Source organism: Streptomyces sp. DG2A-72 (genome assembly GCF_030499575.1).
GTDB lineage: Bacteria > Actinomycetota > Actinomycetes > Streptomycetales > Streptomycetaceae > Streptomyces.
The window spans coordinates 9354868-9470210 of record NZ_JASTLC010000001.1; the positions used below are offsets into that span (position 1 = coordinate 9354868).

A 115343-nucleotide genomic window follows, 5' to 3' on the forward strand; every position below is an offset into this window, starting at 1 on the left:
CCGGGCGGCCCGACGCCTGCTCGACCGGTTCGAGGGACGCGGGGGGCAGGGGGACGTCCACCTCGCCGTGCCGACGCTGGAGATCCGGGGGACGACGGGACCGCCGCACAGGTTGACGGCGTAGGCCTTGCGCAGCGTCTCGTGCACCGGGTGACGGGGACGCAGGTGCCGGGTGATCGTTTACGGGACACTCTGTACGGCCCGTGAGGGGGAGCACCCGTAGTGGCCAGACGGGCGTTCCTGCCCGAACTGCCCCCGCGCTCGCCTCCGCCCTCGCGCACGGCTGAGCGCACATCATCGCCGAGCGCGGACCGCACCGCGGCTGGGCCGCCCTGCGCTCGGTGCTGCGCACCCTCCTCGACGAGTGGCCCCTGGTCGCGGCCGTACTGCCGCTGCTGATCGGCGCGATGGACGCGACGCTCGGGCTGGTCGTAGTCGTGGCGAATGCGTTCATCAAGTAGGGCAGTCCCGTCCTTCGGTCTTACGGCCGTACACCGCCCACGCGCGGCCAGTGAGCCGGATGGAGCCGTCCGCCGAGTTGGGGACGGCGGCCCGGAAACCGTCCCGCAGGCGGTCACGGTCGGCCGGGGTGACGGCGGCCACATAGCCCGGGGCAGGGCCCTGGCCGGCGAGGAACGGCTGCCACAGGTCGGTGAAGTCGGCGAAGACAGTTGGCACTTCGACGGGCGCGACGGATACCTCCACGAGGCCCGCGCCCGTCCACAGCGTGCGGAGCGGTTCGGGCCGGCAGACGGGGAATCGGCGGCCCTCGTCGAGCATCGCCGCTGCCGGGTCCAGCGCGACGGCCGTGTCCCAGAACCGGCGCAGGAACTGCATGCCTTCGCCGTAGTCCCACACGTAGGCCGCGGCCAGACCGCCGGGCCGCAGCGCCCGCACCATCTCGGCGAGCGCCCCCGCGGGCGACGGAAGGAAGTTCAGCGTGAGACCGCTGACCACCACGTCGTACGCCGCACCGCGCACCGGAAGCGACATCGCGTCCGCCACGACGAAGTGCACCGGACCCGGAACCGTCGCGCGGGCCGAGCGCACGAACTCCTCCGACCGGTTGCACGCCACCAGCAGGCGAGGGCGGTGCCGGGCGGTCGCGACCGCCGACAGCGCGCCCGTACCGCAGCCCACGTCGAGCCAGCGCAGAGCGTCCGCGCAGTCGAGCCCCGCGACGAACTCCTCCGCCACCCGTCGGCTCCAGCGGCCCATGAACCGGTCATAGGCGGGCCCCGCCGCCCACACGTCGAACCGCCGTTCGTTCTCCATGGGGCCACCATCCCGCTCCATGGGGCCACCGTCCCGGGAATCCCGGTCGCCAGCACGACAAGGCTCCGAGCTGAATGAGTCATCCATGAATTGGTTGACTTTTGGCTGAGCGATCCAGAGGATTCCAGGGGTGACCCACACCGAGCGCACGCCCCTGAGTCCGGCTCTGCCCTCCGACCTGGACGACGCGGTCCACCGCTGCCTCGTCGCGGGCTTCGACGGCACCACGTCCGTCCCCGACACGCTCAAGCGGCTCATCGACCGTGGACTTGGCGGGGTCATCCTGTTCACCCGCAATGTGCGGGACGCGGCGCAGGTCCGCGAACTCACCGACACGCTACGGGCGTTGCGTCCCGACCTGCTGGTGGCCATCGACAACGAGGGCGGCGGCATCGGACACCTGGTGCGTGCAGGTGCCCCGGAGGTGCCCGGCTCCTACGCCCTCGGCGTCGTCGACGACCCCGAGCTGACCGCCCGCTGCGCCGACGCCCTCGCCGGACACCTCGCCTCGCTGGGCATCACGGCCTCGTACGCTCCCGTCGCCGACCTGCAGCACCAGCCCCTCAACCCGATCGTGCGGACACGTTCCTTCGGCGCCGACCCCGATGTGGCCTCCCGCCACCTGAGCGCCTGGATCGCCGCGACCGAGGCGCGCGGGATCGCCTCGTGCGCCAAGCACTTCCCGGGGCACGGCGGCACGGTCACCGACAGCCACCACGAGACGGCCGTCGATCCGCGGCCGTACGACGAACTCGACCTCGCGCCCTTCCGGGCCGCGATCGCCGCGGGCGTGCCGATGCTGATGAGCGCGCACGTCGTCTTTCCTGCGCTGGATCCCGACCGGCCCGCCACGCTCAGCCCGCGCATTCTCAGCGGGCTGCTCCGGGACGAACTCGGCTTCGAGGGCGTGCTGGTGAGCGACGCGCTGGAGATGAAGGCGATCGCCGACCGGTACGGCGAGGCTGCGGGGGCGCGGCTCGCTCTGGACGCCGGGGCGGATCAAGTCATCGTGGCTGTACCGGACTTGGGGGTGACGCTGGCCTGCCGGGACGCGGTGTTCGATGCGTTGCGGACCGGTGAGCTGTCGGAAGGGCGGGTGCGGGAGGCCGCGGGGCGGGTGCAAGGGCTCGCTCGGCGGTACGCGACTGAGGCCGCGGTGGTTTCCGGGTGGGACGCGGGGGTGGGGCTGGAGGCCGCACGGCGGGCGGTGCGGGGGCAGAGCGAGCCGATGCGGTTGCGTGGAGCGTTCGTCGTCGATCTGTTTCCGCCGCCGCATCCGGCGCTCAACTGGGGTGGGGAGGATCTGTTGAGCGAGGTGCGGGAGGTCGACGGTACGGCTTCGGGGGTGGCGGTCACGGGGGAGCCGGCGGATTCCGGTGCGCTGGTGGACGAGATCTCGCGGATGGCCGGTGAGTCGCCGTTGGTCGTCGCCACGTGTGATGCCGGGCTGTATCCCTGGCAGGAGCGGATGCGGGATGCGGTGGTGGGGCGGCGGTCGGACGCGGTGCGGGTGGATACCGGGCTGCCGGAGGGGGGTGCGTTGTGTTCGTTCGGGCGCGGGCGGGTCAATCTGCGGGCCGTGGCAGAGGTGCTGAGCGCATAGGCATGGCCCGCCATTGCTGCATCCTCGGGTCGTGCGTGGGATCGGCATACATGGCGGGGCAACCGTCATCGACGGCTTCGGGGCGCAGTTCGTAGTGCCAGGGCTCGTTGGCGTAGATCTGGCACAGGCCGTACTCGGCGCCGTGCTCGGACAGCCACGTCGTGGCATTGTCCTGCCCTATGTCGATCGCGTCCCCCGACACGTGAGGTGACGTGTCCGCTGTGGCCACCCATCGAGCGGCTTCTTCCTCCGAGCCGTACTTCGCGACCGCCTCACGAAGAAGCTGATTCTGCAGCTCCGCGGAACGCCAGCCGCTGTTGACGTAGAACTTGACGCCGTCGCCGGCGGCATCCGTCGCCGCCTCGCGCACGGCCTGGAGCAGCTCGGGGTCGAGCTTGGTGACGCCCGGATACCCGTCGTCGAACACGGTCACGCCGTCAGGGAGAGCGCCGTCAGCCTCGCCGAGCACACCCTTGTGGTCTGCACGCTTGCGGTCGCCCTGAGGAGCGTCGGTGGGTGATGCCGCTGAGGAGGGCGGGAACGCCGGCGAGGAGGGCAAGGAAGCCGGCGAGGAGACCGAGGACGCCAGCGACTGCCAGATGAGGACGTCGACAAGCGTCGCGCTGATGGCCACAAAGGCAGCGAGGACGGCCGATCGCGTACGGCGGGCTGCTTTTCGTGCTGATGCGCTGTATGTCATGCCCGCAGTCAAGGCAGCGCGGTGTTGCCGGCCCGTATGCGGTTTTCGATACGGCGACGATATGTGCCGACTCGTAGCCTTGGAGTATGCGTGTGTTGATCGTCGAGGACGAGCCCTATCTGGCAGAGGCCATCCGTGATGGCCTGCGCCTGGAAGCGATCGCGGCGGACATCGCAGGTGACGGCGACACCGCTCTGGAACTGCTGAGCATCAACGCATACGACATCGCCGTCCTCGACCGCGACATCCCCGGACCCAGCGGTGACGAGATCGCCAAGAGCATCGTCGACTCCGGCAGCGGCATGCCGATCCTCATGCTCACCGCCGCCGACCGTCTGGACGACAAGGCCACCGGGTTCGAGCTCGGCGCCGACGACTACCTCACCAAACCGTTCGACCTGCGGGAACTCGTGCTCAGACTCAGAGCGCTCGACCGCAGGCGTGCGCACACGAGGCCGCCGGTGCGGGAGATCGCGGGTCTGCGCCTTGATCCGTTCCGCCGGGAGGTCCACCGTGACGGCCGCTATGTCGCGCTGACCAGGAAGCAGTTCGCGGTGCTCGAAGTCCTCGTCGGCGCCGAAGGCGGTGTCGTCAGCGCCGAAGATCTGCTGGAGCGGGCGTGGGACGAGAACGCCGACCCGTTTACCAACGCCGTGCGCATCACCGTCTCGGCACTGCGCAAACGACTCGGCGAACCCTGGGTCATCGCCACTGTGCCCGGCGTCGGCTACCGCATCGACGCAGCACCCGGCACCGGACGCGAGGGACGAGACCGTGGATAGGCAGCCTGGTTTGAGCGTTCGCGTCAAACTCACCCTCAGCTACGCCGGATTCCTCATGGTTGCAGGCGGCTTGCTGCTCGCCGCCATTGGAGTGTTTCTCCTGCAACAGGGGTGGTTGCGAACCACCCCAGAGGGGGCATGGAGAGCAACTCCGGGCACCGAATTCGTGCGCGGTTTCGCCCCAACGGCAGCCGCAGTAATGACGTTCCTCCTGGTATTCGGCCTCCTGGGAGGCTGGTTCCTCGCCGGCCGGATGCTCGCCCCGCTTACCCGCGTCACCGACGCCACCCGCCTGGCTACGAGCGGATCGCTCTCCCACCGGATCCGGCTGCCGGGCCGCAGAGACGAGTTCCGCGAACTCGCCGACGCCTTCGACGCGATGCTCGCGCGGCTCGAAGCCCAGGTCGCGGAACAGCGGAGATTCGCCGCCAACGCCTCCCACGAACTGCGCACCCCGCTGGCGATCTCGAAGACCCTGATCGAGGTGGCCCGCACCGACCCGAACCACGACACCGGCGAGGTCATCGCCCGCCTCGACGCCGTCAACAACCGGGCGATCGACCTCACCGAGGCACTGCTCCTGCTCAGCCGCGCCGACCAGCGGTCCTTCACCCGCGAACCGGTCGACTTGTCCCTCCTCGCGGAAGAAGCCACTGAAACGCTCCTCCCTCTCGCGGAAAAGCACGGCGTCACCATCGAGACCTCCGGTGACATCACCCCCACCGTCGGATCCCAAGCGCTCCTGCTGCAGCTGACCACGAACCTCGTGCACAACGCGATCGTCCACAACCTGCCGGTTCAGGGCACGGTGTGGGTGACTACCGGCGTCCGCCCGCGGACCGTGGTGCTCACCGTCGAGAACACCGGCGAGAAGCTCACCCCCCAGCTGGTCTCCACACTCACCGAACCGTTCCAGCGCGGCACCGAGCGCGTTCACACGGACCACGAGGGTGTCGGCCTCGGCCTGGCGATCGTCAAGACCATCGCCCACGCCCACGACGGAACACTCACCCTCACCCCGCGCCCCGAGGGCGGACTCCGTATCGCCGTTCAACTGCCCGCCCCACCACCCCATACAGCTGGCAACGAGGACATCTGATCAGTGAGTGAAACAGTGCAGGACCTTGCGAGTGCGCGGCAGCAGGACGAAGCCGAGGGGCGGGCCGAGACCCTGAACGCGATCCGCCTCGTCTTCCGGCCGGCGCCGTGGAAGCGTGGCCCGGTGCTCGTGGCGCCGGCGCTGCTGCTCGGCCTGTTCATGCTGCTGCACGCGAAGATCCCGAACGGGATCGGGGGCCTCGGCAGCCTGGTGGAGACGTTCCTGCCATGGTTCGGCCTGTTCATCCCGGTGCTGCTGGCCGGCGCGCTGTGGCGCCGCTCCGCCTCCGCGGTCGTCGCGCTGCTGCTGCCGGTCACGGTGTGGCTGAACCTCTTCGGCGGGCTGCTCGGCGACAAGTCACACGCGGGCAGTGACCTCACCGTGGCCGGCCACAACGTCGGCGCCGACAACCCCGACCCGGCCGGCACCGCGCGCGACCTGGCCGCCTCCGGTGCGGACGTGCTGGCCCTTGAGGAGATCACCGCACAGGCGAAGCCGCTGTACGAGAAGGAACTGGCGAAGACGTACCCCTACCACGTGGTGCTGGGCACGGTCGGGCTGTGGAGCAAGCTGCCGCTGTCGGACACCCGGCCGGTCGACATCGAGCAGGACGTCGGGCCGCTGGGGGACACCAAGCCGGCCGAGGTCAAGCTGGCCTACAACCGGGCGCTGCGCACCACGGTGGCCACGGACCAGGGGCCGCTGGCGGTGTACGTGGCCCACCTGGGCTCCGTACGGGTAACTCCCAGGACGGGCTTTTGGACGGAGAGCCGGGACACAAACGCGCAGGCGCTCGCCGAGGCCCTCGCCACCGAGCGGAACGAGCGGGTGGTACTGCTCGGCGACCTCAACGGCACCATGGACGACCGTGCGCTCGACGGCATCACCTCGCAGCTGCTCTCGGTCCAGGACGAGGCCGGGGACGGCTTCGGCTTCAGCTGGCCGGCGTCCTTCCCGGTGGCGCGGATCGACCAGATCCTCGTCCGTGGCGTGGAGCCGCAGAGCTCGTGGGTGCTGCCGGCCACCGGGAGCGACCACCTGCCGGTGGCGGCCGGAATCAGCTGGTGAACACCGCTGGGAAGGGATAGGGCCGTACGGTCTCCTTGATTCCTCGCGCCGTCAAGTAGTCGCCGTCCTCCGCCCGTTCCGCCAGCACGACCGCCGGACGTACGCCCTCCCCGCGCATGTGCATCCACGCCTCGAAGTACGCGCCTCCCGGACCGGAAACAGAGCGTGTTGCCGCAGTGCACTCCAGCACCAGGGCCGTTTCGCGTGTCGGTGCTGAACGCGGGGCGGTACGGAGTTCGGCGACCGTGTCCGCGAGTGCCTTCGCGATCGGCTTCGCCCGGCCCGTCGCGTCGAACAGGCCCAGGGTGTATTCGAGTTCGGGGTAGTCGGCCAGGGCGCGGTCCACGTCGTGGGAGGACCACCAGGTCACGCCCCACAGGTCCGTGCAGTCGGCGGCGTTCCGCAGGGTTGCGCGGGCGAAGTCCGGGGCGTCGGCTGCGGGGATATGGGGCTCGGGGGCGCCTGTCTCCTGGACCCAGACCGGCCTCGCGGGGTCGGCGGCGTAGGCCTTGGCGAGTTCCGTGCCGTACTCGGCGAGGTGCAGGACCTGGGGGGAGCGGGGGCCGTAGCGGCGGGCGCAGTCGCCGGAGAAGACCCAGGGGTGGACGGTGGTGAGGTCGCCCTTGCGGGCGGAGGCCTCGGGGGTGAAGGGGTGGTCGTCGCCGTACCAGGCGGCGTCGTAGGCCGAGTGGGTGACCAGATGGTCCGCGGCTGGCAGGCCCTCCCTGGCGGCGGTCAGGAGCGTGTCGAGGTAGTGGTCCACCTCGGCGGCCGTCACCGGGTTGTGTTCGACCAAGTTGTTGAGCTCGTTGCCGAGTTGGAGGCCCAGGAGGTTGGGGCGGTCGGCCAGGGCTCGGCCCAGGGTGCGCAGGAGCTGAGCCTGGGCCTCGATGGCTTCGGGGTCGGTGAACACGTTGCGGTGATGCCAGCTGCGGGTCCACTCCGGATAGAAGTCGAAGCTGGACAGATGGCCCTGGACGCCGTCCACGAGGACTTCGAGCCCGGCCTCGGCCGCGAGGTCGACGAGGTGCACCAGCTGGTCCACGGCGGTGGTGCGGATGAGGGTGCGGTTGGGCTGGAGCAGGGGCCAGAGGTGGAAGACGCGGATGTGGTCGAGGCCCAGCGCGGCTATCTGCGCGAGGTCCTCGCGGGCGTGCTCCGGGTCGAAGTCGTGCCAGGAGTGGAACCAGCCGCGGCGGGGCGTGTAGTTGACGCCGAAGCGGGGCGTGGATGCGCTCATGGGTCCTCCTCGGACGGCGTCGGGCCTTGTCTCCGGCGAATGTATCAACCACCATGGTTGCCGATGAACAATAATTTGAACCAGGATCTCGTGGTCGGCCTGGACGTCGGCGGCACCCGGACCCGTGCCGTCCTGGCCTCCGCCCACGACAGCCTGCCGCACGGCGAGGGCACCGGCGGACCGGGCAACGCCCTGACCGTCCCGGTGCCGGAACTCACCGACCACCTGGCCGAGGCCGTCGCCCAGGCCGTGCCGGAGCCGCTGCGTGACCGGGTCGGGGCCGTCGCGGGCGGCTTCGCAGGCGCCTCGCGGACCGCCGCCGACGAGCCCGGGCGGCTCAGGGCGCAGTCCGCCCTCTCCGCCGCGCTCGGGCGGCTGGGCATCCACGCCGTGTCGGTCGAGATCTACAGCGACATCGAGGCGGCGTTCGCCTCCGCGCCGGGCTTCCCCGCCGACGGCCTCGCCCTGGTCGCCGGCACCGGCGCGGTCGCCGCCCGGATCACCCGACGCCGCTGCACCGCGACCGCGGGCGGCGACGGCTGGCTGCTCGGCGACGACGGCAGCGGCTTCTGGATCGGCCGCAGCGCCGTCCGGGCCGCCCTGCGCATGGCCGACGGACGCGGCGGGCCGACCCTGCTGGCCGCCTCGGTCGTACGGGAGCTGGGCCTGCCGGCCGAGGTGCTGCCGTACGGCGATCAGGAGTGGACCCGCGAGCAGCGCGAGGTCTACCGCATGCATGTGCTCCCCGCCGTGATGGCCGGCCCGCCGGTCCAGCTCGCCCGTCTCGCACCCCTGGTGGTGGAGGCGGCCGGCGACAAGGACGCCGTCGCGGAGGCGATCCTCCAGGAAGCGGCCGACCGACTGACCGACACCCTCCGCGCGTTGGACCCGCACCCGGGGGAGAGGATCGTCGTCACCGGAGGGCTGATCGACCCGCTGCTGACCCCCCTCAGCGACCGGCTGCCCGAGTTCACGATCGACCAGGTCGCCGACGGGTGTCCCGGAGCCGTCGCCCTGGCCCGACTGGGGCTCGGACGGTGACGACGTACCGGGACCCGGCCGCCTCCGTCGACGCCCGCGTCCGCGATCTGCTCGCCCGTATGACCCTGCGGGAGAAGGTCGGTCAGCTCAACCAGCGCATGTACGGCTGGGACGCCTACCGCCGCACCTCCGACGGCGCCTTCGAACTCACCGACGCCCTGCGTGCCGAGACCGAGCGTTTCGGCGGACTCGGCGCTCTCTACGGGTTGCTGCGCGCCGATGCCTGGTCCGGCGTCGATCACACGACCGGAGCCGGTGCGGCCGACAGTGCGGAACTCGCCGATCTGGTGCAATGTCACGTCCTCCAGGCCAGCCGCCTCAGGATCCCCGCCCTCTTCGTCGAGGAGGTGCCGCACGGCCACATGGCCCTGGACGGCACGGTCTTCCCGGTCAACCTGGCCGTCGGCGCCACCTGGGACCCCGGACTGTACGAGCGCGCCGCCGCCCATGCCGCCGCCGAACTGCGCGCCCGCGGCGGCCATGTCGCCCTCGTCTCCGCGCTGGACATAGCCCGCGACCCGCGCTGGGGCCGCACCGAGGAGTGCTACGGCGAGGACCCCTACCTCGCCGCCCGTCTCACCGAGGCACTCGTCCGCGGCATGCAGGGCCAAGGAGAACTCTTCGCCGCCGACAAGGCCCCCGTCGTCCTCAAGCACTTCGCCGGACAGGGCGCCACCGTCGGCGGACGCAACTCGGCCGAGTCCGAGCTGGGGCCGCGCGAACTCCACGAGATCCACCTCCCCGCCGCCCGTGCCGGAGTCCGTGCCGGAGCCGCCGCCGTCATGGCCGCGTACAACGAGGTCGACGGCCTGCCCTGCGCAGGCAATCGCGCCCTGCTCCAGGAACTCCTGCGTGAGCGCTGGGGCTTCGAGGGCCTGGTCATGGCGGACGGGCTGGCCGTGGACCGGCTGGCCCGGATCACCGGCGACAAGGTGTCCGCGGGGGCCCTCGCCCTCAACGCCGGGGTCGACCTGAGTCTGTGGGACGAGGGCTTCACGCACCTGGAGCAGGCGGTCGAACGGGGGCTGGTGACCGTGGCGGCCCTGGACGCCGCCGTGGCGCGCGTCCTGCGCCTGAAGTTCCGGCTCGGCCTCTTTGAACAGCCCTACGGTTCAAGCCAGTTGGAGCCACCAGATGGCCGCGAGCTGAGCACCGCCCTCGCCCGCTCCGCCGTCACCCTCCTCCACAACGACGCCGGCGTACTGCCCATACGCCCCACGGTCTCCCGTATCGCCGTCCTGGGCCCGCACGCCGCCACCAACGCCCACCAACTCGGCGACTACACAGCCCCGCAGCGCCCCGGCACGGGAACCAGCGTGCTCGACGGCCTACGCCGACTCGCCCGGCCCGGCGTCGACCTCCGCCACGCCCGCGGCTGTGCCCTGACCGGCGACGACCTGTCCGGCATCCCCGAGGCGGTCGCCGCCGCGGCCGCGTCCGACCTGGCCGTGCTGGTGCTGGGCGGCAGCAGCGCCCGCACCCCCGACACCGAGTTCGCCGCCAACGGCGCCGCCGTCACGGCCGTATCCGAGATGACCTGCGGCGAAGGCGCGGACCTCGCCGGACTACGGCTCGGCGCCGCGCAACACGCGCTCCTGGACGCCGTCGTCGCGACCGGCACACCCACGGTGGTCGTCCTGATCCAGGGCCGCCCGCACGCCGTACCCGAGGCCGGACATGCGGCAGCCCTGCTCACCGCCTGGTATCCGGGCCCGTGGGGCGGTGATGCGATCGCCGAGGTGCTGCTCGGGCTGGCCGAGCCGAGCGGCCGGCTCCCCGTCTCCGTCCCGCGCTCGGCGACCCAACTCCCCGTCTACTACAACCACAAGGACACCGAGTACGGCGGCTACGTCGACGAAAGCGCCGAGCCGCTCTACTCCTTCGGGCACGGGCTGTCGTACACGACCTTCGAGTACGGAGCACCACGCCTGTCGGGGCGCACGGTCGAGGTCGATGTCACCAACACCGGGGACCGGTACGGGCGTACGGTCGTGCAGGTCTATCTCAGACGCCTGATCACGTCCGTCTGGCCGCGCACCCTCGAACTGTGCGCGTTCGAGGGTGCGGGCCTCGCGCCGGGCGAGCGGCGTACGGTCACCCTGGACCTCGGTGCCGACCTGACCGGTGTGGTCGAGATCCGCGTCGCCGAGTCGTCGCGGGCCGCGCTGAAGGCCGTACCCCTACAGCTTCACTGCCCCTGACGACACGCCCTTGTAGAACCACCGTTGGGTGATGACGAACAGGACGAGCACCGGGATGACGGAGATCACCGACCCGGCCATGACCATCCGCTGGTCGTAGCCGAACGACGAACTCTGCAGCCGCGACAGACCCAGCGTCAGCGTCATGTTGCTCTCCGAGCGCAGCACGATCAGCGGCCAGAGGAAGTCGTCCCAGGCGCTGATGAAGGTGTTGATGACCACCACCAGGATCGCGCCCCACGCTGACGGCAGATACAGATACCGGAAGCGCTGCCACTCGTTCGCGCCGTCGAGCATGGCCGAGTCCTCGATCTCGCGCGGCACCGCCAGGAACGCGGCGCGCATCAGCAGGACGTTGATCGCGCCGACGAAGCCGGGCAGCCACACGCCCGCCAGGCTGTCGACGAGCCCGAGGTCGCGGATGCTCAGGAACAGGGACACCATGATCGACTCGAAGGGGAACATCATCGAGGCGACCAGCACGACCCAGACCGCTTTGCGCCCCTTCCAGCCGGGCTTGGAAAGCATGTAGCCGGCCGTGGTGGAGAAGACGAGCTGGCTGGTGACCGACAGGACGACCACGATCATGCTGTTGCGGATGTACGTGGCGACCGGCACCTGCTCGAAGATCGTCCGGTAGGCCCGCAGGGTCGGGTCGTGCGGCAGCAGGGTGGCGTTCGCGCCGAAGACGTCCTCGCCGGTGCTCTTCAGGGAGGCCAGGAGCTGCCAGAGGAGCGGTCCTACGGTGAGGCCGAGGACGAGGAACAACAGCAGGTAGCGGACGACCAGTTCCCGGGGGCGGCCGTAGTCCCGCCAACGGGGCATCAGACGGCGGCGCTTGGCCGGAACAGCGGCCGTGGTCATGCCTTGTCCTCCTTCGTCAGGCGCTGCGCCAGCAGGGTCAGCCCCAGCGTCAGCAGGAACAGGGCCACGCTGACGGCCGAGCCGTAACCGGCGTTGCCGGTGATCGGGTCCAGGCCGACGTCCCGGATGTAGAAGGGCAGGGTGCGGTCGGCGCCGCCGGGGCCGCCGGTGGAGCTGCCGAGCATGTAGATCTCGGTGAACACCCTCAGGGAGCCGATGCCGGTGAGCGTGCCGACGAGCATCATGGCGTGCCGGACGCCCGGCATGGTGATGTGCCAGAAGCGGCGGATCGCGCCGGCGCCGTCCATGGCCGCCGCCTCGTGCAGTTCCTTGGGCACGTTCCCGAGGGCGGCCAGGTAGAAGATCATGTACCAGCCGAGCCCCTTCCACAGCGTCAGGCCCATCGCGGACAGCAGGATCAGCCACGGATCGGACAGGAACGGGATGGCGTCCCTGATCAGATGGGCCTTCTCCAGCCAGGTGTTGACCAGACCGTCGTCGGCGAGCAGCCACTGCCAGCTCAGGCCCACGACCACGCTGGAGGCGAGGACGGGGGTGTAGAAGGCGGAGCGGAAGAAGCCGATACCCGGCAGGTTCTTCTCCACCAGGACGGCCAGCATCAGCGGCAGCAGCACCATCAGCGGTACGACGATCAGCGCGTACAGGACGCTGTTGCGGGTCGCCAGCCAGAAGTCGGAGTCGTCCAGCATGCGCGTGTAGTTGTCCAGCCCGACGAAGCCCGAGGCGCCGCCGAGCGGCTTGGCGTCGGTGAACGACAGCAGCAGGGTGTTGAGGAACGGGAACACCCCGAAGATCACCGCGCAGGCGAGCGCGGGAGCGGTCCACAGCCAGGGGAGCCACCAACGGCGGTACATCGCTGCCCCGTTGGCGTCGGCAGCCGGTCCCGGCAACAGGGCCCGGAGTCGGGAGGGTTTCGCGCCCGGTGCGGAGTCCGTGTGCTCCGCACCGGGCGCGGACACCGGCTTCGTGATCTGAGCCGTCACCGTCAGCCTGCCTGCTTCAGCAGCTGGTTGGCCTTCTCCTGGGCGTCCTTCACGGCCTGTTCGGCGCTCTTCTTGCCCTGCATGGCCAGCTGCACCTGGCCCACGATGGCGTTCTGCACGGCCGTGGAGATGTTGGTCTGGTAGGCGGTGGCCGTCTTGAGCTGCTCGGCGACCAGCTTGCGGGCCTCGGAGAACGGGTCGTTACCGCTGACCTTCTGGAAGAACGGGTCGTCCAGGGAGGCCGTGGTCGTCGGGAAGATCACCACGCTCGGGTCCTTGCACCAGGCCGTCTGGTTCTCGGTGTTGGTGAGGAACTTCGCGAACGCCAGCGCCGTGGGGGCGTTCTTGCTGGTCGCGGCGGTCGCTATGTACTGCGGGGCACCCGTGGTGTGACCGAGCGCGTCGAAGGGCTGCTGGCCGACGCCGGTCTTCGTGTAGATCGACGGGCTGTTCTGCTTCACGAACCGCACAAAGCTCGGGTTCGTCGAGCCGTAGGCGACCTTGCCCTGGCTGTAGAGCGTGGAGGGATCGTTGCTGGAGGACAGCGAGTCCTTCGGCATCGCGCCCTCCTTGTACAGCTTCGCCATCCATTCGACCCACTGGACGGTGCGCGGATCGTCGGCGAAGACGGCGGACTTGCCGTCTGCGGACAGCGTCTTGATGTTCATCTGGTCCCAGTCGGCGGGGATCCGCCACACCGGGTTGGCCATCGTCGCGTAGTACTCGCCGTCGGCCGCCTTGGCGATCTTCTCGTAGTCGGCGAAGAGCCCGAAGATGGTTGTCGGCGGCTTCGCCGGGTCGATCCCGGCCTTCTTCAGCAGATCGGTGTTGTACGTCAGCACGACGCCGCCGGTGTACCAGGGCAGCACGCTGTGCACCGAGGTGCCCGAGGAGTCCTTCATGGCGCTGGACTTCCAGAACGCCGGGACGAACGGCTTGGCCGCGTCCGGGTCCTTGACACCCAGGTTCAGCAGATAGCCGGCCTTGGTGAGGGCGGTCGCCGTGGGGGAGTCGACGTTGATCACGTCCGGCAGGGTGCAGGCCTGGGCGTCGGCGACGGTGCGCTGGCTGAACGTCGCGTCGCCGGGGTCGTCGATCCACTTGACCTTGGTGCCGGGGTGGGCCTTCTCGAACGCCTTGATGACGCCGTTGAAGAAGCCCCCGAAGTCCTTCTTCAGATTGGTGGTCTGGAAGGTGATGTCACCGTCGATCTCGCCGGAGAGCTTTCCCGGCCCGACGTTTCCCTTGTCGACCTTGCAGCCGCCCGCCGTGGCGTCCCCTCCGTCGGAGCCGCCCGACAGGCCGCAGCCGGCGGCGGTCAGGACCAGGGCGACGAGCCCCGCAACGGATCCGGTCAGTCTTGTAGCGCGCATTGCTGCCCTCCTGCGACCAGCCAGCTGCTGGTTCAATTAACCAACTTCGACTCCGATTGATGAAAATGTGGACCAGAATTCATCGGAGGTCAATGGGTTGCCATGTTGCTTTTAGGTTCCGCCGGTGATCAGTCGGGCGGTCAGTGCCGGTGCTCGTGGTCCGGATGGGAGGGGTCGCCGGGGTGTTCATGGCCGACGGCGTACTCCACGCCGGCGCGGGCGCGGTCGAACCAGTCGAAGAAGGCGCGGTGCGCTGCGGCGCGGCGCAACTCGTGCGTGATGCTGTCGCGGGCGTGGGTGTACGGCACGAAGTCGTCCGGTGCGGTCACGCTGAACGGGTCGACGCCGCGCCGCAAGGCCTCCGGCGTGAGGAAGCGGTCCCGGTTGCGGTGGTAGTAGTCCTGTACGGCCGTCTCCGGGACGTGTTGCTCGTCCTCCAGTTCGGCGAGGAGGGTGCGTGCGGCGGGGGAGTGGGCGAGGGTTGCCGCGACGATGCTGCCGAGGTTGGCTACGTCGGTTTCGGCGACGGCGAGTATCCGCGCCGGTGACACCTCGTCTGAGGTCGTCAAACCCCGTTCCTGGCACGCCCGTCGGGCCAGTTCGTCCGCGACGACCACTTGTGTTGCCCAGCGGCGTCGTTGTCGTTCGTGTGCGGATTCGTTGTGGCTGGTCGCGCAGTTCCCCGCGCCCCTGCGGGGCGCTTCCAACAGGGCGTTCACACGTTCCCTCGGGATCGCTTCGCCTCGCACGAGCGCCGCGTGTTCCGTCACGGCGTCACCTCCAGTTCCACGGCCTTCGTGTAGGCCACGCAGCCGTGCCAGGCGAGCTTTGCCATCAGCCAGTACGAGCCCGGCGGCACCGAGCCGCCGTCCACCTCGATCGCGCGCTCCAGGTGCTCCCCGGCGGCCACCGTGAAGCCCTGGCAGGCGGGGGTGACTCCGGCCCAGGTTCCCCAGGAGGACACGGCCCACAGGGTTGCGTTGATGGGGCCGCGGGTGGTGTTGTGCACGGTGACCGGGACTCGGACGCGCTCACCGCGGCGTACGGCGATGCGCTCAACGCCCAGCTCTGGCAGGAGAGTTGGACCCGGCTGGGCGCCTGGCACATCGAGGGCCACGACATCCTCGTACACCTGCCCGCCGTACGACAGCCGAGCCGCGAGCCAGTGCCGGCCCGGCTCGGCGTCGGGTGGCGGGGTCACCGTGACCTCGGTGAGGGTGAAGCCGCCGGGGCCCAGGGTGTAGGGCAGTTCGGCGGGGGTGGTGGACCAGCCGGGTGGTGCGTGCAGGGTCACGGTGCCCCACACGGGCGCGTCGGTGAGTTCCGAGCCGATGCGGACGGTGGCCGTGACCGGGCCGGTGGCGGTGAGTGCGGTGGGGGAGAGGAAGACCGAGACCGGCATGTTGCCGCGGGGGGCGGGGCCGGAGTTGTGGAGCCAGTAGCGGGTGTGGATCGGCTGGGCGGGCTCGTGGGCGGCGACGGCGGGGCCGCCGGGTGTGTGGACAGTGGTGGCCTTGGCCAGGACCGTGGCGACCTCGAAGCCCGTCAGGCCCAGATCGAGACCGCCGTCGTCATTCGGTGCCAGTGGTTCGCCCGGCGTCTCGAGTACGTCCGCCCGCGTGCCCTCCGCCCAGTCCCGCGGTCCCTGCACGCGCGCGTGCACCGGCCGTCCGTTGACCTCGTGCATCCGTACGACGACTCCGCGGCCCGGGTCCGCGGGTGCCGCGCTGCCGCGGGCGAGTGGGGAGCCGAGCGGCTTGAGGGCGTCGAGCAGTACCTCGCCCGCGGGTTCGAGGGAGAGCAGGGTCGCCTTCCTCGGTATCCCGGGTTCGTCGGAGGACCGCCGGAGCCGTGCGGTGAGCGGGTGGTTGAACTCATGACCGGCCCGGGGCAGTCCCTGTTCGCGCCAGTCGCCCTCGCCCGCGACGACGGCGTACTCGAACGTGTGGGACCAGCGCTGGAGTTGGAACGCCGAGCCGTCGGGGGCGGTGCGGCGGGGTGGGTCGACCCAGATGCCGGACGGCCAGCCGGTGCAGGAGCGCATCAGGGACATGTAGAGGTCGCCGGAGGCGGTGACCACACAGCCGGGTGTGCCCCGGTTGAGGACGGCGAAGCCATGCCCGTCCCAGGCGTCTCCCGGCGGCAGCGCCTCACCGCCGCCCGCCGCCGTGGCGTGTACGACGGCGTCGTCCAGGTCGGCGATCAGCGCGTCGACCGCCTTGGCGTCGTCCTCGGGGCGGGCGCCCGCCACCACGAGCAGCGGCAGCCGTTCGAGGTTGCGGAGGTCCGCTCCGGGCACCCACTCCTCGCGCAGCCCGGCACGCGGCGCCACCCACACGGCCGCGACACCGCGCTCGGCCAGCTGCCGCCGCAGCTCGCGTCCGGCGGCAGGATCCCAGCCGAGGGCTTCGGCGACGAGGGAGTTGCGGTCGGGGCCGCCGACGGCGATCCGGATGTCGGGCAGGTTGGAGTCCACCTCCAGGTCCCCGTACCGGGGCCCGCCTGCGATCGTCGAGGTCGCGGTGACTCCCGCGCGTACCAGGGCCGCCGCGAGCGGGGTGCCGAGTTCCCCGGCCTCGTCCCAGTCCGGGTGGACGAGTTCGGCGACTCCGATCGAGCGGTGCCCGAGGAACCTGCCGGTGTCGTCGCTCAGCGCCACGCGGGCCGTGGACCCCAGGCCGAACCAGGTGTTCGCCGGGTTGTCCAGTGTCCACGGGAACCGCTCGCTGTCCACCTCCACGAACCCGAACCCACGCCCGATCACGGCATCCGCCACCTCGTGCACCGGCAGCCCGCCCTGGACGTTCGACGGCCAGCGGACCCGGATGAGCCGGTCGGCGCCGTCGTATCCGTCGATGGTGGTGGACACGTCCAGCCGGTCGACGCCCTGCCACAGATACAGCCGCTGCGTGTACCGGAAGAGACCGAGGTCGGCGCTGACGGTGATCCGCGATCCGGCGGCGGACTGCTCGACATCGATGTCCGCGCGCACGTCCCCGCTGCGGGCGGCGGTGGTGCCGGTCGGGGTGAGATGCCAGGGGCCTTCACCGAAGCGAGGGTGCCTCGGGTACTCCTCCTGGACGACCAGCTCGTTGCCGATGTCGCCGGGGCGCAGCAACTCCCGGCCGCCCTCGGTCAGCGCGCGCAGGCTGCTGACGGCGCCGCCGCGCGCGGGGTCGACCGTCACCTCGTAGAACTCGTTGCGGATGGTGCTGCCCTCGCCGCTCGTCCATTCGGGCACGGTGCCCTCGGCGAGGGGGAGTGCCTTGAGGCCCATGCCGGGCAACTCCGATACGACGACGTGCAGTTGGCCGTCCTCGCGCACGGCGGGCAGGGGGCGGCCGGTGTCGTCCAGCGGGACCTGTCCGGGATCCGCAACCGTCAGGACGTCCCGCCGCTCCCAGGTCGCCGGGTTGAAGACGACCAGGTCCGCCGTCCCCTCGGCGGGCGTCACGGCGTCGGCGAGCGCCTGGGTCGCGTCGGCGTGCACCGTCTCGGCGAGGTCGTACAACTCCCGCCAGCCGGTGAGCAGATCGATGTAGACCTGGTCCGACTCCGAGCCGGTGATCGCGTCGTGATGGGCACCGTAGATCAGCTGCCGCCACGCCTTGTCGAGGGCCGCGTCCGGATAGGGGTGCCCGGTGACGAGCGAGGCGAGTGTCGCCCAGGCCTCCGCGTCGGTGAGGAGCGTCTCGCCGTACCGCTGGGCCTGCTTGGTGTCGATGTAGGAGACGTCCTTGCCGGTGTAGACGGGGTTCATGTCCCGGGTCTGCGGCGAGGCCTTGCGTCCTTCTGCGGCAAGTTCGTCCCGTACGGCGGCGAAGAAGTCGCGGGGCACGGCGCTGATGAAGCGCGGCCATACGTAACGGGCGTTCCAGTCCCGGTGGATGTCCATGACCCAGCGGCACGGCGGGGCGTAGTCGCCGCCGACCGGGAGCAGGACGTTGCGCGTGAGCGCGACCTTCTTGAGCCCCTGGAAGAGCTTGTACGCGGCTGCTTCCGCCTCCGGCAGCGTGGGCGCGTTGTCGATCGCCCAGCCGGCGCCGTAGTGGTTGACCATGTACGCCGTGAGAAGTCCGCGCCCGGACGGGGCGATCCAGTTGAACTCCGCCGGGAACTGCATCCGCCCGGGATCCCGGGGTTCCTCGCCGAACACGGAGAGGGTCGGTCCCCACTGATGGAACGGCCCGCGCGCCCAGGAGCTGGAGGAGATCCCCGCGTCCGCCATCAGCCCAGGGAACTGCGGATCGTGCCCGAAGGCGTCGAGCTGCCACGCCGTCTCGGGAGAGGCGCCGAGAATCCCGCGCTGGAAGCCGTCGCCGTAGACGGCGTTGCGGATGGTGGCCTCGGCGCCGGTGAGGTTGGTGTTGGGCTCGTTGTAGGTGCCGCCCATGATCTCGATCCGCCCGGTGCGCAGCAACTGCCGCAGAAAGGCGCGCTCTTCGGGGAAGGCGTCCCAGTAGGGCTTGAGGTAGTCGACCTCGGCGAGCACGAAGGTGTACGCCGGATCGCGTCGCGCCAGATCGCAGTGGGCCCGGACGAGGCTCATCCCGGACTGGCCGCGCGAGTCGAAGGTGCGGGCCGGAAGTCCGGTCGTCGCCGGGTCGTCGGCGACGTCCCAGGTCTCGGTGTAGGCGCCCTGGGTGTTCCACCAGACGGGGTCATAGTGGAAGTGGCTGACCATGAACATGGTCCAGCCGGGCTCCGTCGCCGTGAACTCGGCGGTATGCCGCGCCACTTGGTCCCCGTCGGAGGCAGTGACCGTGATCTCGCGGCGGTCGCCGGGCGCGAGGCCGTCGGTGGTCACGGGTATCTCGACGCGTACGGTGCCGTCCTCGCCGACGGCGGCGAGCGCCACCCCGCTCACCTCCGCACCCGCCACGGCGAGGCGGACCGGCCTGCCCGGGACGTGCTCGATCCCGGCGATCACGACCTGGTGCGGCTGCTCGGGGGTACCGACGAACAGGTCGGTGGACTCGACAGTGAGGACGCGCATGGGGCTCCTACGAGTGCTCGGCGGAGCCCCATCCTGGCATCGAGGGGATGATTCAAACAACCACCTTGACGTTTCCTCGGTGGTTCATCCATGCAAACCCGGTCACGCCGACCGATCACGCTCAGCGGGTGCGCCGGGACTTCACCGCATGCTGCGGAGTGATGTGGTCGGTCAGTGCCAGGGAGGCGCTGGCCCGCTGGTAGGAGAGCTGGGCGACGCGGACGTACAGGCAGTCGATGAGGAGCAGGGCGGAGTGCCGGCTGCCGATGCTCTCGGTGCGGAAACTGGTCTCCGAGGGCGAGATGATGAGCCGGATGTCGGCGGCTTTCGCCAGCGGGGAACGGGGGTCGGAAGTGACCGCCACGGTGGTGGCGCCGCGCTCCTTGGCCAGCTCGAACGGCTCGATGGTCTCCCGCGTCGCCCCGGAGTGCGAGATGCCGACGGCGACGTCCGCCGGGGTGAGCAGGGCGGCGGAGGTGGCCGCGCCATGCACCTCTGTCCAGCCGCGCACCGCGCAGCCGATGCGGAACAGCCGGGTCTCGGTCTCCTGCGCCAGGGCCCCGCTGCCGCCGACGCCGTAGACGTCGATACGACGGGCCCGCGCGGTGGCTTGGGCCGCGCGCTCGATCGCGTCGAGATCCATCCGGTCGATGGTCTGCTGGACCGCGCGCAGATCCGCGGTGCCGACGACCTGCACGACCCGTTCCAGGCTGTCGTCGGGGGAGATGTCGGGGCCGATCTCGGCGGTGCCCCAGTCCGAGACCTCGCCGCGGCCGCGCTCCTGGGCCAGTTCGATCAGCAGATGCTGGTAGGAGTCGAGCCCGATGGCCCGGCAGAACCGGGTCACCGTCGCCTGGGAGGTACCGGTCCGGCGGCCCAGCTCGGCGGCCGAGCAGTGGGTGACGGCGGCCGGATCCTCCAGGATCAGCTCGCCGACCTTCCGCAGCGAGCCGGCCAGCCGGGGCAGTTCGGTGCGGATCAGTGTGGTGACGTCCGTCGCAGGCATACGACGAAGGTAACAGCCACCATTCATGTCACCGATTGAATTCCAGGACCCATCCGCACGCGTCCACTCCCTCGTTGCCCGCACCCCACGGCGTGTGATTTATTGATTCATCTGTGATGTTGTGTGAGGTGGTTCAATCCACCAGTGGGGAGTGTCCCGTGTCCGTCGAGTCCGTGAGTGCCCAGGGCTTCGCCCGCGAGGGCATGGCCGCCCTCGACCGCATCACCGAGTCCGCCGGCGGAGAGGTGACACGCGCCGCCGAGCTGATCGCCCAGTGCGTGCGCTCGGACGGCGTCATCCAGGCCTTCGGCACCGGCCACTCCCAGGCCATGGTCCTCGAACTCGCGGGCCGCGCCGGGGGGTTGGTGCCGACGAACCGACTCAGCATCGCCGACCTCGTCCTCTACGGGGGTGACCCGCCCAGCGTCCTCGACGACCCGCTCCTGGAGCGCCAGGCCGGAGTCGCCCAGCGGATCTACGACCTCGCCGCCCCCCGACCTCAGGACCTCTTCGTCATCATCTCCAACTCCGGCGTCAACAACGTCATCGTCGAGATGGCCCTGCACGCCAAGGAAGCAGGCCACCGGCTCCTGGCCATCACCTCCCTCACCCACACCCGGGCCGTCTCCGCCGCCCACCCGAGCGGCAAGAAGCTCGCCGACCTCGCCGACGTCGTCCTCGACAACGCGGCCCCGCGCGGCGACGCCCTCCTCGAACTCCCCGGCGGCGGCGCCGTCTGCGCCCTGTCCACGCTCACCGGCGTGATGCTGGTCCAGATGGCGGTCGCCGAAACGTCCTCCCTCCTTCTCGCCTCCGGCGACCGCCCCCCGGTCTACGTCTCGGCGAACGTGCCCGGCGGCTTCGAGAGCAACCTGGAACTGGAGAAGCGGTACGCCGGACGAATCCGACGCACCGCCAGTTGAGCGCCCCGAAAGGGCGCGGGGCTGTATCGATATGCGGCTCCGCCGCGTGGGCGCGACCAGCCACAACGAACCCGCAGACGCTCAACGACCTAGCGCGGCACCCAGCGGAGCGCTACCGCACGGGTACCGGCGTCAGCGCCACGGCCAGCGGATAGGCGCCCGTGGTGAACGCCGCCCCCGCCGCCCCCGACGCCGTGTCGACCGGCACCAGCGCATTGCCGTCCGCGGTGGTGACGTACGCCGTACCGCCCTTCCAGTCCAGACCGACGTCGAAGGCGGACTTCCCGACCGTCACCCTCGCTCCGGGCGCGCCGGTCGCCGTGTCCACGGGCGTGACGCTGTCGCCGGTGCTGGGGCTGACCCACAGGGTCCGCCCGTCCGGCGACAGACCGAGTCCGTAGGCCTGGCCGGTGACCAGGAGTGTCGGCTCGGTGTCGTTCGTGGCGGTGTCGATGGGAGTGACGGTGGAGCCACCGGAGTTGGACACGTACACCGTCCTCCCGTCGGGAGCGGCCACGACGTTGAAGGGCCTGGGGCCGACCGGGATCGCGGTGCCGCTCTTCCGGGCGGCCAGGTCGACCGGACTGACCGTGTTGTCGTGGATGTTGGCCACATACAGCGTCCGCCCGTCGGGCGTGATCGCCATGTTCTCCGGACCGGAGCCCACGGGAACGGCCGTACCCGCCCGCAGCGTTGCGGTGTCCACGGGCTGCACCGTGCCGTCGGAGTAGTTCGCGACCCAGAGCGTGCCGCCGTCCGGCGTGAGTGCCAGCCCGGCCGGGACGCGCCCCACCGCGACGGTGGCGGTGACCTTGCCGTCCGCCACATCGATCACGCTGACGGTGTTCGAGCCCTGGTTGGCGGCGTAGGCGGTGCGCCCGTCCACACTCACGACCACCTCACCGGGGTTGTTCCCGACGGCGATCTCCGTGCTCTTGCCGGAGGAGAGGTCGACCGAACTGACCGACGCGCCACTGAAGTTGGCCGTCAGCGCTCTGGACGAGCCGGATCCGTCGGTGACCTGGACCGGGATCGCCCGGTCGAGGGCGCCGGTGCCGGTGGCGACCACGGACCGCACGCCTTCCCCGGCGCCCTCCTGCGCGGAGAACCTGACCGTGACGGAAGCGGCGCCGCCCGCCGGGACGGTGGCAGTGCCCTCGGCAGGGGAGGCTGTGACGCCCTCGGGAACGTCGAGCTTCCAGGAGACCGTCTTGGCGGTGGTCGAGCGCTTGTCGGACAGAGCCAGCGTGACCGTCTCGGACTCGCCCGGCTTCAGGGTGAGGGAACCGGGCTCGAAGGAGAGGTCGACGCCGGGATCGGGCGCGGTCCGAAGCATCGTCGTGTAGAGGAACTGGTCCATCACTCCAGGCGAGACCTGCTGGGGCACGGCGTCCAGCGCCTTGCGCTCGGCCCTGAGCCGGTTCCAGTACGTGGTGACCGCGTCGCTGTCGCCGCGCTTGCTCGCCAGCAGCAGGTCCACCGCCGTCCGACCCGCGGAGCCGTACCGGCCGAGCTTGTCCAGCCAGGGCGAAGTCTCTTCGAGGAAGCCGGGGTTGGCGAGGCGGGCGCGCAACTGTGCCGGTGTGGCGGCCATGTCCGTGAAGTACGCCCTGAGCGCGGCGGCGGCCCGGTCGAGAGCACTGTCCTGGTCATAGGCCTTGTGGAAGGCCGCGATCAGTCGGCTCAGCGTCGGCGACTCGGTGGGGTCGAGCTGTGACGAGTAGTTGTTCTCCGCGAAGATCCGCAGCCACTTCGCCGCAGCGGGCCCCGCCAGGTCACGGACGGAGGCGAGGAACGCGGCCCGTGGGTCGTAGCCCTGCGGGTTCCACAGATAGGCGGCCGAGGTGAACAGCGCGATCCGGCTCGCCTCGCCCTGGACCATCGGGTTGGCGGTCACGCCAACCGCCTCTTCGGCGACGCCGGGCTCACGGCCGGTGTAGGGGCCGAGCAGCAGACGGCTCGTGGCGTAGTCGTTGACGGGGTAGTTGTCCCAGACCAGGATCGGGTGGCCGTACACCTCGCGGGCCTTGCGCACCTGTTCGGCGGTGATGGTCGGGGCGATCACGCCGACGCCGGTCCACTCGACCACGACCGAGGGGTCCAGCTTCTCCCGCAGCGCGGTCTTGTAGGGGGAGTCGGTCAGGTCCGAGTACTCGGTGGGGACCATCTCCAGCGGTTCGAGGCCGGTGTGCGTGGCGGAGAACTCCTGCCAGACGCGGTTGAGCAACTGGGCCTGGGCGGTGCCGGCCGCGCCGCCTCCGGTGCCGAACGCCTCCTCGTCGGCGGCGCAGTTCCACTTCGTGTAGCTGATGTCGTCCAGCGGTATCGCGAAGGAACGGACGCCGATGGCGTACAGCGAGTCGAACTTGGCGGTGAGCGCCTTGACGTCGGCGTCCGAGGAGTAGCAGACCGACAGTCCGGGGGAGAGGGCGTAGGTGAAGCGGACGTGGTTGGCGTCGGCCCGGTCGACCAGTTCCGCGAGCCGGGCGAGTTCAGCGGACGGGTAGGTGTCGCGCCAGCGGGCGCGCAAGTAGGCGTCGTCCTTGGGGGAGTAGACGTAGACGTTCTGCTTCGTACGGCCGTAGAAGTCGAGTTGGGCGAGGCGCTCGGCGTGCGACCAGGGAGCGCCGTAGAAGCCCTCGACGACTCCGCGTAGGGGCGCCGTCGGCCAGTCCCGTACGGTGACCTCGGGAAGGGCGGCACGGGATCCGCCCGCCTTGACGACGAGTTGGCGCAGGGTCTGCGCGGCATAGAACGTGCCCGTGGTGTCGACGCCGGACAGGGCGACGAGGGCCCGCCCGTGCTTGCGGCCGGACGCGAGGACGTAGCCGCCGGACGGCAGACCGGCCGGGGACTGGGCGCCGAGAGCCTTGAGGGCCCGCCCGGTGGCGCCGCTCTCGCCGGGGCCGCCGACGTAGACGGTGAGCGCGGCCGAGGCGGGAGGCCGGTCGGTCGTGACGATCTCGTCGGCTCCGGCGTCACGCAGGACGGACTCGACGAGGCGGCGGGCCGAGGGGTCGGTTCCGGGGCCGACGACCTCGACGACCCGTTCAGGGACGGTGAGTTGGCCCCGTCCCGCGCTGAGGTGCTGCGGGGCGGGCCATATCTGCGGCACATCTCTTGAAGGCGTAGCCGTCGCGGTAGTGGGGAGCGTCAGGGTCAGGGCGAGTGCCAGGACGGCGGCCGGGCGTCTGAGGCGAATGGCTGGGAACACGGGGGAATCCCCTTCCGTAACCATGATGAGTGGATGAATGGATCCACCGCGCGATGGTAGATTCGCTGAATCAAACATTCAAGAGCGCCTCACGGGCTGATCAATACGCCCCCAGGCTCGGCTACTTGCTCGGCCGGGCGAGGATGCTGAGCGCGTTCGCGGCGACGACCGCCGTGATGCCCGCCCACTCCGTCCATCCCAGCCCCTGACCGAGGACGACCCATCCGACCACGGCGGCGAGCACCGGGTTGACGCTCATGAACAGGCCGAACGCCGGTGCCGGCACCCGGCGCAGCGTGAACAGGTCGGCGAGATACGGCACCGCCGAGGACAGCACCCCCGCGGCCACGGCACACCCGGCGGCCATCACGGTCGGCGGATGCTGGACCGCCACGACGATCCCGACCGGCAGGAACATCAGCGCGGACAGCCCGGCGGCGGCTGCCGAACCCTGCGCTCCCGGGATACGCCGTCCGACGGTCCGGTTGAGCAGGATGTACGACGCCCAGCACAGGGCCGCGAGCAGGGCCAGCCCCATGCCGAGATAGTCGGCCGACGGCTGCGGTCGCATCAGGACGACGACCCCCGCCGCGGCGAGCAGTGCCCAGCAGGCGTCCAGGCGCCGTCGGGTGGCCGCGAGCGCGATGCTCAGCGGACCCAGGAACTCCAGCGTCACCGCCAGCCCGAGGCCGATGCGGTCGATGGCGCTGTACAGGGACAGGTTCATCGTCCCGAACACCACGGCCAGCAGCAGCACCGGCCACCACTGCCGCCAGGTGAACGACCGCAGCCGCGGCCTGCCCACGGCCAGCAGGACGGCCGCGGCGACGTACTGGCGCACCGCGACGACACCGACGGGACCGATCACGGGGAACGCGAGGGAACCGATCGCTGCTCCGATCTGGTTGGACAGCCCGCTGCCCGCCATCGTGGCCACTCCGGCGAGCGGAGGCCGCTTCTGGGCCGGGAGCGGTGCGGCGGAGGACAGGGACGCGGCGGGGCGTGCGGGTGCTCCTTGCATGCTCCGATCGTGCGCCGGTTCCGTACTTGCGTAAAATGCATCCGGAGCGCGATCTATACGCTGGACGTATGGATGTGGAACTGAGGCAGCTGCGCTGTCTCGTCGCGATCGTCGACGAGGGCACCTTCACCGACGCCGCCCTCGCCCTCGACATCTCCCAGGCCGCCGTCTCCCGCACCCTGGCCTCGCTGGAAAAGGCCCTGGGCATACGGCTGTTGCGGCGGACCTCGCGCGAGGTGACCGCGACCGGGGCCGGGGTGCGGGTGGTGGCGCACGCCCGGCGTGTGCTCGCCGACGTGGACGACCTGGTGCGGGAGGCCGCGTCCGGCCATGCCCAGCTGCGGATCGGCTACGCCTGGTCCGCGCTCGGCCGGCACACCGTCGCCTTCCAGCGCCGCTGGGCCGACCTGCGTCCGGAGACCGATCTGCACCTCGTCCGCGTCAACTCGGGCACGGCCGGACTCGCGGAGGGCGCCTGCGATCTGGCGGTCGTACGGCGGCCCGTGGACGACCGGCGGTTCGAGTCGGCCATCGTCGGTCTGGAGCGGCGGCTGTGCGCGGTGGCCGGTGACGATCCGCTGGCCCGGCGCCGCTCGGTCCGGCTGGCCGACCTCGCCGGGCGCACGCTCCTCGTCGACCGCCGCACCGGTACCACGACCGCGGACCTGTGGCCGCCGGACTCCCGCCCGGCCATCGAGGAGACGCACGACATCGACGACTGGCTCACCGTGATCTCCGCGGGCCGCGGCATCGGCATCACGGCCGAGTCCACCGCCAACCAGTATCCGAGGCCCGGCGTCGTCTACCGCCCCGTGCGTGACGCCGAGCCGATAGCCGTACGCCTCGCCTGGTGGCGGGACGACCCGCATCCCGCCGCGCAGGCCGTGATGGAACTGGTCACCGAGCTGTACCGCACGGGCTGAGGCGCCGACCGGTACCGCGGGGCGTGTGGCAATACGCCGGACAAAATTGTTGACAATTCTGTCTGGCTAGATTTACGTTCGACAGGCACTCACTCAGGGAGGGCACGCGATGCCGAAACAGGCCCGTCCGAGCACCGGAGAGCAGGCCAAGCAGCATGCGCTCGCGCAGCTGCGGCAGGCGATCCTGCACGGCGAGATGGCGCCGGCGCAGCGACTGGTGGAGAACGAACTCGCCGAGCAGTTCGATGTGACACGGGCGAGCATCCGAGCGGCACTCATCGATCTGGAGTCCCAGGGCCTCGTGGAGCGGATCCGCAACCGTGGCTCGCGGGTGCGGGTGGTGACCGTGGAGGAAGCGGTCGCCATCACCGAGTGCCGCATGGTCCTCGAAGGGCTCTGCGCGGCGAAGGCGGCCGTCGCGGCGAGCGACGAGCAGCTGATGGAACTGACGGACCTCGGCACGGCCATGAGCAAGGCCGTGGCCGACGGCGAGCCGATGACGTACTCCGAGCTGAACCAGGAACTGCACGCCAGGATCCGGGAGTTCTCCGGCCAGCACACGGCCGTGGCACTGCTGGAGCGGCTCAACGCCCAACTGGTGCGCCACCGCTTCCAGTTGGCACTGCGGCCCGGTCGTCCGCAGCACTCCCTGAACGAGCATCTGGCGATGATCGAAGCGATCAGGGCCAGGGACCCCCAGGCGGCCGAAGCGGCCGTCCGCGCCCACCTCACCAGCGTGATCGACGCGTTGCGCGACTGACGCACGCGGGGCGGGCGCCCCTCTGTCCACCAGGGAGATTTCTGCAATGACGCATGCCGACGCGCCCGCCACCACCTCACCACCACGGTCGACCCTCGTCGTCACCGCGCATGCCGGGGACTTCGTGTGGCGGGCCGGTGGAGCCATCGCCCTGGCCGCCTCGCGGGGCGAGAAGGTCACCATCGCCTGCCTGACCTTCGGCGAGCGCGGCGAGTCCGCCAAGGCGTGGCGCGAGGGCAAGCAGCTGGAGGAGATCAAGGCGATACGCCGGGACGAGGCCGAGCGTGCCGCCGAAACCCTCGGGGCCGAGGTCCGCTTCTTCGACGCCGGCGACTATCCCCTGGTCCCCACTGCGGAGTTGACCGACCGGCTCGTCGAGGTCTACCGCGAGACGCAGCCCGATGTCGTCCTCACCCACCCGACGGAGGACCCGTACAACGGCGACCACCCGGCCGCCAACCGCATGGCGCTGGAAGCCCGGATCCTCGCCCAGGCCATCGGCTACCCGGGCGAGGGCGACATCATCGGCGCCCCGCCGGTCTTCTACTTCGAGCCGCACCAGCCCGAGATGAGCGGTTTCAAGCCCGAGGTCCTGCTCGACATCACCCAGGTGTGGGACACCAAGCGCAAGGCGATGGAGTGCCTCGGCGCCCAGCAGCACCTGTGGGACTACTACACCGACCTCGCCGTACGCCGCGGCGTCCAGCTCAAGCGCAACGCCGGACCCAACCTGGGCCTCGCCCACAAGACCCTGGCCGAGGCGTTCATGCGTCCCTACCCGCAGATAGCGAAGGAGCTGGCATGAGCGGCGTGATCGTCACCGACCCGCCGAAGGCCGACGCCAAGGACGTCGCGGCGCTCGCCGGATTCGGCGTGGCCACCGTGAGCGAGGCGCTGGGGCGCACCGGTCTGCTCGGCCCCGGCATCCGCCCCATCCAGCAGGGCGTGCGCGTCGCCGGTACGGCCGTCACCGTGCTCAGCTGGCCCGGCGACAACCTCATGATCCATGCGGCCGTCGAGCAGTGCGGTGAGGGCGACCTCCTCGTCGTTACCACCACCTCCCCGTCCACCGACGGCATGTTCGGCGAACTGTTCGCCACCGCGCTGCAACGGCGGGGCGTCCGCGGCCTGGTCATCAACGCCGGTGTCCGCGACACCCAGGAGCTGCGCGAGATGGACTTCCCGGCCTGGTCCCGGGCGGTCTCCGCGCAGGGCACGGTCAAGGCCACCGGCGGCTCGGTCAACGTACCGATCGCCATCGACGGCCAGGTGATCCGTCCCGGTGATGTGATCCTCGCCGACGACGACGGCGTGGTGGTCGTCCCGCGCGAGCGTGCCCACGCCACCGTCGAGGCGTCCGAGGCCCGCGAGGCCAAGGAGGCCACGTCCCGCGCCGCCTTCCTCGACGGTGAACTGGGCCTGGACCGCTACGGGTTGCGGGAGACGTTGCAGCGGCTCGGCGTCGAGTACCAGACGTACGAGGAATACACGGGGGAGCGGTCGTGAGCCGCGGGCCCGAGGAGGTGCGCTGCATGCTGATGCGCGGCGGCACCTCCAAGGGCGCCTACTTCCTCGCCGGGGACCTGCCCGCCGATCCCGGTGACCGCGACGACCTGCTGCTGCGGGTCATGGGCAGCCCCGACCCGCGCCAGATCGACGGCCTGGGCGGCGCGCACCCGCTCACCAGCAAGGTGGCCGTCATCTCCCGCTCGACCGGCCCCGAGGCGGACGTCGACTACCTGTTCCTCCAAGTCGCCGTCGAACGCCCCGAAGTGACGGACCGGCAGAACTGCGGCAACATCCTCGCCGGGGTCGGCCCCTTCGCCGTGGAACGCGGCCTGGTCGACGCGGACGACGCCGAGACGACCGTACGGATCCGGATGCTCAACACCGGAGAGCTGGCCGTCGCGACCTTCCCCACCCCTGGTGGCCGGGTCGATTACACCGGCTCCGCGGAGATCTCCGGCGTGCCGGGCACCGCCGCTGCCGTCGTGATCGAGTTCCCGCCGGGCGCCGGCCCGCTGCTGCCCACCGGTCACGTCCGCGACACCGTCGCCGGTACCGAGGTCACCTGCGTGGACAACGGGATGCCGACCGTGCTGATCCCCGCCTCCGCCCTGGGCGTCACCGGCTACGAGGCGCCCAAGGACCTGGAGGAGGACGTCGCCCTCGCCGGCCGGCTGCGCGAAATCCGGCTGGCGGCAGGGAAGTCGATGGGCCTCGGCGATGTGGACGGTGCCACCGTGCCCAAGCTCAGCCTGCTCGCGCCGCCCCGGGACGGCGGTGCGGTGACGACCCGCACCTTCATCCCCGTCCGCTGCCACACCTCCATCGGCGTGCTGGGCGCCGCGAGCGTGGCGGCGGGGCTTCTCGTGCCCGGCGGCGTGGGGGAGGGGATCGCGGAGCCTCCCAGGCAGGGCGACCGCGTACGCATCGAGCACCCCACCGGATTCCTCGACATCGAAACCTGCGTGGAGCCCGGATCCGCACAGACCGCTCCCGTGGTCCGCCGCACCGCCGTCGTGCGCACCGCACGGAAGATCTTCGACGGCACCGTCTTCCCCGCGCTGCCGTACCACCGCTCGGAGGCACACCATGACCCCGCCGCTCGGTGACATCGCCCATGTCGGCCACGCCCAGCTGTTCACCCCGGACCTGGACGCCAGTGTCGCCTTCTTCACCGACTACCTGGGCCTGACCGGCAACGGGCAGCAGTCGGACACCGTCTACCTGCGGACCTTCGACGACTACGAGCACCACAGCCTGGTGCTCACCGCCCGCGAGCAGCCGGGCCTCGGCCGGCTCGCACTGCGCACCTCCAGCGAGGAGGCCCTTCAGCGGCGCGTCAGCGCGATCGAGGACGCCGGGGGTTCCGGCACATGGGTCGAGGACGAGCCCGGCCTCGGCAAGCTCTATGTCACGACCGACCCGGACGGCCACGAGCACGCGTTGTACTGGGAGAGCCAACACTACGAAGCCCCCGAGGAGTTGCGGCCCGCGCTGAAGAACCAGCCCCAGGCCAAGCCCAACCGGGGCGTGGGCGTACGCCGGCTCGACCACATCAACTTCCTCGCCGCCGACGTACTGGCCAACGCGGAGTTCCAGGAACAGCTCCTCGGCGCACGACCCACGGAGCAGATCCGGCTCGACACGGGGAAGATCGCGGCCCGCTGGCTGACCTTCACCAACAAGTCGTACGACGTCGTCTACACCTCGGACTGGACCGGCTCCACCGGCCGACTGCACCACATCGCCTTCGCGACGGACACCCGCGAGGAGATCCTGCGCGCCGCCGATCTCGCCATCGACAGCGGTGTGTTCATCGAGACCGGCCCGCACAAGCACGCCATCCAGCAGACGTTCTTCCTCTACGTCTACGAGCCGGGCGGCAACCGCATCGAGCTGTGCAACCCGCTCACGCGGCTGGTCCTGGCTCCCGACTGGCCGCTGATCACCTGGACCGAGGAGGAGCGGAAGAAGGGCCAGGCCTGGGGTCTGAAGACCATCGAGTCGTTCCACACGCACGGGACGCCGCCGGTCGGCTGAGCCGACTGTTGGCCGTCGGCTCCTCAGCGTCTGGCGCACCACGTACGAGAAGTAACCACTGTGCCGGCTGGCCGTGCTCTTCGACGGCCTCGACATCTTCGTCTACGGCTCGGTGCTCCCGCACCTGCTGGAGACGAAGACCTTCGACCTCACCCCGGACCAGGCCGGCGACCTCGGCAGCTACGCCGCCTTCGGCATGCTGGTCGGTGCCCTGACCACGGGAACCGTCGCGGACCGGATCGGGCGCAAGAAGCTCATGGTCTCCTGCGTGGTGCTCTTCTCGCCGGCCTGCGGTGTGTGCGCCATCGCGGACAGCGTCGCCGTGTTCGGCCTCGGCCGGACCCTGGCGGGCGTCGGCCCCGGCGGACTGCTGCCGACCGCGATCAGCATGGTGTCCGACTACGCCCCGCGCGGTCGCGGCGCGATCATCATCGGCCTGCTGATGACCGCCCACCACGCGGGCGGCATCCTGTCGGCCTACGTCGCCAAGTGGCTCGTGGAACCGGTCGGCTGGCGTGCCGCGTTCTGGGTCTGCGTGCTCCCGCTGCTCTTCGCCCGGTGCTCGCCAGGTTCCTGCCCGAGTCGCTGAGCTTCCTCGTCGCCAAGGGCCGCAGCGAGGAGGCCCGCGAGCCGGCCGCCCGGTACGACGTCGCCCTGCCCGCCGTCAAGTCCGGCAAGCAGGGCGCGGCGGACCGCTGGACCAACCTGGTCAACCTCTTCGGCGGCGGCGAGTGGTTCCAGACCCTGCTCCACTGGCGGCCTCCTTCGGCGGACTGCTGCTCGTCTACGGCGTCACCACCTGGCTGCCCACCCTGATGCGCGCCGAGGGCTACGAGCTGGGCTCCGCCCTGTCCTTCGTGGTCGTCTTCAATCTCGGCGGCATCGTGGGCATAGTGTCCACATGCCGATGAGCGTGACGATGATCGTCGTCTTCCTCACCGGTGTCTTCCTCAACAGCGCCCAGACGATGATCTACGCGACCGTCTCCATCCGCTCCACCCCGGACAGCCGTGCCACCGCCGTCGGCTGGACCTCCGGCATGGGCCGCTTCGGTGCCGTCTTCGGCCCCTGGCTCGCCTCTCCTCCATGGTCTTCATCGGCATCGCTGACGTGCTCGCTCAGCGGCTCACGGCCTGCCCTGGCCGGGGGAGTGCTCAGTCCCTGGCCCGTACGCCGTCGAGCGCGACGGTCAGTACGCGGTCGCGCTGGGCCTCGTCGAGGAAGTTCGTCGCGGTGATGCCCGAGACCATCCGCAGCAGGTCGTCGAAGTCCATGTCCTTGCGCGCCTCGCCCGCCTCCTGCGCCCGCTGGAACAGCGGGCCGCCCGCCGCGTACATCGACTCCCGGCAGGCCAGGAAGATCTCCGACTCGTTGTTGAGGGCCTCGCGGATGGCCCGCTTGGTGACGGTGTAGTCGACGAATCGCCGCAGCCACGAGGTCAGCGCCTCCCACGGCCCCTGGCCGGCGACCTCCTCGGCGACCTGGCACAGGTCGTTCACTTCGCTCGCGTACACGCTCTCGAACAGATGGCGGCGGGTCGGGAAGTTCCGGTACAGCGTGCCGATGCCGACACCCGCCCGCCGTGCGATGTCCTCCAGGGAGGCCTCCGCTCCGTGCTCGGCGAACGCCTCACGGGCGGCCACCAGCAGCGCGTCGTAGTTGCGCGCGGCGTCCTTACGGTGCGGCCGGCGCGACGCGACGATCTCGCTGACGGGGTACGGCTGGGCCGTCACTGCTGCCTCCCGGGGCGGACAGGTTGAAGCGGAGGTTCGCCTCCGCTACAGTGGAGGGGTGCCTCCACTTTAGCAGTGCGGGGTCCGTTCGCCGTGGACGCGTGACGTCTCCGACGCGAAGACCCCTCACTCTCTTCCCCTCACACTCGTCCGCGACCGGACGCTCTCGGCCGCACCCTGTTCGGATTCGGAGAGGCTCTCCATGCCCCGCAAGTCCACCCGTCTCACCTTCGCGGTCCTCGCGAGCGGTGCCGGCGTGTTCGCCATGCTGCAGTCACTGATCGCGCCCGCCCTGCCGACCGTCCAGCACGCGCTCGACACCTCGCAGGCCACCGCGACCTGGGTGATGACGGCGTATCTGCTGTCCGCCTCGATCTTCACGCCCATCCTGGGCCGCGTCGGCGACCTGATCGGCAAGAAACGCACCCTCGTCGCCGTCCTGTCCATCGTGTCCCTCGGCTGTCTGCTCGCCGCCCTCGCGCCGACCATCGGCGTACTGATCGTCGCCCGGGTCGTCCAGGGCGTCGGCGGCGCGCTGCTCCCGCTCTCCTTCGGGATCATCCGGGACGAGTTCGCCCCGTCCCAGGTGAGCGGCATCATCAGCAACCTGTCCGCGGTGATCGCCGCGGGCGGCGGCGTCGGCATGGTCGCGGCCGGACCCATCGTGTCCGCGCTCGACTACCGCTGGCTGTTCTGGATCCCCGTGGCGATCGTGGCCGTCACCACGCTGATCGCCCTGCGCTACGTACCCGAGTCGCCCAACCGGGCTGCGGGGAACGTCAATTGGCTCGGCGCCGGGCTGCTGTCGGCCTGGCTGGTCGCTCTGCTGCTGCCGCTCAGCCAGGCGAGCGTCTGGGGCTGGGGCTCGGCCGGGGTGATCGGCCTGTTCGCCGCCGCCGTAGTGCTCTTCGCGCTGTGGCTTTTCGCCGAGGACCGCTCGCGCACGCCGCTGATCGACCTGCGCGTGATGCGGCTGCCCGCCGTGTGGACCACCAACACCGCCGCGCTGCTGTTCGGCGCGGGCATGTACGCGATCTGGTCCTTCCTCCCCGGTTTCGTACAGACCCCCGGCTCCGCCGGATACGGCTTCGGCTCCAGCGTCACCGCCGCCGGACTGCTCATGCTGCCGATGCTCGTCGCCATGTTCTTCTCCGGCGTGCTGAGCGGCCGCCTGGAACCGGTCCTGGGCGCCAAGACACTGCTCACAGCAGGTGCGTCGCTCGGCGCGCTCGCCTGCGGCTTCCTCGCCCTCTGGCACGACGAGCAGTGGCAAGTCGCCCTTGTGGCAGGCGTGTTCGGCCTCGGCATCGGACTGGCCTTCGCCTCGATGGCCAACCTGATCGTGGGCAACGTCCCGGCCGACCAGACCGGCGCCGCGACCGGCATGAACGCCAACATCCGCACGATCGGCGGCTCCATCGGCGCCGCGGTCACCAGCGTCCTGGTCACCGGCCGGCTCCAACCCTCCGGCCTGCCCTACGAATCCGGCTACACCCACGGCTTCGCCCTGCTGGCCCTGCTGTGCCTGGCCGCGGCACTGGCGGCCCTGCTGGTCCCGGTCGGACGGGCCTCCGGCCTGACCGCGCGGGCCCGCGCCGCCGAGGACACGGCGTCAGCACCCGTACGCGTGCGTTAGGGTTGACCTGCGCGTTCTCACGGGACACCGCGGGACGCGCAGCCGGGACGTGGCGCAGCTTGGTAGCGCACTTGACTGGGGGTCAAGGGGTCGCAGGTTCAAATCCTGTCGTCCCGACCAGCTTTGATGCAGGTCGGAGGCCGTTCTCTCGTTATGGGAGGGCGGCTTTTCGTCTTCCTGGAGGGCTGGTGGTCGCAGTGTGGTCGCGGGCCGGGTGTCGGGCCGGTTCGCGGTGGTGCAGGTGCCCGGCAAGTGGGCCGCAGTGCGCTCCGAGCTGGCGGCGGTGGGTGTCTCAACGGCCGCATCTGCGGTAGACGCGGCCGCGGTCGGTGGTGGCGCATGGGGATCGCCTACTGGAGGCGGAGGGAAGGGCCGACACCTCCATTCTCATGCGACCACACGCGACCACCACGCGGTCTCTGCCTGCCGAGACCAGAGTGTTTCCCTGGCCGCATGCCAAGGGCTGCGGTTCGGGAACCGCGTGAAGTTGTCCGACGCCGGTACCAGCGGATTCTTCGTCTGCTGGTGGTACACGGCCCAATCCGCCGCTGACCTGAGGAAATGAGTGAAATCGCCGGAGAAGAAGCGAAGTTGGTCCGTTCCTGGTCCGGATCTTGGTGGCGGGGGCCGTGCTGGGCGTCGATGCTGAGAGTGTCCCTGTGGCACCACATGGCGCAGGTTGTTCGAAGCGTCCTCTGGCGTCCACAAGGTCCAGGTCAGGGCCGTCTTTACAGGTGGAGGCCTTGTGATCCAGGCGCGTCGAGGCAATCCGCACAGGCAGGTCCGGCTGTCGTTCCTCGGCTGAGCGGCGCGACCACGGGAGCCCAGGGCGGTGTGCCCCGTGCTAACGTTGTGCGTTTGCAGCGTCGCTGTGTCGGTGCTCCGTTCGGTGTCTCTGGCTGGTGGCCGCGTCCCTGCCGCGCCTTCCTCGGTACGGTCCCTTCGGAGGAAGGCTTTCTGTGAGCGAATCAGCATGTGCCGATGCCCGGCAGCAGAACGATGTGTCCGAGGCGTCGGGCGCCACTTCGGCAGTGCCCGGGGCGGCGTCCTTCGCCCAGCTGGGCTTGCCGGCCGAGGTTCTGCGGGTGCTCGATGAGCACGGTGTGACTGTGCCCTTCCCCATTCAGGCGGCGGCGCTGCCGAACGCGCTCGCGGGACGGGACGTCCTGGGCCGGGCCCGCACAGGATCCGGCAAGACGCTCGCCTTCGGCCTGGGGATGCTCGCCCGGACGGCCGGGCAGCGCGCGCAGCCGAAAGAGCCGCTGGCGCTCGTTCTGGTGCCCACCAGGGAGCTGGCGCAGCAGGTCGGTGAGGCGCTCACCCCGTATGCCGAGGCGCTGCGGCTGCGGCTCGCGACCGTGGTGGGCGGAGTGTCCATCGGACGGCAGGCCGCCGTGCTGCGGGATGGCGCCGAGATCGTCGTCGCCACGCCCGGTCGGCTGCACGACCTCATCGAGCGCAAGGGCTGCCGACTGGGACGGGTGCGCATCGCGGTCCTGGACGAGGCCGACCAGATGTGTGACATGGGGTTCCTGCCGCAGGTCACCGAGATCCTGGACCAGGTACCTCCCGACGGGCAGCGGATGCTGTTCTCCGCCACCCTCGACCGCGACGTCGACCAGCTGGTGCAGTGCTACCTGCGTGACCCCGTCGTCCACTCCGTGGACCCCTCGTCCAGCGCGGTCTCCGCGATCGAGCACCACGTCTTCGTGGTGCACGGCCCGGACCGGTACGCCGTGACCACGGAGATCGCCGCTCGCGACGGCCGCGTCCTGCTGTTCCTGGACACCAAGCACGGCGTCGACCAGCTCACGCGGCATCTGCGGGCCAGCGGCGTGGCCGCCGCCGCCCTGCACAGCGGGAAGTCCCAGCCGCAGCGCATCCGGACTCTGGCCCAGTTCAAGAACGGGCAGGTCACCGCGCTGGTAGCGACGAACGTCGCCGCGCGCGGCCTGCACGTCGACGACCTCGACCTCGTGGTCAACGTCGACCCGGCCATCGACCCGAAGGACTATCTGCACCGCGCGGGCCGCACGGCCCGGGCAGGCCGCTCCGGCACCGTCGTGACACTCGTCCTGTCGGGACAGCGCCGCGAGACGAGCCAGGTCATGGCGGACGCCGACGTCGTCCCCAAGGTCACCAAAGTGCGGTCCGGCGAGGCGGAGCTAAGCCAGATCACCGGCGCCAAAGCACCCTCCGGGAAGCTTCTCGTCGGCGGGCCGGCCGTACCGCGTCCCAAGAACCACAACGCCCCGTTCCGCGGCCTGGGCAGCACGAAGGACGCGAAGGGCGGCTCCGGCGGCAGGTCGTCCAGCAAGAGCAGCGAGGCCCGCAAGCTCGCGGAAGCCCGCAAGGCGGCCCGGGTGCGGCGCGGCGGCTGAGCCCGGCTTCCCGGACTGCAGGGCGGTGTCTCCGTCTACGCTGCTGGACGGATACGCGGGACCGGAGATCGGCCGGGGTGCACCGGACGACGTCACGTACGGGTGACCGTGCGCAGGGGGAGGTGTGCAGGTGATGGAGCACGGCGCGGACCTGCCACAGCGGATCGGTGTCCACATCGTCGAGCGAGAGCCGGGCGCGGGCGGCATGGGGACGGTCTAGCCCGCCCGGTCACGGGGCGGTCGGGCCGTCGCGGTCAAGGTGGCCGCCCCGAGCTGGCGGCCGACCTGCACTTCCGTGACGGTTCCGCGCAGAGGTCGAGGCCGCCCGCAGAGTCGGCGGTTTCCACACGGCTCCGGTCGTGGACACCGATCCCGACGCGGAGGCGCCCTGGCTGACCATCGCGTACATCCCCGGGCCCATGCTCGCCGAGCTGATCAAGCGTCAAGGGCCCATCATGAAGAGCAGTTGAGGTCTCTCGGGGCAGCGCTGGCCGAGGCGCTCCAAGCCGTCCACGCCTGCGGGCTCGTACACCGGGATGAAACCGGGCAACGTCATCATGGCCGACGACGGCCCACGCGTCCTCGATTGCGAGTTCCGCCGTATACCCCGCGAAGTCTCCAATGGGTCGGACGCCAATGGCGCCGCTAGCGAATCCCAGGCCCCTTCGCACCTTTGCCAGATACGCGCCTGCCAGGTGCAATGCAAGGGGCAGCCCACCCAGCTTTGCGGCGAGTGTACGGGCGTCCTCGACCGGTCCGGCATTTCCCGCCAGGTCAGTGAGGATCTTTGCCCCGTCTTCGGCGGACAGCATGTCCACCGTTCGGCACACGGCTTCCGTTCCCCACAACAGAGGGTTGCCGACGCGACTCGTCACCACCGTGAGACCTGACCGACTCGGCCGGATCCACCCCGTACCGGCTCCCGGCCACCCGTGCTCCGAAGCGACGACCGAGAGGTCGTCCACGGCGTCAACGACAAGCAGCCGGCGCTCGTCCGCACGGTCCAGGCAACGCCACACGAGATCCAGCGCGCTCGACCGCCCCTCACATGCGCGGTTGAGGTCGTCGTCGGCCACTCCCAGTTCACGGGCGATCTGAGACATGCCTGTCAGCAACCGTTCGTTTGTCGTCGCCGAGACCCAGAACACCTGATGTCCGAGGTCCCGAGCGTGCCGGGCAAGCCGCAGTGCCGCTGTTGTCTTTCCGCATCCACCTGCTCGTGTCCCTCGACCAGCGCCCGTTCCAGATCGGTCAGCAGGCTGTCCCGGCCATGCAGACGGACAGGCAGCTCACCATACGGAGGGCGTACCGAGTGGGTGCCCGGCATAGGTCCGAAGGCAGTGGTGGGGCCCTTCACGGTCGTACGATGGGGGCGCTCCACGGTCTCGCGGTGATGTTCTTGGTCCGCGGCTCTCCGCATCGCTCGCCAAGCGGCCAGGCCCCGCCGTGATGTGCCGGATCTCTGACGCGCCCTGGCTTCCAGCAGTTCTACGAGGACGGCGAAGGCGCGGCCGTCCTCGGGCACGCTCTTGCCGCTGAATCACAGGCTGAGCTTGCTCTTGCCGAGGGTGACCGGGGGACGCTGCTGGGTCCCCCACCCCGCGATCTGGGCGAACGTAGGGGTTCCGGCGTTCGTTCGTAGCTGCCGCAGCTCCGCCGCGAAGCGTTCGGCTGCGGACTGGTCGTCCATCAATCCCCCGTTCAGTCAGAACTCTTGTTGAACACCCATTTCACCAGGTCTGAGCTGCGGAGACCTGGTGTTCAACGAGAAGCCAACCCGCTGAACCATGCGCGGATCCAGGTTTCACGGCGAAGTGGCGTGACCGGGCTTGGCGGCACGAAGTGCTGAAGACGGCAGGAGGGTGGGTGGTCTCAGGCCTTGTACGCGAACTCGTCAGCCGTGGCCTCTCCATGTGGTGGGGGCCGTGAGGTTCGGCCTCTTGGTACGGGCAGCCCCGCCCGTACCGAGAGGCCGAACGTCGGTTTTGAAACCGCGTCTGCAGAATTGGGCGCGGAAGGAGCCGATCGAGTGGCCCTTGTCGGCTGTCGGCCACGACTTGTGCGCGCCGTATCCGTGGTCGGCCCGGTCCGTTGCGAGGCGCAGGTGATGACGACCTCTGCCAGCTGCAGTCGCTGCGAGTACCCGGGGCGGGTTGGCCGCCTGGTGGGCAGAACGTGCGTGTGTGACGGGAACTCAGGGACGCGGCTTCCCTTGTGCCCCCACAACCGTATCGTCAGCCGTCAATTCGCCGAAGCGACGCTTCAGGTCCGCCACCGTGACGGCGTCGTCCTGTCTATGCGCAGGCCCAACTCACGTCAGGGGCAGGTCTGCCCAGGCAGTCCTGCCCGGCCTGCCTTCACACGGGGTGACCGCCCGGCGGGTCGCCGGCTCCGCGACGCTCACGGCGCCAGCACCCAGCAGGGCACGGCCCACATCAGGACGGGGCGATCAGGGGGATGTAGCGCATCAGGCGGTGCAGTCGGCTCTGCCGCGGAGCTTGCACCCGCTGTCGGCGGGTCGGGTGTCGCTGGTGTCGGTCACGCTTCCCCTCGCTGACCAGGCTGCCGTCTCGCGCACTGCATCCAACCGTCCTCGGGCCGGCCGGACGGGCGTTCATGGGTGCGGCCCCGTGGGGTGAAGGATTCTGGTGTGGTTGTGCCGCAGGAATGCGGATGCCTGGGTGGGGTTCCAGCGGATCCGGGGTGCGCTGCCCGCTTGACGCCTCGGACGTGGCGGTCCCGCCATCATTCAGTTCATGGCGGTGGGCGTCGTCAGCACGACGCCCACCGCTCGGTACTCGGACTCAGCTGCACTTACGTCCGGTGTTGATGCACTGGACCGCCTTGTTCATCAGCTTGGCGTCGAAGACGTTGATGAAGTCACCGTGGTCGGTGACCGGCTTGTGCTGCTGTTCGGGGAAGCTGTCCAGCGAGAAGAACGGACGGGTCTTGCCGTTGTCCTTGACGCTGGGCGCGTCCACGTCGTACACCAGACGCTGCACCAACTGGGGAATGGCCTTGAAGCCGGTTGGGCAGTTGCCGCCCGCGTCAGCGAAGGCCACGTGCGTACGGTGGTTGGCGCTGTCGATGTTCGTGCCGTCCCAGCAGCTCTGGAACCTGAAGGTGCGCACGACGTCGCTGCCTGACGGGCAGAGGGGGTACTTGTCCTTCAACTGCACCTTGTTCTCGAAGCCGGTGCAGCTCCAGGAGGCGTTGGCGTTGGCCGTGCCGTTGACGAACGCCTTGGCGTCACCGGTGATGATGCGCAGGAACTTGGGCATCATCACCACCTTGCCGCGAGGGTTGCCCACGAAGTTCAAGGTGGCCTTCTTGGCCGTCAGAATCCGGCCCGCGTTGCCCTCGGCGCCGCCGCCCTGCTTGTCGGCGTCGAACTCCTTGGTGCCGTCCTGCAGGCGCAGCACCGGCCAGTAGTAGGACGACTTGTCGCCCTTGTTCTGGCAGCTGGTCCTGGCCTTGGCGAAGTCCTGGTCGCTCGAGAAGGCGTCGTTGTCCTGGTTGCCGACGTAATCGTGTACGTGGTGCGCGCCGTTGGTGACACCGGGCGCGACGATGACGTTGTCGCTGTTGTACAGCTTGTTGGCGTTCACCCCGCACTTGCTGACGAAGACACCCTTTGAAGCCTTGGCCGACTTGGCCGGTGTGCGCACACTGGACTTCACCTTGGTGATGTCCACGAAGTCGGCGGCGACGGGGCCGTTGCCGGTCCCTCCGGCATTGGTGTTGTTGCCACCCTGGTTGTTGTTGCCGCCCTGACCGGCGGTGGGCTGGTTACCGGTGGCGCGCAGCGTGCAGGCCGCCAAAGCGTCAAGGCCCTGCGGCTTGGCTGCCACACGGCCGATGGCGATGGCGATCCGGTCGATCGTCGCCTTCCGCTTGTCCTTCAGCGGACCCACGATCGCGTTCTGGGCGAAGTTGGGGTCCTGCGCAATCGCCTTCTGGGAGGTGGAAAGGCGCTGGTATGCCTCGGATATCTGCTTGTCGAGGAGTGCCAGTTCCTTGTCGACCTGGGCCTTCGCCTTGGCGGGCACTGATGTCAACTGCTGGCCGACGTCGGGGCAGTCAATGGTGGAGGTTCCAGCCGCGAGTACCTGGTTCTGGGCAGTGCCCTTCGGCGCGCTGGTTTCGCCGGCCGAGGCGTAGATGTTGACCGCCACCAGTCCACCGGCCCCTATGGCCAGTGCGGCCGCCGCGCCTACCGCCCGGCGGGCAGTCTTCGATCTCTTTCGCGTGTTGCGTCTCATCAGGCCTCTCAAGGACATCTCCGGAGCCGGCAGAACTTCCGGCATGGGGGAAGCACGTCCTCAGATACGAATGTGCGCGCCGAATGCTCAGTGAATTCCCAGGTTTATAGGATTCTCCATCCACAAAACAGTGCATGAGGGCCTAATCCGGGCCGGGTCAGCTCCCAGTAATTGTTGTGACGGGCAGCGACGTCTCCCTCCCGGGCTCCGGAGGGCCGAGCCTTCCCGGCCACATCTGTCGCCGTCGCCCATGGTCCCCATGAACGCGTGGACTCGCCCAGGAGGCAGGGGATTACGATCCCTGTCCGCGGCCCTGTGCCCCTGCGTCTGCGCCGTCGGGCTGTTCGGCGAGGACCTCCTCCAAAGCGGCTACCGCCTGTGACCAGGCCCTGAAGGCGTTGCCAGCGGGTTGTCCAAAACGGCCCCGTTCTTCGGCCTTTTCGGGTGTCTACACACCGCATGGAGGAGTGGGGATGACAGCACGGGATCGCCCGGACGGGGCCTTCGCAGGCTGGCGCGCTCCCGGCCTGCTCGCGCCGTTCGCTCCACCGGGTAGCGCCGGAATCGGTGCTCGTCGGCGCCGTGTCAGGTGCTGGCATCCTCAACGCCTCGCGTCCGTCTGGTCGGTTGCCCGGCAAAGCCACCCGGAGGTGCTGATGATCGAGGGTTGGCTGCTGGTCGCGACCGTCGTGATCGCTGGCACCTATCCCTGCCAGGCCATTGCGTGTTGCTGTCCGGCCCGCCGCGCCGTAGGGGTGAGGCGTCTGCCGTGGGGCCGGCCGCCGCCATGATGTCGTCGCCGGAGGGTCTGTTGGCCGGACTGCTCGAAGTGGCGGGGTCGGTAAGTCGACTCTACCGATCCGGCGAGGCGTATGCCGTCGAGCCTGGTGTCTGTCGTCACGCGGCTGAAGACAAGACACCGACCGGTCCGGAGTCCGACCACGGACTGATCCCCAAGTCGGCTCGTCAGATGCCGTGCGAGCACCGCCCGGAGAGTGGGCGACAGATGCCGACCGCGATCGGTGTGGGCCGCTTCAGCGCTGTGATCGTCCTGGTCGATCCGTATGACTCCGACTGGGTTCCTGGCCTCACGTGGAGTGACTTCCTTGCTCGGTCCCGGCTGCGGTCCTTCCTCACACACAGTGGCGGCGAGCGAGGGCAGTGGCTCGACATCGGCAACCGCCTGGTGCCGGCCGGACCGTGTGGCGGGCCGGCCGCTTTTGACCGCGTCGCGTCACTCGTAGTGCCCATCCTCGCCGGGGCAAGTCCGAGGACGCCAGGTAGTTGCGGGATGGTGCTCGTAGCGAGGGTGCAGCCGACGACAGCCGGACAGTCAGGACATGGTCTGCTCGATCACCCTCCTGCGGCGGACCGGTCGTTGACCGGACTCGATGACCGCGCGGGCGATCCGGACTCCAACGTGCCCGCCGCGCAACCCTCTTCACTAGGCCCCGGCAGTCGTAGGCCGTGTCGGCGGCGTGCAGGCCTCGGCCTGCTCAAGAGTGCAGGCGGCCCCGGCGCTGCACGCTCGGATTTGCTGAGCGCCGACCGGCCGGATCAGCCGGTTCTCCGCGATGACCGCCCTTGGGAAACGTTCAGTTAGTGTCAGCCTGACCCTTGGCGTCCACGAAGGACGGAGCACGACGCGAAGTGACCGCTCGAAAGCGCGGTCCGACGCCATACAGTGAGCGGCCCACCGCGCGAGCTCGACGGGCGAAGGCAGTGGATTTGGTCGAGCGCCTTGTTGCCGAGGGGCGCGTCTGTTTCACCGACCTCCATGACGACGAGGTTGCGGAATTGCGGCGTGCGGTCGATTTCGCCAAGCGGCACAGCCTGGAACCGCAGGGCAAACGCATCGAGAAGGCCCGGATCGGCGCACGCGGGCTGGAGATGTTTCTTGCTGAAGGTCCGCATCCCAACGTGCGGAGTCGGCGGCCGGAGGCTGATGCATCGGTGGTGCCGGTGAGCACGCGGCAGAGTTCTCTTCATCCGGCTGGGGCCGCGCTCAAGGACGATGACGGACAGCTCTCCGTTCCCGCTGTGCTTCGCCGCCGGTCGCTCTTGCTGCAGGCGCTGGCTGCCGAGGCGGTGCGGCGAGGATACGAGGTCAGGCAGAGCCGATCGGCCTATTCGCTGTGCGAGGGCGGAGTGGACGTGGTGGTCGGCGGTTTCGCGTGCGCGGTTGGTGTCAGGCAGGAGTTCCCGCGACGAACGCAGAGCGCTCCGCGCGTGTTGTCGTCGCGCTTGGCCATGGCCGGTCCGGTCGGCCAGGGCGTCGGCGAGACCGGAAGAACAGGGCGCTCGAGGACGCCCTAGGGGTGATTCTTGGGGAGGCCGAAGCGCGAGCGTTGGACCTGATGAGCCCCGTCGACACCGGTGGCGCGCGCCCTTCAGGGAGGGTACATGCGGGCGCGAGCGGTCGAGGTCTGCCCCGATGCCATGGGCGCGGGCTCGGACGCCCCTGGCAAGGGGCCCCGGCGAACAGAGCACCCTGTCCACCGTCGGCCCGGGAGAAGTCAGGATCCCTCGGGCCAGCCGAGCAGCTGTGCGCCGAGGACAGCGACCTGCAGTGTGAAGCTCTGCTGTGGGTCGTGGACCGAGTATCCGGTCAGTTCCTCGACCCGATCGAGGCGGTAGGTCACGGTCCGCACCCCGACGTGCAGTTCGCGGGCTGCTGCGGTCGCCACTCTGTCCGCCGCGTAGTACGCCGCCAGGGTGTGCAGCAGCGTGGCAGGTCCGGTGCGTGCCTTCCGTATCGGTTCGAGGACGACCTCGACGAGGTCGGCGAGCGCGCTCCGGTCCCGGATCAGCACTTGGTAGACGAGAAGGTCGGAGGCCCGGTGCACGTGACCGGGAAGTTGCAGGCGTTGGCCGATGTGCAGTGCCTGCCGGGCCTGCTCGAAGGAGCGGACGGCGCCGCCGGGCCCGCGCTGCGGGCGTCCGATGCCGACCCGCCAGGCGCCGTCGGGCTTGAGGCTCTCCATGACACGCGTGACGAACTCCTCCACGGTGCCGCGCACGTCGGGCACGATGCACACCAACAGACCGTCCCTGGTCGTCACGAGCACGTCCCTGCTCGCTGGGCCAAGGCCGACCATGGACTCCACCTGCCGGGTCATCGGGCCGCCGTCGACGAACGGCTGCGGGCCCGCCGCCACGATCACCACATAGCTGCCGGCGAGCCGCAGGCCGTACCGCTCCGCGCGTCCCACCAGGGTCTCCACGTTGCGCCCGTCGAGCAGGTCGTCGACGAACTCGCGCCGGAACGACTCTTCCTGGCGCAGCGACCAGCGCTGGGCCTCTTCATAGCCTTCCGCCACCGCCGTGATCGTCGCGTCGGCAGCGCGGAAGACGGCCTCGCCGATCCGGCGCAGCGCATCCGCGCCCGCGGCCTCCCGCACACCGGGCAATGAGGGCCAGGCGAGCCACGTCGCACTCAGATAAAGGTCGACGACACCCCGCACGGGCACGTTCTGCTCGGCCGCGCGGACGCCGATGGCCCGCCGACGGCGGATCTCGTCCGGGCAGAGCCGTCCACCCGTGCTGACCTTCGCGAGCACAGGCAGGTATCCCTCCAGGAGATCCGCCGGTACGCCGCGCGCCTCCTCGCTCGCCCGTCCGGCGAGGTCGGCCACGTCCGGCGGCTCCACACCGGCGGAGTCCGACGTCGTTCCCCCGGTCATGACGAGCTTGATCCTCTTCTCATGCGGTGGCACACCAGACAGCTTGCTCTCTCTCGCGCCCAACCACTACCGGCTGTCCGGCAGGAGATCGGTGCTTGCGGCGTGGCGAAGCCCTTCTTGCCGGTCGTCGGCAAAGAATGTGGGCCACTGATTGACCACGTCGGACGTTGGCCATGTTCACGAAATACCAGATAATCGAGGTAATCGAGTTGCCCGCGCCGATGTTTCGATGACGGGAGACACTCATGCATGCCGCCGATGTCATCGAGACGTTGCCGACCGCGCTCCCGGACGACGACATCCTGTCCACCGTACAGATGATCTCCCGGCACGGTCTGCCCGGACTCGTCGTCGCCGACGGACGGGGTGAACTGATCGGCTGCATGTCGTCGGTCGACCTGCTCCGGGCGGTGATTCCCCACTATTTCCTGGACGATCCCGGCCTCACCCGCGTCATCGACGAGGGGCATGCCGACCGGATAGCAACGGCGATGGCCGGCACCCGCGTCCGTGACGTCCTCACCTGGGGTCCGTCGCGGATACCGACGGTCGGGCCGCGGGCGACGGCCGTCGAGATCGCCGAGTCGATGGTACGGCGACAGTGCCCGTTCGCCCTGGTCGAGCGGGAAGGCGGCGGGATCCTGGGGATCGTCACCGCCAACCGTCTGCTCGGGCTGCTCGCCACCGCGGCCGAGGGGGCTTCCTGATGACCAGGGATGTGCACCCCGAAGGGTCGCCGTTGCGAGAGCTCGCAGGCGGCTTCATCGGCCGGAGCACACCTGCGGTTCTCGATCTCCCGCCTCCTGCGGGGTATTCCCTGCCGTCTGTCGGCGTCCGGCGGGTGCGGGCCGGGCCCACCCGGCAGATCATCGTCCTCGGCACGTGGCCGACCGGTCGGCGCGACCTTGAGGGAGCCGTGTGAGCCTGCTCGACCGCGACTCCGTCGGTGCCGCGAGCGCTCAGCAGCGCCCCCGGTACAAGAGCACCCTGCGCTTCCTTCGGACTGCTCCGTTTGCCGTCGTGTTCTGGCTGCTGCTCTCCGGGCACTTCGAGCCGCTGCTGTCGGTGCTCGGCGCGCTCTCGGTCGCCGTGGTCTGCTGGCTGACGCGGCGGGCCGACCTCGATCACCAGAGCGTGACGGTAGCCTTCGCCCTGCGCCTGCCGCGGTACTTCCTGTGGCTGAGCGGGAAAGTGCTTGTCTCGACGTTCGCGGTGGCGCGGAAGGTCTGGTCGCCGCGACCGGCCCTGCGGCCCGTGGTGGAGCCGACTCCGGCGCCGCACCTGCCGGAGCTGTCGCAGGTGGTCTACGCGAACTCGATCACGCTGACCCCGGGCACGCTGTCGCTGGACGTCGAGGCGGACCACATCGAGGTGCACAGCCTGGAAGCGGCTGACGTCGAGGAGCTCCGCGAGGGACTCATGCTGAGGCGGGTGCGGCAGACGGAGGCGCGACGATGATCTTCGCCGTCATGGCGGCGCTGCTGGTCACCATGGTGCTCACGCTGCTGCGTGCGTTCATGGGCCCCGGCCTGTACAACCGCATCCTCGCGATCAACACGTTCGGTACCAAGACGGTGTTGTTCGTCGCTGTGGCCGGCTTCCTCTTCGGCCGGCCCGCGTTCCTCGACATCGGGATCCTCTACGCCCTGGTCAACTTCGTCGCCACCGTCGCCGTGCTCCGCCTGACTCACTACCAGGAACTGCTGAGCGAAACGGAGGGGGGCGAACGAGGGTGAGTGTCCTCGATGTGCTGAGTGGCGTGCTGCTGGTCGCCGGTGCCCTGGCCGTGCTCACCGGCGCGGTGGGCATGCTGCGCTTCCCGGACTTCTACACCCGTATCCACGCCGCCGGCATCACCGACTCCGCCGGTGCCGGGCTGATCCTGCTGGGCCTCATGCTGCGGGTGGACGCTTGGGACACCGCGGTCCGCCTGCTGATCATTCTGCTCTTCCTGACGCTGACCAGTCCGACCGCGACGCACATCCTCGCGCACGCCGCGCGACGGGACGGCGTGCCCATGTGGCGGGAGGGCGACCCGCGCCAGTGACCACGACGTTCACCCTGATCAACGTATCGCTGCTCGCCATTCTCACGGCGACCGCGGTGACCATCACGCGGCTGCGCGCGCTCTACGAGGCCACGATGCTGGCGGCGTTGTTCAGTCTGGCCACCGCGTGCCTCTTCGTCCTCCTCGACGCCGTGGACGTGGCGTTCACCGAAGCCGCGGTTGGCGTCGGCATCAGCACGGTGCTGCTCCTGGGCGTGCTCGCGCTGACCCGCTCCTCGGAGTCCGTCACACCACGCCGACGGCGCCTGCCCGGCGCCATCGCCGTGCTGCTGGTCGGCGGCACGCTCGGCTACGCCAGCCTCGACCTGCCCGAGTTCGGCAGCGCCGACAGCCCCGTGCAGCGCCACCCCGTCACCCACGAGTACCTGCACCGGTCCCAGGAGGACGTCGGCATCCCCAACACCGTCACCGCGGTACTGGCCAGTTACCGAGGGCTCGACACACTCGGCGAGCTGGTCGTCGTCTTCACCGCGGGCCTCGCCGTACTGTCGCTGCTCGGCCCGCTGGCACGCCCGGAGCAGACCAGGCCGACAGCGGACTTCCACCTCGCCGACTACCGCGTCATCCGGGTCGTCAGCGGCGCGCTCATGCCGTTCATCCTGCTGTTCGCGCTGTATGTGCTCTTCCACGGTGACTACGGCCCCGGCGGCGGCTTCCAGGCCGGCGTGATCTTCGCATCCGGCTTCGTGCTCTACGGCCTGGTGTTCGGACTGGACCGCGCGCAGCGCGTGGTGCCGCGTGGCGCCCTGTGGTTCCTGGTCTCGCTCGGCCTGCTCCTCTACATCGGGCTCGGCGTGACCACCATGCTGCTCGGCGGTTCCTTCCTGGACTACGACGTCCTCGCGAGCCACCCCGACACGGGGCAGCATCTCGGGATCCTGGTGGTCGAGACGGCCATCGGCATCACCGTCGCGTCGGTCATGACGACGATCTTCTTCGGCATCGCGGGCCGGGGGGTGGTGTCGCGATGATCGCGTCCCACTACGTCTACTGGACGTTCTTCGCCCTGATGCTGATCGGGCTCTACGTCGTCATCAGCCACGGCAACCTGCTGAAGAAACTGATCGGCCTCAGCCTCTTCCAGGTCGGGGTCTTCCTCTTCTACATCGGCCTCGGCAAGAGGGACGGGGGAAGTGCGCCGATCATCTCGGACGATGTCGAGACCTACTCCCACCCCCTGCCGCAGGTACTGATCCTCACCGCCATCGTGGTCGGCGTCGCCACCCTCGCCGTGGGCCTGGCCCTGGCCGTGCGCATCTTCGAGGCGTACGGCACCGTCGAGGAGGACGAGGTACTCGAACGCGACAGCGCCGACCGCGTCGCCGAGCACGACCGTGAGCGCGCAGCCGAGCGCGACGGCGGCGGAACATGACGGGTCAGCTGCCAGTGCTTCAGGTGGCGGCCCCCCTGCTCTGCGCGCCGCTGTGCGTGCTGCTGCGCTCCCGGCTCGTGGCGTGGCTGCTGTTCCTCGCCGCCGCCCTGGCCTCGCTGACCTGTGCCGTCTGGCTGGCCGAGCGCGTGGAGGAGACCGGGGCGCTCCGGTACGCGATGGGTGACTGGCAGGCGCCGTACGGCATCGAGTTCGTGGTCAACGGCTTCAACACCCCCGTGCTGCTGCTGGTGTCGCTGACCGCCGTGGTCGTCGCGGTCTACGGCCGTCGCAGTGTCGCGGCGGAACTCGACGCCAGGCGCGCAACGCTGCTGTACGCGTGCCTGTGCCTCGCCCTGGCCGGGCTGCTGGGCTTGGCGATCACCGGGGATGTGTTCAACGCGTTCGTCTTCCTCGAGATCAGCTCGCTGTCGACGTACACGATGATCGCCATGGGGCGTCGTCGACAGGCCCTGCTGGCCGGTTTCCGCTACCTGGTGATCGGCACCATCGGGGCGACGTTCATGCTGATCGGAATCGGCCTGGCCTACGCGGTCACCGGCACCCTGAACATGGCCGACCTGGCACAGCGGCTCACGGGCGGTCACGACAACCGCGCGCTGCAGGCCGCCGTGGTCTTCGTCTTCGTCGGTCTCGCGGTCAAGATGGCCGTCTTCCCGCTGCATGCCTGGCTGCCGGCGGCCTATGCCGAGGCGCCGTCCGTCGTGAGCACGTTCGTCGCCGCTACGGGAACCAAAGTCGCGGTCTACGTGTTCTGCCGGTTCGCGTTCACCGTCTTCGGCGCGTCGCTGGTGTTCGGGTCGATGCCCGTCGACCGGATCGGCCTGCTCCTGGCCTGTCTGGGAATTCTGGCGGGCTCCGCCGCCGCGTGCTTCCAGGACGACCTGAGGTATGTGCTGGCCTGGTCCAGCGTCGCGCAGGTCGGCTACATCGTGGCCGGAGTCAGCCTGGCCACCGCCGTCGGTGTTTCCGCCGCGTATCTGCACATGATCATGCACGCGGTGACCAAGGCCGCGCTGTTCGCGATCGCCGGGCTGCTGTTGCTGCGGCTCGGCTCGGTCCGGCTTTCGGCGCTGGCCGGAATCGGCCGCCGGATGCCCTGGACGTTCGCCGCTTTCGTGGTGGCCGGTCTCGGCCTGGTCGGAGTTCCACCGACCGCGGGCTTCGTCAGCAAGTGGGCGCTGGTGACGGCGCTGGTCGAGCGGGACCAGTGGCCCGTGGCCGTGGCCATGCTGGCCGGCTCGCTGCTCGCCCTGGTCTACGTCGGTCGCGTCGTCGAGGTCGCCTGGTTCCGCGAACCGCCCGACGGGGCCGAACCGCCGCGCCCGCCGGCGTCGATGGTCGCGGCCATCTGGTTCCTCGTCCTGCTGTCGGTCTACTTCGGGATCGACGCGTCCCTGCCGGCCCACCTTGCCGACGCCGCGGCCGAGGCGCTGCTCGGAAACGGGGGTGGCTGAGCTGGCCACCGCCTGGACCTCCCCCGACCAAGCCGCCGCCCTTCCGGCCGTGGTGGCCATTCCCCTGCTGGCCTGCGGTGCCGTACTGCTCCTGCGGCACCGGCCGATCGCACGTGATGCCGCTTCGGTGGCCTTCGGCCTCGCGCTGGCGGGCGTGGTCCTCGCCCTGTGGGCCGTGGCCGACGACGGGCTGCGGTTCGAGCTGTGGACGTGGCTGCCCGGTCTGTCACTGGAGTTCGCGCTCGAACCGCTGGGCCTGCTGTTCGCCTCGGTCGCCGCCGTGCTCTGGCCGGTGACCACGGTCTACGCCGCCGGTTACCTGCGCGCGGCGGGGGAGCCCGCCCTGGACAGGTTCTTCGCCTTCTTCGCGCTGACGATCGCCTGTGCGATGTGGATCGCGCTGTCCGCCAACCTGGTCACCCTGCTCATCGGCTACGAACTCATGACCCTGGCGACCTGGCCCCTGGTGGCACACCACGGCGGCGCACAGGCCCGGCGCGCGGCACGCACGTACGTGGTGGTGCTGCTGGTCACCTCCGTCGGACTGTTGCTGCCCGCGATCGTCTGGACGTGGGTCCTGGCCGGCAGCACCGACTTCCGGGCCGGGGGCATCCTGGCCGGTGAGGCCGGTTCGGGGGTGCTCACCCTGCTCTTCGCGCTCTACCTGTTCGGCATCGGCAAGGCGGCGCTGATGCCCGTGCACCGCTGGCTGCCCGCCGCGATGGTGGCCCCCGTCCCGGTGTCGGCGCTGCTGCACGCGGTGGCCGTGGTCAAGGCCGGGGCCTTCACGGTCCTCAAGGTCACCCTGTACGTGTTCGGCCTGGACACCCTGCGCGACACGGGTGCCGCGGAGCCGATGACGTGGGTGGCCGCGTTCACGCTGATCGCCGCCGCGATCGTGGCGATACGGTCGGACGACCTCAAGCGCCGACTGGCCTACTCGACCGTCAGCCAGCTCGCCTACATCGTGCTGGCCGCGACGCTGGCCCACGAGATCGCCACCGCGGGAGGCGCCCTGCACATGGTCACCCACGCGGTCGGCAAGATCACCCTGTTCCTGTGCGCGGGCGCGATCGCCGTCACGGCCGGGAAGACCCGCGTCAGCGAGCTCGACGGGCTCGGCCGCGCGATGCCGTGGACGTTCGCGGCGTTTCTGACGGCCTCGGTCTCGATCATCGGCCTGCCTCCGACGGGCGGAACCTGGAGCAAGTGGCTGATGCTCCTCGGCACGGCCGAGGCGGACCAGGTCGTGCCGCTCGTGGTGCTGCTCGTCGGCTCGCTGCTCGCCGTGGCGTATCTGATGCCGATCGCGGTGCGCGCGTTCCTGCGACCGTCGGCGGACTTGCCGGCGCACGGCGAGGCCCCGCCCGTGATGACCGGGCCGCTCACCCTGACCGCGCTCGGCTGCGTCGCGCTGTTCTTCGGCGCGGACGCCGTGCTCGAACCGCTGGCCAGGACGCTGGAGGTGCCATGAGCGACGACCGCCGCCGGGCCGACGGCGACCGCGAGCCCGACGACCGCCACTGGCTGGACGAGCCGCGCAACGTGACCCGCATCGTGTACGGCCTGGCCGCGCTCTGCGCGCTGGCGCTGTTGGCCGACCTCTTCTACAGCAAGCACCCCTACTTCTCCGTCGAACGATGGCCCGGGTTCTACGCCGTCTTCGGCTTCGTGGCCAGTGTGACCCTGGTCCTCACCGCCAAGGGGCTCAGGCGGCTGCTGCGACGCGACGAGGACTACTACGAGCCGCCGGACCCCGACCGTCACGAGGCGCCGGAACGGGGCCCCGATGACTAGCCCTGCTCTGCTGCTGATGCTCGGCGCGGCCGGTGTGCCGTTGCTGCGCGGCCGGCTGCGCAGCGTCCTGATGCTGCTGCTCCCGGTGGCGGGCCTGGTCATGCTGTGGCTGCTGCCTGAGGGCCCCGGCGCCGACTTCGCTGTCTTCGGCCTGGAGCTGACCCCGGTACGGATCGACGCCCTGTCCCGCCTGTTCGCCACCGGCTTCCTGGCCGCCGCCCTGCTGATCTCGATCTACGCCCTGCACCTGGGGGACCCGCTGCAGCAGGCGCTCATCCCGCTCTACGCCGGCACCGCGATCGGCGGAGCACTCGCCGGTGACCTGGTGACCCTGTTCGTGTTCTGGGAACTCGCCGGCCTGTCGTCGGTCTTCCTGATCTGGGCAGGCCGCACCGAACGCAGCTACCGCGCGGGGATGCGCTACCTGGTCGCGCAGCTGATCTCCGGGCTGCTGATGCTGGCCGGAATCGCGCTACGGGTCCAGGCCGGCGAGGGCATCGAGTTCGGCTACCTCGGGCTGAACGGCCCCGGAGACGCCCTGATCCTGCTCGCGGTAGGCATCAAGTGCGCCTTCCCGCTGCTGCACGCCTGGCTGACCGACACCTACCCGGAGGCCACGGTCGTCGGCGCGGTGGCACTGTCGCCGTTCACCACCAAACTCGCGGTCTACGTACTGGCACGCGGCTTCCCGGGCACCGACCTGCTGATCTGGGTCGGCGCCGCCATGACGGTCTTCCCGATCTTCTACGCCGTGATCGAGAACGACCTGCGCCGGGTGCTTGCCTACAGCATGATCAACCAGCTGGGGTTCATGGTCGCGGGTGTCGGCGTCGGCGGCGCTCTCGGGATCAACGGCGCGAGCGCGCACGCCGTGGCGGACATGGTGTTCAAGAGCCTGCTGTTCATGGCCATGGGCGCGGTGCTTCTGCGTACGGGCACCACCAAGGGCTCCGAACTCGGCGGCCTGTACAAGTCCATGCCCCAGACGGCGGCCCTGTGCATGGTCGGTGCGGCGTCCATCTCCGCGTTCCCGCTGTTCTCCGCGTTCGTCACCAAGTCGATGATCATGGAGGCGGTCGGACAGGAACACCTGACCGTGGTCTGGCTGCTCCTCCTCTTCGCCTCGGCCGGCGTGTTCCACCACGCCGGCATCAAGATCCCGTACTTCGCCTTCTTCGCCCAGGACCGGGGCCACCGAGTGGCCGAGGCCCCGCTCAACATGCGCGTGGCCATGACGCTGGCCGCGCTGATCTGCGTAGGCATCGGGGTGGCGCCGAACCTTCTGTACGAGCTCCTCCCGCACCCGGTGGACTACGTGCCCTACACCACCCCACACGTGATCAACCAGCTGCAACTGCTCCTGCTCGCCTCGATGGCCTTCACGCTGCTGGTCCGCACCGGCCTTTACCCACCGGAACTCCGTTCCGTCAACGTCGACGCGGACGTGGTCTACCGGCGTGTGCTGCCGCACACCTGGCACGTACTCTCCCGCGCCGTCTCCCACCTGCGCCGCAGCCTGGGCCCGCCGCTACGCGACCGCAGCGGCACCTTGTGGAGCGCGACCACCCGCCCGCTGCGACCGGAGGCAAAGCTGACGACTCCGTGGTCGACCCACCTGATGGTCTGGTGGGCTGTCTTCCTGGTGGGGACCGTGCTCTTTCTGACACTGCTGTAGTACATGGGCGCTACGGCGCATGCGGGGGCGCGGGGGCATGTTTGCCTACGCCGAAAGCTCTCATCCAGCGTCGGCCGGATCGGACCGGCTGTCGATGCTGTAGCGAGCGATTCTGCGTGGCGCACGGCCAACGCGCCGGGTGCCACGTGGGCGACATGAGCGTCCTGGACTCCTGGACTGCGAGGGTCTGTCCAGGCTTGTACGACGCGGCTTCCGCAGACCTGTGCCCGCGGCGTGCTGGCCCAGCTTTGCGGCTCGGCGGTGTCTCGCGGCATGGTGACCGAGTCCTCCCCGGCTGGCGCACTCATGCCATCTGGCCTACCTGTGATCCCGCGGCCTGCGCGGCGCCGGACGGGCGGAGAGAGAACAGGAGGGCATCCCGGCGCGCTGAAGGCGGTGGTGAACCATGGTGCAGCCTTTGGCTGTGGGTGTCGATGGCTCGGAGCCCAGCCTCCACGCCGTCGACTGGGCCGTGGACGAGGCGGTCCGCCACGGGCTTTCGTTGCGGATCGTGCACGCCTCACTGTGGGAACGGTACGAGGGTGCGGCCTTCGCGGGCGCACCCGAGGCCGTCTCGGTAGACGTGGTGACCGAGCATGACCTCGCCGAGAGCGTGGTGGCGCTGGCCGCGCAGCGTGCTCGGCGGCGTGCGCCGACGCTGCTGCACGAGGCCGGCCGTGCCGGTGCCGTTGTGACCGGGGTACGAGGCAGGGGCCCGATCAGGGAACTCCTGCTGGGCTCGGTCAGTCTCTCCCTGGCGGCCCGGTCTCCCCGTCCGGTCGTTGTCGTACGCGGCCGGGCGGAGAACAGACAAGCCGCCCACGACCGTATCGTCCTGGGTGTCGGAAGCGGTGCCACGGCCCCGGCAGCGGTCCCGTACGCCTTCCGGGAGCGCGGTGCGCGGGTGCGAGATCGAGGCCGTACGGGCCTGGCGGCGCCCGCCGCACCGGACCGCGCCGCATCCGCTGCTGACCGGGGAGCCCGCCCATGCCGAGGAGGCGCATGCCTCAGTTCTGCTCGACGAGGCATTGGACGGGCGTCGCCGAGGAGAATCCGGGCGTGATCGTGCACCGCGCTCTTGTCGAGGGCTCCACACGTCATGCGCTGGTGGTCCGGTCGTCGGCGGGTGATCTCCTGGTCATCGGGGCTCGTCGGCGTCGCGGCCACCTCGGACCGCAGCTCGGCCTGGTGGGACACACGGTGCTGCACCACTCCGAGTGTCCCGTGGTGGTGGTTCCGCAGCAGGAGTGAGAGACCTGGGCCGGGGCACGTCGGCCGGTGTCAGCCGCCGGTGGGCCAGGCGGCGAGCTGCGACCGCGGGCTGGGAGCCGTGGCATGAAATCCAACCCGGGATCGAGTTTCGCGCGGCATCCGTGCAATGCGTCGGTCTGCCCGAGCCCACCGCCTCCTCGCGCGAGCCGGAGCGCGTGGTGGGTAAAGCCCGATGGCACGTCAGCAGAGCCCAAATGGCGATCTTTGGTCTTGTCTTGACGCGTTCTATACGGCATCTTTACCCGAGGAGTGCCGGGAAGCCTGGTCGGCAGCTCGGTCCGCCGTGGGCCGAGATGATCATGCTGTCGACCGAAATGGGGCCGATGTTTCAGCGCGTCGCCAAAGAGATCCTTTCCGGCCTGACCGTGGCGATAGTGGCACTGCCGCTGGCCATCGCCTTCGGCATCACCGCGACCGGCACCTCCGAGGGTGCGCTCGTCGGGCTGTACGGCGCAATCTTCGCCGGGTTCTTCGCCGCAGTGTTCGGTGGTACGCCCGGCCAGGTGACTGGCCCCACAGGCCCCATCACCGTCGTCGCCACCGGAGTCATCGCCGCTCATGGACTTGAGGGTGCGTTCCTCGCGTTCATCATGGCCGGCGCGTTCCAGATCCTGTTCGGGCTGTGCAGGCTCGGATCACTGATCCGCTACATCCCCCACCCCGTGGTGTCGGGTTTCATGGGCGGGATCGCGCTGATCATCATCCTCGGCGAACTGGACCAGGTGCAGAGCAGTTTCCTGGTGGTGACCGGCACGATCGTGCTCATGCTCGCGTCCGCACGAGTGATCAAGTCGATTCCGGCGAGTCTGATCGCGCTCGTGCTCATGACCGTGGCCCTGCGGTTCATGGACTCGCTCTTGCAAGACGTACACGTCGGACCGGTCCCGCTCAACACGGCGATCGACTACATAGGCAAGATCCCGGAATCGATACCCTCAGTCACCGTCCCCGAGATCAGCGGGTCGTTGATCCTCACCCTCGTCCTGCCCGCGCTCAGCATCGCCCTGCTGGGCTCGATCGACTCTCTGCTGACCTCAGTCGTCATGGACAACATCACCGGCAACCGGCATCGCAGCAACAAGGAACTGATCGGCCAGGGACTCGGCAACGCCGCCAGCGGCCTGTTCGGGGGCCTGGCCAGCGCCGGCGCGACCGTCAGGTCCGTCGTCAACGTCAGAAGCGGCGGCCGCACCGCGCTGTCGGCGGCCACGCACAGCGCCATTCTCCTCGCTCTTGTGGTCGGCCTTGGGAGCGTGGTGCAGTACATCCCCCTCGCCGTGCTGTCAGGGATCCTGATGGTGACCGCGTTCGGGATGTTCGACTGGGAGGGCCTGCGCAAGGCGCATGTCTCTCCGAGGGGTGACGTCGTGGTGATGCTCGCGACGATGATCATCACTGTCGTCGTCGACCTGACCGTGGCGGTCGCCGTGGGAGTCGCCCTGGCGCTGGTCGTTCACGTCCTGAAGTCGCGTCGGCGGAAAGCCGCGGTCGTCCACGACGGCGCCGACACCTACCGCGTCGACGGGCCGCTGTCGTTCCTCTCCGTCGACCATGTCTTCACCACGCTGCGCGACGATCGGCCGGCCCTGTCGCTGAGCCTGAAGGACGTGGATTACATGGACATGTCCGGGGCGAAGGCGCTGCTGACCTTCATCGATCACTCGCACGAGTCCGGCGTCGAACTCGGCATCAAAGACCTGCCTCCGCATGTCGAGAGCAGACTGATCGCACTCGCGGACGAGGAACAACGTCACCGGCTCAAAACCGTCGTCAACAACCGCCTGGCCACTGAGACTTCCTGAGAAGCTCATTCTTACCGGGTGACCGGTCACTTCAGGGACCCATGGTGGACCGCCCCTACGACTCGGTGGGTGGGCGGGCGGCGGCGCCGGGTGTGTACGGACACTCCTGGAGCGAGACCCTTCGGAGGTCCGGGGTCCTTGTCCGCCTGACGCGGATCGCTGTTGAGCACGGCGATGAGGAAGAGGCCCAGGAAGGCGATGACGGCGAACACGGTGACGGCCGTCAGCCACCGGTTGTGCTGCTTCCCCCTCTTCCTCTCCTTCTCCTCTTCCTCATGGCCGTCGGCGGACTGCGCTTCGGGCTTGTCGGAGAACTGCTCGTTGAGCGCGTCCATGGTCGCGGCCAGGGCGGGATCGTCCTGGGCAAGGCGTCGTTCAAGCTGTGCGAGGACGTGTTCCTCGTCCCTCCCGGGGCTCATGCCGACCACCTCGAAGCCTTGTAGGGGCCGCGCCGAAGCGTGTCGGCCGGTTCGACGGCGCTAGTTCTTTTCGGTACCTGGCCTTTCCGTGCCCGGCTTGTCTGCGCCGGTTGGGACCTGCGGCTGACGGAGCATGTCTATGAGGCGGAAGATCTCCATCGGTGGAAAGGATCCGCAGGTGAAGGGCGGCGGGATGGCCTTCGAGGCGGTCCGCGGCGTCCGCCAGTGTCTCGGCGGCCTCGTACTCGTCCTTGGCATGGATGACCTTGGCGCGCCGGTCGCGTTCCGCCTCGGCCTGACGGGCGACGCCCCAGGGATTGGTGACGTCGTCGATGATCCGCTGGAGCCGCTGGTTGATCTCCTCCCGGTTGATGAGCAGTTCGTCGAGGTCGACCGGGCCGATCGGCGTGAAGGGGGACTTCTGGTCGTGGACGTCCATCGCGGTGGTGGGTGGTTGGCGGGTGTCAGGCCGCGGGAGTACGTGCCGTCCGGCGTCGAACTCAGTCATGTATTTCTCCGATGCGATGCCCGGCGGGTAAATGTCGCACGTTCTTCGCGCGGCCGAATTGTCGGCGCAATAAAGCTGGTTTGAGGGCCGGTCCGGGAATCTCGCCGACTTTCGTGGAGCAAAAGTGACAGTCACTGCGGACAGCGGTCAACCAGCCGACTTGAATACCCCTGAACCGGTTTTGAATGGGGGCCGTAGACAACTTCTATACCGGCAGTGGGGTTCAGTCCTCGGCGGGCCCGACCGCCAGACCAGTCGGCCGTGGCGCACCAGCCGTGGCCGGTTGGACAGCGTCCGGGCCCCGCGCAGCGCGGCGTCCCGGGCCATGGAACCGGGCAGGAGTGAGGCGCCGACGCCCGAGAGGATCAGCGGAACGATCATCGCGCGGTGCGCGGTCTCGACCACGATCCGCGGGGTGAGGCCCAGCGCGGTGCATACGTCGTCCACCGCCGCCCGGGTCTCGGTGTCCGGTGTCACGATCAGGTCCAGCGCGGCCAGTTCGCGCGAGGTGATGGTGTCGCCCGGCGGATGCGGGTGGTCCGGGGGCAGCACGATGTGCATCTCCTGCTCGGGCAGGTCCATCCCGCGCAGGTCCGTCGTGGGTACCGAGGCGTCCACCAGACCCAGCTCGCACTGACCGGCGGCGACCATGTGCGCCACGGCAGGGCCCTGCTCCGGGTCGACCACACGCACGGAGACCTTCGGATGCGCGCGATGGCAACGCCCCAGCATCCCGGCGAGCGGATCGACCGAAAGGGTCGTCTGGGAGACGATGTCGAGCCCGCCCGCCGCTGAGCCCGAGGACGTCACGGACCAGGGAACCGGCCGTGGTCGGATCGCGCAGCACCTGCCGGGCCGGCTGGACGAGCGCTTCGCCCGCCGCGGTGAGTGCGACACCGTGCGGGAGGCGGTGAAAGAGTTTTCCGCCGAATTCGCGCTCCAGGATGCGGATCGCATGGGAAAGCGAGGGCTGCGCTACATGGAGCGCAATGGCCGCGGCTGTGAATCCGCCGTGCTCGACCACGGCGATGAAGATTCCAGCCGGCGTCGTCCCATCGGGTCCCCGTAAATTCCGGGCAACGCTATCACCGGCCGGCCGGCCGCAGTGCGCCGACGGCTTCGTCCGTCCCTCCGCGTCGCGGAGCCTTGACCCCCCAGGTTCCCCTCCCCGATGCTGTGTTGCGGCACGCGAGATGCGTGCCGCAATGAGCAACATTCGACTCAGGTCTCGTATCAGCCGAGGAGTGACCATGACGCATCAGGTCCGTGCTGTCGTCGCGCGGGGCAAGGGCGCCCCCGTCAGCCTGGAGACGATCATCGTGCCCGACCCGGGTCCGGGGGAGGCGCTGGTGAAGATCGAGGCCTGCGGGGTCTGTCACACCGATCTGCACTATCGCGAGGGCGGCATCAACGACGACTTCCCCTTCCTGCTGGGCCATGAGGCCGCGGGCGTCGTGGAGTCGGTGGGGGAGGGGGTCACCGACGTCGCGCCCGGTGACTTCGTCATCCTGAACTGGCGGGCCGTGTGCGGGCAGTGCCGGGCCTGTCTGCGCGGACGCCCCTGGTACTGCTTCAGCACGCACAACGCCAAGCAGAAGATGACCTTGCTCGACGGCACCGAACTGTCTCCGGCGCTGGGCATCGGCGCGTTCGCGGAGAAGACGCTGGTCGCGGCCGGGCAGTGCACCAAGGTCGACCGGGCCGCGTCCGCGGCTGCCGCCGGACTGCTCGGCTGCGGGGTGATGGCGGGCATCGGCGCGGCCATCAACACCGGCAATGTCGGCCGGGGCGACACCGTGGCGGTCATCGGCTGTGGCGGAGTAGGGGACGCGGCGGTCGTCGGGGCGGACCTGGCGGGCGCGGCGAAGATCATCGCCGTCGACATCGACGACCGGAAGCTGGCCATCGCCAAGAAGCTGGGGGCGACCCACACCGTCAACTCCAAGGAGGCCGACGCCGTCGAGGCGGTCCGCGAGCTGACCGGCGGCTTCGGTGCCGATGTCGTCATCGAGGCGGTCGGCCGGCCGGAGACGTACCGGCAGGCCTTCTACGCCCGCGATCTCGCCGGCACGGTCGTCCTCGTCGGTGTCCCCACTCCGGAGATGAAGCTCGAACTGCCCCTGCTGGACGTCTTCGGCCGGGGCGGGTCGCTGAAGTCCTCCTGGTACGGCGACTGCCTGCCCTCCCGTGACTTCCCGATGCTCATCGACCTCTATCTCCAGGGCCGCCTCGACCTGGACGCCTTCGTCACCGAGACCATCGCCCTGGACGAGGTCGAGAAGGCCTTCGAGCGGATGCACGGCGGCGACGTCCTGCGCTCGGTGGTGGTCTTCTGATGGCCGCCCGTACAGAGCGCCTCGTCACCTCGGGCACGTTCTCGCTGGACGGCGGCACGTGGGACGTCGACAACAACGTGTGGCTCATCGGCGACGACACCGAGGTGATCGTCGTCGACGCCGCCCATGATGCCGACGCCATCGCCGAGGCGGTGGGCGACCGGCGCCTCAAAGCCGTCGTGTGCACCCACGCCCACAACGACCACATCGACGCCGCCCCCGAACTCGCGGCGCGCACCGGAGCCCCGATCCTGCTCCATGCGGACGACCTGCCGCTGTGGAAACAGACCCACCCCGACCGGACCCCCGACGGCGAACTCACCGACGGCCAGGTCCTCACGGTGGCGGGCGTAGAACTGACCGTGCTGCACACCCCCGGCCACGCGCCAGGCGCGGTCTGTCTGTACGCCCCTGCCCTGACGGCCCTCTTCAGCGGCGACACGCTCTTCGCGGGCGGGCCGGGGGCGACGGGGCGGTCGTACAGCCATTTCCCCACCATCATCGACTCGATCCGGGACCGGCTGCTCGGCCTGCCGGGCGACACGGTCGTATACACCGGGCACGGGGAGACGACCACCGTCGCAGCCGAGGCCCCGCACCTCCAGGAGTGGATCGACCGGGGCTTCTGACCGTCCGGCAGTCCCTGAGACTGTTCTTTATCGCGCACACAGTTGCGCAACAAGCAACCATCACTGACGCGTCTCCAGGCCCTTGAATGCCTTGACAAGGGTTCAGGGGCGACCTCAGACTGATGTTGCGCTTACCGCAATCAGTTTCGCTATACGCACCGAGGTGGTCATGATGATTCCCGCGTGCCCTCTGGCGGATCTCCCGCGAGGAGAGGCTTTCCGGCTCGAGATCGACCCGCCCGTCACGGTGTTCCACACCGAGGACGGCGAGCTCTTCGCCATCGACGACACGTGCACCCACCAGGACGCCTCGCTCGCCGACGGCTGGGTGGAGGACTGCTGGGTGGAATGCCCCCTGCATGCCTCGAAGTTCAACCTGAAGACCGGTGAGGTCGACGCCCCGCCGGCCAAGCTCCCCGTCCGGACCCACGAGGTCGTCGTCGACAACGGCATGGTCTACGTGCAGCTGTCCACGACCGCCCCCAACCTGCCGCACTGCGTCGTGCGCAAGCTCGCCGGATCCGTCACGTGAGGACGGTGGCCGTGGTGGGCGCCTCGCTGGCCGGCCTTTCGGCGGCGCGCTCGCTGCGGAAGCAGGGCTACGGCGGGCGGCTGGTCGTCATCGGAGACGAACCCCACCGCCCGTACGACAGGCCGCCGCTGTCCAAGGAGTTCCTGGCCGGCACTGTCGGCGAAGCGGAACTCGTGCTGGAGATGGACGACGAGGACCTGGGGGCTGAGTGGCTGCTCGGCGTCCGCGCCACCGGACTCGACCGCACCGAGCGTGCCGTCCGGCTCGCCGGCGGGCGGGAGATCCGCGCCGACGGCATCGTCGTCGCGACCGGCGCCGCCGCGCGCACCCTGCCCGGCTCCGAGGGCCTGGCCGGAGTGCACGTCCTGCGAACCTTGGACGACGCCCGCGCGCTACGCGAGGAACTGGCGGGCGGCGGACGGCTGGTGGTGATCGGCGGCGGATTCGTCGGTGCCGAAGTCGCCTCCACCGCCTACACCCTCGGGCTCGACGTGACGGTCGTCGAGGCGGCCCCGACACCGCTCGCCGGACCGCTCGGCGAGACCATGGGCGCAATCGTCTCCGCTCTCCACGCGGACCACGGTGTACGGCTCTTGTGCGGCGTGGGCGTCAAGGGGCTGAGCGGCGAGCGCCGGGTGGATGCCGTCCTGCTGGAGGACGGGCGCAGCGTCCCCGCCGACATCGTCGTGGTCGGTGTGGGCGCACGGCCGTGCGTCGAGTGGCTGGAAGGCTCCGGCGTCGAGCTCGACAACGGCGTCAAGTGCGGCGCCGACGGCCGCACCAGCCTGGCCGGGGTGGTCGCGGTCGGCGACTGCGCCAACTGGTACGACCCCCGCCTGGGCGCTCACCGCCGGGTCGAGCACTGGACCGGTGCGCGTGAACGCCCCGACGCGGCCGTCGCCGCACTGCTGGCGGGCGGTGCGCTGGAACCGGGCGTGCCCAGGCCGCCGTACTTCTGGTCGGACCAGTACGGCGTGAAGATCCAGTTCGCCGGTCACGCGGCCGGCGCCGACAGCGTGACCGTCGAGGAAGGCGCCGTGGACGACCGCAACGTCCTGGCCGTCTACCGGCGGGCCGGAGTGCCGGTGGCTGTGCTCGGCATGAACCAGCCACGGCTGTTCATGCGCTGGCGCAAGCAGCTCGCCGCCACGTCTTGACACCGCCGATACGGCATCCCATGCTGCGGTTGCATATGGCACGCAGCGTTGCTCCATACACAACGCCGTCCGGAGTCGCTCTTCCCGGCGCGCTGATGACCCCTCCCCGACGTATCCCGAGGAGTGCACCGTGACCTCGACCAGCCTGCCGGACAGCCTGATCGCCACCCTCCCCGGCTCCTCCTACACGGATCCGGCGATCTTCGCCCAGGAGCAGGAGCGCATATTCGAGACGATGTGGTTCTGCGCGGCCCGCGCCTCCGATCTGGCCAAGCCGGGCGCCTTCCGCACCGTCGACGTGGGCCGCGAGAGCATCCTCGTCACCCGCGCCAGGGACAACAGCATCCGTGCGTACTTCAACGTCTGCCGGCACCGGGGCGCCAAGCTCTGCACCGAGGAGGCCGGCGAGGTCAAGCGGGCCTTCCAATGCCCCTACCACGCCTGGACGTACGGACTGGACGGCAAGCTCGTCGCCGCGCCCAACCTCACCAGGATGCCCGACGTCGGCCGCGCCGAGTACGGCCTGGTGAGCGTGGCCGTCCGCGAATGGCTCGGCTATGTCTGGGTCTGCCTGGCGGAGAACCCGCCCGACTTCGACGAGGACGTCATCGGTGACGTCGTCGCCCGCCTCGGCGACGTCGAGTCGATAGAGCGCTACGACATCGAGAACCTCTCCGTCGGCAAGCGGATCGTCTACGACGTGCGGGCGAACTGGAAGCTCATCATCGAGAACTTCATGGAGTGCTACCACTGCGCGACCATCCACCCCGAACTGACGGAGGTGCTGCCGGAGTTCGCGGACGGTTACGCCGCCCAGTTCTACGTGGGTCACGGCGCGGAGTTCGGCGAGGACGTCCAGGGCTTCACCGTGGACGGCTCCGAGGGTCTGGACCGCATCCCCGGGGTCGCCGACGACCAGGACCGCCGCTACTATGCGATCACGGTCAGGCCGCAGGTGTTCATCAACCTCGTCCCCGACCATGTGATCTTCCACCGGATGTATCCGGTGGCCGTCGACCGCACGATCGTCGAGTGCGACTGGCTCTACCTCCCGCACGTCGTCGAGAGCGGCAAGGACGTCAGCCGGTCCGTGGAACTCTTCGACCGGGTCAACCGCCAGGACTTCGACGCCTGCGAGCGCACACAGCCCGGAATGAGCTCTCGCATGTACGCCAAGGGCGGTGTGCTGGTGCCCAGCGAGCACCACATCGGCGCCTTCCACGACTGGGTGCAGGAGCGTCTGGGCGCCGGCGGGCAGTGGCCGGGGTCGGTCAGCCCAGGTGGCCCATCCGGTGGCTGATCTCCTCTGCGCCCTTGCGCAGCACCGGGGAGACTTCGTGCATGCGCTCCTCGGTGAAGCGGTACGAGGGTCCGGAGGCGCTGAGCGCCGCGATGACCTGGCCGTTCCGGTCGCGGACCGGCGCGGCCATGGCGTGCAGGCCGACTTCCAGTTCTTCCATGGCCAAGGCGTAGCCGCGCTCGCGGGCCTCCGCGAGGTTCTTCTCGAGCTTCGTCTTCGCGGAGATGGTGCGCGGGGTCACCTTGTTCAGGCCGGCCCCGGCGAGCAGTGCGGCGCGCTCCTTGGCGGGCAGGTGGGCCAGCAGGATCTTGCCGCTGGAGGTCGCGTGCAACGGGGTCAGCTGGCCGACCCAGTTGTACGCGCTGACGGCTCCCGGGCCACGCACCTCGTAGAGGTTGACGGCGTAGTTCTCCTGCAGCACGGCGATGTTGACGGTTTCGCCGAGCTCCTCGGCGAGCCGCTCGCAGACCGGGCGGCCCTGCTGGGTGATGTCGATGCGTCCCGTGACCGCACCGGCCAGACGTACGATGCCGAATCCGAGGCGGTACTTGCCGCGCTCGCCCGCCTGTTCCACCAGGCCGCGCGCCTCCAGGGCGCCGAGCAATCGGAACGCGGTGGACTTGTGTACATCGATCTCGGCCGCCACCTCGCTGACCCCTGCCTCGCCACGCTGGGCCAGGATCTCCAGGACGCTGATGGCGCGGTCGACCGACTGCACTCCGCCGGCCTGCGAACTTGACGTTTCGGTGTCTTGGCTGTGGTTGCTCACAGTAAAACTATACGCGTAGTAAACAACAGCGTTGCAAGCAACGGAGCCGAAACCCAGGATCCGTAAGTTGCGTGTTTCGCAACCTGGTGCGTATGGCGCTACTGGTACTAGCATGCGTCGCGTAGCTACGGCGCGAGCGAGACGAGGCATCATGGCTCCCCTGCAATACGACTTCGTCATCGTCGGCGGCGGATCGGCCGGCAGTGCACTGGCGAACAGACTCTCCGCGGATCCGGCGAACCGGGTACTGGTTCTGGAGGCCGGCCGCTCCGACTACCCGTGGGACGTCTTCATCCACATGCCCGCGGCGCTGACCTATCCGATCGGCAGCCGCTTCTACGACTGGAAGTACGAGTCCGAGCCCGAGCCCCACATGGGCGGCCGGCGCGTGTACCACGCACGCGGCAAGGTGCTGGGCGGCTCCAGCAGCATCAACGGCATGATCTTCCAGCGTGGCAACCCCATGGACTACGAGCGCTGGGCGGCCGATCCGGGCATGGAGAGCTGGAACTACGCGCACTGTCTGCCGTACTTCCGGCGGATGGAGAACTGCCTGGCGGCCGATCGGGACGACGAGTTCCGAGGTCATGACGGCCCCCTCGTCCTGGAACGCGGCCCCGCGACCAACCCGTTGTTCGGCGCCTTCCTCAAGGCCACCGAGGAGGCGGGCTACGCGCCCACGGACGACGTCAACGGCTACCGGCAGGAAGGCTTCGCCAAGTTCGACCGCAACGTCCACCGCGGACGCCGGCTGTCGGCCTCGAAGGCGTACCTCAAGCCCGCCAGGAAGCGGCCCAATCTCACCGTCAGGACGCGCGCCCTCGTCACGCGCGTCCTGTTCGAGGGCAAGCGCGCAGTCGGTGTCGAATACCAGCGCGGCAAGGGTGCCCTCCAGCAGGTCCGCGCCAAGGAAGTCATCCTGTGCGGCGGCGCGATCAACTCCCCGCAGCTGCTTCAGCTCTCCGGCGTAGGCAACGCGCAGGAGCTGACCGCCCTCGGCATCGACGTCGTCCACGACCTGCCGGGCGTCGGCGAGAACATGCAGGACCACCTGGAGGTCTACATCCAGTACGCCTGCAAGCAGCCGGTCTCCATGCAGCCGTACATGGCGAAGTGGCGTGCCCCCTTCATCGGGCTGCAGTGGCTCTTCCGCAAGGGCCCCGCCGCGACCAACCACTTCGAGGCAGGCGGCTTCGCCCGCAGCAACGAGGATGTGGACTACCCCAACCTGATGTTCCACTTCCTGCCCATCGCGGTCCGCTACGACGGCTCCTCGCCGGCCGGCGGTCACGGCTACCAGGTGCACGTGGGCCCCATGTACTCCGACGCGATCGGCTCGGTGAAGATCAAGAGCAAGGACCCGCGCGAGCACCCGGCGTTGCGCTTCAACTACCTCTCCACCGAGCAGGACCGGCGTGAGTGGGTCGAGGCGATCCGCGTCGCCCGCAAGCTGCTCAACCAGCCCGCGATGGCCCCGTACAACGACGGGGAGATCTCGCCCGGGCCCAAGGTGGATTCGGACGAGGAGATCCTCAACTGGGTCGCCAAGGAGGGGGAGACGGCTCTGCACCCGTCCTGCACCTGCAAGATGGGCACCTCCGCTGACGAGATGGCTGTCGTCGACCCGGAGAGCATGCGCGTGCACGGTGTCGAGGGCCTGCGTGTCGTCGACGCGTCGGTGATGCCGTACGTCACCAACGGCAACATCTACGCCCCGGTGATGATGATCGCCGAGAAGGCCGCCGACCTGATCCTCGGCAAGGAGCCGCTGCCTGCCTCCAAGGCCGCGTACTACCGACTCCGCGACGCCGAGAAGCAGGCCGGGTAGGCCTTCGACTGTCGTATACGACAGAGGCGGGGCCGGAATCCGGTCCCGCCCCTCGGTCGTGTACGGCTCAGCGGAAGACCACCGTGCGGTTGCCGTCCACCATCACGCGGCTCTCGCTGTGCCACTTCACCGCGTGCGCGAGGACCTGCGCCTCGACGTCCCGTCCGACCGTGACCAGCTCCCCGGGGTCGAGCGAGTGGTCCACCCTGACCACGTCCTGCTCGATGATCTGCCCCTCGTCGAGCTCGGGCGTGACGTAGTGCGCGGTCGCGCCGACGAGCTTCACCCCGCGGTCGTAGGCCTGCTCGTAGGGGCGCGCGCCCTTGAAGCTGGGGAGGAAGGAGTGGTGGATGTTGATGGCCCGGCCTTCGAGCTGCTTGCACAGGTCGTCGGAGAGGACCTGCATATAGCGGGCCAGCACCACCAGGTCGATGTCCAGCTCGCGCACCAGCTCCAGCAGCCGCGCCTCGGCCTCGCCCTTGGTGTCCTTGGTGACCGGGACGTGGTGGAAGGGGATGCCATAGGTCTCCGCCAGCGACTCGAAGTCGGGGTGGTTGGAGACGATCGCGGGGATCTCGATGTTGAGGGAGCCCGTGCGTTGGCGGAAGAGCAGGTCGTTGAGGCAGTGGCCGAACCTGGACACCATGATGAGCGTACGGGTCGGCGTCGAGGCGTCCCACAGGGTCCAGGAGAACCGGTGGGCCTCCGCCACCGGACCGAATCGGTAACGCAGAGTTTCCAGATCGGCGTTTGGGTCGGAAACGTCGAAGTGGACCCTCATGAAGAAGCGGCCCTGGAGTCGATCATCGAATTGCTGGCTTTCGAGGATGTTGCCGGAGTTCCGGACGAGGAAGCCGCTCACGGCGTGGACGAGTCCCACGCTGTCGGGACAGGAGAGGGTGAGGACGTACTCACGGCCAGGCTGTGATCGAGGGGACTTGGGGGACACGTCGGCCTCCGTCGGTGCGTATTGCACAACATGGTGAGCGATACGCAACATAGTTCAGCCGCACAGGCGTCTCGGTCAAGAGCGAAGGGGCCGATGGGCCCGTGCGGAATCGTCATCCTTCAAACCCTTGACGTATGTCTGCACATTCGCCAAGGTGTTCCACCACAAGCAATTGGATGCACAATGCGCAACGCATTTCAGCTGAAGGGCTTGGCGCGTGGCACATCTGTATGTGGACGGTTCATGGCGGGATCCGGTGGCCGGAGGCCTCCGCGAGATCCGCTGCCCCGCTGACGGCACGCTCTCGGCGACCGTCGCGGAAGGGACGCGTCCGGACGCCGAGGCGGCGATCGCCGCGGCTCGCCGCGCCTTCGACGAGGGGCCCTGGCCGCGCACCCCCGAGCGCGAGCGTGGCGCGCTGCTGCTGCGGACCGCCGACATCATGGAGCGCGACGCGAAGGAGTTCGCCCGCGCCGAGTCGCTGGACACCGGCAAGCGGCTGGTGGAGAGCGAGTACGACATCGCCGACGTCGTCTCCTGCTTCCGTTACTACGGAGGGCTCGGCGGCACCGATGCCGGCCGGGTGATCGACACCGGACGGGACGACGCCGTCAGCCGCGTCGTCTACGAGCCCGTCGGGGTGTGCGGGCTGATCACCCCCTGGAACTATCCGCTGTTGCAGGCCAGTTGGAAGGTCGCCCCGGCCCTCCTTGCCGGCAACACGATCGTCCTCAAGCCGAGCGAGCTCACCCCCTCCACCTCGATCCTGCTGATGAGGGCCCTGGAGGAGGCCGGGATCCCGGCCGGCGCCGCCAACCTCGTCCTGGGCACCGGGCCCGAGGTGGGCGCACCGCTCTGCGAGGACCCCGCCGTCGACCTGGTCTCCTTCACCGGCGGCCTGGAGACCGGAAAGCGGATCATGGCCACAGCCGCGGCGAGCGTGAAAAAGGTGGCGCTGGAGCTCGGCGGCAAGAACCCCAACGTGGTCTTCGCCGACGCCGACTTCGAGACGGCTGTGGACTTCGCGCTCACGGCCGTTTTCCTGCACTCCGGGCAGGTCTGCTCGGCCGGCGCCCGGCTGATCGTCGAGGACTCACTGCACGACCGCTTCGTCGACGAGGTCGTCCGCCGGGCCCGGCAGATCCGCCTGGGCGGGCCCTTCGACACCGAGGCCGAGACCGGTGCGCTGATCTCCGCCCAGCACCTGGCGAAGGTCGAGGCGTACGTCGCCGCGGGGATCGCCGAGGGTGCCGTCCTGCGCTGCGGCGGCGAACGGCCCGACGACCCGGCCCTGGCCGACGGCCACTACTACCCGCCGACCGTCCTCGACGAGTGCCGGCAGGACATGCGCGTGGTGCACGAGGAGTCCTTCGGGCCCGTGCTCACCGTGGAGCGCTTCACGGACGAGGACGACGCCGTACGTATCGCCAACGACACCGAGTACGGACTCGCCGGGGCCGTGTGGACGCAGGACGGCGGGAAGGCCCAGCGGGTCGCCCGGCGGCTGCGCCACGGCACGGTGTGGATCAACGACTACCACCCCTATGTGCCGCAAGCGGAATGGGGTGGCTTCGGGCACTCGGGCGTGGGCCGGGAGCTGGGACCGACCGGCCTGGACGAGTACCGAGAGCCCAAGCACATCTGGCAGAACATCCAACCCCGGCCGCAGCACTGGTTCAGCGGCTGAACGCCGAAGAGAGGTCGATCGTGACCCCAACACAGACCGAGGTGCCGCAGCGGCGCGGCACCCCCCAGGACTCGGATGGCACTCCGGTCATATCCGTGCGCAATCTGTGGAAGGTGTTCGGGCCGAAGGCGGACCAGGTACCGGCCTCCGAGGAGCTGCGCGGGCTCACCCGACGCGAGCTCATGGACCGCGCCGGATGCACCGCCGCCGTACGCGACGTCAACTTCGAGGTCGCGCCCGGCGAGGTCTTCGTCGTCATGGGCCTGTCCGGCTCCGGCAAGTCCACGCTGGTGCGATGTCTGACCCGGCTGATCGAACCCACCACCGGTGAGATCGTCTTCGAGGGCGAGGACATCCGCGACGCGGACGCGGGGCGCCTGCGCGAACTGCGCCGCAGCAAGTTCTCCATGGTGTTCCAGCACTTCGGGCTGCTGCCGCACCGCCGGGTCGTCGAGAACGTGGCGTTCGGGCTGGAGATCCGCGGCATGAGCCGGGCCGAGCGCACCAGACGGGCGTTGGAGGTCGTCGAACTCGTCGGGCTCTCCGGGTACGAGAGCTCCTACCCCGACCAGCTCTCCGGCGGTATGCAGCAACGCGTGGGTCTCGCCCGCGCGCTGGCCGGCGATCCGGACGTACTCCTCTTCGACGAGCCGTTCTCCGCGCTCGACCCGCTGATCCGCCGTGACATGCAGAACGAGGTCGTCCGGCTGCATCACGAGGTCGGCAAGACCATGGTGTTCATCACCCACGATCTGTCGGAGGCGCTGCGGCTGGGCGACCGCATCCTCATCATGCGCGACGGCAGGATGGTCCAGTGCGGCACCGGCGACGAACTGGTCGGGGCCCCCGCCGACGACTACGTACGCGACTTCGTCAGGGACGTGCCCCGCGGTGACGTACTGACCCTGCGGTGGATCATGCGCCCGGCGGAGCCCGACGACCCCCTGGACGGTCCCGAACTCGGCCCGGACGTCGTGGTGAAGGAGGCCACGAGGGCGGTGCTCGCGGCCGACAAGCCGGTCAAGGTGGTGGAGGACGGCAAGCTGCTCGGCATCGTCGGAGACGAGGAGATCCTCGCGGTGGTCGCCGGGCAGGAAGGCGACGCGTGATGACCGTCGTGATGGAGAAACCGGAGACGACCGGGACCGCGGAGACGCCCGCTCCCGCCCGGCGCGTGCGCACGGTCAACCGCGGCGTGGTGGTGGCCGGGATCCTGCTGGTCTGGCTGGTGCTCTTCGCCGTGCTGCGCGGCAAGCAGACCCTGTCCCTGGCCGCGGCCGACTTGACCGATCTGCACCGGTGGTTCAACGACGTCAACGACTCGATCGGAGCCAACCGCAACTCCAACCCGCTCTTCCTCTACTTCTTCAACGAGATCCGCCTGGTCATCGACTCCCTGGTGACCTTCGTGCAGGATCTGATCTCGCAGCCGACCGCGGGCCGCCCGGTTCCGCAGATCGGCTGGCTCGGTGTCGTCGGCATCGCCGGCTACGTCTCCTGGGCCATGGGCAACTGGCGGGTCGCACTGCTGGCCGTGGCCGGCTTCACCTTCCTCGGCCTGCAAGGGCTCTGGCAGGAGAGCATGGACACCCTGGCGCTGACCCTCTCCGCGGTCTTCGTGGCGCTGCTGTTCGCCATTCCCCTGGGCGTGTGGGCCGGGTTGTCGGACCGGTTCAACCGGATCGTGACGCCGTTCCTGGACTTCATGCAGACGATGCCGACCTTCGTCTATCTGGCGCCGCTGACCCTGTTCTTCCAGATCGGTCCCGCCTCCGCCACGATCGCCACCACGATCTACGCGGCACCACCGGCGATCCGTATCACGGCGCACGCCATCCGCTCCGTGCCACAGACCACGATCGAGGCGGCGGACTCGATGGGCGCGACGCGGCGGCAGGCTCTGCTGAAGGTCCTGCTGCCGATGTCCAAGCGGACCGTGGTGATGGGCATCAACCAGACCATCATGGCCGCCCTGGCCATGGTGACCATCGCGGCCCTGATCAACGCGCCCGGCCTTGGCGCGACCGTCATCCAGGCCCTCCAGTCGCTGGACGTCGGCACGGCCTTCAACGCCGGTCTGGCCATCGTCGTCATGGCCATCGTGCTGGACCGGGTCACCACCGCGGCCAGCGGCCGGGCGGAGACTGCCCGGGGCTCGGACAGTCCCTTCCTCAAGTGGCGGCGGCAACTGCTCGCGGCAGGCGCGGTGGTGGCGGCGGTGCTGGTGTATCTGTCGCACACATATATATGGGCGGCCGAGTTCCCCGGCGCGGGCGGCATCGGCAGCGGCATCGCCAGGACGGCGGACGATGTGACCACCTGGGCGCAGGACAATCTGTCGGGCCTGACCAACGCCTTCCGCGACGCCCTCACCAACGGTCTGCTCAATCCGTTCCAGACCCTGCTGACCGAATCCCCGTGGTGGCTCGTCGGTGCCGTCCTCGTCGCGGCCGGGGCGGTGCTCGGCGGGTGGCGTGCCGGCGCGACCACCGTCGTGTGCGTGGGCCTGCTGGTCGGTACCGGTGTCTGGTCGGACGCCATGACGACGCTGGCGTCCACCGCCGTGGCGACGGTGCTGGTGATGCTGCTCGGCGTCGTCCTCGGGGTGTGGATGGGGCGCAGCGCGCTCGTGGACCGGCTGCTGAGGCCCTCCCTGGACGCGGCACAGGTCATGCCGCCCTTCGTCTACCTCGTGCCGTTCCTCGCGCTGTTCGGCCCCACCCGCTTCACGGCCATCGTCGCCGCGATCGTCTACGGGGCCCCGGTCGCCATGAAGATCATCGCGGACGGGATCCGGGCGGTGCCCGAGACCACCGTGGAGGCGGCGACCTCCGCCGGGTGCAACACCTGGCAGATCATCACCAAGGTTCAACTGCCGATGTCACGCAGTGCCCTGACGCTTGCGACCAACCAGGGCCTGATCTACGTGCTGTCGATGGTTGTTGTGGGCGGCCTGGTAGGTGCGGGCGCCCTCGGCTACGACGTCGTGGCCGGATTCTCACGGGGGGAGCTGTACGGGAAGGGGCTTGCCGCGGGTCTGGCCATCGTCCTTCTCGGAGTCATGTTCGACCGGATCACTCAGGCCGCGGCGCGCCGCGCCACCGCTTAAGGAGCACGACACCATGGCAAGACACTGGCGAGCCGGCGCGGCCGGCCTGGCCGTCCTCGGCCTCACCCTCACCGCGTGCGGCGGGGCGAAGGTCGGAGACAGCTCCTCCGCGGGCTCGGGAAGCTCGGGCAAGTGCGGCACCTTCAATCTGGCCGTCAACCCGTGGGTGGGCTACGAGGCGGACGCGGCGGTCGTCGCGTACGTCGCCCAGCACAACCTCGGCTGTACGGTCAACAAGAAGAACCTCAAGGAAGAGATCGCCTGGCAGGGCTTCGGCTCCGGCGAGGTCGACGCGGTCCTGGAGAACTGGGGCCACCCCGACCTGGTGAAGAAGTACATCGACCAGCAGAAGACCGCCGTGGACGCCGGCCCGACCGGCAACGAAGGCCTCATCGGCTGGTACGTGCCGCCGTGGCTGGCCAAGGCGCACCCCGACATCCTCGACTACAAGAACCTCAACAAGTACGCGTCGAAGTTCAAGACGTCCGAGTCGGGCGGCAAGGGCCAGCTCCTCGACGGCGACCCGTCGTACGTCACCCACGACGAGGCGCTGGTGAAGAACCTGAAGCTGGACTTCAAGGTGGTGTACGCGGGCAGTGAGACGGCGCTGATCCAGGCCTTCCGCACCGCCGAGAAGAACAAGCAGTGGTTGATCGGCTACTTCTACGAGCCGCAGTGGTTCCTGTCCGAGGTCCCGCTGAAGAAGGTCAGCCTGCCCCCGTACAAGGACGGCTGTGACGCCGACGCGGCGAAGGTCGCCTGCGACTATCCCGTGTACAAGCTCAACAAGATCGTCAGCGCGAAGTTCGCCAAGTCCGGCAGCCCCGCCTACAACCTGGTGAAGAACTTCAACTGGACGAACGACGACCAGAACGAGGTCGCCAAGTACATCGCGCAGGACAAGATGACGGACGAGGCGGCGGCCAAGAAGTGGGTCGAGGCCAACAAGGACAAGGTCGACGCCTGGCTCAAGTAGCGCCGGCGTCCGCCGCTGATGTGGTTGTTCTCCGGCCAAGGCTCCGTGGGTGTGTTGCGTGAACTGCCGGAGAACAACCTATTTCGCCCCGCGATTCCTCCCGAATTCCAACATGAAACCCTCACCTGGAGCATGGCTGCCGGTAAAATGGTTCAAGCTGCGGCAAAAATGATTTCCGAGGCCCGCGGTGAAGGCATCTCCCCGGTAAGATCTCGTCCGGAATGACACACGGTTACGACCAAACCCAAATTCATTCGGAAACGGGGAGACATGGGGATTCGCAAATACACGCGGAGCGTTCTGATTGCCGGGATGCTGCTTGGGGCATCCATCTTCACGCCAGCCACTCAGGCTGACGCTGCAGCTGGGCAGTACCACTTGAACATCGGTCAGAAGCTGACCGTCGGGAAGTGCATCGTGTCCACTAAGGGGCAGCGCGGGGCTGTCGCAAAGCTTTGCATGGGCAAGTATGCCAACGCGCTCATCTACTACAAAGGTGTTCTAAAGGCTGAGTTCGGACCGAATCACGTGACGTCGGCTCAGCCCAAGGCCTACATCACGCTCGCGTCCGACCACAACGTCAAGATTTATAGGTACTCCGGTGGGCCACTGCTGTTCAACAGCAAGACCGCCGGGAAATTCCCGGCGACCCAGCTGTGGATCGACTCCTGCGCGGCTCTTCCCTACTGGAACGTCGCCCTGGTCAAGCCTGGAAGCTTCAACTGGCCCTGGAAGGGCGAACACTGCGTCGGCTAGTTGTACCCGGCCAGTCGGGTAGGACCGCCGCATTGCTGCGGCGGTCCCTCCTCAGAACCGGCCGTGCGGGCTTTCCCCGCAGCTCGGTTCAAGCAAGCCCGAGAGGCTCACAGGCGTGCAGTGCAGGACGAGTGGATGAGGCGGAGTTGCACCCCGTCCGACGTTTCGATCCCGCGATAGGTGATTTTCCTGGTGGTGATCGCCTGTCGGGTGCCTCGCAGCCATTGGTCCCACTCGGTGGGGCTGGACGGCGGAGCGTCGGCGTGCAGCAGCGGTCCCCGGCAGATCAGAGACTGCCCGTTCTGCGCCTGGAGCAGGCGCAGGGTGGCACGGTTGATCGGCGGTGGTGGGCTGGTGCGGCGCCGTTCGGCCCAGTAGGCCGCCAGGGCAGGGTCGTCCGGGGACGCCGAGCCGTGGACCATCTGGTGTCGGACGATCTTCGTCCAGGCGTATTTCAGGAGGTAGGCGCCGCTGTCGCGGTCACCGAACACCCACTGGTCCTGCCGGGACTTGTTGAACGTGCCGTAGTACCGGGTGGTGACCCAGTGCATGGGCTTGTTCGGGTGCGCGCGGGTCGCCCACTTGTAGGTGAGCTTCCACATGTAGTCGTCCAGCGCGGTGAAGACCTCGCCGGCGACCACGCTCCGGTAGTAGGCCGACCAGCCCCGGATGATCGGTTGAGTCGTTGCAGCACCGCGGCAGCGTTGGCCCCGTGCAGGGACCGCACCTCGGCGCGCAGCCTGTTCCGGATCCGTCTGACGGCCTCACGGCTGGGCTTGATCAGCAGCTTGCCGTGATAGCGGCGGATGGTGAAGCCGAGAAAGTCGCAGCCTTCTTCGAGGTGGACGACGCGCGTCTTGTCCTCGTTGAAGACCAGTCCCCTTGGCCTCAGCCACTCGGCAAGCCGGGCCTTGACCTGTTCGGCCTGTTCCCGTGAATGGCACAGGGCGACGAGATCGTCGGCGTATCTCACCAGCAGCGGGGAGCCCGGCATGGTGTCACCGGCACGGCGTCCGGTCTGCCGGTACTGGACTCCCGCAGCCGTCTCCATCCCATGCAGGGCGATGTTCAGGAGCACAGGGCTGATCACGCCGCCTTGAGGAGCTCCCTCCTCGGTTGGCGTGAACCGGCCTTCCTCGACCACACCTGCTCGCAGCCACTGCCCGATCCGTTCCCGCGCGGGGAATGTGCCGAGCTGCTGAAGCAGGTGGTCGTGGTCGATTCGGTCGAACGCCGCTGCCAGATCCGCGTCCAGTACCCACCGGCGGCGGGCCTTGTTGCCCTTGGCCGTCCAGTAGATCGCCGCGATGGCGTCCTGACAGCTGCGGCCGGGCCGGAAGCCGTACGACTTCGGCTCGAACCGCGCTTCCCACTGCGGTTCCAGTGCCTGGGAGACGCGGGCTTGCTCGACCCGGTCCAGGATCACGGGAATGCCGAGCGGGCGTCTCCTGCCGCCTGGCTTGGGGATATACACCCGCTTGACGGGCCGGGCTCTGTCCGGGCTGATCCGGTGCTGAACCCGAAGGGCCAGTTCCGCTTTGCCCGAGGCGGTCAGGACGACCTGACCGTCGATCCCGGCCGTCTTGCGTCCTGTGTTGATCTCCGTCACCCGTCGCGCGCTGACCAGCGTGCTGGACAGAGAGCGGAGCATCAGTTTCTGTAAGTTGCGGACCCTTTTGAGGTCCCCTGCCTGCGATGCCGTGAAGATTCTCTGCCGCGGTCGCCGTACTGACTCCTCCTGGACCTGCCAGTCGACGCCGCTTCTCAGCGGCCAGCCCTGCACCCCGCTCATGCCTCCCATCTGCGAGGCTTGCCATCACGGAGCATCGTTGAGGGTTCAGTGGGCTTCACCCGTCCGGTCTTCCCCTTGCCTGTGACCCCCGGATGGAACGGGAGCCCTTGGGCTTCTTCCCCGAGCTTCGCACCCCGCCGTTACCAGCGACGCACGTCGGGGAGGGGACGGGCCTTGGACACTGGCCCGGGTTACGTCCTCGGCGTCATGCCGACCTCCTCCATGCGTAACCACTCACAGCGTGCGACCTCGCGTCGCACCCCCGATCTGACAGTTGTCAACCCAGCCCAGGGCGCCCGTATTTCAATAGGTACTCGGCAGAGGGGTGTTGGTGGGAGTCTGAGATATGACTTCGTGTCTGTCAGGCCGCGTTGCCGCTCGTGCTCTGCGGGTCAAGTTTGATCAGATCCTGCCGCACTTCGATGAGCGCCGCCGTCGGTTGTACCTGGCCAGTGAGGCGACGGCCCTGGGCCGCGGCGGGATCGTCCGGGTCGCCGCTGCCTCAGGCACCAGCACTGCAACCATCGCGCGAGGTATGGCTGAGTTGGCCGGTTGCCCCTCGCCGACCTTGCGGGTCCGGGTTCCAGGTGCGGGCCGCAAGCGGGTGACAGACACCGACCCTGGTCTGTGGCCCGCGCTGGAGTCGCTGATCGAGCCGCACACCCGAGGTGACCCCGTCCCCGTCTCCCCGTTGCGGTGGACCACGTTGTCGTTACGGGCCCTGGCCTCGACCCTCGCCGCACAGGGCCACCCGGTCAGCGCTTCAACCGTCGGACACCTGCTGCACACCCTGGGCTACAGCCTGCAGGGAACCGCGACGACAACAGAGGGCATCAGCCATCCGGACCGCGATGCCCAGTTCACCCACCTCAATGCCACCGCCGCCGCGTTCCTCAACGATGCCCAGCCGGTGATCAGCGTGGACACCAAGGCCAAGGAATGGCTCGGCAACCGGGACCGGCCGGGTCGCACCTGGCGGCCGGGCAAGAACGCGATCAAGGTGGACTGCCACACGTTCACCACCAACGAGCAGCCCATGGCGATCCCCTACGGGATTTACGACATTGCCAACAACAGCGGATGGGTCAACGTCGGCACCGACCACGACACCGCCCAGTTCGCGGTGGAGTCCATCCGACGCTGGTGGCAGCACCGCGGACGGGCGGACCACCCGAATGCCGGCAGGCTCCTGATCACCGCCGACTCCGGCGGCTCCAACGACCCCCGCCGCTGGACCTGGAAAAGCAACCTTGCCGCCTTCGCACGAGAGAGTGGCCTGGAGATCACGGTCTGTCACCTACCGCCGGGGACTTCGAAGTGGAACAAGATAGAGCACCGGATGTTCTGTCACATCACCGTGAACTGGCGGGGGCGGCCGCTGACCAGCTACCAGGTCGTCCTCGAGACCATCGCCGCCACAACCACCAGGACCGGCCTGACCATCGGGGCCGAACTGGACACAGGCAGCTACGACCTCGGCATCAGCGTCACACCCGCCGAGTTCCACGCCCTTCCGATCACACCCAACGCCTTCCACGGTGACTGGAACTACACGCTGTCTCCCGTTCCAGCGCGAGCGCCAGACGCGCCGGCAACGACACACCGGATCGACCCGGCCCTGACCGCGATGCTCACCGATCCGGCGCTGACCGGCATGTCACGAACCGCCTTCGAGCATCTGGTGGCGGTCTCGGAGCCTTTCTGGGACGCCTTGGCCGAGGCGGCATTCCAGCGACGCTTCCACCGCCCGCGCAGCTACCGCCACCCACAGACCAGCAGCGTGGACCACACCCACCGGCTCCTGGCAGCCATCCTCCGCCGCCGCAGAGCGGTGACCATGACGTTCCTGGCGCAACTACTGGGCGTCAACCGCACCAACTTGTCCATCCAGTACCAGGACGCAAAACGAATCCTGGACCTGCACTGGATCCTCGTCACACCAATACCCGGATCGCCCGCCCGCACATGGGAACAACTACACGCCCGAACAACCCCCGCGGAAACCCGTCGCTGACAGTTATTGAAATACGGGCCCTGGGCGGAAGTGAGTCCGCGCACCGGCACGCCCCGAACGGTTTTGGGCCCACTGGTCATCCGCTTTCGCATCCCGGGCGGAGACACGGATCGTGTCCGTGGTCCGAGCCGAGAGGGCGGAGTCCCTCACGACCTGGCCATGTGAATGCGGCCAGAGGCGACGGAGAGGCCCTGAATCATCTCTCTGGTGGAGCAGAGGCCCCGCACGCTGGCGCCGCACTCGGCGTCCCAGATCGCGCTGCCACGCTAACTCGTTCGCCGCCCAGTGCCGCAAGCCCGTAAGCCCGTAAGCCGACCATCACACGATCGAGCTAAACGTCCCTGCGTGCTGAGCTCTTGACACCCCTCCCCGAGGCGGGCACATTGAGTTGCGCAACCTGAAGCACGTTGCGCAGAAAGCAACTCAACGGTTTTGAATTTCGGAGGTGCGGCGATGGCGGGACCCCGAGTGGTGATCATCGGAGCGGGCGTCGTGGGAGCGGCCCTCGCTGACGAGATCTCCGCACGAGGCTGGACCGAGGTGACCGTGGTCGACCAGGGCCCGCTGCCCGCCACCGGGGGATCGTCCTCGCACGCCCCGGGCCTGGTCTTCCAGACGAACTCCTCCAAGACCATGACCGAACTGGCCCGCTACACGGTCGAGAAGTTCTGCTCCCTCGACGTCGGCGGCAAGCCCTGCTTCCTTCAGGTCGGCGGTCTCGAAGTGGCGACCACCCCCGAGCGCCTCACGGAACTGCGCCGCCGCCACGGCTGGATCACCGCCTGGGGCGTCGAGTCCCGGCTGCTGACCCCCGAGGAGTGCGTCGAGCAGCACCCCCTGGTCAACCCGGAGAGGGTCCTCGGCGGCCTCCTGGTGCCCACGGACGGCCTCGCGAAAGCCGTCCTCGCCGTCGAGGCCCAGATCCGCCGGGCCACCGAGCGCGGCGTCCGCTTCCTGGCCCGCCACGAGGTCCTCGACGTCCTGCGGGCCGACGGCAAGGTGACGGGCGTCCGCACCGACCAGGGCGATCTGGAAGCCGACATCGTCGTGTGCTGCGCCGGCATCTGGGGCCCGAAGATCGCCCGCATGGTGGGCATGAACCTCCCGCTCACCCCGCTCGCCCACCAGCTCGCCTGGACCGGCCCGGTACCGGCCCTCGCCGGCCAGGCCGAGGAGGCGGTCCGCCCGATCCTGCGCCACCAGGACGCCGACCTCTACTACCGCGACCGCTTCGACGCCATCGGCATCGGCTACTACGGCCACCGCCCGATGCCGATCACCGCCGACGACATCCTCTCCGTCGACGAGGCCGACCAGATGCCCTCGGTCCTGAAGTTCACCGAGGAGGACTTCGCGGACGCCTGGACCGAGACCCAGTCCCTGCTCCCCGCGACGAAGGAGGCCAAGGTCGAGGAAGGCATCAACGGCCTGTTCTCCTTCACCACCGACAACTTCCCGCTGCTCGGCGAGTCCCCGGACGTCAAGGGCTTCTGGGTCGCCGAGGCCGTCTGGGTCACCCACTCCGCGGGCGTCGGCCGGGCCATGGCCGAATGGCTGGTCGACGGCCACTGCTCGTCCTTCGACCTGCACGAGTGCGACGTCAACCGCTTCGAGCCGCACCAGCTCACCCCGGAGTACGTCCTGGCCCGCGACTGCCAGAACTTCGTCGAGGTCTACGACATCCTCCACCCCCTCCAGCCGTCCGGGAAGCCCCGCCCGATCCGCACCAGCCCCTTCCACGCCCGCCAGCAGGAGCACGGCGCGTTCTTCCTGGAGGCGAACGGCTGGGAACGCCCGCAGTGGTACGAGGCCAACGCGGGCCTGGTGGAAGGCCGTTCCATACCCACCCCGAACGACTGGGCCGCACAGTACTGGTCGCCCATCGTCGGGGCCGAGGCCCAGGCCACGCGCGAGACCGTCGCGATGTACGACATGACGGCACTCAAACGCCTCGAAGTCAGCGGCCCCGGCGCCGCCGCCTTCCTGGAGCGCCTGTGCACCGGCAAGGTCGCCAAGTCCGTCGGCTCGGTGACGTACACCCTGCTCCTCGACCACGACGGCGGCATCCGCAGCGACATCACCGTCGCCCGCCTCGCCCGCGACCTCTTCCAGGTCGGCGCCAACGGCAACCTCGACCTCGACTGGTTCACCCGCCACCTCCCCGCCGACGGCACGGTCCAGGCCCGCGACATCACGCCGGGCACCTGCTGCATCGGCCTGTGGGGCCCGATGGCCCGCAAGGTCCTCCAGCCCCTCACCAACGAGGACTTCACGAACGACGGCCTGAAGTACTTCCGCGCCAAGCGCGCCCACATCGGCAGCGTCCCGGTGACGGCGATGCGGCTGTCGTACGTCGGCGAACTCGGCTGGGAGATCTACACCACCGCCGACCTGGGCCAAAAGCTCTGGGACACCCTCTGGGCCGCCGCCCAGCCCCTCGGCGGCGTCATCGCCGGCCGCGGCGCCTTCAACAGCCTCCGCCTGGAGAAGGGCTACCGCTCCTTCGGCACCGACATGACCTACGAGCACGACCCCTACGAGGCCGGCGTCGGCTTCGCCGTCAAGCTCGACAAGGACGACTTCATCGGGAAGGCGGCCCTTGAACGCCGTAAGGCCGACGTACGACGCAAGCTGACCTGCCTCACCATCGACGACCCGCGGGCGGTCGTCATGGGCAAGGAGCCGGTTTACGACGGCGACCGCTCCGTCGGCTACGTCACCAGCGCCGCCTACGGCTACACGATCGGCAAGGGCATCGCCTACGCCTGGCTGCCCACGGAACTCACCGCTCCCGGCACCACGGTGCACATCGGCTACTTCGACCAGCGGGTCGAGGCGGTCGTCGCGGAGGAGCCGCTGTTCGACCCGACCATGTCCCGTCTCCGTGGCTAGCCGAGGGGTACCACCAGTGACCGCACAACTCCTCGACGGCAAGGCGACCGCTGCCCGGATCCGCCGTGAACTCACCGATCGAGTGGCCAAGTTGACCACCGGCGGTGGCCGCCCGCCGGGCCTCGGCACCGTCCTGGTCGGCGACGATCCGGGCAGCCGCGCCTACGTCGCCGGCAAGCACCGCGACTGCGCGCAGGCGGGCATCGCGTCCATCCGCCGGGACCTGCCCGCCGACGCTTCCCAGCGGCAGGTCGAGGACGTCATCGACGAACTCAACGCCGACCCGGACTGCACCGGCTACATCGTCCAACTTCCGCTCCCGGGACACCTGGACGCGGGCGCCGTACTGGAACGCATGGACCCGGCCAAGGATGCCGACGGTCTGCACCCCGTCAACCTCGGCCGGCTCGTCCTCGGCGTCGAGGCCCCGCTGCCCTGCACCCCGCGCGGCATCGTCGAACTGCTGCGCCGGTACGACGTCCCGCTCGCCGGCGCCCGGGTGTGCGTGATCGGACGGGGCATCACGGTGGGACGGCCGATGGGGCTTTTGCTGACCCGCCGTAGCGAGAACGCCACCGTCACCCTCTGCCACACCGGAACCAAGGGCCTGGCCTGGCATGTGCGCGAGGCGGACATCGTCATCGCGGCCGCCGGCTCGCCCGGCCTGATCACCAAGGACATGCTGCGCCCCGGCGCGGCCGTCCTGGACGTAGGCATCACCCGCACCGACCGCGGACTCGTCGGCGACGTGCACCCGGAGGCCGCCGGGGTCGCCGGATGGCTCGCACCGATGCCCGGGGGCGTGGGCCCCATGACCCGCGCCATGCTGCTCGCCAACGTCGTCGAGGCCGCCGAGAGGAACGCGAACGCCGTATGAACACGCCGACTCCCAACTGGGGGTCAAGGGGTCGCAGGCCTCACCGCAGGTTCTTCAGACGCGGGCGGATTGCTCAGTTCTCCTGAATCACGGACAGGACGTTGCCCGCCGGATCCTTGAACCAGGCGATCGCCGTCGGACCGCCCTCGGGGCCCCGGACGATGCCCTTGGCGTCGGACCCGAACTCCGGGTAGCGCTCCATGCTCACGCCGCGCTGCGCCAGCCCGTCGACGGCCGCCTCGATGTCGTCCACGGGGAAGTTCAGGATCGTGAAGCTCGCGGGTGTGTGGTTGTCCTTGGGGTAGACAAAGACACTGGCGCCGCTGCCCAGCTTGATCGTGAGCATCCTCATGTCGCCTTCCCCGCTCTCCTCCACCTGGAGGCCGAGCGTCTCGCCGTAGAAGTGGCGGGCCCTGCCGAGGTCGTCGACCGAGAAGCCGCTGAACGCCTTCGACTGTCCGAACATGCCGTTGTCTCCTTCGCGTGGTCCGCCCCGGATTTCCGAGGCCACCCCAGCGGATCACCACGGGGCCACCCCCCTCGCGCGCTCGCGTCCGGATGGTTGCCATGCGTCACCCCCTGGGAGCTGTCCCTGCCCACGGCCGGTCACCGGCACCCTGGGTTTCGCATCAGAGCCTGACCGTCCCCAACGGGATGGTCCGGCACATCATCGACCAGGCCAACTGGTCCCATGGCGACCTCGACGCGGGCAGTGCCGAGAACGTCCGGGCCAACCGGCGGGGTTTCCGTGCCCATGTCGCCCTCGTGGACCTGGTGGAGGACTATCTGCTGCAGAACAGGTCGATGACGACCGTGCTGGACCTGCTCGGCTGAGCCGGGCCCCTCATGCGGGGTCGGTGGGCGGCGGTGGGGGAAAGGCCGTGCCGCCCAGCCACACCGGGGTCACCCGCACACCGCTGATGCGCCACTGGCCGCCCTCGCGGAGGTAGGTGTTGTCGTACCAGCCGCCGACCGACCACCAGTGGGTGGGATCGGCCTCTTGAGGCAGGTGGACGGCCTGGAGGTACGAGCGGGAGGCCGCCTCGTCATCGTCCACGGTGATCTGATGGTTCGTGCTGATGTGGTGGGTGCGGTGGTAGCGGCCGAGGTCCCTGGCCACCAGATCGGCGAGTCCAGCGCGCCCCTGGTGCACGACCCCGGGCAGTTCCAGGGTCCCCTTCTCGGTGAACAGGGCCGCGTAGCCCTCGAAGTCCTTCTCGTCGAGGCGACTTGCGAAGGCCACCAGAAGGTCGCCGATGGCCATACGGTCGAGGAGCAGGCGCACGTCAGCGTCGGAGGGCATCGTCAGCGAGACCTTTCGGGAAGGTGGATGTGGAGGTGAAGGCGGCGGGGTCAGGCGCCGCGGAGCAGGGCGGCGTAGAAGGTCAGCCCGGGGCCGAAGGCCATGGCCAGGCCGTACTGCCCGTTGGCCAGAGGTGTGTGGATCTGCAGTTCCCGTATCACCAGGGGCAGGCCGGCGGAGGCGCAGTTGCCGTACTCGCGCAGGACGGACCGGGAGGCGGCGACCGCGTCGGAGGTGAGGCCGAGGCTGCTTTCCACGGCGTCGATGATGCGCCGCCCGCCCGGGTGCACCGCCCACCAGCGGACGTCGGCGAGGCTCAGCGAGTGGCGCGCCAGCAGCCCGCCGACCGCGTCCGGCACCAGGCGTTCGAGGACGTCGGGCACCTCCGGCGACAGGCCCATCCGGAAACCGTGATCGCCCACGGTCCACAGCATGTGGTCCTCGTGCTCGGTGTCCGTGTGCGCCAGCACGTCCACGATCCGCAGACCGGCGCCGTCCCCGGCCGGTGCGTCCGGCTGGACGACGGTGGCGGTGACCGCGTCGCCGAACAGGACGTGCACGACGACCTGGTCGCCGTCCCACGGGGGTGGCTGGAGGTGCAGCGACGACAGTTCGGCGTTGAGCAGCACGGCCGGGCGCCGATGGAGGCGTACGTAGTTGGCGCAGGCGGCCAGCGCGGGCAGCGCCGCGAAGCAGCCCATGTGGCCCACGAGGAGCCGTTCCACGTGCGGTGACATCCCCACGTCGCGGGAGACCCGGGTGTCCAGGCCGGGCGCCGCGTAGCCGGTCGAGGACGCCACGCACAGCAGGCCCACGTCGGCCGGGTCCACCCCGGTGGCGTCCAGGGCCGAGGCGACGGCATCCTTGCCCAGCGGCAGCGCTTCCTGCAGATAGCGGCGCATGCGCGCGGCCGTGGACCAGTCGCTGATGTCCTCCAGCAGCGGGCTCACCGCCAGGTGACGCCGCGCGACGCCGGAGTGCGCGGCGATCCGTGCCGCGACCCGCTGGTTCGGGCTGCTTGCCCGCAGCAGGTCGACGACGTCCTCCTGACGGCAGGCGATCGCCGGCAGTGCCGCACCGAATCCGGCGATCACCGATGACTCCGACATGCGCACCAGGTCCTTCCGCCGGCGACTGATCGAACAGCCTAGGGCGAGCGATCGCGGTGGCGGAGAGGCGCGCGGGGGCACTGTGGATCAGGGCGCACTGGGCGTGTGCCGGAGTGAAGGGTGCGCTTCCGGCGTGCGGGCGCATCACCGCGCCCGGTCGGTCAGCTGCCGCGCAGCTCCTGCACGATCGGCTCCCACACCTCGGCGTCGATCTCGTACGCTGCGGGCCGGTGGGGCCTGGTCACGCAGTTCCCCGCGCCTCTTTGAGGGCGCTGCCGCGCGGCGATTTCAGTTACGGGCGCGGCGTCCCGCCTCGGCTTCGCTGCTGCCTGCGCTTGCCAGGATCGCGCTCGCGACCACGTCGAAGAGGCGATCGGCGCGTGGCGCGAGCGAGGGTTGATCACCGAGCCAGGCGAGCGCCGCTACCAGCGCGAACAAGTCGGTGCCATCGATATCGCTCCGCGCTGTGCCGGCGGCCTGGGCACGGGTGAGGAGCCGCGCACCGGCTGCGCGCAGGGTGACGCACGAGGCGTGGAGTGCGGATTCGGGGTCATCGATGGCGGCTGCCATCAGTACCGTCACGCCCCGGTACTCGGTGGTCCACGCGACGCAGTCGCGCAGCCACGAAACGAGAGCGTCTTCGGGCGAGCGCGACGTCTCGAACTCGCCTGCCCTTGCCGTCAGTTCGTCGAAGCTCGTGTGGAGCAGGGCCTCGAGCAGCGCCTCGCGCGTCGGGAAGTGCCGCAGCAGCGTCGCGAGCCCGACATCGGCCCTGCGCGCGATGTCGCGCAGTGACACATCGACGCCTTGCTCGGTGATGGCGGTGCCCGCGACTGCGAGCAGGTGGTCGCGGTTCTTCCTGGCGTCGGCCCGCATCTGCCCCTCTTGACTATCCGGATCAGTGGTCCATATATTCGGATCAGTGGTCCACTTATGTGGATCGCTGATCCGAATAAGCCTATCCCGCTGTGCGGGCAGGAGAAGACGATGCCGACACACACGATGAGGGCGGTCCGGCTCCATGAGCACGGCGGCCCTGACGTTCTGCGCTACGACGAGGTGCCGATCCCCGAGCCGGGGCCGGGCGAGGTGCTCGTTCGCGTGCACGCGGCCGGCGTCAATCCTCCGGACTGGTACCTGCGCGGCGGGCTGACCAGGATGCCCGGGGAGACGGAGTCGACGGTCAGTCTGCCGGTGATTCCGGGGACGGACGTGTCGGGTGTCGTCGAGGCCGTCGCCGCGGACGCGGACGGCCTCGCCGTAGGTGATGAAGTCTTCGGTCTTCTGCGTTTTCCCAGCTTCGACGGCCGCGTATACGCCGAGTACGTGGCCGCGCCCGCGTCGGACCTCGCACGCAAGCCGGCCGGTATCGACCACGTGCACGCCGCCGGGGCGCCCATGGCCGGGCTGACGGCGTGGCAGTTCCTGATCGAGGTCGGACACGATCACCCCTCGCCCTTCCAGGAGGCGCGGCATCGCCCGACGGCACTCGACGCCGGCACGACGGTGCTCATCAACGGCGCCGCGGGCGGCGTGGGGCACTTCGCGCTACAGCTGGCGAAATGGAAGGGTGCACGGGTCATCGCGGTGGCATCGGGCGCGCACGAATGGTTCCTGAACGAGCTCGGCGCCGATCAGCTCGTCGACTACACCAAGAACCGTCCCGAGGAACTCGTGCACGACGTCGACCTCGTTCTCGACACCGTCGGCGGCCCCCACAGCAGCCGCCTTCTGCGCACGCTCAAGCGCGGCGGGGCCCTCTTCCCGGTGTTCCCCGGCGAATTCGACGAAGAAGAGACCGCGAAGCTGGGCGTCACGGTCTCGATCGCGCAGGTCCGCTCCAGCGGCGCGCAACTCGCTGAACTGGGACGCCTGCTCGACGCGGGCACGGTCCGCGTCGCGATCGACAGCACGTTTCCGCTCGCGGATGCCCGAGCCGCGCACGAGCGCGCCGCCCGAGGGCATATCCAGGGCAAGATCGTGCTCACGGTCGCTTAGGTGCAAGGCGGTTCACGGACGCGTCAGGGCCTTCAGGCAGGTGGCCGGCTCCGCAGGGCACATGTCGGCCACCTGCTGGAGGTCGTCGCGGGTGGCGCCGCCGGCGGCTTGGACGGCGATGCCGTCACTGCACCAGCAGGTCGATCACGCCCGTCAGATCCTCCTCACCGCTGCCTTCGGCCAGGCGGCGGCGCATCAACTCGAAGTAGGGGCTGAGCAGTTCAGGGCTGACGCCCTGCTGCTCGGCCGTGCTCAGGAACGTGGGCGTGCCGGCCACCTGCATGGCCAGATTCGAGACGACACCCTTGGTGTAGTCGCCGCTCTTCAGCTGATCGGCGGTCGTGTGCACGGCCGGCGCCATCGCGACGAGCCAGTCCGCGAGCAGCGGGGCGAGCGACGCGGGGTCGATGTCCTCCTTGCGGATCAGCGCGAAGGCATGCGCGGCCCCGGCGAACATCCCGTACATGGCGCTCAGCAGGGCCACGTCGTGCAGGGCCGCGAAGCCCGCGTCCGTGCCCACGTAGTGGGTGCCGACCGGGACGCCCAGAGCCTCCTGGTGCTGCTCGAACAGTTCCCGCGAGCCGCTGTAGAAGACGTAGCCGCCCGCTTCCGGGACGCCGATCATGGGCGGGACTGCCATGATCCCGCCGTCCAGGTAGCGGGCGCCGCGCTCGCGGGCCCACTCGGCGCGGGCGCGGGCCTGGGCCGGAGTGCTGGTGGTCAGGTTGACCAGGTCCCGGCCGGCCAGATCGGTGCCGCCCAGCACCTCCTCGACCGAGGCGTCGTCCAACAGGCAGACGACGACCAGCATGTTCGCCGCGACCGCCTCGGCGGCGGTGTCGGCGACCCGCGCGCCCCCGGCGCCGAGCGCCGCCGCGCGGGCCGGGGTGCGGTTCCAGACGGTGAGCGGGTGCCCGGCGGCCATCCAGGCTCGGGCCAGTGCGGTGCCCATCGCCCCGAGGCCCAGCAGCGTGACGGGGGTCTTCTCAGCAGTATTCTGTGTCATGCCGATCAGGCTGGTCGCAGCCCCGAAGGTGATCAAGTACGCACTTCGGAGTGGGTGGTTACTCTGGGGTGAGCAAGCACGTCAGAGGGGTGGGGCATGACGACGCTGAACCGGCCGGGCACACCAGACGGACACGTCTGCGGCATCGACACCGTGATGGAGGTCATCGGCGGCAAGTGGAAGGTCCTGATCCTCTGGGCCCTCCACGAACACCCCCACCGCCGCTTCGGCGAACTGCGCCGCCTGCTCCCCGGGATCACCGAGAAGGTCCTGGCCTCCCACCTGCGCGAGATGGAAGCGGACGGCGTAGTACACCGCGTCTCCTACGACGAGGTGCCGCCCCGCGTCGAGTACTCACTGACGGAGGACGGCACACGCCTCAACGTGGCGCTGCAACCGTTGGCTGTTTGGGGCCGCGAGCGGCAACGCCCTTAAGGGGCGCGGGGCTGTATCAAGATGCGGCTTCGCCGCGTGGGCGCGACCTAATAGCAACGCCCCGGCCAACGATGAAAAACCCCACGCGTCCCTTCAACTCCATCGCGCGCACCAGGTGGCACCCCGTGACCGATGAGAAGCCCCACCCCCACGTGGGGCCCCTCACCGACTCCCAGCGAACCCGCATCGAGTTCGCCCGACGTGACTTCGAATCCGCCCGCGCGGCCGACCTGTCCCAACTGGACGCGGCCGGGCTCATCCTCCTCGTCGAGCGCCTGAGGACCCGCCTCGACGACGTCCTGAACCTGACCGACGAACTCACCGCCGAGCCGCCGACCTCGCGCGCATAACCAAGCAGGAAGCCCCGCACCTCCCTCGTAGTGCGGGGCTTCCTGCTGCCTGCGGTGGCGGAACGCCCCCGACGTCAGTGTCTAAGCGACACTGTCCCCCGAAGGTGGCGTTCCGCCACCGCTCCCCCGGTGCCGGACAGTGGTCCGACCGTCCGTGAGGGGCGGTCATGTGCTGTCACCAGCACATGACCGCCGTATCCCCCGATCCCCACGTCGAGTGGAGGCGCACACGGACGAAGTAGCGGCGGCCCTTGATGAGCCGGACCTTGATGGCTGCGTTGTGCGGTGTGCCGCCGTCGTCCTGGCCGGAGAGGTAGCGGGGTTCACCGTCCCGCTCCTCGAAGACCACGACGACGGTGTCGCTGTCGCCGAAGGTGCCCACGCTGTACTCGCGGGTCTCCGGCGGGTCGACGGTGAAGTCGGCCTGCTCGCCAGGGGCGAGGCGGAGCGGCGCCGAGCGGAAGGGCTGCAGCGCGGGTGGCTGCTGCACCTCGGCCGGCGGGTACCAGCGCAGGACGAACTCCTTGTCGGCGGGGGAGAGGATGCCGGGCGGGTTCAGGCCCGCGCGGTACTGCTCCGGCTCCAGGATCAGCCCGTCCGAGAAGGGGTACTCCATGATCGACTGCGGGTCCCAGACGGAGCCGTTGACCTCGTCCGGGTCGAGCTTGCGCAGGATGTTGAAGAAGGTCCTGTCGCGGCTCCAGAAGTTGGGCGGGCCCGCCAGATCGGCGTACACGGCCTCGTCGTCCCAGTGGATGCCCGCGAACGGGTTCTGGTGCTCGTGCAGCATGCCGAGCGCGTGCCCGATCTCGTGCAGGGCCGTCCCGCGCTCCCCGGGCGCGGTCAGGTCCCAGCCGAAGTTCATGGTCCGCTCACCACGGCCGACCCGCAGCGCGTCCTTGCCGACCGTCGACCAGGACCCGTCACCGAGCTGGAACCCGATGCGCAGCTCGGCCTCCGAGCGGTCCCCGACCTCCACGAAGTGGAGACCGATGCCCAGGTCTCCCCACTCCTGGAAGCACTCCCGCACGACGTCCTGCTGCTCCTTGGGGCCGACCCAGGACACCCGGCGGCTCTCCCCGGTCCCCGGCACGGCGATGACGGAGTCGTCGCCGTCTCCGTCGAAGAAGTAGTAGTACAGCACCGTGCCGTTGACCCACATCTGGCGACCGCTGATGAGCGCACTGAGCCGCTCGGCGGTCAGCCCCGGTGCGAAGACGGGAGCCGACTGCTGCGCGAGGGAGCAGTAGCGTGCGGTCATGCGATCAGGTTGCCGTCGACCGCCCCCGGGCGCCTGAGTCGGGGGCTACTCAAGTCCCCCTGTATCAGGTGTGAGTAACCGTGCTCTTGTTCACGTGACGACTTACGAACGGAACGCGAAGACCCTTGAGCTGCCCTGGCCGTTCACCGGCCGGGAGAACGAACTGGAACTGATCCGCCGGTCCTTGGGCGCGAGCCGGCACGGCATCGTGGTGACGGGACCCGCGGGCTGTGGCAAGACCCGGCTCGTCACGGAGGCGGTCCGCGGCAGCGACCGCGCCAAGGCGGCCGGCACGCCCGAGGCCCGGCACATCCCCTTCGCCGCGTTCGCGCACCTGCTGCCCGAGACGGTCACCCTGCACAAGGCGGTCCAACTGCTCTCCGCCGTACGGACCTTGCTCGTCGACGACGCACATCTCCTCGACGACGCCTCGGCCGCCCTGGTCCACCAGCTGGCGGTGCAGGGCCGCACCCGGCTGCTGGTGGTGGCCACGGACGACGTACCGGTGCCCGGCGCGGTGTCCCGGCTGTGGACCGGTGAGCTGCTGCCGCGCCTCACCCTGGAGCCGCTGCCGCGCGAGGAGACGGACCGGCTGGCCGCCGCGGGCGCCGGCAACCGACTGGAGCCGCTCACCGTGAACCGGCTGCACCGACTGTGCCGCGGCGACCTCCGGCTGCTGCGCGACCTGTCCGGTGCGCTGCGCGAACAGGGCTTGCTCACCGCGATCCCGGGCTCGGACGAACGGGCCTGGCGCGGCCCGGTACCCCTGACCGCGACCGTGCGCGAACGCACCGCTCACGTCATCCACCGCGTCGACCCCGACGAGCGCGAGACCCTCGAACTCCTCGCCTTCGCCGACCCCCTGCCGCCGCCCGCCGACGACTTCGATCTGCGCGTCCTCGAACGCCTGGAGACCGACGGCCTGATCGACATCGACGACCATGGCGCCGTACGACTCGCCCACCCCCTGCACGGCCCGGTGCTGCGGGCCATGGCCGGCCGGCTGCGCGCCCGGAGACTGGCCCGCACCCCGGACCAGTGCGGCCCGGCCCTCAAGGACGAGGCGGTCGAGCTGGCACGGCAGATCGACGAGGCCGACGTACGGACGCTGTGGTCACCCGTGGGGGAGTGGCTCGTCGAGGAGGGGGAGCCGGTCCCCGCCGATTACGCGGCCGTACGCGCGCGTGCCGTGCGGCTGCGCGGCGAACTGCGCGAGGCCGCGGCCTGGGCGCGCGAGGGCCTGCGGGAATCGCCCGACGATCCCTCCTGCCTCCTCGAACTCACCCTCGCCGCCGCCCAGTCGGGCGAAGTGACGCCGGCGCACGAGGCCCTCACCGCACCTCCGGCAACGGGTGAGGCGGCGACCTGGCTGGCGGCGGCACGCGGCGACATCGACTCCGCCGTCCGGTCGATCGCCGGGGACGATGTCTTGGCGCTGTACGACGCCGTGCGCCTCGGCGCTCCCGGAAAGACCGCCTCCCGGCTGCCCGTGGACAGCGCCTTCGCAGCCCACGCGGACGCGCTCACCCGCGGCGACGGACCGGCCCTGGACCGTGCCGCCGAACGCCTGCAGGAGCGCGGCCTGATGCTCTTCGCGGCCGAGGCGCACGCCCAGGCCGCACGCTCCCACCGCGACCCACGCGCCGCCCGCACCTCCCGCACCCGCGCCGTCGCCCTGGCCCGGCGCTGCCAGGGCGCCCGTACCCCGGCCCTGTCCGGCCTGGTCCTCGGCGAACTCACCGCCCGCCAACGCCAGATCGTCACCCTCGCGGCGGCAGGCCTCACCAACCGCCAGATCGCCGACCGCCTCACCCTCTCCATCCGCACAGTCGGCAACCACCTCTACAGCGCATACGCCAGACTGGGCGCAAGCGACCGAGCAACTTTGCCATGCCTGCTGGACGCTCAACCGGCGTGAGTGCAGCGCCCCGTAAGGGGCGCGGGGAACTGCGCGACCAGCCCCCACTCACCCGCAGCCGAAGAACAGCCCAACCAGCGGAGCTAAGCCGCCCCGAACGCCGAAAACGCCCACCCCGTAGCCTGATGCACCGCATCCCCCGGCAGCGCCCCGCGAGCATCCCGCAACGCCTCGGCCAACGACAGCCCCACGCTCAGCCCCTTATGCAGCGCGAGCATCAACGGCACCACCGCCGCGTCATTGACAGGCGCACTGCTCGCCACAACACCCGCCGTCCCCAGCGGCAGCAGCGCCGTGACGAGACCGAGGAGTTCGTCGGCGCCGACGGAGGCCAGCCGCGCGGTGTCGCAGCTGGACAGGATGATCCGGTACGGGCTGCGGTCCAGCCGCTCGAAGTCGTGCACGATGAGCGGCCCGTCGGCCATCCGCAGCGAGGAGAACAGCGGACTGTCCGCACGGAAGGTGCCGTGCGCCGCGATATGGGCCAGCGCCGCCCCGTCCAGTTCCTCCAGGACCCGCGGCACGCGCGCGTGGTCGTGCTCCAGGACCGTCGACTTGCCGTACCGGTCCGCCAGTTCCGGCACTTCCGCACCGCCGGTGGCGAGCCCCGGCCCGCGCACCAGGACATGACGGCCACCCGGCGGCGGCTCGGTCTCCCTCGCCCGCAGCCAGCTGCTGGCCGACGGCGACACGCTGAGCACCCGCTCCCGCAGCGACGGCAGCAGCGCCCACGGCACCCGGTGCAGCCGGCCCGGCGGCACCACCACGACCGGGCCGGAGCCCAGATGCGCGGCTGCCGGGCCGAGCAGCAGCTCCTCCAGCCGCCGCCCCGCCGCCTCCACCACCGGCAACCGGCCCTCCGCCCCCGGATGCGCCAGCCGCCGCAGCCCGGCCTGCACATGCTCGGCCTCGACGACCGCGTCCGTGAGCAGCCCGGCCTCGTACCGCCTGACCCGCCCCTGCCCGCACAGCAGCACATGCACGCGCCCGTCGAGCACCACGAGTTCGACCAGCCGTACCTCGCCGAGCCGCGCCAGCAGCCGGGCCGGGTCGAAGGAGGACTCGTCGCAGGGCGCGTCGCCGCGGATGTGCAGGGTGCGAGATCGGATCTCCCGTTCCAGCCGCCGCTGTTCACGCTCCAGAGCCGGGACAGGCCGTGCTTCCATACGGGCGGCCTCCGCGCGTGCGGCGATCTCCCGGTAGGCGGTGAGGCCGCGTTGCAGCGTCGGGTCGGCGGGCGGGCGGGTGGGTGGCGCCGACAGTACGGTGGACCGCCAGCGTTCGCTCCACACCAGCAGTTGCCGCGGCCCGCCGGAGAGCAGACTCGCCTGCTGGGCGAGCGCGGCCAGCTCGGCGCCCTGCTCGGTGGCGCGGGCCCGCAACTCCGAGGCGCCCAGCGTCATCCGGTGGTCGTCGAGTACGTCGAGCCCGCGCCGGCACGCCTCCAGCACTCGTCGGCCGGAACCGGCGGCCTGCGCCCGCAGCGCCTGCGCCGCCCAGCCCGTCAGCCGCGCCAGCGGCGGCCCGCTGTGCCGGCTGCGGGCGGCGACGGTCAAGTGCCGTTCCGCGTCGGTCCGCCAGCCCAGCTCGAGGGCGATCCGGCCCGCGAGCAGCGCAGCCTCGGGCGCGGCCGGCGCGCCGAACGCGGCCAGCCGGTCCGCCACCGCGGCGGCGTCCGCGACGAGACGGCCCGAGCCCCGCCCGGCGGCAACCCGCGCCTCGATCAGCACCAGCCGGGCGTGCGTCTCCCACCAGGTGCGCCGCTGCGCCGCGAACAGCCGTACGGCCAGATCCGCGCGGGCGATCGCGGTCTGCGGATCGCCCGCGAGCCGTGCCGCGCGAGCGGCGGCCAGCAGCAGCTCCGCCTTCCGCGTGGACTGCCCGCCGATGCCGTCGAGCACGCCTATGGCAGTGTCGGCCTCGGCGAGCGCCTCGGGGGCGAGGCCGGCCGCCATCAGGACCTCGCAGCGCCGGATGTTGAGCATGAACGTCGGCGTGCCGAGCTTGGCGTACCGCTCCTCGGCCTCGTCCAGCAGCCGCAGCGCGGCCGGCACGTCCCCCGACCGGAACGCGGCCAGCCCCCGGCTCTCCACCGCGTCCGCCTTGTCGTGCTCCTGGCCGGTGGTGTCCCACAGCGCCTCGGCTGCGGTGAAGTCGGCCTCGGCCCGCTCCACCGCGCCCAGCGCCAGATGCACGGTCGCCCGCAGCGTCAGCGCCCGCGCCGTCCAGATGACGTCGTCGGCCTGCCGCAGCACGGGTATGGCCCGGCGTACGTCCTCCAGCGCCTCCCGGTGATGGCCCAGCACCCACCAGACGTAGGCCCGGCGGTACAGCACACGCGCCCGGGTGAGTCCCGTACCGCGCGCGACACCCCGCTCGAACGCCTCCAGGCCCTGCCGGGTGCTGCCCGCATGGACCAGCGCCACGCCGAGGGTGCCCAGGACGTCGGCCTCCCGGTCGGCCGATCCGGCGCGTGCCGCCAGATCGCGGGCGCGCCGCAGATGCCGCAGGGCGATCCGCAGGTCGCCGAAGTCCCGCTGCCACATGCCGATCACATGGTGGGCGACACTGGCGTGCAGCGGTGAGGGATCGTCGGCGAGCACCTGTTCCGCCCGCGCCAGAGCCTCTTTCGGTGAGGCGAACACCATCGGCAGCAGTTCGAGAACCGAGTCGCTTCCCGCTGTCACCCAAAGGATGGTAGTGGCCGCGGACACACGCCACACGGGTTTGGTGCTGTATCAAGCGACGGCTCAGTGACTCTGACTGACGACCGACGCCTCAGTGGGAGGGGACACGCATGGCACCACAGCGATTCCATGAGCAGTTCGACCAGATCCAGCGCTCCATGCCCGACGTGCCGCTGGCGATGGGGCCGGACGACTCTTCCGAGTTCTTCTACGAGAAGGGCGTGGTCCTCGCCCGCAACGGGGAGGAGGCCCGGGTCGTCGAAGAGACCGTGCGCACGCACTTCACCGAGGCCACCGGCCTCACCTCGGACCGGGTACGCCGGGCGGGCCCGGAGACCAACCGGTCAGGCATCACCCGCATCCGGGTCGGCGACCCCGGCCACGGCAACCGCAGCGGTGACCGTGCCGTCGCGGGCGCCCTGCGTGCCCTGCGGGCGGCGGAAGAGCGCACCGGGCGCAAACTGGTCAGCCGTAACCACGTGGTGTCCACGACGGTCAACGCCTGCAATCCGGCGGAGCCCGTGCCCGCCCTGCTCACCCAGACGCCCAACCCGTCCGCCGCCGAGGCGTCGTACGACCCGGACACGGCCGTCGGCGTGCTGGTCATCGACACCGGCCTGGTGCACGACTACCGCTCCTACCCGCTCATGGCGCATGTGCAGGGGGACGCCCAGATCAAGGAGTGCGACGAGAACGGAGTCCTCCAGCAGTACGTCGGCCACGGCACGTTCATCGCCGGACTCGTCGCGGCCCTGTCGCCCAACACGGACATCGACGTCAGCAACACGCTCAACGACGCGGGCGCCATCCTGGAGTCCGAGTTCGGCGAGAAGCTCTTCGACGCCGTCGACCGGCACGGCTGGCCGGACATCATCAGCCTCTCCGCGGGCACGCCGAACGGCAGCGCGACCGGGCTGCTCGGCGTGGAGACCTTCATGCAGGCGCTGCGGAACCAGCCCCGCACCCTGCTCGTCGCGGCCGCCGGCAACAACGCCAGCGCCACGCCGTTCTGGCCCGCCGCCTACGCCGACCTGCCCGAGTACCAGGACGTCGTGCTGTCGGTCGGCGCGCTGCGCAGCGACGGCGAGTTCGGCGCCTGCTTCACCAATCACGGCTCCTGGGTCAAGGTCTACGCCCCCGGCGAGCAGCTGACGAGCCCGCTCATCGGCTTCGACACTCCTGTGCCGTACGTGTACCAGCACACCACGTACGACGCCTGCCGGTTCGGCTTCTCCTACCTGTGCACCTGCGTGCACCCCAGCCACACCGGCGAACTGACCTCCGGTTCGGCCAAGCCCGACCAGGTGATGTTCGAGGGGTTCGCGCACTGGAGCGGGACCTCGTTCGCCACCCCCGTGGCCGCCGGTCTGGTCGCCGCCCATATGACCGCGCACAAGGAGGCCGACGCCCGCGCCGCCCGACGGCAGCTGCTCGCCGCGAACACCGAGTTCGCCGAAGTGCGCGGGGCGCACGTACCGGCGCTGCGGCCGTCGACCTGGCGTCCGGTTCCGGTCGTCCAGCGCCCGGCAGGCGCATGACTGCCGGAACCGCCCCTTCCACGGCGTACGATGACGTGCCGTACACGAGGGGTGGGGCCGTGGACCGTGCAGATGTCGGCGCGCTCGTCCAGTCAGCCGTCGACGGCGACGCGGCGGCCTGGAAGGCGCTGGTGGAAGGGCTGAGCCCACTGGTGTGGTCCGTTGTGCGCGCGCACCGGCTCTCCGACGCCGACGCGCACGAGGTGTACCAGACCGTGTGGTTCCGCTTCGCCCAGCATCTCGGACGCATCCGAGAGCCCCAGAAGGCAGGGGCGTGGCTGGCCAGCACCGCACGGCACGAGTCCCTGAAGGTGCTCAAGAGCCTGAGGCGGCTGACTCCCACGGACGACGCCCAGCTGCTGGACCGGGTCAGCGAGGACCGTACGCCCGAGCAGTCGGTCATCGACTCGGAGGACGCCGCGGCCCAGACCGAGCGCATCCGGCGGCTGTGGCAGGAGTTCGAGGAACTGGGCGAGCGCTGCAGGCAGTTGCTGCGGATGCTGATGGCCACGCCGCCGCCCAGCTACCAGGAGGTGTCCGCCGCACTGGGCATCGCCGTGGGCAGCATCGGGCCGTTGCGCCAGCGCTGTCTGCGACGCCTGAGGGCCCGACTCGAGGGAGCGTTGTGAACGAGACCGACGACGAGCGCTTCGGCGACGAAGAAGGGCTGGACGAGGACCTGGTCGACGGCCTGCTGGACGAACTCCGCCAGGCCGCCGCCATCCTCGACCCCGTCCCGGCGGAACTGCGACGCAGCGCCGTCGAGGCGTACGCGCTGCGCGACCTCGACGCCCGGCTGGCCGAGCTGACCTTCGACTCGCTGATCGACGCGATCCCGGTCAGAGGGGTCACGGACGCGCCGCGGATGCTGACCTTCCGCTCGGGGGACGTGACCGTCGACGTGGAGGTGACCGGGCAGGGGCTGCTGGGTCAGGTGCTGCCGCCGCAGTCGGCGAGCATCGAGGTGCTCAGCGGCCCGCCGACGGCTCCGCCCACCACGCTGACGTCCGACGACATGGGCCGCTTCGCCGGCGACGCACCCCCGGCAGGCCCGTTCGCCCTGAGGCTGCGGACCGGCGGGGAAGTCGTCGTCACGGAGTGGCTGCGGGCCTGACACCGGTGGGGCGGGCGGGCCTGGGGAGTCCGGGTGCCGCCCGACTCACCAGGCGCACGGCAGGGTCTGTGGCCCGCGGATCATCGTCTTGCGGCGCCAGAGAACCTGGTCGGCGGGGACGGCGAGCCGTAGCCCCGGCAGCCGCTCCAGCAGTGTGCCGATGAGCAGTTCGGTCTGCAGGCGGGCGAGGACGGCACCGGTGCAGTAGTGCGAGCCGTTGCCGAAGGCCAGGTGCGGGTTCGGGACGCGGTCGAGGTCGATCCGGTCCGGCTCGGGGAAGACCTCCCGGTCGCGGTTGGCGGCCAGATAGGAGACGTAGACGGCGTCGCCCGCGGCGATGCGCTGCCCGCGCAACTCGACGTCTTCCAGGGCGATACGGGCCAGGCCGACGGAGCTGCGGTGCGGGATGTACCGCAGCAGCTCGTCCAGGGCGGCGTCCCGTACCTCGGGCCTGTTGCGCACCCCCTCCATGAGCTCGGGCCGGGTGAGCAGCAGGTAGAGCATCTGGCCGCAGTTGTGGGTCACGGCCTCGCCGCCGATCTGCAGCGGACCGGCGAGGCCCACCGCCTCCGTCTCGCTGATCTCGCCTCGCCCGACGGCGGCGCCCAGCAACGAGTACACGTCGTCGCCTCCGCTGCCCCCGCCGCGGATCGTCTCCGTGATCCAGGCGTACATGCCGTTCTTCGCACGGCCGGCGGCCTCGGCGCCACCGGAGGTGGAGATGATCTGTCGCGTCCAGGCGTGCACCTGCTCCCGGTCGGCGGCGGGTACGCCCATGACCTCGCTGACCAGGTTGATCGGGAAGGGCTCCAGCACCCGCTCGATGAGATCCGCGGGAGGCCCGTCCTGCACGACGCCGTCCACCAGGCCGTCCAGGATCTCCTGCGCCCGGGGCCGCAGCCGCTTCATCGCACCCACGGTGAACGCACCGGCGACGGCCTTGCGCAGCCGGTTGTGGTCGGGCTGGTCGGCGAAGGCCAGCGAACCCGGCCGCGGCTTGAAGTGCGGGGCCATCCGCGTCACCTGACGCTTCGTCACCTCCGCACGGCCGAACCGTGGATCGTTGGTGATCATCTTCACGTCGTCGTAGCGAGTGGCCAGCCACGCCCACCCCTCGCCGTGCGGCAGCCGGATCCGGGTCAGCGGGCCCTCGCGCATGAGGTCCGCGAGGAACGGGTCGAACTCCGTCCCGTCCAGGTCGAGCGCGGGCCAGTCCCGTACCGGCGGCGGGGCCTGGTCGATGAGCGTGGTGGTCGTCTCCTCGGTCATGCCCCCACCCTCACCGCCCCCGCCCCGTCTGTCGCGCGGGAGTGCTCCAGCCGGAGGGCCGGACGGCCGGAGGGTCAGTGCGGCACGGCGTCGACCAGCCGCGCCAACGCCGAGGCGAGCCGGGACAGCCCGCTCCCCGCGGGCCCGCCAGGCTCCGTCATATACGTGTCCCGGCGGATCTCCACCATCAGTGCGCTCACCCGCGGCTCGGCCCGGTAGAACTCCAGCGGCACATACGTACCGCTGAACGGGCTGTCCAGCCCCACCTCCCCGAAGGCCTCCCGGGCGGCGGCCACCAGCTCCGGCGGCGTGTGGAAGGAGTCGGTACCGAGACAGACGGGCGGCCGAGGCCCCGAGCCGTGCAGCTCGTACGGCAGCGGGGCGCTGGGATAGGAGTGCACATCGATGATCACGGCCCGCCCGGCGGCCTCCAGCCGATCCGCCACGGAGTCCGTCATGGCTTGTGCGTACGGCCGGAAGTACGCGTCGATCAAGGGCTCGGGGTCGGTGCCGTCCGCCCGCAGCACCCCCCGCTGAGTGGTCCGCGTATACACGGCACCCATCCCCACGGCGAGCATCTCCTCCCGCTCGTCCGGAAACCGCTCCGGGTCGACGACCAGCCGGGAGAGCCGATTGACGAACCGCCAGGGCGTCACGGCGCACAACTCGGCCGCCACGTCCGCGAGTTCAGCCGTATGCGCGTCGGTGATGCGGTCGAGCTCCCGCTCCAGCGCGTCGTCGTCCAGCACGATGCCCGAGCGCACGTGAGGCGGCATGTCCCGTGCTCCGTGCGGCACATGGAGGATCACGGGGGAGTCTTCGGCGCCGGGCAGCAGCTCGAAGGAGGGCGGTGAGTGGCGGGACATCGGGAGACTCCTCACAAGCTGCGGGCATGCGTGCCGCCTGGGGCGGCACCGCGTACGGCTCCGCCCCGGCCGGGCAACCCGACCGGGGCGGACAAGACGAGCGGGCCGTAAAACCCCGCCCCTACGTCAGCTCAGGGACGCGAGCGCCTCGTTCCACGTGGTGGACGGGCGCATGACCGTGGCGGCCTTCGCCGCGTCGGGCTGGTAGTAGCCGCCGATGTCGGCCGGGTTGCCCTGCACCGCGTTCAGCTCCTCGACGATCTTCTGCTCGTTCGCGGTGAGCGTCTCGGCGAGCGGCGCGAACGCCTTCGCCAGGTCGGCGTCGTCGGTCTGCTGGGCCAGCTCCTGCGCCCAGTACAGGGACAGATAGAAGTGGCTGCCGCGGTTGTCGATGCCGCCGACGCGACGGGTCGGGGACTTGTCCTCGTTGAGGAAGGTCGCCGTGGCGCGGTCGAGGGTGTCGGCGAGGACCTTCGCGCGGGAGTTGCCGGTGAAGTCGGCGTACTGCTCCAGGGACGGAACCAGCGCGAAGAACTCGCCGAGCGAGTCCCAGCGCAGGTAGTTCTCCTTGACCAGCTGCTGGACGTGCTTCGGCGCGGAGCCGCCGGCGCCCGTCTCGAACAGGCCGCCGCCCGCCATCAGCGGCACGACCGACAGCATCTTGGCGCTGGTGCCCAGCTCCAGGATCGGGAACAGGTCGGTGAGGTAGTCGCGCAGGACGTTACCCGTCACCGAGATCGTGTTCTCGCCGCGGCGGATACGCTCCACCGACAGCTTGGTGGCCTCGACCGGGGCGAGGATGCGGATGTCCAGACCCTCGGTGTCGTGCTCCGGCAGGTACGCGTCGACCTTGGCGATCAGGTTGGCGTCGTGCGCGCGGGTCTCGTCCAGCCAGAACACCGCCGGGTCGCCGGTGGCGCGGGCGCGCGTGACGGCCAGCTTCACCCAGTCCTTGATCGGGGCGTCCTTGGTCTGGCAGGCGCGGAAGATGTCACCGGCGGAGACGGTCTGCTCGATGACGGCGTCGCCGTTCTGGTCGACCAGGCGGACCGTGCCGGTGACCGGGATCTCGAAGGTCTTGTCGTGGCTGCCGTACTCCTCGGCCTTCTGCGCCATGAGGCCGACGTTCGGGACCGAGCCCATGGTCGACGGGGCGTAGGCGCCGTTGGCGCGGCAGTCGTCGAGCACGGCCTGGTAGACGCCCGCGTAGGAGGAGTCCGGCAGCACCGCGAGGGTGTCGGCCTCCTGGCCGTCCGGGCCCCACATGTGGCCGGAGGTGCGGATCATGGCCGGCATGGAGGCGTCGACGATGACGTCGGACGGCACGTGCAGGTTGGTGATGCCCTTGTCGGAGTCGACCATCGCCAGCTCCGGGCCCTCGGCGAGCTCGGCGTCGAAGGAGGCCTTGATCTCGGCGCCCTCGGGCAGGGACTCCAGGCCCTTGTAGATGCCGCCCAGACCGTCGTTCGGGGTCAGACCGGCGGCGGCGAGCTTGTCGCCGTACTGTGCGAACGTCTTCGGGAAGAAGGCGCGGACCACATGGCCGAAGACGATCGGGTCGGAGACCTTCATCATCGTGGCCTTGAGGTGCACGGAGAACAGCACGCCCTCCGCCTTGGCCCGGGCGACCTGCGCGGTCAGGAACTCGCGCAGCGCGGCCACGCGCATCACGGAGGCGTCGACGACCTCGCCCTCGAGGACGGGTACGGACTCACGCAGGACGGTGGTGGAGCCGTCGTCGCCCTTGAGCTCGATACGGAGCGAGCCGGCCTCGGAGATCACGACGGACTTCTCGGTGGACCGGAAGTCGTCGACGCCCATCGTCGCCACGTTCGTCTTGGAGTCGGAGCTCCAGGCGCCCATGCGGTGCGGGTGGGTCTTGGCGTAGTTCTTGACCGAGGCGGGGGCTCGGCGGTCGGAGTTGCCCTCACGCAGGACCGGGTTGACCGCGGAGCCCTTGATCTTGTCGTAGCGGGCCTGGATCTCCCGCTCCTCGTCGGTCTTCGGGTCGTCCGGGTAGGCCGGCAGCGCGTAGCCATGCGCCTGCAGCTCGGAGATCGCGGCCTTGAGCTGCGGGATGGACGCCGAGATGTTCGGCAGCTTGATGATGTTGGCCTCGGGCGTCTTGGCCAGCTCGCCCAGCTCGTGCAGGGCGTCCGGGATGCGCTGGTCCTCGGTGAGGTACTCCGGGAACACCGCGAGGATGCGGCCGGCCAGCGAGATGTCCCGCGTCTGAACGGCGACACCCGCCTGCGAGGCGTACGCCTGGACCACCGGCAGGAAGGAATACGTTGCCAGGGCCGGGGCCTCGTCAGTGTGCGTATAGATGATGGTCGAGTCAGTCACCGGGTGCTCCGCTCCACGTCTGCAACATTGCTCGACATCAAGATATCTCGTGACCGACCGCGGCTCGACAGGGGTCCTCGCACGGTTTCGCGGATTCGGTGCATCTTCTGAGGGTTTCCAAGCGTCTGATCTTGTGGTCGTGCACCTTGATCGCACTTCATCCGACGGCCGGATCTGACCACCCGGCCGCCCGAGCGAAAGCGGACCATGAGATATCGCAGCAGAGTGACCGCCCCGGCCGCCCTGATCGGCACCGCCGCGGCCCTGTCCGTAGGCGCCCAGGCGCACGCGGCTCCGGCAGCCACGGGCACGCCCGGCCCGGAGACGTTGGGGGACCCCGTCTACCCGAGCCTCGGCAACGACGGCTACCGCGTATCGGCCTACCACCTCGACCTCGCCTACGACGCCACGACGAAGCTCGTCGACGCCACGGCCACCCTGAAGATCACCACCACCCAGGAGCTGACCCGCTTCTCCCTGGACGCCCTCGGCCTGGACATACGCACCGTCACGGTGGCCGGCCGCACGGCCGCCTTCGAGCAGGCCGACGAGAAGCTGCGGATCACGCCCGCCCGATGCCTGCCCGCAGGCAAGAAGGTCGCCGTCGCCGTGACGTACACGGCGGACCCGCGCCGCACCCTCGCGCACACGGCCTGGGTCCCCACCCCCGACGGCTTCGCCATCTGCCCCCAGCCGGACTCGGCGCACACCGTGTTCCCGTGCAATGACCACCCCTCGGACAAGGCCGACTTCACCTTCCGCATCACCGTCCCGGACGGCCTGCGCGGCGTGGCCAGCGGCCGGCTCGTCCGCACCGAGGAACTTGCCGGCGGCCGGACCGCGTACACGTACCGCTCCCGCTCGCCCATCGCCACCGAGATCGTGCAGATCACCGTCGGCGACTATGTGATCAAGGAACGCCAGGGGCCGCACGGGCTGCCGCTGCGGGACGTCGTCCCCGTCTCGCGGGCCGCCGCGCTGGAACCGGCGCTCGCGCTCACGCCCAACCTGGTCGGCTGGCTCGAGGCCCGACTCGGCGCCTACCCCTTCGAGACGTACGGTCTGCTGCCGGTCAACGCCGACATCTCCGAGCTCCCCGGTGGGTTCACCGGACTGGAGACGCAGACCCTCACGGTGTACCGGCCGGGTTACCTCCTCCAGGAGGAGCCCAGGATCGGCTCGCACATGATGCACGAGCTGGTCCACTCCTACTTCGGCAACCTGGTCTCCCCGGCCACCTGGGCCGACCTGTGGATCAACGAGGGCCACGCCGACTTCTACGGGCTGCTCTACCGCTACGAGCGCGGCTGGCCGGACTCCATCGGCATGACCACGATGGCGGCCCGGATGAAGCACACCTACGCGCAGGGCGACCAGTGGCGCCGCGACTCGGGTCCGGTCGCCGCCCCGGACGCGGCCAACCTCTTCGACTCCCAGCGCTACCTCGGCGGCGTCCTCGTGCTCTACGCCCTGCGCAACGAGATCGGCGAGACCGCGTTCAACGCCGTGGAGCGCGCCTTCCTGGACCGCTTCCGCAACGCCTCGGCGTCCACGGACGACTACATCGCCGTCGCCTCGGAGGTCTCCGGCCGCGACCTGTCCGGTTTCCTGCGGGACTGGCTCTACGGCACGAAGACCCCGCGGATGCCCGGCCACCCCGACTGGACGGTGACGCCGCCGAGCTCGTCACTGCGGCGGCCGGAGAACCGGACGGACGGGCACCACGACAACTCGGCCACCCTGTAAGGGATCAGCCGAGGTAAGGGATCAGTCGAGCCGGGCGGAGGGGATTTCGCCCGGCTCGACCACGATCTCCGCGCCGCGCTGCTGCGGAATCGACACCGCGCCCTGCTGCAGGGCCACCGTGCGGGTCGGGGAGGGGATGCGGATACCCTCCTCGCGGTAGCGCTTGTGCAGGCGCTTGATGAACTCGTGCTTGATCCGGAACTGGTCGCTGAACTCGCCGACGCCCAGGATGATCGTGAACCCGATGCGCGAGTCGCCGAAGGTGTGGAAGCGCACCGCAGGCTCATGGTCCGGCATGGCGCCGGTGATCTCGGTCATCACCTCGGCGATCACCTCCATGGTGACCCGCTCCACGTGCTCCAGGTCGCTGTCGTAGGCGACCCCCGCCTGGAGCAGGATGGTCAGGTCCTGCTCGGGGCGGTTGTAGTTGGTCATGTTCGTCCCCGCCAGCTGGCCGTTGGGGATGATGACCAGGTTGTTGGAGAGGTTGCGGACGGTGGTCTGCCGCCAGTTGATGTCGGTGACATAGCCCTCCTCGCCGCTGCTGAGGCGGATGTAGTCACCGGGCTGGACGGTCTTCGAGGCGAGGATGTGGATGCCCGCGAAGAGGTTGGCGAGCGTGTCCTGAAGCGCCAGGGCGACCGCGAGACCACCCACACCGAGGGCGGTGAGCAGCGGGGCTATGGAGATGCCCAGCGTCTGCAGCACCACCAGGCAGCCGATCGCCAGGACCACGACCCGGGTGATGTTGACGAAGATCGTGGCCGACCCGGCGACCCCGGAGCGGGCCTGGGTGACCGTGCGGATCAGTCCGGCGACCATTCGGGCCGCCGCGATCGTCACGACGAGGATCAGCAGGACGGTCAGGCCCTGGTTGACGTTGCGATGAACCGTCCTGGTGAGCGGCAGCGCCGCCGCCGCGGCCGCCGCGCCGGCCACCACCGCGGCCCACGGCACCACGGTCCGCAGCGCGGCGACGATGACCTCGTCGCCCGTCCAGCGGGTGCGGTCCGCGTGCTTGCCCAGCCAGCGCAGCAGCATCCGCAGCAGGAACGCCGCCAGCAGTCCCGCGGCCATCGCGATACCGGCGATGACCAGGTCGTGCATGGTGAGTTCGCGGTTCACCGGTCACCTCCGGTGAGAAGATCCGCGGGGACATTCCTCGCCGACAGCCGGATGTGAAGTCTCGTCACCTGGTCACCTGCTCGCTTCCGTGATGTACGCCTCGCGCCGGACAGGTCCTTCGATGTCCGGCGCGAGGGCTCATCCTGCCGTATCGGGCACAGGAGTTCGTACCTGGACCGATGCCCGGATCGCGCAGCTCAGACGATTCCCTCGGCCCGTTCGGCCTGTTCCCGGTCGTCGCCGTACGCCGCTGTGGTGGGCGTTCCGTACGAACGCCGGGCGACGAACCACCACACCGTGGCGAGGACGAGTACGACAGCGAGGGCGACGGAGGCGTAGTTCATTGTGTCGACCGTCACCGGAGACGACTGGGGCAGGCAGAACAGCACCGTCACACAGGCCACCCACGCCACCGCGATCCAGCCGATCGGCCTGCTCCACCGGCCCAGATTCCAGGGCCCCGGCTGGAAGCGGTCGCCCGCCCGCAGACGCAGGAACACGGGGATGACGTAAGCGGGCGTGATGCCGATGACGTTGATGGCGGTGACCGCGCCGTACGCCGTCGCCGAGTACAGGGATGGCAGGGCGAGGAGGCAGGCGACCGCCACCGACAGCCAGACGGCGGCGACCGGGGTCTGAGTGCGGCTGCTGACCCTGCGCCACAGATGGGAGCCCGGCAGCGCCCGGTCCCGGCTGAACGCGAACACCATGCGGCTGGCCGCGGCCACTTCGGCGTTGCCGCAGAACAGCTGGGCGACGATCACCACGAGCAGCAGGGCGCTCGCGCCGTCCGTGCCGAGGCCGTCGAGCAGGATCTGCGCGGGCGGCACCCCGGTCTCGCTGGCGCGTGTGGCGTCGTAGTCCTGGATGGCGAAGGTGAGGCCGGCGAGCAGCACGAAGCCCGCGATCCAGGAGACCCAGATGGCGCGCACGATGCCGCGGGCCGCCGACACCGAGGCGTTCGAGGTCTCCTCGGAGAGGTGGGCGGAGGCGTCGTAGCCGGAGAAGGTGTACTGCGCGAGCAGCAGGCCGATCGCGGCGACGTAGACGGGGTTGGACCAGCCGGTGTCGTTGACGAACTCGGTGAAGACGAAGGACGGCGACTGGTGGTGGTCGGGGACGATGGCCAGCGCGCCGACGATGACCGCCACACCGGCGAGGTGCCACCACACGCTGATGGAGTTGAGCACACTGACCAGCCGGACGCCGAACAGGTTCAGCGTGGCGTGCAGCAGCAGGATCACCATGAAGATCAGGAACGTCTTCTCCGGCGTCGGCTCGAAGCCCCACTGGAGGTTCATGAAGGCGCCGGTGAACAGGGCGGCACCGTAGTCGATGCCGGCGATCGCACCCAGCAGACCGAGCAGATTCAGCCAGCCCGTGTACCAGCCCCAGCGCCGGCCGCCGAGCCGGTCGGCCATGTAGTACAGGGCGCCTGAGGTCGGGTACGCGCTGGTGACTTCCGCCAGCGCGAGTCCGACACACAGCACGAACAGGCCGACACCGGCCCAGCCCCACAGCATCACGGCGGGTCCGCCGGCGCCCATGCCGAAGCCGTACAGGGTCATGCAGCCGGACAGGATCGAGATCACGGAGAAGCTGATGGCGAAGTTGCCGAAGCCGCCCATACGGCGGGCGAGCACCGGGCGGTAGCCGAGTTCACGCAGGCGCTGTTCCTCGTCGTGGGGCGGGACGCCGGACGGAGCGGGGGTGCGGGACATGCGGAACCTACCTCCGGGAGAGGACGGGGTCAGGGGTGTGGGCGTAAGTCGTCCGCGGCCGACCGGGTGCGGGTGCGCGCCTGGAGGAAGACGTCCACCGCCTGGCTGCGGTCGCCCGCGTCCGAGGTGCGGTAGGCCCAGGGGACGGGCGTCCAGGGAGCGCTCGGCGGGACGGCTGAGCTCGAACCAGGAGTCCGGTGCGCATACCCGGACGCCTCCGCCGGCCGCCCGTTGGCGCCGCGCCCGTAGAGGAACTGCAGCATCCGGTGATGGGCCTCGCGGTTGTACGGGTCACGCTTGTCGGCCTCCGCGAGCAGCCCCACGGGCCCGGCGGCAGCATCGGCTCGGGCGGTCCCCACCGGCGCTCGGACCAGCGCTGGTGCCGGTCCAGCTGGGCCGGCGTCAGCAGGCACGCCCAGGGGACCGGGTCGTGCGGTGCGGTGCGCGTCGTCGTCTCGCACGCCTGCCTCCTGCCACAGCTCGTGCGTACGGCGGTGCTCCTCCCGGTGTGCCCGCAGGGCGCGTTCCACGGTGACCCGGGCGTGCATCACGACGGCCGGGACGCTGTGCGGCTCCTCGGACAGCCAGGCCCGCACCACGTCGGTACCGGCCGCCGCGGTCGCGAGGACCTGGGTGCGCTGGGTCCACTGCCACCACTCTCTGGTCTCCAGCAGGAGACCGCGCATCGCCATCCAGCGGCCGGTACGCAGCTCCTGGAGGGCAGGTCGGGACGGCGGACGGAAGTAACAACAGCCTCCTCCGGGCGGCGGTTGAGGAGTCGCGCGGTCGGCGGTCACTATAGAGGCGGAGCTTTTGCATCGCTGTCGGTTTCCTGGTCCTTTCGAACTCCTTTGCGGGGGTCGCCGGTTGAGCGTGCGTCTGCCTTGCTTGACGGGGCGTGCGAAGCGGCGGCAGGCTGGCGCACGGTGATCGCCCAGGGGCTTCGACGGGAGAGGTGCGATGACAGGTCCGGTGCTCGCCGTCGACCAGGGCACCTCCGGCACCAAGGCCCTGGTGATCTGCCCCGAACGCGGCGTCATCGGCACCGGCTTCGCCGCCGTACGGCCCCGCCATCTGCCCGGCGGGCTGGTCGAGGTCGCCCCCGGCGAGCTGTACGCCTCCGTCGTCGAGGCCGCGGGCCGCGCCCTGGCCGAGGCACGGGAGCCGGTCACCGCGCTGGGCCTGGCCAATCAGGGCGAGACCGTTCTCGCCTGGGACCCGGACACCGGCCGCCCGCTGACCGACGCGCTGGTCTGGCAGGACCGCCGCGCCGAGAGCGTGTGCGCCGAACTCGCCGACCACAACGAGGAGTTGCGGGAGCTGACCGGGCTGCCGCTCGACCCGTACTTCGCCGCGCCCAAGATGGCGTGGATACGACGGCACCTGACCGCCGAGGGAGTCGTCACCACCTCCGACGCCTGGCTGGTGCACCGGCTCACCGGCGCGTACGTCACCGACGCGGCCACCGCGGGCCGCACCCAACTGCTCGACCTCGACCGCACATCCTGGTCACCGCGCGCCCTCGACCTCTACGGGCTGTCGGACGAACGGCTCCCCGAAGTCGTCGACGTCGCCGGACCGGTGGGCACGACCACCGCCTTCGGCCAGTCCATGCCGCTCACCGGCCTCGTCGTCGACCAGCAGGCCGCCCTGCTCGCCCAGCGCATCACCGAACCCGGCGGCGCCAAGTGCACCTACGGAACGGGCGCGTTCCTGCTCGCCCACACCGGCGACACACCGCGCCGGGGCACCTCCGGGCTGGTCAGCTGTGTCGCCTGGCGCCTCGGCGGACACACCAGCTACTGCCTCGACGGCCAGGTGTACACGGCCGCGTCCGCCGTACGCTGGCTCGCCGACCTGGGCGTCATCAAGGGCGCCGCGGACCTTGATCCTGTGGGCGGTTCGGCGCCCGACAGCGGTGGCGTCACCTTCGTCCCGGCGCTTGCCGGACTCGCCGCCCCCTGGTGGCGCGGCGACCTGCGCGGCTCGCTCACCGGACTCGGCCTCGACACCACCGCCGGGCACCTGGTGCGCGCCCTGTGCGAGGGCATCGCCGCGCAGGTCACGGAACTCGCCGAGGCCGCCGCGCTCGATCTGGGCGAGTCCCTCTCGGTACTCCGCGTCGACGGCGGCCTGACCCGCTCCACCCTCCTCATGCAGACCCAGGCCGACCTTCTGCAACGCCCCGTCGAGGTGTCCGCGCTGCCGGACGCGACCGCGCTCGGCGTGGGCGCGCTGGCCAGGCTGGGCGCCGAGCCTGGCCTGACGGTCGCCGAGGCGCTGCCCGACTGGAAACCGTCGGCCGTGTACGAGCCACGCATCGGCGCGGACGAGGCCGCCGCCCGCCTCTCCGGGTTCCGCCGCGAAGTCGCGGCACTGCTCGACAGGGCGCCGACGTGAGCGAGCCTGACGCCCGCACGAAGCGCTCCGCGGGAGTGCCGCGAATGGCCGTCGGTCATCTGCGGGGCCGTTGTGGCTGGTCGCGCAGTTCCCCGCGCCTCTTCGGGGTGCTGCCGAGCCGCGGCCGGCTTCGCCAGAGTCGCTTGGCGAGGGTGACGTCGGCACTGAGCGCTCCGCGGGAAGTGCTGCGATTGGCTGTCGGTCATCTGCGGGGTGGTTGTGGCTGGTCGCGCAGTTCCCCGCGCCTCTTCGGGGTGCTGCCGAGCCGCGGCCGACTTCGCCAGAGTCGCTTGGCGAGGCTGACGCCCGCATCAGCGAGCAGAGCGCCCGTATGACCGGGCCGCTGCCTTCAGTGACGTACGACATCGCGATCGTCGGTGCCGGCGTGGTCGGCTGTGCCATCGCCCGCGCACTCGCCCGTCACCCGCACCTCCGCATCGCCCTCGTAGAAGCGCGGGACGACGTCGGCGACGCCACCTCGAAGGCCAACACCGCGATCCTGCACACCGGGTTCGACGCGGCGCCCGGCTCCCTCGAAGCCCGGCTGGTGCGCGAGGGCTCCCGTCAACTCGCCGCGTACGCGGCCGAGTCCGGGATCCCCGTCGAAACGACCGGCGCCCTCCTCGTCGCCTGGGACCAGGAACAGCTCGCCGCGCTGCCCCGACTCGTGGAGAAGGCCGAACGCAACGACTACCACGACACCCGCATCCTTGGCCCGACGGACCTCTACGAACGCGAACCGCACCTCGGCCCCGGCGCGCTCGGTGCGCTGCACGTGCCCGGCGAGAGCATCATCTGTCCCTGGACGACGACACTCGCCTACGCCACCCAGGCCGTCCGGCACGGAGTGGACCTGCACCTCAACTGCCGTGTGGAGAACGTGAGTCGGCAGGACGACACGCACGTCCTCGGCACCGACCGGGGCACACTGCGCACCCGCCTGCTGGTCAACGCGGCCGGACTGCACGCCGACACACTCGACCGGCGGCTCGGCCACGACGACTTCACCGTCACCCCGCGCCGCGGCCAGCTCATCGTCTTCGACAAGTTCGCCCGCGGCCTGGTCAACCACATCCTGCTGCCCGTCCCCACAGCGCTCGGCAAGGGCGTGCTGGTCGCCCCCACCATCTACGGCAACGTGCTCCTCGGCCCCACCGCCGAGGACCTGGACGACAAGCGGGCCACGCACTCCACCGCGGACGGGCTTCAGCTGCTGCGCGACAACGGCCGCCGCATCCTGCCCGAACTGCTCGACGAGGAGGTCACCGCCGTCTACGCCGGGCTGCGCGCCGCCACCGAGCACGACGACTACCGCATCCGCGCCCACCCAGAGCGGTCCTACGTCACGGTCGGCGGCATCCGCTCCACCGGCCTCACCGCCTCGCTCGCCATCGCCGCTCATGTCACCGCTCTGCTCACCGACATCGGCCTCGACCCGGGCCCGATACGGGAGTTGGAGCCGGTGCGCATGCCGAACCTCGGCGAGGCCTTCCCCCGCCCGCACCAGCGGCCCGAACTCATCGCCGCCGACCCGGAGTACGGCACCCTCGTCTGCCACTGCGAGCGAGTCTCCCGCGGCGAGATCCGCGACGCCCTCGCCAGTACGATCCCGCCCCGCAGCCTCGACGGACTGCGCCGCCGGACCCGGGCCAGGGCGGGCCGCTGCCAGGGCTTCTACTGCGGTGAGGCCGTACGGGCGCTGTTCGAGGGAGCCGGCGCATGACGCCCGAGCGCCGGATCGACGTCCTGGTCGTCGGCGCGGGCCCCGCCGGACTCGCGGCAGCCGCCCGTCTCGCCACCGCCGGCGTCGGCCACGTCGAGGTGCTGGAGCGCGAGCAGCAGGCGGGAGGCGTGCCCCGGCACTGCGCGCACGGCGGCTTCGGCACGATGCTGCGTCCGCTGACGGGACCGGCGTACGCCCATCTGCTCACCGACGCGGCGACCAGAGCCGGAGCCGTCGTACGAACCGGCGTGACCGGCCTCGACTGGACCGGCCCGCTCACGCTCACCGCGGTCGGCCCGCAGGGCTCGGAGACGATCACCGCGCGGGCGATCGTGCTGGCCACCGGCGCCCGCGAACGCCCGCGCAGCGCACGTCTGGTGCCCGGCACGCGGCCCGCCGGCGTCTGCACGACCGGCGAACTCCAGCAGGCCGTCCACCTGTACCGGCAGCGGATCGGCACCCGAGCTGTCGTGGTCGGCGCGGAGGACGTCTCGTACGCCGCCGCCGACACCGTACGGGCCGCGGGAGCCGACGTCGTTGCCATGGTCACGGAACTCCCGCGCGCCCAGACGGCACCCGCCCGCGCCCAGCACAGCCGGCTCCGCCACGGCATCCCGCTCCTCACCGGCACCACGGTCACCGAACTCCTCGGCCACGGGCGCCTGGCAGGCGTCCGGATACGCCACCGCGACGGCCGTACGGCCGTGCTGCCCTGCGACACGGTCGTGTTCACCGGCGACTTCGTGCCTGACCACGAACTCGCCCGGCGCGGCGGAGTGCCGCTCGATCCCGGCACGCGCGGGCCCGCCGTCGACGGGGCGCTGCGCACGCTACGCCCGGGTGTGTTCGCCGTGGGCAGTGTGCTGCACGCCGTGGAGAGCGCGGGTATGGCGGCCCGCGAGGGTGCGCATGCGGCCGGTGCCGTCCGGTCGTGGCTTGCGGGCGAGGAGTGGCCCGAAGGCGTCCCCCTGGTGGTCGCCCCGCCCCTGCGCTGGATCGCCCCGAACCGCGTCACCCCGGCAGACCGCCTCCCGTACGTCCTGCGCGCGACGGTCCTGCTCACCCGCCCGACCCTGCACGTCACGCAGGACGAACGGATCCTGCACCGAGCGGTCCTCCTGAACCGCCGGCTGACCCTCACCGCACGCTGGACACACCGGATCGACCCGAAGGGCGGCCCGGTGCGCGTCAGAGTTCAGTGAACGAGCCGTACCGCGCCCATGCCGGGCCGGAGTTCGCAGACAGCCCTCAGATGACCTTCATCCGCACCAGCGCGCCCAGCGTCAACGCCCCCGGCAGGATGGGCACCCAGACGGTGATGATCCGGTAGGCGAGCACCACGGCCGTGGCCACGGCGACCGGTCCGCCCGCTGCGACCAGGGCGACGATCAGGGCGGCCTCGACGGAACCGATGCCGCCGGGTGTCGGTATCAGCGCGACCGCGACGGTCGCCGCCAGATACGCGACCACCATGTACGCGGGCGGCACCGGCAGCCCCAACGCCAGCCCCACCGCGACCAGTCCGGCCGCCTGCAGGGCCGGGAAGGCCAACGAGCCGCCCCACAGGGCCACCGCGCGCCAGGGCCGGGTGTGCACGGCCCTCGCCTCGCCCAGCGCGGTCCGCAGGAAGGTGAAGACGATGGTGCGCAGCTTCCGTACGAGCAGCAGGACCAGCAGCGCGACGGCGGCCACCACGCCGATGCCGAGCAGCAGCGGGCCCACCGCGCCGTCCGGCAGGAGCGAGCCGAGCTGCAGCGCGTGCGGGAAGGCGATCAGCAGGGCCGCCAGCATGCCCACACGGGCGATCGACTCCGCCAGCAGATAGAGGGCGACCGCGGCCGATGAGCGGGCCAGCGGAACCCCGCACACCGCCATGAACCGCAGATTGACTGCGCTGGCCCCGAGACCGGTCGGCAGCAGGTGGTTGGCGGCGCCCGCCGCGAACTGCGTGGCCAGCAGCCGCCGTACCGGCAGCCGCTCGACGAGCGCGCCCTGCCGGGCGGCGGACGCGGCGACCCAGGTGCCGCAGGTGGCCGCGCCGGCGGCCAGCAGCCACGGCCACTCGGCATGGCGCAGATGTCCGAAGCCCTCGACGAGCACGGACCAGTGGCGCACGGCGACCCACAGCACGAGCGCGAGCGGGACCAGCATCAGTATCTGCCGGTACGGGAGGCGCTTGAGGCCTCGGGGAAGACGCACGACCATCACATCGTGAGAGGTTTTCCGCGCCAGATCAACGGCAGGTTGCGGGAGTGGGGACGGAGGCTGACACGCCGGGCACGGCCTCGCATCCATCGTGTGCCCGGACGGTGCCGATTCGGCGTTGACCTCAAGGATGGTTGAGGTCCTACGGTCCCTCTCATGAGTATGGAGATCACAGCCTGGACACAGCTGCAGAGTGTCATGAGCGCCCAGCAGGAGCGCCGTCCCCTCGCCCGCGCGACGCTGCGCCGCATCGGCGCGTTCGCCCGCCCGCACCGTGTGCGCATCGCTCGCTTCGTGGGGCTCGGGGTGGTCACCGCCCTGCTCGCCGTCGCCACACCCGTCCTGGCCGGCTACGTCGTGGACGCGATCGTGACGGGCGACGACGAGGGAACCGTCGTACGACTTGCGCTTCTCATCGCGCTCATCGCGGTCGTCGAGGCGGCACTCGGCATCCTCGGCAGACGGTTGTCGGCGACGCTCGGGGAGGGACTCATCCTCGATCTGCGGACGGCTGTGTTCGATCATGTGCAGCGCATGCCGGTCGCGTTCTTCACACGCACTCGTACGGGGGCGCTCGTCAGCCGTCTCAACAACGATGTGATCGGCGCGCAGCGGGCGTTCAGCAACACCCTGTCCGGCGTGGTCAGCAACTTCGTCACCCTCGTGCTCACCCTCGCCGTCATGCTCACCCTGTCCTGGCAGATCACGCTGCTCTCGCTCGTCCTGCTCCCGGTGTTCGTCGTCCCCGCGCGGCGGATGGGCAGCCGCATGGCCCGGATGCAACGGGAGGCGGCGACGCTCAACGCGGCGATGGGCACCCGGATGACCGAGCGGTTCTCGGCTCCGGGCGCCACCCTGGTCAAGCTCTTCGGCCGCCCGGAGGAGGAGTCCGAGGAGTTCGCGGCCCGCGCCCGCCGGGTCCGGGACATCGGAGTACGGACGGCCACGGCCCAGTCGGCGTTCATCACCGCCCTCACCCTGGTGTCGGCCCTCGCACTCGCCCTCGTCTACGGCCTCGGCGGCTGGTTCGCCCTGCGCGGCACGCTGGAGCCGGGCGCCGTCGTCGCGCTGGCGCTGCTGCTGACCCGCCTCTACGCGCCGCTGACCGCCCTCGCCGGCGCCCGCATCGAGGTGATGAGTGCCCTGGTCAGCTTCGAGCGGGTCTTCGAAGTCCTCGACCTGAAGCCGCTGATCGAGGACAGGCCGGACGCACGGCAGGTGCCCGACGGCCCGGTCGCCGTCGCCTTCGAGAACGTCCGCTTCGGCTACCCGTCCGCCGACAAGGTCTCCCTGGCCTCCCTGGAGGAAGTGGCCTCCCTCGACACCCGCGGCGGCGACGAGGTCCTGCACGGCATCTCCTTCCGCGCCGAACCCGGCCAGACCGTCGCCCTCGTCGGCTCCTCCGGCGCCGGAAAGTCCACGATCGCCCAACTGCTGCCGCGCCTGTACGACGTCGACGAGGGCGCCGTACGCATCGGCGGCGTCGACGTCCGTGACCTGACCGCCGACTCCCTGCGCTCCACCCTCGGCATGGTCACGCAGGACGGCCACCTCTTCCACGACACCGTCCGCGCCAACCTCCTCCTCGCCGCCCCCACCGCGACCGAGGACGATCTGTGGGACGCCCTGCGCCGCGCCCGCCTGGCCGATCTCGTACGATCCCTGCCCGACGGCCTCGACACGGTCGTCGGCGAGCGCGGCTACCGTCTCTCCGGCGGCGAACGCCAGCGCATGACCATCGCCCGGCTCCTCCTGGCCCGCCAGCGCGTCGTCATCCTCGACGAGGCCACCGCCCACCTGGACAACACCTCCGAGGCAGCCGTCCAGGAGGCGCTGACGGAAGCCCTGGAGGGCCGAACCGCGGTCGTCATCGCCCACCGGCTGTCCACGGTGCGGGCGGCGGACCTGATCCTGGTCGTCGAGGCGGGCCGCATCGTGGAACGCGGCACGCACGAGCGACTGCTGGCGAAGGGGGGCGCTACGCGGAGCTGTACCGGACCCAGTTCGAGTCCGGGGATGTGACGCCCGTAGACGCAACCGGTGATGTTGTAATGAGCGTCCGGCTGTAGTGTCACGCTGAACAGGGGGACGAAACGATCATGGAGAACTTGCGGCCGGGCGATCCCGCGAAGGTCGGGGAGTACCGGTTGCTCCGACGGCTCGGGGCCGGGGGCATGGGGCAGGTGTTCCTCGGCCGGTCGCAGCGGGGGCGCACGGTCGCCGTGAAGCTGGTCCATGCGCAGTTGGCGTACGACGCGGAGTTCCGCAGCCGGTTTCGCGCGGAGGTGGCCGCAGCACGGCGGGTGGGCGGGGAGTGGACGGCTCCGGTCCTGGACGCCGACACCGAGGCGGACACCCCCTGGGTCGCCACCGGGTATGTCGCCGGCCCCACGTTGCACCAGGCGGTGACCGAGATCAGCGGGCCGCTGCCGGAGCGGTCGGTGTGGCACCTGGCCTCCGGTCTGGCGCGTGCGCTGCAGAGCATCCACGGCTGCGGACTGGTGCACCGGGACCTCAAGCCGTCGAACGTCATGCTGACGGTCAACGGTCCCCGGGTGATCGACTTCGGTGTCGCCCGTGCGGCGGACGCCAGCGTGCTGACCCGTACCGGTGCGATGGTCGGCTCTCCCGGGTACATGTCGCCCGAGCAGATCCTGGGCAGCGAGATCACCGGGCTGAGCGACGTGTTCAGCCTCGGCCTGGTGCTGGTGTTCGCCGCTACGGGCCGACAGGCATTCGGTGGCCCGGACAGCGGCGCCCACGCGCTCATGCTGCGGGCCACCGAGGACGACCCGGACCTGGAGGGGATGCCCGAGCCGCTGGCCGAGTTGGTGGGACGGTGCCTCGCCAAGCAGCCCGAGGACCGGATTACGCTGCCCGAGATCGTGGCGACGGCAGAGGCGGCGACGGCGGATGCCCACTCGGACGCGTGGCTTCCGGGCGACCTGATCGCGGAGCTCGGCCGGCACGCCTCCAGCCTCCTCGACCTCGAGGAGCCGCCGCCGACCCAGGTCGACAACCCGGCCGCGGGCCGGGGCGGGGACAGCGTGCACGCCCTGCCGACCATGCAGGGCGGACGCGTCCCGTCTCCGCCGCCGGGCACTCCGACGCCGGCACCGATGCCCCCGGTACCCACGCCGACCTCGACACCCATGCCGCCGATGCCGACACCACGGATGACGGTGACCACACCGCCGATGCCGCCGCTGCCGGGCGGCTTCCAGCCGGGCGGCCGTCGCAAGAGGCGGGTCGGCCCCGTGCTGCTCACTGTGGCCGCCGTCGCCGTACTCGCCGTCGTCCTGGCCGAGGCACTTCCCGGCGAACGGAACGAGAACTCGGCCAACTCGGGGGCGTCCGGGGCAGGTTCCTCCGCGGAGTCCCCGAAGGCGTCCCCAGCCGACTACAAGGGCAAGTGGACCGGGAACGTGCGCGAGGGGGACGGCGATCTCTACTCGATCAAGGTGAACTACACGGGCGGGAAGCTCAGCGATCAGGTGGCCACCGTCGAATACCCCTCGCTGGCGTGCAGCGGCCGATGGATCCTCACCATGGACACCGGGAATTCGGTACAGGTCCGAGAGGAAATCACCGAGGAGAGCAGCCCGTTGAACTGCGTCGACGAGGTCGACATCATCCTGACCCCCTTGGACGACGGCACCCTGCGCTACAAGGTGACGAGTGTGGAGGACACTGGAACGCTGCAGCGCAGCAAGTGACCGGCAGAGCGTCCAGGTTGCCGCAGCTCAGTCCGGCAGGGGCAGTGGAGGAAGCTGCTGGTACTCGGACCGGCCCCGGTTGAGCACAGAGATCGTCGCGGCCGTCAACCACGGCACGGTCGGCCCGGCCAACCGCATCGGCTCCCACTGCTGGTAGTCGGTGAACAGCGCCCACTGTTCGAGCACGGGAAGAAAGCTGATGATCTCGTGGTGCCACACCGTCACCCAACGGTTCTCGGCCGCGACATGCAGCAGCATGCGACGGTCGGTGAGGATCGCGCGGCAGGGGGAGAAGTCGCGCCATTGCGCCTGAGCCATCGCCTGCGCCCGGTTGCGGGCGCTGTTGTTGGCGAGCGCGTCTCCGACCAGCCCGGCGGCGACGAACATCGGTGACCCGAAGTAGAAGCCCGAGCGCTGGTTGTAGGTCACATTCGTGCCGTAAAAGCGCGAGTAGTCCGCCGATACGTCGCCGTATGCGATCTCACCCACTTCGAGCAGCACGCCTGGAGTTGGAATCGGGGCCAACTCTCCTCCGCTGCTCAGGTGCCGGTGCAGAGAACACGCGGCCTCCCAGCCCTGCTGGTGAAGGGCCTGCAGCTGATCGTCACCTGAATTCGGACGTGCCAATGCCTCTCGCCCCCACTGCGACCCGGAACGGGTGGATCTCCGTTCGCCCTCATAATGCCAGGTGACGACGGATCGTGAGGGCGAGCCGTTGTAAGGTGAGAGAACAGCCCTTGACCTGCAAAGGCAGGCAGGGAGCGAACTCTGGGAGTGCTGAATGCTGCGTACTCTGTTCAAGTCCAAGATCCACCGGGCCACCGTCACCCAGGCCGACCTGCACTACGTGGGATCGGTGACCATCGACGCCGATCTGCTCGACGCCGCCGACCTGTTGCCCGGCGAGCTGGTCCACATCGTCGACATCACCAACGGCGCCCGGCTGGAGACATACGTCATCGAGGGGGAGCGCGGCTCCGGAGTCGTCGGCATCAACGGGGCCGCCGCTCATCTCGTGCACCCGGGCGACCTGGTGATCATCATCAGTTACGCTCAGGTCTCCGACGCCGAGGCGCGGGCGCTGCGGCCGCGGGTCGTGCATGTGGACCGCGACAACAGGATCGTGGCCCTGGGCGCCGATCCGTCCGCACCGGTGCCGGGCTCCGACCAGGAGCGCAGCCC

The 115343-nt window shown here is 69.9% G+C and carries 94 protein-coding genes, 1 tRNA gene and 9 pseudogenes (2 of these 104 only partly in view); 65 read left to right on the top strand and 39 right to left on the bottom strand.

Annotated features, from left to right (window positions below; all coding sequences use genetic code 11):
• A protein-coding gene (locus QQY66_RS44240) for a LacI family DNA-binding transcriptional regulator (RefSeq protein WP_301986105.1) crosses the window boundary here: on the top strand, window positions 1-124 show its final stretch. Its footprint begins 887 nt before the window's first position; 124 of the gene's 1011 nt are visible here — the last part of the coding sequence; its start codon lies off the left edge, out of view; its stop codon occupies window positions 122-124.
• A gap of 133 nt (window positions 125-257) precedes the next feature.
• Window positions 258-461 (top strand): annotated as a pseudogene (locus tag QQY66_RS44245) (hypothetical protein); the annotation flags it as partial.
• Here QQY66_RS44245 and QQY66_RS44250 read toward each other — a convergent pair.
• The gene (locus tag QQY66_RS44250; RefSeq protein ID WP_301986106.1) at window positions 454-1275 is read right to left on the bottom strand and encodes a class I SAM-dependent methyltransferase; all 822 of its coding nucleotides are present in this window, start codon (window positions 1273-1275) and stop codon (window positions 454-456) included. The pseudogene QQY66_RS44245 and the gene QQY66_RS44250 overlap by 8 nt on opposite strands.
• Window positions 1276-1405: 130 nt before the next feature.
• Between QQY66_RS44250 and QQY66_RS44255 the strand changes: the two genes are divergently transcribed.
• Window positions 1406-2878 (top strand): glycoside hydrolase family 3 protein, encoded by a 1473-nt coding sequence (locus QQY66_RS44255; protein ID WP_301986108.1) that lies wholly within the window; start codon window positions 1406-1408, stop codon window positions 2876-2878.
• Here QQY66_RS44255 and QQY66_RS44260 read toward each other — a convergent pair.
• The gene (locus tag QQY66_RS44260) at window positions 2841-3578 is read right to left on the bottom strand and encodes a M15 family metallopeptidase (RefSeq protein ID WP_301986109.1); all 738 of its coding nucleotides are present in this window, start codon (window positions 3576-3578) and stop codon (window positions 2841-2843) included. The genes QQY66_RS44255 and QQY66_RS44260 overlap by 38 nt on opposite strands.
• A gap of 86 nt (window positions 3579-3664) precedes the next feature.
• Here QQY66_RS44260 and QQY66_RS44265 point away from each other — a divergent pair, with 86 nt between their 5' ends.
• Genes QQY66_RS44265 through QQY66_RS44275 form a run of 3 tightly spaced genes read left to right on the top strand, consistent with a single transcriptional unit; the run spans window position 3665 to window position 6527 of the window.
• Window positions 3665-4360, top strand: coding sequence for a response regulator transcription factor (locus QQY66_RS44265; RefSeq protein WP_301986110.1), 696 nt, complete (start codon window positions 3665-3667; stop codon window positions 4358-4360).
• On the top strand, window positions 4353-5459 hold the full coding sequence (locus QQY66_RS44270) for a HAMP domain-containing sensor histidine kinase (protein WP_301986111.1): 1107 nt from the start codon (window positions 4353-4355) through the stop codon (window positions 5457-5459). Before QQY66_RS44265 ends, QQY66_RS44270 begins: the two co-directional genes overlap by 8 nt.
• Before the next feature lie 3 nt (window positions 5460-5462).
• Window positions 5463-6527 carry an endonuclease/exonuclease/phosphatase family protein gene (locus tag QQY66_RS44275; RefSeq protein WP_301986112.1) on the top strand — a complete coding sequence of 355 codons (1065 nt, stop codon included), beginning with the start codon at window positions 5463-5465 and terminating at the stop codon, window positions 6525-6527.
• On the opposite strand, the gene QQY66_RS44280 is transcribed toward QQY66_RS44275, so the two are convergent.
• Entirely contained in the window at window positions 6517-7767 is a 1251-nt protein-coding gene (locus QQY66_RS44280) for a cellulase family glycosylhydrolase (protein ID WP_301986113.1), read from the bottom strand. The two genes, QQY66_RS44275 and QQY66_RS44280, sit on opposite strands and share 11 nt — an antisense overlap.
• A gap of 63 nt (window positions 7768-7830) precedes the next feature.
• Here QQY66_RS44280 and QQY66_RS44285 point away from each other — a divergent pair, with 63 nt between their 5' ends.
• Complete coding sequence (locus QQY66_RS44285; protein WP_301986114.1) at window positions 7831-8808, top strand: N-acetylglucosamine kinase; 978 nt, start codon at window positions 7831-7833, stop codon at window positions 8806-8808.
• Window positions 8805-11009, top strand: a complete 2205-nt coding sequence (locus QQY66_RS44290; RefSeq protein WP_301986115.1) for a glycoside hydrolase family 3 N-terminal domain-containing protein — start codon at window positions 8805-8807, stop codon at window positions 11007-11009. Before QQY66_RS44285 ends, QQY66_RS44290 begins: the two co-directional genes overlap by 4 nt.
• On the opposite strand, the gene QQY66_RS44295 is transcribed toward QQY66_RS44290, so the two are convergent.
• The 6 genes from QQY66_RS44295 to QQY66_RS44320 all read right to left on the bottom strand — a co-directional run bounded on the left by QQY66_RS44295 (window position 10989) and on the right by QQY66_RS44320 (window position 20252).
• Window positions 10989-11873: a carbohydrate ABC transporter permease gene (locus QQY66_RS44295; protein ID WP_301986116.1), complete on the bottom strand. Its 885-nt coding sequence runs from the start codon at window positions 11871-11873 to the stop codon at window positions 10989-10991. The two genes, QQY66_RS44290 and QQY66_RS44295, sit on opposite strands and share 21 nt — an antisense overlap.
• Complete coding sequence (locus QQY66_RS44300; RefSeq protein WP_301986117.1) at window positions 11870-12877, bottom strand: carbohydrate ABC transporter permease; 1008 nt, start codon at window positions 12875-12877, stop codon at window positions 11870-11872. Before QQY66_RS44300 ends, QQY66_RS44295 begins: the two co-directional genes overlap by 4 nt.
• Before the next feature lie 2 nt (window positions 12878-12879).
• Entirely contained in the window at window positions 12880-14250 is a 1371-nt protein-coding gene (locus QQY66_RS44305; RefSeq protein ID WP_301986118.1) for an extracellular solute-binding protein, read from the bottom strand.
• Window positions 14251-14390: 140 nt separating this feature from the next.
• Complete coding sequence (locus QQY66_RS44310; protein ID WP_367667042.1) at window positions 14391-14819, bottom strand: hypothetical protein; 429 nt, start codon at window positions 14817-14819, stop codon at window positions 14391-14393.
• A 197-nt stretch (window positions 14820-15016) separates the two neighbouring features.
• Window positions 15017-19246, bottom strand: coding sequence for an NEW3 domain-containing protein (locus tag QQY66_RS44315; protein WP_301986120.1), 4230 nt, complete (start codon window positions 19244-19246; stop codon window positions 15017-15019).
• 121 nt (window positions 19247-19367) lie between these two features.
• The gene (locus QQY66_RS44320) at window positions 19368-20252 is read right to left on the bottom strand and encodes a MurR/RpiR family transcriptional regulator (protein ID WP_301986121.1); all 885 of its coding nucleotides are present in this window, start codon (window positions 20250-20252) and stop codon (window positions 19368-19370) included.
• A 158-nt stretch (window positions 20253-20410) separates the two neighbouring features.
• Between QQY66_RS44320 and QQY66_RS44325 the strand changes: the two genes are divergently transcribed.
• A complete protein-coding gene (locus QQY66_RS44325) occupies window positions 20411-21175 on the top strand; it encodes an SIS domain-containing protein (protein WP_301986122.1) in 765 nt (254 codons plus the stop codon).
• 112 nt (window positions 21176-21287) lie between these two features.
• Here the strand turns inward: QQY66_RS44325 and QQY66_RS44330 are convergent, their stop codons facing one another.
• Both QQY66_RS44330 and QQY66_RS44335 read right to left on the bottom strand, forming a co-directional pair.
• Window positions 21288-24389: a beta-N-acetylglucosaminidase domain-containing protein gene (locus tag QQY66_RS44330; RefSeq protein WP_301986123.1), complete on the bottom strand. Its 3102-nt coding sequence runs from the start codon at window positions 24387-24389 to the stop codon at window positions 21288-21290.
• 121 nt (window positions 24390-24510) lie between these two features.
• A complete protein-coding gene (locus QQY66_RS44335; protein WP_301986124.1) occupies window positions 24511-25410 on the bottom strand; it encodes a DMT family transporter in 900 nt (299 codons plus the stop codon).
• A gap of 68 nt (window positions 25411-25478) precedes the next feature.
• On the opposite strand from QQY66_RS44335, the gene QQY66_RS44340 reads away from it, so the two are divergent.
• The 8 genes from QQY66_RS44340 to QQY66_RS50675 all read left to right on the top strand — a co-directional run bounded on the left by QQY66_RS44340 (window position 25479) and on the right by QQY66_RS50675 (window position 31455).
• Window positions 25479-26333 (top strand): LysR family transcriptional regulator, encoded by an 855-nt coding sequence (locus QQY66_RS44340; RefSeq protein WP_301986125.1) that lies wholly within the window; start codon window positions 25479-25481, stop codon window positions 26331-26333.
• A gap of 109 nt (window positions 26334-26442) precedes the next feature.
• Window positions 26443-27093 carry a GntR family transcriptional regulator gene (locus tag QQY66_RS44345; RefSeq protein WP_301986126.1) on the top strand — a complete coding sequence of 217 codons (651 nt, stop codon included), beginning with the start codon at window positions 26443-26445 and terminating at the stop codon, window positions 27091-27093.
• A gap of 46 nt (window positions 27094-27139) precedes the next feature.
• Window positions 27140-27898: a PIG-L deacetylase family protein gene (locus tag QQY66_RS44350; RefSeq protein ID WP_301986127.1), complete on the top strand. Its 759-nt coding sequence runs from the start codon at window positions 27140-27142 to the stop codon at window positions 27896-27898.
• Window positions 27895-28599, top strand: a complete 705-nt coding sequence (locus QQY66_RS44355; RefSeq protein WP_301986128.1) for a 4-carboxy-4-hydroxy-2-oxoadipate aldolase/oxaloacetate decarboxylase — start codon at window positions 27895-27897, stop codon at window positions 28597-28599. The genes QQY66_RS44350 and QQY66_RS44355 overlap by 4 nt, the downstream gene beginning before the upstream one ends.
• A gap of 26 nt (window positions 28600-28625) precedes the next feature.
• Window positions 28626-29708 (top strand): 4-oxalomesaconate tautomerase, encoded by a 1083-nt coding sequence (locus tag QQY66_RS44360; protein ID WP_301987701.1) that lies wholly within the window; start codon window positions 28626-28628, stop codon window positions 29706-29708.
• The gene (locus QQY66_RS44365) at window positions 29689-30639 is read left to right on the top strand and encodes a VOC family protein (protein WP_301986129.1); all 951 of its coding nucleotides are present in this window, start codon (window positions 29689-29691) and stop codon (window positions 30637-30639) included. The genes QQY66_RS44360 and QQY66_RS44365 overlap by 20 nt, the downstream gene beginning before the upstream one ends.
• A gap of 73 nt (window positions 30640-30712) precedes the next feature.
• Entirely contained in the window at window positions 30713-31228 is a 516-nt protein-coding gene (locus QQY66_RS50670) for an MFS transporter (protein ID WP_367667043.1), read from the top strand.
• On the top strand, window positions 31198-31455 hold the full coding sequence (locus QQY66_RS50675) for a hypothetical protein (protein ID WP_367667044.1): 258 nt from the start codon (window positions 31198-31200) through the stop codon (window positions 31453-31455). Before QQY66_RS50670 ends, QQY66_RS50675 begins: the two co-directional genes overlap by 31 nt.
• Before the next feature lie 338 nt (window positions 31456-31793).
• Here QQY66_RS50675 and QQY66_RS44375 read toward each other — a convergent pair whose 3' ends face one another.
• Window positions 31794-32372, bottom strand: coding sequence for a TetR/AcrR family transcriptional regulator (locus QQY66_RS44375; protein ID WP_301986130.1), 579 nt, complete (start codon window positions 32370-32372; stop codon window positions 31794-31796).
• Window positions 32373-32574: 202 nt separating this feature from the next.
• Here QQY66_RS44375 and QQY66_RS44380 point away from each other — a divergent pair, with 202 nt between their 5' ends.
• The 3 genes from QQY66_RS44380 (at window position 32575) to QQY66_RS44390 (ending at window position 36389) form a co-directional block, all read left to right on the top strand.
• Window positions 32575-34008: an MFS transporter gene (locus tag QQY66_RS44380; RefSeq protein ID WP_301986131.1), complete on the top strand. Its 1434-nt coding sequence runs from the start codon at window positions 32575-32577 to the stop codon at window positions 34006-34008.
• Window positions 34009-34051: 43 nt separating this feature from the next.
• Window positions 34052-34128: transfer RNA gene (locus QQY66_RS44385), tRNA-Pro, on the top strand.
• Between the two features lie 881 nt (window positions 34129-35009).
• Window positions 35010-36389: a DEAD/DEAH box helicase gene (locus QQY66_RS44390; RefSeq protein WP_301987702.1), complete on the top strand. Its 1380-nt coding sequence runs from the start codon at window positions 35010-35012 to the stop codon at window positions 36387-36389.
• A 686-nt stretch (window positions 36390-37075) separates the two neighbouring features.
• Here QQY66_RS44390 and QQY66_RS50680 read toward each other — a convergent pair.
• The 4 genes and pseudogenes from QQY66_RS50680 to QQY66_RS44405 form a co-directional block, all read right to left on the bottom strand.
• Window positions 37076-37591, bottom strand: a pseudogene (locus QQY66_RS50680) (ATP/GTP-binding protein); the annotation flags it as partial.
• A gap of 338 nt (window positions 37592-37929) precedes the next feature.
• Window positions 37930-38079: a hypothetical protein gene (locus QQY66_RS44395; protein WP_301986132.1), complete on the bottom strand. Its 150-nt coding sequence runs from the start codon at window positions 38077-38079 to the stop codon at window positions 37930-37932.
• A 719-nt stretch (window positions 38080-38798) separates the two neighbouring features.
• Window positions 38799-38931 (bottom strand): annotated as a pseudogene (locus QQY66_RS44400) (metallophosphoesterase); the annotation flags it as partial.
• A gap of 262 nt (window positions 38932-39193) precedes the next feature.
• Window positions 39194-40651 (bottom strand): DUF1996 domain-containing protein, encoded by a 1458-nt coding sequence (locus QQY66_RS44405; protein WP_301986133.1) that lies wholly within the window; start codon window positions 40649-40651, stop codon window positions 39194-39196.
• A 1722-nt stretch (window positions 40652-42373) separates the two neighbouring features.
• Here QQY66_RS44405 and QQY66_RS44410 point away from each other — a divergent pair.
• The gene (locus tag QQY66_RS44410) at window positions 42374-42967 is read left to right on the top strand and encodes a hypothetical protein (protein WP_301986135.1); all 594 of its coding nucleotides are present in this window, start codon (window positions 42374-42376) and stop codon (window positions 42965-42967) included.
• Window positions 42968-43167: 200 nt separating this feature from the next.
• On the opposite strand, the gene QQY66_RS44415 is transcribed toward QQY66_RS44410, so the two are convergent.
• Window positions 43168-44334: a CdaR family transcriptional regulator gene (locus QQY66_RS44415; protein WP_301986136.1), complete on the bottom strand. Its 1167-nt coding sequence runs from the start codon at window positions 44332-44334 to the stop codon at window positions 43168-43170.
• Window positions 44335-44579: 245 nt separating this feature from the next.
• Here QQY66_RS44415 and QQY66_RS44420 point away from each other — a divergent pair, with 245 nt between their 5' ends.
• The 12 genes and pseudogenes from QQY66_RS44420 to QQY66_RS44475 all read left to right on the top strand — a co-directional run bounded on the left by QQY66_RS44420 (window position 44580) and on the right by QQY66_RS44475 (window position 55795).
• The gene (locus QQY66_RS44420) at window positions 44580-45041 is read left to right on the top strand and encodes a CBS domain-containing protein (protein ID WP_301986137.1); all 462 of its coding nucleotides are present in this window, start codon (window positions 44580-44582) and stop codon (window positions 45039-45041) included.
• Between the two features lie 211 nt (window positions 45042-45252).
• Window positions 45253-45792: a Na+/H+ antiporter subunit E gene (locus QQY66_RS44425; RefSeq protein ID WP_301986138.1), complete on the top strand. Its 540-nt coding sequence runs from the start codon at window positions 45253-45255 to the stop codon at window positions 45790-45792.
• Entirely contained in the window at window positions 45789-46070 is a 282-nt protein-coding gene (locus QQY66_RS44430; RefSeq protein ID WP_301986139.1) for a monovalent cation/H+ antiporter complex subunit F, read from the top strand. The genes QQY66_RS44425 and QQY66_RS44430 overlap by 4 nt, the downstream gene beginning before the upstream one ends.
• Complete coding sequence (gene mnhG / locus QQY66_RS44435) at window positions 46067-46381, top strand: monovalent cation/H(+) antiporter subunit G (protein WP_301986140.1); 315 nt, start codon at window positions 46067-46069, stop codon at window positions 46379-46381. Before QQY66_RS44430 ends, mnhG begins: the two co-directional genes overlap by 4 nt.
• The gene (locus QQY66_RS44440) at window positions 46378-47373 is read left to right on the top strand and encodes a DUF4040 domain-containing protein (protein WP_301986141.1); all 996 of its coding nucleotides are present in this window, start codon (window positions 46378-46380) and stop codon (window positions 47371-47373) included. Before mnhG ends, QQY66_RS44440 begins: the two co-directional genes overlap by 4 nt.
• A complete protein-coding gene (locus QQY66_RS44445; RefSeq protein ID WP_301986142.1) occupies window positions 47370-47774 on the top strand; it encodes a cation:proton antiporter subunit C in 405 nt (134 codons plus the stop codon). The genes QQY66_RS44440 and QQY66_RS44445 overlap by 4 nt, the downstream gene beginning before the upstream one ends.
• A complete protein-coding gene (locus tag QQY66_RS44450; protein WP_301986143.1) occupies window positions 47771-49249 on the top strand; it encodes a monovalent cation/H+ antiporter subunit D family protein in 1479 nt (492 codons plus the stop codon). Before QQY66_RS44445 ends, QQY66_RS44450 begins: the two co-directional genes overlap by 4 nt.
• On the top strand, window positions 49242-50723 hold the full coding sequence (locus QQY66_RS44455) for a proton-conducting transporter membrane subunit (RefSeq protein ID WP_301986144.1): 1482 nt from the start codon (window positions 49242-49244) through the stop codon (window positions 50721-50723). The genes QQY66_RS44450 and QQY66_RS44455 overlap by 8 nt, the downstream gene beginning before the upstream one ends.
• The gene (locus tag QQY66_RS44460; RefSeq protein ID WP_301986145.1) at window positions 50720-51046 is read left to right on the top strand and encodes a hypothetical protein; all 327 of its coding nucleotides are present in this window, start codon (window positions 50720-50722) and stop codon (window positions 51044-51046) included. The genes QQY66_RS44455 and QQY66_RS44460 overlap by 4 nt, the downstream gene beginning before the upstream one ends.
• A complete protein-coding gene (locus QQY66_RS44465) occupies window positions 51039-52721 on the top strand; it encodes a Na(+)/H(+) antiporter subunit D (protein WP_301986146.1) in 1683 nt (560 codons plus the stop codon). Before QQY66_RS44460 ends, QQY66_RS44465 begins: the two co-directional genes overlap by 8 nt.
• 406 nt (window positions 52722-53127) lie before the next feature.
• Window positions 53128-53972, top strand: a pseudogene (locus tag QQY66_RS44470) (universal stress protein).
• A gap of 320 nt (window positions 53973-54292) precedes the next feature.
• Window positions 54293-55795, top strand: coding sequence for a SulP family inorganic anion transporter (locus tag QQY66_RS44475; protein WP_301986148.1), 1503 nt, complete (start codon window positions 54293-54295; stop codon window positions 55793-55795).
• Window positions 55796-55821: 26 nt separating this feature from the next.
• Here QQY66_RS44475 and QQY66_RS44480 read toward each other — a convergent pair whose 3' ends face one another.
• On the bottom strand, window positions 55822-56214 hold the full coding sequence (locus QQY66_RS44480; protein WP_301986149.1) for a DUF3040 domain-containing protein: 393 nt from the start codon (window positions 56212-56214) through the stop codon (window positions 55822-55824).
• Window positions 56215-56353: 139 nt separating this feature from the next.
• On the opposite strand from QQY66_RS44480, the gene QQY66_RS44485 reads away from it, so the two are divergent.
• On the top strand, window positions 56354-56806 hold the full coding sequence (locus QQY66_RS44485) for a hypothetical protein (protein WP_301986150.1): 453 nt from the start codon (window positions 56354-56356) through the stop codon (window positions 56804-56806).
• A gap of 63 nt (window positions 56807-56869) precedes the next feature.
• Here QQY66_RS44485 and QQY66_RS44490 read toward each other — a convergent pair whose 3' ends face one another.
• Window positions 56870-57679: a LysR family transcriptional regulator substrate-binding protein gene (locus tag QQY66_RS44490; protein WP_367667045.1), complete on the bottom strand. Its 810-nt coding sequence runs from the start codon at window positions 57677-57679 to the stop codon at window positions 56870-56872.
• Window positions 57654-57974: pseudogene (locus tag QQY66_RS50685) on the bottom strand (LysR family transcriptional regulator); the annotation flags it as partial. The pseudogene QQY66_RS50685 and the gene QQY66_RS44490, both read right to left, overlap by 26 nt.
• Between QQY66_RS50685 and QQY66_RS44500 the strand changes: the two are divergent.
• From QQY66_RS44500 to QQY66_RS44520, 5 genes are all read left to right on the top strand, one after another.
• Window positions 57973-59058: an S-(hydroxymethyl)mycothiol dehydrogenase gene (locus QQY66_RS44500; RefSeq protein WP_301986154.1), complete on the top strand. Its 1086-nt coding sequence runs from the start codon at window positions 57973-57975 to the stop codon at window positions 59056-59058. The pseudogene QQY66_RS50685 and the gene QQY66_RS44500 sit on opposite strands and share 2 nt — an antisense overlap.
• A complete protein-coding gene (locus QQY66_RS44505; RefSeq protein WP_301986155.1) occupies window positions 59058-59687 on the top strand; it encodes an MBL fold metallo-hydrolase in 630 nt (209 codons plus the stop codon). The genes QQY66_RS44500 and QQY66_RS44505 overlap by 1 nt, the downstream gene beginning before the upstream one ends.
• Before the next feature lie 169 nt (window positions 59688-59856).
• Complete coding sequence (locus QQY66_RS44510) at window positions 59857-60219, top strand: bifunctional 3-phenylpropionate/cinnamic acid dioxygenase ferredoxin subunit (protein ID WP_301986156.1); 363 nt, start codon at window positions 59857-59859, stop codon at window positions 60217-60219.
• On the top strand, window positions 60216-61376 hold the full coding sequence (locus QQY66_RS44515; RefSeq protein WP_301986157.1) for an NAD(P)/FAD-dependent oxidoreductase: 1161 nt from the start codon (window positions 60216-60218) through the stop codon (window positions 61374-61376). Before QQY66_RS44510 ends, QQY66_RS44515 begins: the two co-directional genes overlap by 4 nt.
• A 130-nt stretch (window positions 61377-61506) precedes the next feature.
• Window positions 61507-62676, top strand: a complete 1170-nt coding sequence (locus QQY66_RS44520) for an aromatic ring-hydroxylating dioxygenase subunit alpha (protein ID WP_301986158.1) — start codon at window positions 61507-61509, stop codon at window positions 62674-62676.
• Here QQY66_RS44520 and QQY66_RS44525 read toward each other — a convergent pair.
• Entirely contained in the window at window positions 62648-63394 is a 747-nt protein-coding gene (locus tag QQY66_RS44525; protein WP_301987703.1) for an IclR family transcriptional regulator, read from the bottom strand. The two genes, QQY66_RS44520 and QQY66_RS44525, sit on opposite strands and share 29 nt — an antisense overlap.
• Before the next feature lie 202 nt (window positions 63395-63596).
• Between QQY66_RS44525 and betA the strand changes: the two genes are divergently transcribed.
• Window positions 63597-65273 (top strand): choline dehydrogenase, encoded by a 1677-nt coding sequence (gene betA / locus QQY66_RS44530; protein WP_301986159.1) that lies wholly within the window; start codon window positions 63597-63599, stop codon window positions 65271-65273.
• A gap of 67 nt (window positions 65274-65340) precedes the next feature.
• Here betA and purU read toward each other — a convergent pair whose 3' ends face one another.
• A complete protein-coding gene (gene purU, locus QQY66_RS44535) occupies window positions 65341-66222 on the bottom strand; it encodes a formyltetrahydrofolate deformylase (protein ID WP_301986160.1) in 882 nt (293 codons plus the stop codon).
• 217 nt (window positions 66223-66439) lie between these two features.
• Between purU and QQY66_RS44540 the strand changes: the two genes are divergently transcribed.
• Genes QQY66_RS44540 through QQY66_RS44565 form a run of 6 tightly spaced genes read left to right on the top strand, consistent with a single transcriptional unit; the run spans window position 66440 to window position 72750 of the window.
• Window positions 66440-67909, top strand: coding sequence for an aldehyde dehydrogenase family protein (locus QQY66_RS44540; protein ID WP_301986162.1), 1470 nt, complete (start codon window positions 66440-66442; stop codon window positions 67907-67909).
• A gap of 20 nt (window positions 67910-67929) precedes the next feature.
• The gene (locus tag QQY66_RS44545) at window positions 67930-69018 is read left to right on the top strand and encodes a glycine betaine/L-proline ABC transporter ATP-binding protein (protein ID WP_301986163.1); all 1089 of its coding nucleotides are present in this window, start codon (window positions 67930-67932) and stop codon (window positions 69016-69018) included.
• The gene (locus tag QQY66_RS44550; RefSeq protein WP_301986164.1) at window positions 69018-71018 is read left to right on the top strand and encodes a proline/glycine betaine ABC transporter permease; all 2001 of its coding nucleotides are present in this window, start codon (window positions 69018-69020) and stop codon (window positions 71016-71018) included. Before QQY66_RS44545 ends, QQY66_RS44550 begins: the two co-directional genes overlap by 1 nt.
• 13 nt (window positions 71019-71031) lie before the next feature.
• On the top strand, window positions 71032-71994 hold the full coding sequence (locus QQY66_RS44555; protein ID WP_301986165.1) for an ABC transporter substrate-binding protein: 963 nt from the start codon (window positions 71032-71034) through the stop codon (window positions 71992-71994).
• A gap of 51 nt (window positions 71995-72045) precedes the next feature.
• Entirely contained in the window at window positions 72046-72219 is a 174-nt protein-coding gene (locus QQY66_RS44560) for a hypothetical protein (RefSeq protein WP_301986166.1), read from the top strand.
• Between the two features lie 45 nt (window positions 72220-72264).
• Entirely contained in the window at window positions 72265-72750 is a 486-nt protein-coding gene (locus QQY66_RS44565) for a hypothetical protein (protein WP_301986168.1), read from the top strand.
• 107 nt (window positions 72751-72857) lie between these two features.
• Here QQY66_RS44565 and QQY66_RS50690 read toward each other — a convergent pair whose 3' ends face one another.
• Window positions 72858-73391, bottom strand: a complete 534-nt coding sequence (locus QQY66_RS50690; RefSeq protein ID WP_367667046.1) for a group II intron maturase-specific domain-containing protein — start codon at window positions 73389-73391, stop codon at window positions 72858-72860.
• Window positions 73392-73462: 71 nt separating this feature from the next.
• On the opposite strand from QQY66_RS50690, the gene QQY66_RS50695 reads away from it, so the two are divergent.
• Complete coding sequence (locus tag QQY66_RS50695) at window positions 73463-73687, top strand: hypothetical protein (RefSeq protein WP_367667107.1); 225 nt, start codon at window positions 73463-73465, stop codon at window positions 73685-73687.
• Here the strand turns inward: QQY66_RS50695 and QQY66_RS50700 are convergent.
• Window positions 73616-74551, bottom strand: a pseudogene (locus QQY66_RS50700) (reverse transcriptase domain-containing protein); the annotation flags it as partial. The gene QQY66_RS50695 and the pseudogene QQY66_RS50700 overlap by 72 nt on opposite strands.
• Before the next feature lie 337 nt (window positions 74552-74888).
• Between QQY66_RS50700 and QQY66_RS44575 the strand changes: the two are divergent.
• From QQY66_RS44575 to QQY66_RS44585, 3 genes and pseudogenes are all read left to right on the top strand, one after another.
• Window positions 74889-76576 (top strand): annotated as a pseudogene (locus tag QQY66_RS44575) (ISAzo13 family transposase); the annotation flags it as partial.
• 433 nt (window positions 76577-77009) lie between these two features.
• Window positions 77010-79448, top strand: coding sequence for an FAD-dependent oxidoreductase (locus QQY66_RS44580; protein WP_301986169.1), 2439 nt, complete (start codon window positions 77010-77012; stop codon window positions 79446-79448).
• A gap of 16 nt (window positions 79449-79464) precedes the next feature.
• Window positions 79465-80325 carry a bifunctional methylenetetrahydrofolate dehydrogenase/methenyltetrahydrofolate cyclohydrolase gene (locus QQY66_RS44585; protein WP_301986170.1) on the top strand — a complete coding sequence of 287 codons (861 nt, stop codon included), beginning with the start codon at window positions 79465-79467 and terminating at the stop codon, window positions 80323-80325.
• Window positions 80326-80398: 73 nt separating this feature from the next.
• Here QQY66_RS44585 and QQY66_RS44590 read toward each other — a convergent pair whose 3' ends face one another.
• Window positions 80399-80791 (bottom strand): VOC family protein, encoded by a 393-nt coding sequence (locus QQY66_RS44590; RefSeq protein WP_301986172.1) that lies wholly within the window; start codon window positions 80789-80791, stop codon window positions 80399-80401.
• A 188-nt stretch (window positions 80792-80979) separates the two neighbouring features.
• On the opposite strand from QQY66_RS44590, the gene QQY66_RS44595 reads away from it, so the two are divergent.
• Window positions 80980-81159, top strand: a complete 180-nt coding sequence (locus QQY66_RS44595) for a hypothetical protein (protein ID WP_301986173.1) — start codon at window positions 80980-80982, stop codon at window positions 81157-81159.
• Between the two features lie 10 nt (window positions 81160-81169).
• Here the strand turns inward: QQY66_RS44595 and QQY66_RS44600 are convergent, their stop codons facing one another.
• The 3 genes from QQY66_RS44600 to QQY66_RS44610 all read right to left on the bottom strand — a co-directional run bounded on the left by QQY66_RS44600 (window position 81170) and on the right by QQY66_RS44610 (window position 83613).
• Entirely contained in the window at window positions 81170-81628 is a 459-nt protein-coding gene (locus QQY66_RS44600) for a nuclear transport factor 2 family protein (protein WP_301986174.1), read from the bottom strand.
• Window positions 81629-81678: 50 nt separating this feature from the next.
• On the bottom strand, window positions 81679-82737 hold the full coding sequence (locus tag QQY66_RS44605; protein ID WP_301986175.1) for a type III polyketide synthase: 1059 nt from the start codon (window positions 82735-82737) through the stop codon (window positions 81679-81681).
• Between the two features lie 288 nt (window positions 82738-83025).
• Window positions 83026-83613: a TetR/AcrR family transcriptional regulator gene (locus tag QQY66_RS44610; protein ID WP_301986176.1), complete on the bottom strand. Its 588-nt coding sequence runs from the start codon at window positions 83611-83613 to the stop codon at window positions 83026-83028.
• Window positions 83614-83724: 111 nt separating this feature from the next.
• On the opposite strand from QQY66_RS44610, the gene QQY66_RS44615 reads away from it, so the two are divergent.
• Window positions 83725-84735: an NADP-dependent oxidoreductase gene (locus QQY66_RS44615; protein WP_301986177.1), complete on the top strand. Its 1011-nt coding sequence runs from the start codon at window positions 83725-83727 to the stop codon at window positions 84733-84735.
• Window positions 84736-84859: 124 nt separating this feature from the next.
• Here QQY66_RS44615 and QQY66_RS44620 read toward each other — a convergent pair whose 3' ends face one another.
• Window positions 84860-85741, bottom strand: a complete 882-nt coding sequence (locus tag QQY66_RS44620; protein ID WP_301986178.1) for an NAD(P)-dependent oxidoreductase — start codon at window positions 85739-85741, stop codon at window positions 84860-84862.
• Between the two features lie 96 nt (window positions 85742-85837).
• Between QQY66_RS44620 and QQY66_RS44625 the strand changes: the two genes are divergently transcribed.
• Together QQY66_RS44625 and QQY66_RS44630 are read left to right on the top strand one after the other, a co-directional pair.
• Window positions 85838-86176, top strand: a complete 339-nt coding sequence (locus QQY66_RS44625; RefSeq protein WP_301986179.1) for a helix-turn-helix domain-containing protein — start codon at window positions 85838-85840, stop codon at window positions 86174-86176.
• Between the two features lie 125 nt (window positions 86177-86301).
• On the top strand, window positions 86302-86526 hold the full coding sequence (locus QQY66_RS44630; protein WP_301986180.1) for a hypothetical protein: 225 nt from the start codon (window positions 86302-86304) through the stop codon (window positions 86524-86526).
• A 175-nt stretch (window positions 86527-86701) separates the two neighbouring features.
• Here the strand turns inward: QQY66_RS44630 and QQY66_RS44635 are convergent, their stop codons facing one another.
• Complete coding sequence (locus tag QQY66_RS44635; protein ID WP_301986181.1) at window positions 86702-87787, bottom strand: M12 family metallopeptidase; 1086 nt, start codon at window positions 87785-87787, stop codon at window positions 86702-86704.
• A 94-nt stretch (window positions 87788-87881) separates the two neighbouring features.
• On the opposite strand from QQY66_RS44635, the gene QQY66_RS44640 reads away from it, so the two are divergent.
• Entirely contained in the window at window positions 87882-89705 is a 1824-nt protein-coding gene (locus QQY66_RS44640; RefSeq protein WP_301986182.1) for a LuxR family transcriptional regulator, read from the top strand.
• A gap of 83 nt (window positions 89706-89788) precedes the next feature.
• Here QQY66_RS44640 and QQY66_RS44645 read toward each other — a convergent pair whose 3' ends face one another.
• Window positions 89789-92392, bottom strand: a complete 2604-nt coding sequence (locus QQY66_RS44645) for a CHAT domain-containing tetratricopeptide repeat protein (protein ID WP_301986183.1) — start codon at window positions 92390-92392, stop codon at window positions 89789-89791.
• 110 nt (window positions 92393-92502) lie between these two features.
• Between QQY66_RS44645 and QQY66_RS44650 the strand changes: the two genes are divergently transcribed.
• Genes QQY66_RS44650 through QQY66_RS44660 form a run of 3 tightly spaced genes read left to right on the top strand, consistent with a single transcriptional unit; the run spans window position 92503 to window position 95044 of the window.
• A complete protein-coding gene (locus QQY66_RS44650; protein ID WP_301986184.1) occupies window positions 92503-93930 on the top strand; it encodes a S8/S53 family peptidase in 1428 nt (475 codons plus the stop codon).
• A 59-nt stretch (window positions 93931-93989) separates the two neighbouring features.
• The gene (locus QQY66_RS44655; RefSeq protein WP_301986185.1) at window positions 93990-94559 is read left to right on the top strand and encodes an RNA polymerase sigma factor; all 570 of its coding nucleotides are present in this window, start codon (window positions 93990-93992) and stop codon (window positions 94557-94559) included.
• Entirely contained in the window at window positions 94556-95044 is a 489-nt protein-coding gene (locus QQY66_RS44660; protein WP_301986186.1) for a hypothetical protein, read from the top strand. Before QQY66_RS44655 ends, QQY66_RS44660 begins: the two co-directional genes overlap by 4 nt.
• A 45-nt stretch (window positions 95045-95089) precedes the next feature.
• Here QQY66_RS44660 and QQY66_RS44665 read toward each other — a convergent pair whose 3' ends face one another.
• The 3 genes from QQY66_RS44665 to QQY66_RS44675 all read right to left on the bottom strand — a co-directional run bounded on the left by QQY66_RS44665 (window position 95090) and on the right by QQY66_RS44675 (window position 99525).
• Complete coding sequence (locus QQY66_RS44665; RefSeq protein ID WP_301986187.1) at window positions 95090-96313, bottom strand: cytochrome P450; 1224 nt, start codon at window positions 96311-96313, stop codon at window positions 95090-95092.
• 74 nt (window positions 96314-96387) lie between these two features.
• On the bottom strand, window positions 96388-97179 hold the full coding sequence (locus QQY66_RS44670; RefSeq protein ID WP_301986188.1) for an N-formylglutamate amidohydrolase: 792 nt from the start codon (window positions 97177-97179) through the stop codon (window positions 96388-96390).
• 126 nt (window positions 97180-97305) lie between these two features.
• Entirely contained in the window at window positions 97306-99525 is a 2220-nt protein-coding gene (locus QQY66_RS44675; protein ID WP_301986189.1) for an NADP-dependent isocitrate dehydrogenase, read from the bottom strand.
• Window positions 99526-99732: 207 nt separating this feature from the next.
• Here QQY66_RS44675 and QQY66_RS44680 point away from each other — a divergent pair, with 207 nt between their 5' ends.
• Window positions 99733-101271 carry a M1 family metallopeptidase gene (locus QQY66_RS44680; protein WP_301986190.1) on the top strand — a complete coding sequence of 513 codons (1539 nt, stop codon included), beginning with the start codon at window positions 99733-99735 and terminating at the stop codon, window positions 101269-101271.
• Between the two features lie 21 nt (window positions 101272-101292).
• Here QQY66_RS44680 and QQY66_RS44685 read toward each other — a convergent pair whose 3' ends face one another.
• The 3 genes and pseudogenes from QQY66_RS44685 to QQY66_RS44695 all read right to left on the bottom strand — a co-directional run bounded on the left by QQY66_RS44685 (window position 101293) and on the right by QQY66_RS44695 (window position 104827).
• Window positions 101293-102396 (bottom strand): mechanosensitive ion channel family protein, encoded by a 1104-nt coding sequence (locus QQY66_RS44685; RefSeq protein ID WP_301986192.1) that lies wholly within the window; start codon window positions 102394-102396, stop codon window positions 101293-101295.
• Between the two features lie 197 nt (window positions 102397-102593).
• The gene (locus QQY66_RS44690) at window positions 102594-104117 is read right to left on the bottom strand and encodes an amino acid permease (RefSeq protein ID WP_301986193.1); all 1524 of its coding nucleotides are present in this window, start codon (window positions 104115-104117) and stop codon (window positions 102594-102596) included.
• A gap of 29 nt (window positions 104118-104146) precedes the next feature.
• Window positions 104147-104827: pseudogene (locus tag QQY66_RS44695) on the bottom strand (hypothetical protein).
• A 250-nt stretch (window positions 104828-105077) separates the two neighbouring features.
• On the opposite strand from QQY66_RS44695, the gene QQY66_RS44700 reads away from it, so the two are divergent.
• The 3 genes from QQY66_RS44700 (at window position 105078) to QQY66_RS44710 (ending at window position 109442) form a co-directional block, all read left to right on the top strand.
• Window positions 105078-106517, top strand: a complete 1440-nt coding sequence (locus tag QQY66_RS44700; protein WP_301986194.1) for an FGGY family carbohydrate kinase — start codon at window positions 105078-105080, stop codon at window positions 106515-106517.
• Between the two features lie 331 nt (window positions 106518-106848).
• Entirely contained in the window at window positions 106849-108240 is a 1392-nt protein-coding gene (locus QQY66_RS44705; protein ID WP_301986195.1) for an FAD-dependent oxidoreductase, read from the top strand.
• The gene (locus QQY66_RS44710) at window positions 108237-109442 is read left to right on the top strand and encodes an NAD(P)/FAD-dependent oxidoreductase (protein ID WP_301986196.1); all 1206 of its coding nucleotides are present in this window, start codon (window positions 108237-108239) and stop codon (window positions 109440-109442) included. Before QQY66_RS44705 ends, QQY66_RS44710 begins: the two co-directional genes overlap by 4 nt.
• A gap of 46 nt (window positions 109443-109488) precedes the next feature.
• On the opposite strand, the gene QQY66_RS44715 is transcribed toward QQY66_RS44710, so the two are convergent.
• Window positions 109489-110445 (bottom strand): lysylphosphatidylglycerol synthase transmembrane domain-containing protein, encoded by a 957-nt coding sequence (locus QQY66_RS44715; RefSeq protein WP_301986197.1) that lies wholly within the window; start codon window positions 110443-110445, stop codon window positions 109489-109491.
• Window positions 110446-110607: 162 nt separating this feature from the next.
• On the opposite strand from QQY66_RS44715, the pseudogene QQY66_RS44720 reads away from it, so the two are divergent.
• Both QQY66_RS44720 and QQY66_RS44725 read left to right on the top strand, forming a co-directional pair.
• Window positions 110608-112514, top strand: a pseudogene (locus tag QQY66_RS44720) (ABC transporter ATP-binding protein).
• 30 nt (window positions 112515-112544) lie between these two features.
• Window positions 112545-114161, top strand: coding sequence for a serine/threonine-protein kinase (locus QQY66_RS44725; RefSeq protein ID WP_301986198.1), 1617 nt, complete (start codon window positions 112545-112547; stop codon window positions 114159-114161).
• Window positions 114162-114188: 27 nt separating this feature from the next.
• Here the strand turns inward: QQY66_RS44725 and QQY66_RS44730 are convergent, their stop codons facing one another.
• On the bottom strand, window positions 114189-114662 hold the full coding sequence (locus QQY66_RS44730) for a hypothetical protein (RefSeq protein WP_301986199.1): 474 nt from the start codon (window positions 114660-114662) through the stop codon (window positions 114189-114191).
• A gap of 280 nt (window positions 114663-114942) precedes the next feature.
• Between QQY66_RS44730 and panD the strand changes: the two genes are divergently transcribed.
• On the top strand, window positions 114943-115343 hold the 5' portion of the coding sequence (gene panD / locus QQY66_RS44735; RefSeq protein ID WP_301986200.1) for an aspartate 1-decarboxylase. 19 nt of this gene lie beyond the right edge of the window; 401 of the gene's 420 nt are visible here — the first part of the coding sequence; it begins with the start codon at window positions 114943-114945; the stop codon falls past the right edge of the window.

Bases quoted from the DNA above. Each gene is read 5' to 3' on its own strand.
- QQY66_RS44320 (WP_301986121.1), bottom strand. From the start codon at position 20,252: ATGCCTGCGACGGACGTCACCACACTGATCCGCACCGAACTGCCCCGG.
- QQY66_RS44420 (WP_301986137.1), top strand. From the start codon at position 44,580: ATGCATGCCGCCGATGTCATCGAGACGTTGCCGACCGCGCTCCCGGAC.
- QQY66_RS44340 (WP_301986125.1), top strand. From the start codon at position 25,479: ATGGATGTGGAACTGAGGCAGCTGCGCTGTCTCGTCGCGATCGTCGAC.
- QQY66_RS44555 (WP_301986165.1), top strand. From the start codon at position 71,032: ATGGCAAGACACTGGCGAGCCGGCGCGGCCGGCCTGGCCGTCCTCGGC.
- QQY66_RS44605 (WP_301986175.1), bottom strand. From the start codon at position 82,737: ATGTCGGAGTCATCGGTGATCGCCGGATTCGGTGCGGCACTGCCGGCG.
- QQY66_RS44625 (WP_301986179.1), top strand. From the start codon at position 85,838: ATGACGACGCTGAACCGGCCGGGCACACCAGACGGACACGTCTGCGGC.
- QQY66_RS44600 (WP_301986174.1), bottom strand. From the start codon at position 81,628: ATGCCCTCCGACGCTGACGTGCGCCTGCTCCTCGACCGTATGGCCATC.
- QQY66_RS44485 (WP_301986150.1), top strand. From the start codon at position 56,354: ATGAGGCGGAAGATCTCCATCGGTGGAAAGGATCCGCAGGTGAAGGGC.
- QQY66_RS44620 (WP_301986178.1), bottom strand. From the start codon at position 85,741: ATGACACAGAATACTGCTGAGAAGACCCCCGTCACGCTGCTGGGCCTC.
- QQY66_RS44505 (WP_301986155.1), top strand. From the start codon at position 59,058: ATGGCCGCCCGTACAGAGCGCCTCGTCACCTCGGGCACGTTCTCGCTG.
- QQY66_RS44725 (WP_301986198.1), top strand. From the start codon at position 112,545: ATGGAGAACTTGCGGCCGGGCGATCCCGCGAAGGTCGGGGAGTACCGG.
- QQY66_RS44715 (WP_301986197.1), bottom strand. From the start codon at position 110,445: ATGGTCGTGCGTCTTCCCCGAGGCCTCAAGCGCCTCCCGTACCGGCAG.
- QQY66_RS44415 (WP_301986136.1), bottom strand. From the start codon at position 44,334: ATGACCGGGGGAACGACGTCGGACTCCGCCGGTGTGGAGCCGCCGGAC.
- QQY66_RS44460 (WP_301986145.1), top strand. From the start codon at position 50,720: ATGAGCGACGACCGCCGCCGGGCCGACGGCGACCGCGAGCCCGACGAC.
- QQY66_RS44350 (WP_301986127.1), top strand. From the start codon at position 27,140: ATGACGCATGCCGACGCGCCCGCCACCACCTCACCACCACGGTCGACC.
- QQY66_RS44550 (WP_301986164.1), top strand. From the start codon at position 69,018: ATGACCGTCGTGATGGAGAAACCGGAGACGACCGGGACCGCGGAGACG.
- QQY66_RS44615 (WP_301986177.1), top strand. From the start codon at position 83,725: ATGCCGACACACACGATGAGGGCGGTCCGGCTCCATGAGCACGGCGGC.
- QQY66_RS44650 (WP_301986184.1), top strand. From the start codon at position 92,503: ATGGCACCACAGCGATTCCATGAGCAGTTCGACCAGATCCAGCGCTCC.
- QQY66_RS44635 (WP_301986181.1), bottom strand. From the start codon at position 87,787: ATGACCGCACGCTACTGCTCCCTCGCGCAGCAGTCGGCTCCCGTCTTC.
- QQY66_RS44265 (WP_301986110.1), top strand. From the start codon at position 3,665: ATGCGTGTGTTGATCGTCGAGGACGAGCCCTATCTGGCAGAGGCCATC.
- QQY66_RS44295 (WP_301986116.1), bottom strand. From the start codon at position 11,873: ATGACCACGGCCGCTGTTCCGGCCAAGCGCCGCCGTCTGATGCCCCGT.
- QQY66_RS44700 (WP_301986194.1), top strand. From the start codon at position 105,078: ATGACAGGTCCGGTGCTCGCCGTCGACCAGGGCACCTCCGGCACCAAG.
- QQY66_RS44590 (WP_301986172.1), bottom strand. From the start codon at position 80,791: ATGTTCGGACAGTCGAAGGCGTTCAGCGGCTTCTCGGTCGACGACCTC.
- QQY66_RS44475 (WP_301986148.1), top strand. From the start codon at position 54,293: ATGCTGTCGACCGAAATGGGGCCGATGTTTCAGCGCGTCGCCAAAGAG.
- QQY66_RS44595 (WP_301986173.1), top strand. From the start codon at position 80,980: ATGGTCCGGCACATCATCGACCAGGCCAACTGGTCCCATGGCGACCTC.
- QQY66_RS44365 (WP_301986129.1), top strand. From the start codon at position 29,689: ATGACCCCGCCGCTCGGTGACATCGCCCATGTCGGCCACGCCCAGCTG.
- QQY66_RS44260 (WP_301986109.1), bottom strand. From the start codon at position 3,578: ATGACATACAGCGCATCAGCACGAAAAGCAGCCCGCCGTACGCGATCG.
- QQY66_RS44285 (WP_301986114.1), top strand. From the start codon at position 7,831: ATGAACAATAATTTGAACCAGGATCTCGTGGTCGGCCTGGACGTCGGC.
- QQY66_RS44610 (WP_301986176.1), bottom strand. From the start codon at position 83,613: ATGCGGGCCGACGCCAGGAAGAACCGCGACCACCTGCTCGCAGTCGCG.
- QQY66_RS44345 (WP_301986126.1), top strand. From the start codon at position 26,443: ATGCCGAAACAGGCCCGTCCGAGCACCGGAGAGCAGGCCAAGCAGCAT.
- QQY66_RS44450 (WP_301986143.1), top strand. From the start codon at position 47,771: ATGACGGGTCAGCTGCCAGTGCTTCAGGTGGCGGCCCCCCTGCTCTGC.
- QQY66_RS44510 (WP_301986156.1), top strand. From the start codon at position 59,857: ATGATGATTCCCGCGTGCCCTCTGGCGGATCTCCCGCGAGGAGAGGCT.
- QQY66_RS44490 (WP_367667045.1), bottom strand. From the start codon at position 57,679: ATGCGATCCGCATCCTGGAGCGCGAATTCGGCGGAAAACTCTTTCACC.
- betA (WP_301986159.1), top strand. From the start codon at position 63,597: ATGGCTCCCCTGCAATACGACTTCGTCATCGTCGGCGGCGGATCGGCC.
- QQY66_RS44665 (WP_301986187.1), bottom strand. From the start codon at position 96,313: ATGACCGAGGAGACGACCACCACGCTCATCGACCAGGCCCCGCCGCCG.
- QQY66_RS44690 (WP_301986193.1), bottom strand. From the start codon at position 104,117: ATGTCCCGCACCCCCGCTCCGTCCGGCGTCCCGCCCCACGACGAGGAA.
- QQY66_RS44305 (WP_301986118.1), bottom strand. From the start codon at position 14,250: ATGCGCGCTACAAGACTGACCGGATCCGTTGCGGGGCTCGTCGCCCTG.
- QQY66_RS44360 (WP_301987701.1), top strand. From the start codon at position 28,626: ATGCTGATGCGCGGCGGCACCTCCAAGGGCGCCTACTTCCTCGCCGGG.
- QQY66_RS44250 (WP_301986106.1), bottom strand. From the start codon at position 1,275: ATGGAGAACGAACGGCGGTTCGACGTGTGGGCGGCGGGGCCCGCCTAT.
- QQY66_RS44430 (WP_301986139.1), top strand. From the start codon at position 45,789: ATGATCTTCGCCGTCATGGCGGCGCTGCTGGTCACCATGGTGCTCACG.
- QQY66_RS44710 (WP_301986196.1), top strand. From the start codon at position 108,237: ATGACGCCCGAGCGCCGGATCGACGTCCTGGTCGTCGGCGCGGGCCCC.
- QQY66_RS44500 (WP_301986154.1), top strand. From the start codon at position 57,973: ATGACGCATCAGGTCCGTGCTGTCGTCGCGCGGGGCAAGGGCGCCCCC.
- QQY66_RS44280 (WP_301986113.1), bottom strand. From the start codon at position 7,767: ATGAGCGCATCCACGCCCCGCTTCGGCGTCAACTACACGCCCCGCCGC.
- QQY66_RS44580 (WP_301986169.1), top strand. From the start codon at position 77,010: ATGGCGGGACCCCGAGTGGTGATCATCGGAGCGGGCGTCGTGGGAGCG.
- QQY66_RS44405 (WP_301986133.1), bottom strand. From the start codon at position 40,651: ATGAGACGCAACACGCGAAAGAGATCGAAGACTGCCCGCCGGGCGGTA.
- QQY66_RS44355 (WP_301986128.1), top strand. From the start codon at position 27,895: ATGAGCGGCGTGATCGTCACCGACCCGCCGAAGGCCGACGCCAAGGAC.
- QQY66_RS44480 (WP_301986149.1), bottom strand. From the start codon at position 56,214: ATGAGCCCCGGGAGGGACGAGGAACACGTCCTCGCACAGCTTGAACGA.
- QQY66_RS44445 (WP_301986142.1), top strand. From the start codon at position 47,370: ATGATCGCGTCCCACTACGTCTACTGGACGTTCTTCGCCCTGATGCTG.
- QQY66_RS44680 (WP_301986190.1), top strand. From the start codon at position 99,733: ATGAGATATCGCAGCAGAGTGACCGCCCCGGCCGCCCTGATCGGCACC.
- QQY66_RS44380 (WP_301986131.1), top strand. From the start codon at position 32,575: ATGCCCCGCAAGTCCACCCGTCTCACCTTCGCGGTCCTCGCGAGCGGT.
- QQY66_RS44565 (WP_301986168.1), top strand. From the start codon at position 72,265: ATGGGGATTCGCAAATACACGCGGAGCGTTCTGATTGCCGGGATGCTG.
- QQY66_RS44315 (WP_301986120.1), bottom strand. From the start codon at position 19,246: ATGCGCGTCCTCACTGTCGAGTCCACCGACCTGTTCGTCGGTACCCCC.
- QQY66_RS44670 (WP_301986188.1), bottom strand. From the start codon at position 97,179: ATGTCCCGCCACTCACCGCCCTCCTTCGAGCTGCTGCCCGGCGCCGAA.
- QQY66_RS44335 (WP_301986124.1), bottom strand. From the start codon at position 25,410: ATGCAAGGAGCACCCGCACGCCCCGCCGCGTCCCTGTCCTCCGCCGCA.
- QQY66_RS44465 (WP_301986146.1), top strand. From the start codon at position 51,039: ATGACTAGCCCTGCTCTGCTGCTGATGCTCGGCGCGGCCGGTGTGCCG.
- QQY66_RS44705 (WP_301986195.1), top strand. From the start codon at position 106,849: ATGACCGGGCCGCTGCCTTCAGTGACGTACGACATCGCGATCGTCGGT.
- QQY66_RS44395 (WP_301986132.1), bottom strand. From the start codon at position 38,079: ATGGACGACCAGTCCGCAGCCGAACGCTTCGCGGCGGAGCTGCGGCAG.